The sequence below is a fragment of the Citrobacter sp. wls613 genome (assembly GCF_005281195.1).
Taxonomy (GTDB): Bacteria; Pseudomonadota; Gammaproteobacteria; order Enterobacterales; family Enterobacteriaceae; genus Citrobacter; species Citrobacter gillenii.
The window spans coordinates 56,404-167,655 of record NZ_SZXN01000090.1 but is presented as its reverse complement, the minus strand read 5'-3'; the positions used below and the strand labels follow the sequence as shown (position 1 = coordinate 167,655).

Here is a 111,252-nt window from a genome sequence, read left to right as displayed (position 1 = left end):
CAGGCATCAAACAAGTGAAGAAGCCCATCCTGACAGATGGGCTTTTTGCGTCTGTTGTATGTGAAAGCAGATGGATAGCCGCGTCAGCGCCTTATCTGCCCAGCAAAACCTCTCTTCTGTCCGCGTAAAATGTCCTTTATCCTGCCCGTAAACGACAAAGCATTCTTCTTTAATTATAAAATCTAACTGCCCATTAATTTATGGGGGGGTAGCAGCGACGGTTGCGGGTAATTGATAAGGAGATGGCTTGGGATTGGCTGAAAGGCCTTGGGAAATAAAATAGCAAAAAACCAGCCCGTAGGCTGCTTCTTCTAAAGAGTGGTGCTGGACTCGGAATCGAACCAAGGATTCGTTTCTGCAATAACGAAATCACCGAATAACAGTAAGTTACCTTTACGCTTCGATTCCGAATGTACCACTAGTTTGTACCATTAATCAATCGTTGTATCAGATACAATTATTGATAACGTGGTCCGCCAGTTTGTCATGTTCAGCATCCATTTTGTCCATCAAATCGACTTGGTTTGGCGCCCACTGCCCGCGGACCAAGACTTGTCTGGTAGGACGTACACTTTGGAGATACTTAAGCGGTACGCTTTGGATGATGCTGTCCGGTGCCATAACGTTCAGATCCTCTACTTTTGCTACAGGGTCTGGGGTTACAAAAGCTGGTACTGCATTGTAAGACTTTATAGTTCCTAAACTCGGGATTAGTGAGTTTTGGACTGCTGCACTAATTACGTTTCTGTGTGCAAGATCGGCCCCTACTTCTGTCGCGACCAATGCCCCTTGTTTTTTTCTCATATCAAATCCGTTGAAAACCCACCCGGCAAATTTTGGCTGGCCTTTTGTGGATAAAACGGCATCATGAGTATTACTTGCGAGGTATCGTGCCACCCCTTGTTGCCAGTCAGTAGCAAATTTTGGCAGCATTTCGCCAATCAAACCAATGCAGTAGGCTGAGAACATATCTGCTGTGCACGGAACAATGAAGTAATCGGAGCAGTACAAGGCAGAGCGAACTAACGTGTTGAATGAAGGTGGAAGGTCAATCAATACGTAATCGTAATCAATCCCGGTAGCTTGTGACGCAGCCTCAGAAATCAAATGAGGCATCAGGAAACGATAAATGCTTGTACCAGCGATTAAGTCTGTACCAACGTTGAGCGTATCTGAAAGGTTGTTAAGCCAGAAGTCACCCGCAACGATGTCTAGGTGACCGGCCTGCTGAGGCATTCGATGTTTCGGATGATTAATGATTACTTCTGGCGGCCTGTTTTGTTGAATATATGGTTGGCCAAAAGCCCTGATGGTTTGTCCAAAAGGCTTTTTGGCATTAGTTTGTAACAGTCTGGCAAAGTTTGTATCACCTAGCGTAGCAATTGAAAGGTTGCACTGAGGATCGAAATCGATCAGTAAAACGGATTTACCCTTGGCTGCTAAAGCAACGCTTAGGTTCCAAGTCAGAGTTGTTTTTCCTACTCCGCCTTTGTTATTAAAAAGAGATAAAGTAACCATAACTTACTGTTGCCCCTGATTTTATCGTTTAGCGGAGTACTTTAGCATAAGCATTTCTCGGAATGGGGGCATAAAAAGGAGATATCACATTTCTCATGCCTAGATCACGATAATTGATACTAGTCTCTTAGTATTTTGCTAGTTTGCTCTCTAGGCTGATTGAATGAAGTTAATTCTATGAAATTATTAATAATATTTCGCCTTCCTCTTTGACATTCTGTTGCAAACAAAGAGGAAGGGAATTTAGCTATTATTCAGTGAATTACATCACTTTGCAGGAATACTCACCGCTCCCGCCGCTTATCATTTTGAGCGTGAATTTTTTATCAGCTGTGTAGTCAACGTTAAATGCAATGCCCAGACTGGAGAATGTCAGGCTGTTCACGCCCTCATTATCCTCAGCCCCCATGAAGAACTTAGCCCTTCGCGTTCCGTTTGGGGTAGACAAGTCGGCCCAACCAACTTGTTCCTGTTGCTTGAGCGTGATGTCCACAGTGGTGTTGTTTTCGCATGAGAGCTTTACATATACGTTGTCGGCGGCTGTTGCTGTGGTGGAGATGCTTGCGAGCAGTATGGCGATTAAGCCGATTGTTTTTCTCATTAGATAAATCCTTTTGATTGCTGTTTAGTTGTCAGATTGATTACGCACAATCCGGTAAATGCTGGTGATGCCGATCCCTAACTGGCGGGATATTTCGGGTTTGCTCAATCCTTGGCCTAGCATCTCGATAACTTCCTGAGATTTGCTGCGAGCCGTAGCCTTTCTGCCTTTGTACTTTCCTTTGAGTTTCGCCAGTGCTATTCCCTCGGCCTGACGCTCCAGCATCATTTCACGTTCGAATGTAGCAATAGCCCCAATCATGGTCAGCATGAGCTTTCCGGTTGGTGTGGCCGTATTGATGCCAATGTTGAGAATATTCAACGCCACGCCTTTACCTTGAAGGTATTCCGATATCTCCAACAAATGGCGGGTGTTGCGTGCGAGACGGTCCAGTTTCGTTACCTGTACTGTGTCACCTTCACGAACAAATTCGAGCATTGCCTGTAGCTCTGGGCGGTCATCTTTCGCCCCACTGATTTTTTCCCTGAATATCTTCTCGCAACCGGCCAAGGCTTCGAGCTGTGTATCCAGACTTTGCCCGGTGGTGGACACGCGGGCGTAGCCGACTGTTGCCATGCGGACTCCTTACCCTGCCAATAGACCATGCTACGATGCAAAGACCTGCCAAAACGCCAAAACAACCCTGTGGCATGGCCTTAACGGGCATTCCATCGTTGTGTCAGCGGCAGATCTTTAGGGCATGGGCTATTGGTATGGGTCTAGCGGTAGTAGGGGATTAGAGGAAATCTTCTTCTGAGGCGTAGCCTGCTGCCATTCCCCGGAAGAAGACTGTTGCAAAGGTCGTCAGGGCCATTATCAGGGCTTCAACAAGCAAGGATTTCCAGTTCATAGCCAGCCTCTTTCTGCGAATGAAACTGTTTGACCACCGCCCACGACGATGTGATCTACCAGTCGGACTTCGATTAGCTCCATAACTTTCTGAATATTGAGCGTTATCGCTTTATCCTGAACGGATGGCTCGGCGTTGCCAGATGGGTGATTATGGGAACAGATAACAGCTGCGGCGTTGAGCTTAAGCGCCTGCCGGGCAATCTCGCGGGGATAGACTGGTGTTGTCGCTATGCTGCCGTGGAACATTTCCTGATAGTTCAGGACGTGATTCCGGTTGTCGAGGAATATCACGCTGAACACTTCCTGCTCCCGGTCGCCAAGCTGTAAAGCCAGATAGCTCGCGGTGTCCTGCGGTGATGCCAGTGTGTCGGTACGGTAGAGCCGTTGAGTGAGGATTTCGCGGGCCTGATTAATGATTTCATCATGCATGATTCAGCCTCCTGTGGTGATCTGCATATTTCTTGTACCTGTGGAGCGGGGAATCTTGGAAAGGCGGCTTGGACGAGCGGCTTTGGATGCCTGCCAGACGATCTATACGGGCCCGTGAGCTGCGTTTAGGAGTGATTCATGCCCTTAAGTGCAGAAAGGTCGGGAGAGGCCTACAGGGCGTCTGGTGGCTTCTGACGTGAAAAGAACTTTTGGGGGAGTGGAGGCAGCAAAATCATTAAGCTGTCGCTCAGTTCGATGTATGGATATGACGGAAACTTTGCACTTTTGGGAAATGCGAGTTTGTATTGATAGCTTAAGGATAATTATCTGTAGGATGCTATGAGTAAGATGAATTTGAGTAATAAAAAATGATAAAACCCTATAAACCTATATAAGTGTCTTGGGGTTAGGTTACAAAGGTTACAACGTTTGGGCAGGGGGAAAAGCCTAATCCCTTAGGCTTTTGATGTAACTTTTAAGCAACTTTTCTGTTTATATGCCGTATGACCTCAATTTTGCACGCTGGAAGCATCTGTCACGGCATATATCAAAGGGGATCTCCAGCCTGTCTAGCAGTTTACCCATTTCACTGAGGGGCTGCTTTGGACTTTTCAGCAGGAAACTGCATTCGTTATGGGCCGCGTCATAGGCCTTTTGGGCCGACTTGCTACTTATCTTTAACGTTGATTTAGAAAGGCTGATACAGGCCATTCGCAGGCAGTGAGCATAGCAATCCTCAATACTGACGAAGCGCTTTAGTTGGCGGACAGCCTCCAGCCATACTTCCATCTCTTCGTGTCTGACCCTGATTAGCTTTACGTCGGGTAGATTTTTCCGCAGCCACCGATCCCGCCGTTTATCATTGAGCTGATAACGCGTCGTCCGGTGGGCTTCCTCGTCAAATTCAATAATGAACTGGCGTTTAGCGGTTTTTCCTTTTGCCATATCGGTGTACCACTGCTCGGTGAGGAAGAAATCCACCCGATAACGGTCAATTTGCTTTTGCTGTATAAGCTCATAGTGGACGAAATGCGGCTGTTCCTTTAGTTCGACTATCAAATCGCGTAATTTGACAGCAAATTGCCCCTCAAGACGGCTTTCACCGGGCCTCACTGGCAGTGTCAGACCTGATTTTTGCTCAATCGCATCAATGAGAGGCACGTTCTGGCTGGGATGAACGCTGTAAGTCAGCATTGCAAGGGCATCTCCAGCGGAAAGCCAGCCGTTTTTGTCGGGAATTTCACCATCAATAAGGCCGGATGTGCAGCACGACAGGACATCCTCGGGAGCCTTGAGCAATCTGGCATGTGTCCGCTGTACCCATTGAGTAAATCTGGCTGCCTGAGGCGTCACTTTCCGCAAGAAAGCAACAGAAATTTGGGGGCCCCCGTCTACGGTCCGCCAGTCTGAGTCAGGAATTCTTAACATATTGATAATCTCCAGTTAGTTACTGTGCCTTATACCGCTGAAAGTCAGTTTTCCAGCCGCTTTAGCTCCAGTCTGGGGATCCTCTCAATGAGCACCCGGCTTGTTTCAATCAGATAGCTGCCATAACGCCGTGGAACGGAGCCGGGAACATGTCCGAGAATGTTGTTCTGCGTGTCTTCGCGGACGTCCAGAGCACGGCATTGCGTAATGAAATAGTGTCGGAAGCTGTGGGAGGGTTTAACTTCCTTACGGATGCCGTGCTTACGGATCAACCGGCCCCACCAGCGGCCATAGTTGTAGGCGTATTTATCGTTAACGACAGATTTCTCAGCAAAGAGCTGGCCTTCTCTGGTATTGACGAAATCCATAAAACCCAGCTCCATTATATGGCTGTGTATCGGGACGTAACGCACGGAGCCAGCCGTTTTGACTGATTGCTCTTTCCCCATCTGGATTTTGAAGCAGGGAACACCGAAAGCATCCACGATATCGGCCCTGCGTAGCTGTCCGATTTCCTCAACGCGAGCACCGGTATAGTAAAGGATTATCGGCATCCAGTAGGCCATTTCACCATAGAGAGATTGCTCCCCGTGGAACAGTGGTAGCCGGAACATCACCCTGATTTCGTCGTCGGTGAACGGGATATCCTCATTGATCGTCTGCACTTTTTTACGCATTTTGAAACTATCGAAGGGATGTTCATCCACGAGATCGTCTTGGAGTGCAACAGTGAACATGGCCGAGAGATGCATGAAGTTGTTTCGCACGGTGTTGGCGCTGAGTTTCTTGCCCTGAGCTTTGGCCTGATTCTCCAGCGACAGCAAGTTGACGGCCTTACTGCGGTTAGCCGGGGTCAGCTCCAGGAGCGTACGGAACGCCGCGAGGTCACTCTTCGAGATGTCCCGGATGGGTTTATCACCGATGAATTTGATGAATCGGTTAGCCGATGGTGTGTAATCCCGTATACGTGACTCAGCTCTGTCCTTGTCGGTTAGCCGGATATGTGCTTTGTAATGCTCGAAAAGACTGGCGAAAGTCATGCTTTTCTTTTGTTGCGTGGCGTTGATGGCGGTGTAGACAGGTAGTTCATCAATAATATACATTTCTGCCGTACTGAGCCTGTACTCCGCCAGACGCCATGCGAGCTTTTGTCTCCATGCGGGCGTCAGTACTGCTGGCGTCCACCGAAGAGCCTCTTCGAGTTCAGGCTGCATAAGTTGGGTGACAAGCTGCAAATCTGCCTCGTCTGCCTGCTCTCCCTTACGCAGACATTCGCTTAATTGCACGTTATCTGCGGTCAGGCCATAACCATAATCGTATTGCCGTACATAACGTGCTTTGATGGTTTCTGGCTGCTGGAGGATTCTGGTCATCCATACCGAAGCGATCACCTCTGTATCGTCCTGCGTTACGGAGCGCTCTGCTTTGGCGTTCTGGATGATAGAGTTGATTTCTGCCAGAGCGGCAGGGGCTTTGAGCTTGGCTTGTCCGAGGTCTTTCGTCTTAAGGGAAAGCTTTAGTTCACCTTTGCCAATAGTTGGACGTAGCTCCTGTGGAACCGCTTTACGGATGTAATAGGTGCCATTTCGGTCTTTGGTAGGCTTTATCATAATGCCCATTTTGTACCACCTTTCTGTACCACCGGGAAGCGGGGCCGGAGGAAATTAAAAAGAGGTAACTACCGATAAACCAACAAGTTGTTGACTCAGAAAGCAAAAACCCCCGCCGAAGCGAGGGTTATAAATGAGTGGTGCCCGGACTCGGAATCGAACCAAGGACACGGGGATTTTCAATCCCCTGCTCTACCGACTGAGCTATCCGGGCAACGGGGCGCATTAAACCGCATTCACGCCTGGCAGTCAATCAAATATCGTGAAAAGCTGTTCAACCGCTTAATATTACGGCAGTCTGTACGTTTATGCCTGACGTTTGCACAAATCTTCCAGACAGGTGTGATTTAACCAGGCAATGCTGGCAGCGAGAGGAGGGCAGTATGGCAAACGACTGGCTTGAACTACGACAGCATGCCGATACCGGTATTGAGACTATTAAGGCGCACTTTGAAGGCCATGCCTTTGACCCGCACTGGCATGACAGCTATCTGGTGGGGATCACCCTTTCCGGTACCCAGCAGTTTCACTGTCGCCGGGAGCGTCATCACAGCCAGCCGGGTGATGCGTTTCTGCTAGAACCGGGTGAAATCCATGATGGTGATGCCCCGGTTGCAGGCGGTTTTACCTATCTGACCTTTTACCTTGATGAACAGTGGCTGACCCACACGTTACATGGGTTGTACGAGGCTACTCCGGGTAGCTATTCACTGCACTTTAACCAAACGCTGACCCGTGAGCCGCATCTGGTTCGGGCGATTGGTGAGACATTTGGTTCACTGCATACCGATGAAATGCGTATCGTGCAGCAAAGCAATATGGATAATTTGTTGACTCAGCTCACGGCACATTGTCGGTGGCGTAAGCGTCTGCCATCACAAATACAGGGTTGTGCAATGGCGCATCGAGCGCGGGACTATATGCATGCGCATATGGGCGACAATATCGGCCTTTCCGATCTGGCACGGGAGACAGGGACAGACCGCTTTACCCTGACCCGCAGTTTCAAGCGAGAATTCCATATGGCACCGCATGCCTGGCTTATCCAGTTGCGGCTGGCAAAAGCACGTCAGCTCCTGGCGCGAGGGGAACAGCCCGTCGCTGTGGCGACAACGCTGGGCTTTGCCGATCAAAGTCATCTTGGGCGCTGGTTCCAGCGGGCGTACAGGATTACGCCTGCACATTACCGTAAGTTGTGCACAAACCTTCCAGACGTTTCCAATAAATAACGGCACAGTCAGGACTCCAATAATAAGGAGTCACCTGTGAATATTATGCCGTACTTGCTGTTTGCTTTTGTTGCTTCGATAACGCCAGGCCCCACCAATATTCTTGTGTTGACCAGCAGTCAGCATTATGGCGTGAGAGCCACACTGCCTGCGCTTGTCAGCGGCTGTGTGGCCGCCAGCGCCATTGTGCTGATATCTGGAGCCGGTGCAGGTGAACTGCTGCGCCAGTATCCGCTGGTACGCCAGGTGATGAGCTGGGCGGGTGTACTGTGGCTGACATGGATGAGCTGGCAGCTGTTTTGTGCTCCGGCAACGAATATTGCTGGGCAAACACGCCATCGCTTTACTGCCAAAGCAGCGGCACTGTTGCAGATTATCAATCCCAAAACGTGGATGATGGCGCTGGCGGTGGTGAGTCTGTTTGCCCCTACGGGTGAGCATATGCTGCGGGATGTCGCGCTAATGGCGCTGTGGTTCTTACTGATATCTGTGGCGTGCTTGTTGTGCTGGGCGTGGCTGGGTAAGGCGGTAAACAGGGTGTTTCGCACCACCACGGCGATGGTGCGTTTTCAACGGGTGATGGCGCTGTGTCTGCTTATCTCCGCATGGGCGGGGATGTTTGCTTAGGTCAGCGCACCGCCCATACGACATTGAGCGAAGCGCAGGATGTCTTCCGCCAGCCGGTGTGCCGTTTCCACGTCGGCCTGGCTACGATTGACCAGCATGCGGCTCAGGCAACCTTCAAGCACCAGTTCCATCTGTTTGGCGACCATCGCCGGGTCGTCAACTTCCAGCGTCGTCAGCAGTTCATGGGTAAAATCATGGGCCGCCTTTTTTTGTTGATCCGCAAGTTGATGGATAGGGTGGCCAGGGTCAGGGTAGAAGGTACAGGCGGCGATGAACAGGCAGCCGGGGTAACGATTGTTGCTCACGCATTCGGCCAGGGCGTTATAGCGAGCCAGTAACTTCTGCTCAGCGCTCAGGGTGTCATCAAGCATAAGCTGACGCCGCCAGATATCTACCCGCTGGCTAAGGTACCGCAGGGCATCGTACAAGATGGCCTCTTTATCGGGCCAGAAGCGCTGCAGCTCATCAAGCGGATAATCAATATGGTCGGCCACCATTTCCAGCGTGGTATTGGCTATCCCTTGCACCTCAAGTAATTTCAGGGCTTCTCCCAGGACATCTTCACGTTGCACGGTATTCTCCTCCGTTTTCCTTTTGCAAGTGTCGCTCACGGTTGGCGATCGTGCAAATGTGCGCTAAATGTTGCGGCATCCATAAAGCCTGTTACCCGCGCGTTTGGCTGCTCTTTACCCTGAGCATCAAAAAACAAAATGGTTGGCAGCCCTAAAACCTGCAGATGCTTCAGCAGTGCGACATCCTGGGCATTATTTGCCGTGACGTCCGCCTGCAGTAATACCGTGTTGCTTAATGCCTGTTGAACCAGCGGATCGCTGAAGGTGTATTTCTCAAATTCTTTGCAGGCTACGCACCAGTCGGCATACAGATCCAGCATCACCGGCTTACCTTTTGCCTCTGCCAGCGCCTGATTTAACGCATCGACCGTCGCGATGGGTTTGAAGTTCAGATGTGCCTGCGTTTGTGCATGCGGCGTACCGTATGCCCAGTCCTGCAAGGGACGTACGCTCACCAGAGCGGCGGCGAGCAGGGCTATTTGCACAAGGCGCATCCATGGGCGTTTGGCTTGCAGACTGGTAATGAAGGCCCAGCTAAAGAACGCGACGCCGAGTAACGACCACAAGCGGATCCCCCACTCGTCACCGATAATACGTTCCAGTAAAAATACGGGAAGCGCCAGGATGACAAAACCAAAGGCGGTTTTGACATGCTCCATCCACGGGCCGCTTTTCGGTAGCAGACGGTTACCAAAGACGGTAATGAGCATCAGGGGCAGTCCCATTCCCAGCGCGTACAGATACAGCGTGCCACCGCCTAGCCACATGTTTCCACTCTGAGCGATATACAGCAGAATTGCGCTCAGTGGAGCGGTGGTGCAAGGCGAACAGATCAGACCGGCAATCGCCCCCATTGTAAATACGCTGCCGGGAGAGCCACCTTGCTGACGGTTACTCATTAACGTGAGGCGTGTTTGCAGTGATGAAGGCAGCTGTAGCGTGAACAGGCCAAACATCGATAAAGCCAGCAGCGTAAAGGCGATAGCAAGGCCAACCAGGACATAAGGATGCTGTAGCGCCGCCTGGAATTGTAACCCCGCAGCGGCAACCACCAGACCCAGAGCGGTGTAGGTGAGCGCCATTCCCTGGACATAGATAAAGGTCAGCAGCAGTGCGCGTCCGGTTGATAAGCGCTGTTTTCCACCTAGAACGATACCGGAAATCAGCGGGTACATCGGCAGGACGCAAGGTGTAAAGGCAATGCCAATCCCGATCAGCAGTGCCCACAATGCGGAGAACGGCAGTTGGGTCGTGGGTTGTGGTTGTTCTTCTGGCGATACCGTTGCTGAAGAGGTCGTCGGTGGTGCTTCTGCACTGGCCGCCACTTCACGTAACGGCACGGTTTTTGTCTCAGGCGGATAACAGAACCCGGCGTCGGCACAGCCCTGGTAGGTAACCGTTAGCGTCGCACCCGCAGCAGCCTGCTTGACGGTGACAGGGATAGTCAACTGCTGACGATAAATTTCACTTTTGCCGTAAAACTCATCTTCATGCCAGACCCCGGGCGGCAATTTTACCTCGGCAGTCTCGGCCTGAGATGGGGTTATGCTTATCTGTTTACGATAAAGATAATAGCCGTCTTTGACCTGCCAGGAGAGGTTCAGATCGTGTTGGTTTTGCTGAAAATCGAACACAAATGCCTGGTCGGCCGGGACAAACTGCGAGCGACCTGGTGCGTCAAATAAGCCAGCAAAAGTTGATGTGCTGCAGAGCAGCAGGATCAGCGTAAGGATGCGTTGAGCCATGAGCGGTAATCAAAATCTCCGTGAGTGACGGGTAAAACCAGAAGTTCAGGTGTTTGGTACGGGTGATGTGACTTCAGGCAATCGAGAAGTGCTTGCTGGTGTGAAACTGCGGTTTTTAAGATCATCTGGACTTCATATTCCTGCTCCAGCTTGCCTTCCCAATAATAGAGGGAGGTAGCGCCGGGCAGCAGTGTGACGCAGGCGGCCAGTTTTTCCGCCAGCACTTTAGCGGCCAGATCCTGAGCGGTTGCTTCATCCGGGGCGGTACAGAGCACGACAACGGTATCGGGGATGGAGATATCCTGATTCTTTACATCAAGCATAAACACCTCGAAAGCACAGAGTAACCAGCAAGAGAGGAGTCACTATACAACGGACGGAAGAAGGATGTTAGTCAAAGCGAGACGGGAGAGAGGAACTGCAGGGCGCACAGGCGCCCTGCAGGTAAAACTTACAGCATGAAGCTGCCCAGCAGGAAGCCGAAGCAGACAGCCAGTACCACACCCAGCGTACCCGGGATGAAGAACGGATGGTTAAAGACGAATTTACCGATGCGGGTTGTCCCGGTGTCATCCATCTGAACCGCCGCAACCAGCGTTGGGTAAGTTGGCAGAATGAACAGGCCAGAAACAGCCGCGAAGGATGCGACAGCGGTCAACGGAGAAACGTTCAGTGCCAGAGCCATCGGCATCAGAGCTTTTGCCGTTGCTGCCTGAGAGTACAGCAGTGCAGAAGCAAAGAAGAAGATGACAGCCAGCAGCCACGGATGACCCTGAATGACGCTACCTGCAGTCTCTTTGATCCAGTCAATGTTATGAGAGACGAAAGTATCACCCAGCCATGCAACGCCCAGGATACAAATACAGGCGCTCATACCGGCTTTGAAGGTGCTGGAGTTCAGGATAGAGTCCGTTTCAACGCGGCAGATGATCGTGGTCAGCGTCGCGATGCTCAGCATGATGATCAAGATGGCGTTGGTGGTGTTCATCAGCGGTTTAGCGACCAGACCGAGGCTTGGGCTGTTGATAATGGCGTAAGCCACCACGCAAACTACGCCCAGCAGGAACAACCATACGGAGGTTTTTGCGCCCGCTTTGATTTCAACTTGTCTTTCACCGCGCAGTTCGACCAGGCCTTCTTCCAGACGTTTACGGTAAACCGGATCGTCAGACAGCTTGGAGTTGAACAGCATAGTGACCAGGAAGGACATCACCAGTACCGCCAGCAGCGTGGACGGAATGACCACGGACAGCAGGTGGATGTAGCTGATGCCATGACCTTCCATGACGGAAGACATGTACACCACAGCTGCGGAGATTGGCGACGCAGTAATCGCAATCTGTGCAGAAACCACTGCAGTAGACAGCGGACGGCAAGGTTTGATGCCTTGTTCCTTCGCTACTTCAGCGATAACCGGCAGCGTTGCCAGAGAGATGTTGCCTGTACCTGCAAAGATGGTCAGGAAATAGGTCACAATCGGTGCAAGGATCGTGATGTATTTTGGGTTCTTACGCAGCAGTTTTTCAGTTTGGTGAACCAAATAGTCCAGACCACCTGCAATCTGCATAGCAGAAATGGCAGCGATGACCGCCATGATAATGGAAATAACATCGAACGGAATGTTACCCGGTTTTACGCCAATAGCGGCGAGAACCAGAACACCCAGCCCACCTGCAAATCCAATACCGATACCCCCAAGTCTGGCACCTAAAAAGATTGCCAGCAAAACGATGATAAGTTCTAAAACTATCATATTAGCCTTCCTTGTTGTTTAACAAGTTGATATTAAATTGTTGTTTTTAAGTAACTTCGTGCAAGAAAAAAGGCACGTCATCTGACGTGCCTTCTCTGGTACTACCCTACACGATTACTGTTCGCTTTCATCAGTATAACGTTTTGCTTTATAAGCAGGGTGCATCAGGTTCTGAGCAGAGAAGATATCGTCCAGCTCAGCTTCGGTCAGCAGGCCACGTTCAAGGACAACTTCACGCACGCTCTTACCGGTTTCGGCACAGATTTTACCGACGATATCGCCGTTGTGGTGACCGATGAACGGGTTCAGATAGGTCACGATACCGATAGAGTTATACACGAATGCTTCACACACTTCTTTGTTAGCCGTAATGCCGCTAACGCATTTTTCCAGCAGGTTATAGCAAGCGTTGCTCAGGATGTGGATAGATTCAAACATCGCCTGGCCAATAACCGGTTCCATAACGTTCAACTGCAGCTGACCTGCTTCAGACGCCATGGTGACGGTGATGTCGTTACCGATGACTTTAAAGCACACCTGGTTGACGACTTCCGGGATAACCGGGTTTACTTTTGCTGGCATGATGGAAGAGCCCGCCTGCAGTTCCGGCAGGTTGATCTCGTTCAGGCCGGCACGTGGGCCAGAGGAGAGCAAACGCAGGTCGTTACAGATTTTGGACATCTTAACAGCCAGACGTTTCAGTGCGCTGTGCACCATAACGTATGCGCCACAGTCGGACGTTGCTTCAATCAGGTCTTCAGCTGGAACACAGGCAAAACCAGTCACTTCAGCCAGTTTCTGTACAGCCAGCGGAGAGTACTCTTTCGGGGTGTTCAGACCTGTACCGATTGCGGTTGCGCCGAGGTTAACTTCCAGCAGCAGCTCAGCAGTACGGCCAATGTTCTTCACTTCTTCTTTCAACAGAACGCTGAAAGCACGGAATTCCTGACCGAGAGTCATCGGTACAGCATCCTGCAGCTGGGTACGACCCATTTTCAGGATGTCCTGGAATTCAACAGCTTTTTGTTCGAAGCCTTCACGCAGTTGGTTAAGGGCATCAATCAGTTTGATGATGGATGCGTAAACAGCGATACGGAAGCCGGTCGGATAAGCGTCGTTGGTAGACTGACATTTGTTCACGTGGTCGTTCGGATTCAGGTACTGATATTCACCTTTCTGGTGACCCATCAGTTCCAGACCGATATTGGCCAGCACTTCGTTGGTGTTCATGTTGACGGAGGTACCCGCACCACCCTGGTAAACATCTACCGGGAACTGATCCATGCATTTTCCGTTATTCAGAACTTCATCACATGCTGCGATGATGGCATTTGCCACACTCTTAGGAATGGTTTGCAGCTCTTTGTTGGCCAGGGCCGCTGCCTTTTTCACCATTACCATACCGCGAACAAATTCAGGGATATCGCTGATTTTGTTGTTGCTAATGTAGAAGTTTTCAATCGCTCTCAGAGTATGAACACCGTAGTAGGCGTCCGCTGGAACTTCCCTGGTACCCAACAAGTCTTCTTCGATACGAATGTTGTTTAACATGTGAACCTTCTTTTTCAAGCTGCCAATGATTTTTTACTAAACACACAGGATATATGTGATTTCGATTGTTTCTCGACCGACGATTATCCCCTGCATCGGTCTGATACCCGAGATCATATGCTGGTTCAGGATTTCTACCGTAATCTGGATCACTTAAAACGCGGAAATTACCCCTTAATTATTATTCTGTGAAATGGATCACCCCTTTAGGATTAATACCAAAAATAAGTGTAGAACCCGCTTGAAATTTTGCTAATTCCCCCCACATCTTTCCGATGCGAGTCACATAACCATTCGGACAGACGTGGCGAAAACGGCTGTTATTTACAGGAGAGTCCTTTGCGCTGGATACCATTACTTGCCATTTTTCTCTATGTTTACATAGAGATATCTATTTTCATTCAGGTTGCCCATGTTATGGGTGTTCTGATGACGCTGATTTTGGTCATTTTTACCTCGGTTATCGGTATGTCTCTGGTTCGTAACCAAGGGTTTAAGAACTTTTTGTTGATGCAACAAAAAATGGCGGCGGGTGAAAGTCCTGCTGAAGAAATGATCAAGAGCGTGTCGCTGATTATTGCTGGTTTGCTGCTGGTGCTGCCGGGCTTCTTCACAGATTTCCTTGGTCTTCTTCTTTTATTACCTCCGGTGCAGAAGCATCTGACCATGAAGCTGCTGCCGCACCTGCGCTTTTCTCGTATGCCGGGGGGCGGCTTTAGTGCAGGAACTGGTGGGGGCGAGACCTTTGACGGCGAGTTCCAGCGTAAAGATGATGAGCGCAACCGCCTTGATCATAAAGACGACGACCGTCGGGATTGATGACGTTGTAGGCCGGATACGCCGTGTGAGCGGCATCATCCGGCAACGAGGCTTTACTTGCCGGATTGCGGTGTAACGGCCTTATCCGGCCTGCGGGGTAAAAACAACCACAGTCCTGCCAGCATAACCAGTGCATACAGACTCTTCCAGCCAACCATTGCCAGCAGCAACAGACACAACAGACAGCCAATCACCGCCAGCGCACGATAATGTCCTTTTAGCAGTCGGCACCCTGCCAGCATGCACAGCAGATAAATCATAATAAAGATGCCGTTGGCATAGATGATTAATGCATCAAGGTTGATTTGCAGTATATAGATGCACAATGTGCTGACCACGCAGCAAGCTAACACCGCGTTCAAAGCATTGCGCGGAAGATGGCGAGGGGACAAGCGAGCCAGGTAACTCTCCGGCTTATATTGCGCTTGCGACCACACCAGGCGGGAGAAACTCTGAATATAAATGTTCAGGCTGGCAAAGCAGGCCAGATAACCAATGATGCAGGCTACCCACAGAGCTTGTACGCCAAACAGTTGCACGACAATATTAGGTAGCGATGCTGCCGCAGCCATTTGCTCACCATAGGCGCCAAAATGTAGTACCACGACCGTACATGCCCAGTAGACTGAACCGGCCAGTAGCAGGCCGATCATCAGTGCACGGGGAAAGTCTCGCTCCGGTTTTTTGAACTCCGAGGCCAGGTGTGCGAATGCTTCAAGACCAACAAAACACCAGAACATCACCGACAGCGCCGCGAATAGCCCAGGCAGTTCAATATCGGTAATGGTAGGAAAGGGGATTTCGCCGGGTTTAAGTTCACCCGCCCACCAGATGCCAACGATCAGGGCAACAATCAGCCCGGCGATAACCGTTTGCAGGTTTGCACTGGAGCTGGCACCGCGGGAACCCACATACCAAACCAACGCCAGCGTACCGAGTTCTGCCAACAAAAGCTGCCAGCCATGCCAGCCAAACATGGCTTGACCGAATCCGGCGGCAATGTGCAATGCCGCTGGCAGCCCGACCGGAATCACCGATAAAAACAGCCAGCCGGTAACACGCTCCAGGTGAGAGCCAAAGGCCATGGCGACAAAATGTGCCACACCGCCGGCGCTGGGGTAATGGCGACCGAGCACGGCAAAGACAATCGCTACGGGGAAGACTAGAAGAATGAGGACCGGCCAGGCCCACAGGCTATTGTTACCCGCCACCAGGGCAGCCAATGCGGGAACAGCAAAAACGCCTGTCCCTAACAATGATGTCGACAACAGGCCAATGCCCTGAGCCAGCCCCAGCTCTTGCTTCAGTCCACTCATAAATTGTTATCCGATTATGCCCGTTAAATAGGCTACAGCGCAGATTTTCGATGGTATCACAATCGGATTTGCTTATGACGACGTGACTGAAATCGGTATTAAATGTGAGGTGTGTCGGTGTTTTGGCGGGATTTTCTCCTGATAAAAAAAATTTTTCGCTTGCCCCCTTGAAGGGAGAAAACCCCATCCCCATCTCTCTGGTCACTAGCCGGTAAACCGTTCACGGGCCGGCGCCACCCATAACTGATAAAGACTTTCTCAAAGGAGAGCTATCAATGAGTATTCGTCCGTTACATGATCGTGTGATCGTCAAACGTAAAGAAGTTGAATCCAAATCTGCTGGCGGCATCGTACTGACCGGTTCCGCAGCGGGTAAATCAACTCGTGGCGAAATCATCGCTGTCGGTAAGGGTCGCATCCTGGACAACGGTACCGTACAGCCGCTGGACGTGAAAGTTGGCGATATCGTCATTTTCAACGATGGCTACGGTGTTAAATCTGAGAAGATCGACAATGAAGAAGTGTTGATCATGTCTGAAAGTGACATCCTGGCGATTGTTGAAGCTTAATCCGCGAACGACACTGAACATACGAATTTAAGGGAAAGAGAAAATGGCAGCTAAAGACGTAAAATTCGGTAACGACGCTCGTGTGAAAATGCTGCGCGGCGTGAACGTACTGGCAGACGCAGTAAAAGTTACCCTCGGTCCGAAAGGCCGTAACGTGGTTCTGGATAAATCTTTCGGTGCCCCAGCTATCACTAAAGATGGTGTTTCCGTAGCACGTGAAATCGAGCTGGAAGACAAGTTCGAAAACATGGGCGCGCAGATGGTGAAAGAAGTTGCCTCTAAAGCGAACGACGCTGCAGGTGACGGTACGACTACTGCGACCGTACTGGCTCAGTCCATCATCACTGAAGGCCTGAAGGCTGTTGCTGCGGGTATGAACCCGATGGATCTGAAACGTGGTATCGACAAAGCTGTCGCTGCTGCGGTTGAAGAACTGAAAGCCCTGTCCGTACCGTGCTCCGACTCTAAAGCGATTGCTCAGGTTGGTACCATCTCCGCTAACTCCGACGAAACCGTAGGTAAACTGATCGCTGAAGCGATGGACAAAGTCGGTAAAGAAGGCGTGATCACCGTTGAAGACGGTACCGGTCTGCAGGACGAACTGGACGTAGTTGAAGGTATGCAGTTCGACCGTGGCTACCTGTCTCCTTACTTCATCAACAAGCCGGAAACGGGCGCAGTAGAACTGGAAACGCCGTTCATCCTGCTGGCTGATAAGAAAATCTCCAACATCCGCGAAATGCTGCCGGTTCTGGAAGCCGTTGCGAAAGCAGGCAAACCGCTGCTGATCATTGCTGAAGATGTTGAAGGCGAAGCGCTGGCTACCCTGGTCGTTAACACCATGCGTGGCATCGTGAAAGTGGCTGCGGTTAAAGCACCTGGCTTCGGCGACCGCCGTAAAGCTATGCTGCAGGATATCGCGACCCTGACCGGCGGTACCGTTATCTCTGAAGAGATCGGTATGGAGCTGGAAAAAGCGACCCTGGAAGATCTGGGCCAGGCAAAACGCGTTGTGATCAACAAAGACACCACCACCATCATCGATGGTGTGGGCGAAGAAGCGGCAATCCAGGGTCGTGTAACCCAGATTCGCCAGCAGATCGAAGAAGCAACTTCTGACTACGACCGTGAAAAACTGCAGGAGCGCGTAGCGAAACTGGCAGGCGGCGTTGCAGTCATCAAAGTGGGTGCTGCTACCGAAGTTGAAATGAAAGAGAAGAAAGCACGCGTTGAAGATGCCCTGCACGCGACCCGTGCTGCGGTAGAAGAAGGCGTGGTTGCTGGTGGTGGTGTTGCGCTGATCCGCGTAGCATCCAAACTGAGCGAACTGCGTGGTCAGAACGAAGACCAGAACGTGGGTATCAAAGTTGCGCTGCGCGCAATGGAATCCCCGCTGCGTCAGATCGTTCTGAACTGCGGCGAAGAACCGTCTGTTGTCGCTAACACCGTGAAAGCGGGTGACGGTAACTACGGTTACAACGCTGCAACTGAAGAATACGGCAACATGATCGACATGGGTATCCTGGATCCGACTAAAGTAACCCGTTCTGCTCTGCAGTACGCGGCTTCTGTTGCGGGTCTGATGATCACCACCGAGTGCATGGTAACCGACCTGCCGAAAGGCGATTCCGCTGACTTAGGTGCTGCTGGTGGTATGGGCGGCATGGGCGGAATGGGCGGCATGATGTAATTTAATCTTCATACTTCAAGCCGCAGGTTCGTTGGCTGCAACTTGAATTATTTGATTAAATACGCATCTCGCGAAAAATGAGAAACCCCCGGGCAGAAATGTCCGGGGGTTTTTCTTTTGGTCATCTTTTTAGTATATGATTCAGCTACGGACAAAACGTCCAGCGCATTGATTATGGGGAATAACATGCACGTGAAATATTTAGCAGGGATCGTTGGTGCCGCGCTACTGATGGCGGGTTGTAGCTCCAGCAACGAACTGAGTTCAGCCGGACAAAGCGTACGCTTCGTTGAAGAGAAGCCAGGTGCCGAGTGCCAGCTGATTGGTACCGCAACAGGTAAGCAGAGCAACTGGCTTTCTGGTCAGCACGGCGAAGAGGGCGGCTCTATGCGCGGCGCGGCGAACGATCTGCGTAACCAGGCTGCGGCAATGGGCGGTAATGTGATTTATGGTGTAAGCAGCCCATCACAAGGTATGTTGTCGAGTTTTGTCCCAACCGCCAGCGAGATGATTGGTCAGGTTTATAAGTGCCCTAATTGATAAACGCTGTTGATGCCGGATGGCGACGCTGAAGCGTCTTATCCGGCCTACGGTACACATAAGCGTAGGCCTGATAAGCGCAGCGCCATCAGGCATTCTGCGCTTTACTGGCAGACTGTAGGCGTAAATGATGCAGCGCGCGCAGGCACTGATCCTGTGTCAGCTTTTGTGTTTTATCCCCCGTGAGTGTTCTGACAAACACTTTGCACGGTACACCGGCCAGTTTTTTTAGCCGTGGGCTGAAGTCGATAAGCCGACGAGAGATCGCTTCTACGTCTTTATCATCCGAAGGGGCTCGAGTTTTCACCACTGAACCACAGAACCGAACTTTCCCTGCTTTGTCTTTATAGCGATAGATGACAGCCAGATAATGATTAAACAGATTATGTTTCCATTCTGATTGTGTATAGGCATCGTATTCAAGATTATCGTTATCCAGGCAATCAATGTCGTATAGAGGCAGGAAATCTAATAACGATGTGATACGCAGTGCTAATTCGCGCATCCCTGCATTATTTATTGCGTGAATAATTGCATGTGCCAGTACCGTAATTTGTAGTTCATTAATTAATAGCTCACAAACTCGACCATTATGCAGTGTAAGAGAGAGTGTTAAGTTTTCGCCTTCGTCGCTTACTAATGCCAGTGAATTTATCCGACGATTAATATCCGCATTTTTAAGTTCATCCTCCTGCATTAATGGCATGTTTTCATGCATTTTTTGACTGACTTTGTCACGTGCTTTTTCATACTGCAGACGCGCATCCTCGCCCAAAAGGTGCTTGGTATGCAATCTGCTCTCCAGCGCGATAAGCAGGTCTCGTAGCCCTAATGGTGACAGAAAAAACAGCGACTCTTTATTTCTGGGTTCCTTTATCTTTAATGCCAGCGCAATGAACTCATTTTTTTGACGAATAATGCCCGTATTAATACCTTTAATCGTTATAGCCACGGCGGTTCTCTCTCTCACCTAATATTCAACGGAAAACTAAATATTGATTTATTTATATGATTTATAAATACATTAAAAGATAGCTATCGCTAAAATAACATAAATTAAAAGCCAGAGAAGGACTGAATAAATTGAAAGTATATTATTCGGCAGTGAGTGTCCGAAAGCGGACACTCATTTGGATTATTGTTGACGTAATTGCAGATCCAGCGGCGTTTTACTGGGCTCTCCGCCAATTTCACGCGCCAGTTTGGGGACCATATAGCCTGATACCAGCGTCAACAGTTCTCGCATGATTTGACGCGCTTCATCGTCGCTGACCATAAAGTGCGCGGCCCCTTGCACCTTATCCAGCACGTGCAGGTAATAGGGCATCACGCCGGCATCAAATAGCGCGTTGCTAAGATTTGCCAGCGTCTGGGCGTTATCGTTCACGCCGCGCAATAACACGCTTTGGTTGAGCAGTGTGACGCCAATCCGACGCAATTTTGCCATCGCCTGACGAAATGTCTCATCAATTTCGTTGGTGTGGTTAATGTGATTCACCAGCAGAACTTGCAGAGAAGAGTGAGCAAAACGCTCGACCAATCCGTCGGTAATTCGCGTCGGGATGACAATCGGCAAACGGCTGTGAATACGCAGGCGCTTAATATGTGGGATGGCTTCCAGTTGCGTGAGCAACCAGTCCAGTTCGTGGTCTTTGGCCATTAACGGATCGCCGCCGGATAAGATAATCTCATCCAGCTCCGGGTGCGCCGCGATGTAATCTAACGCAATCTGCCAGTTACGCTTATTCCCCTGGTTATCGGCGTAAGGGAAATGGCGACGGAAGCAGTAGCGACAGTTGACCGCGCATCCGCCTTTTACCAGCAGCAACGCCCGATTGCGATACTTATGTAGTAATCCCGGCACGACGCTGTGCTGTTCTTCCAGCGGGTCGGTCGAGAATCCTGGCGCGGCGACAAATTCATCTTGGGAGGTGAGTACCTGGCGCAGCAGCGGATCGTTGGGGTTGCCTTTTTCCATCCGCGCGATAAACGATCGCGGGACGCGCAGGGCAAAAAGACGTTTTGCCTCACGACCTGCGAGCATATTTTCATCAGCGTCTATATTCAAAAGACGTAATAGTTCATCCGGATCGGTGAGAACATCGGCAAGTTGTACTAACCAATCTTCTCTGGATGGGGTGTTTAGGGTTACAATATGCGCCATTTTGTGGCTAAGCTACCAGTTAACAATTTCAGAGGGCCTTATGGCGACTTACTATAGCAACGATTTTCGTGCCGGTCTTAAAATCATGATGGACGGCGAACCTTATGCGGTTGAAGCCAGTGAATTCGTTAAACCGGGTAAAGGCCAGGCTTTCGCGCGCGTTAAGCTGCGCCGCCTGCTGACCGGTACTCGTGTAGAGAAAACCTTCAAATCCACCGACTCCGCTGAAGGCGCAGACGTTGTAGATATGAACCTGACTTACCTGTACAACGACGGTGAGTTCTATCATTTCATGAACAACTCCACTTTCGAACAGCTGGCTGCTGACGCGAAAGCGGTAGGCGATAGCGCTAAATGGCTGTTGGATCAGGCTGAGTGCATCGTGACCCTGTGGAATGGTCAGCCTATCTCCGTGACCCCACCGAACTTTGTTGAGCTGGAAATCGTTGAAACTGACCCGGGTCTGAAAGGTGACACCGCGGGTACGGGTGGCAAACCAGCGACGCTGTCTACCGGCGCAGTTGTTAAAGTTCCGCTGTTCGTACAGATCGGCGAAGTGATCAAAGTGGATACGCGTTCAGGCGAATACGTTTCCCGCGTTAAGTAATACATCCTATTTGATCGATGGCGCAGGCTGCTGCGCCATACTTTTCCAGGGCAGGAATGATGAAACGTCTTCTCGGTCTTGTAATGCTTATCCTGTTCACCAGCACACTCCTGACGGGCTGTAATACCGCACGTGGCTTCGGTGAAGACATCAAACATCTTGGTAATTCCATCTCTCACGCGGCCAGTTGAGCCTGTCATATTGTCTTAAAAATATGCGTTTTTCCGTCATCCTTCCGGATCTTGTCTATCATTAAGTAGCTATACACAAACAATATTGGCTAGAAAAGGAAGACGTTATGGTTAAAAAGACAATTGCAGCGCTCTTTTCTGTGTTGGTTCTTTCTTCAGTGTTGACTGCGTGTAATACAACAAAAGGTGTTGGGCAGGATATTTCTGAAGGCGGTAGCGCAATCTCTGGTGCAGCGACAAAAGCTCAGCAATAATCATGAACGGTACGACGCTCTGTCGTACCGTTAATTCATTTTCTCGGGTAGCGACAGAAACGGTGAAAAGCGGTTTCCTAAATGCAGCTTGATGCGAATGTTGCGTTTATAGGTGTAAACCGTCTTGCCATGAATGCCGAGTGCCGAGGCTATCGCAGTGTTACTCACGCCATCCATCCACATCGACAGTACTTTCTCTTCCTGCGGCGTAAGCAGCGGTGTCGCGTTTTTAGTGGTCTTTAGCGCAGGACGAACGCAGAGAGCATCCTGAATACTGTCTGACAACTCAGAGAGCGTAGTGCGTTTGGATAATACCGAATGGACGGCGTATTGCGGGTTGTGAGCGGGTACAGGCTTTCTGTCTCCTGATTGCAGTAAAATCAGGGGGATCAGACCACAGCTCATAAAAAAAGGCGCAATAGGCGGACTGGCATGTACATCGCTGAGAAAACCATATAAATCTGCGATCACCAGATGCGGTTTCCACTGCGAAATATGTTCTTTTGCCAGTAAGAGGTTATTGATTCCTGATACCAGAAACGACGAATTAAACCTACCAGAATGATTAAGCAAGGCCTCGACCCCTGTACGGGTAAAGTGGCACCGGTCAATCACTAAAATTTTATGCATAAACTTTTCGCATTCAGAAGTGGGAAAAACGGCTTCCTGACTTCAGAAAGCCATTTATCATAGATAAGACCAATGGCAGCCAAATGCGGGAACTACGCTGCTATTTGTGCTCAATTCTTGCTTTAAGCAGGCAATGGATAAAAATGTTGAAATTCATTTTCTTTCGGGCAAAAATGCTTTTTCATACTTCAGCGTTGTAGGACGACCTGCAAACGCTTCTCTCACCGGGGACGGCCCCATTGTTATTCTGGAGCCTGACATGTCCTGGATCGTTTTATTGATTGCTGGCCTGCTTGAAGTCGTATGGGCAATTGGCCTGAAATATACCCACGGTTTTACCCGTCTGACGCCGAGCATTATTACCATTGTGGCCATGATCGTCAGTATCGCCATGCTTTCCTGGGCGATGCGAACGTTGCCCGTTGGAACAGCTTATGCGGTCTGGACCGGTATTGGTGCGGTAGGGGCGGCCATTACCGGTATCCTGCTGCTGGGGGAATCCGCCAGTCCGGCACGTTTGCTGAGTCTGGGTCTGATTGTCGCCGGAATTATTGGTCTGAAGCTCAGTACCCACTAAGCGCCAGGCTGTTTTACCCAAATTAGCTTGTTCACTTCAAACCCTTCCCGGGCCGCGACTGCCAGCATTTGCTGTTTCATCTCGTCTGAAATAGTGGGGGTACGTGAGAGGATCCACAGGTAGTCGCGATCCGGGCCACAAACCAGCGCGTGGCGATACTCCCGATCGAGAGCAATCACGTTATACCCACCGTAGAATGGACCGAAGAACGACACCTTCAGCGCCGCTCGCGTAGGATCACCAGTGAAATAAGCCTTGCCTTCCGTTTTTTGCCACATGCTTCTGTCGGGGTTGTAGCCTTTGTTGATGACGTTGATACCCCCGTCATCGCGTAGGCTGTAGGTGGCCGTGACTTTATCCAGTCCTCGTTCGAAGCGATGATCGAAGCGCGCGATTTCGTACCAGGTTCCGAGATAGCGTTTAGCATCAAAGTTATTGACAACGGTCACGCCTGAAGGTGGCGTAGGGGTGCTGCAAGCGACAACCAGAAATGCAGCCGTAACGGCAGCAACTACAGGCAGCAAGCGCATAGGATTTTCCTTTTAAGGTTTTTCCTAAGTGTAGAACCTGGCGGGGAATTAAGGGAAGAGAGAGCGAAAAAACGCCCTCTTACCGGATGATAAGAGGGCGGAGCGATTAGATGGTCAGAATACCAATCGCCGTTACAACGGTCAGGATCGCAGCCAGACCGTAGAATACCCACTTGCCAGCTGGCACGTGGATTTTCAGGTCATGCATCGCGTGGTGCATACGGTGTAAACCACACCACAGCGGCAGAACGATCATCAGGAACAGGAACGCACGTCCGATGAAGCTCTGAGCAAATGCCAGTACGCGTTCATAGCTGAAAGCATCAGGAACAAAGCCCAGCGGCAGCATAATGCCTACCAACAGGATCATCACCGGCGCAATGATAGCGCTCCACATACCGCCTGCACCAAACAGGCCCCAGAATACGGGTTCGTCAGAGCGTTTTGGATTTGGATTAATCATTCCGGACTCCTTACCAGAACAGGGCAACAAACAGTATTACTACTGTCGCAACCACAGTAACTGCCCAGAGACCTTTGATGATCGGCTCTGGCCCCATTTTTTCGTCTTTTACGATGATGTTGGCAGCTTTTGGCGCCAGCTCAAACCAGGTTTTGGTATGCAGCAGCGCTGCAGCCAGGGCGATAATATTAAGAATTACCACCACCGGGTTTTGTAAAAAGGCGACAAAACCCATCCAGGACTCTGCACCATGCTTGAGTGCAAACAGGCCGATAATCAGTTCAATGCTGAACCAGACTGCCGGAACTGCCGTGCCTTCACGCAGCATGTAAAAACGATAAAATGGCAGTTTTTTCCACCAAGTGGACGTCATTGGCCGCACATAGGCTTTGCGTTTAGTCGTCATCGTGCACTCCTTAGCGTGGTTTCAGGGTAGCGATAAGAAAGTCTTTTGAACTTTCAACTTTACCCTGCTGAATGGCCGCAGCCGGATCGACGTGTTTCGGGCAGACTTCGGAGCAGTAGCCCACGAAAGTACAGGACCAGACGCCGTTCGGGCTGTTCAACTGAGCCATACGCTCCTTCTTACCGTGGTCGCGGCTATCTTCGTTATAACGATGCGCCAGGGTGATTGCAGCCGGTCCAATGAACTCTGGGTTCAGGCCGAACTGCGGGCACGCGGCATAGCACAGACCACAGTTGATGCAACCGGAGAACTGATGATACTTCGCCATCTGCGCCGGAGTCTGGGTGTTTGGACCCTGATCCGGAGTACGCGGGTTACCAATGATGTACGGCTTGATCGCTTCCAGGCTTTCGATAAAGTGCGTCATATCGACGACCAGATCGCGTTCGATCGGGAAGTTGCCCAGCGCTTCAACCTTCATACCGTTGGTGTATTCACGCAGGAAGGTTTTGCACGCCAGTTTAGGCACGTTGTTGACCATCATGCCGCAGGAGCCGCAGATTGCCATACGGCAGGACCAGCGGTAGCTCAGGTCCGGTGCCAGGTTATCTTTGATGTAACCCAACGCATCCAGTAGAGATGTGGTTTCATCATAAGGAACTTCATAGAAAGCACTGTGCGGCGCGGTATCGGTTTCCGGGTTATAGCGCACCACCTCAACTTTCAGGTTTTTCATCTCAGCCATTCGCCTTCTCCTTCTTATCGGCTGCTTCCGCTTCGCCACCGTACATACGTTTAGCTGGCGGCAGAGTGGTGATTTTCACGTCGCTGTATTCCAGGCGAGTTGTGCCGTCAGCATCACGGAAGGCGAGAGTGTGTTTGAGGAAGTTAACGTCATCACGCTCGGTGCAGCCTTCATCCAGACGCTGGTGCGCGCCGCGGGATTCTTTACGTGCCAGCGCAGAGTGCGCCATACATTCAGCAACGTTCAGACCATGACCCAGTTCGATGGTGTACAGCAAGTCGGTGTTGAAGACGCTGGAGGTATCGGTGATACGTACGCGCTTGAAACGTTCCTGCAGTTCGGCCAGTTTATCAACGGTTTTCTGCATGAGTTCCGGCGTACGGTAGATACCGCAACCTTCTTCCATGGACAGACCCATTTCGTCGCGGATTTTGGACCAGTTTTCGTTACCTTCCTGGTTCACCAGATCTTTCAGACGTTTTTCAACGCCAGCAACCTGTGCGTCGAGTGCGGCACCGTTTGCTGCGCCTACCGTTGCAGCGCGTTCTGCTGCACGTTCACCCGCCATGCGGCCAAAGACCACCAGTTCTGCCAGAGAGTTAGAACCCAGACGGTTAGCGCCATGCAGACCAACAGAGGAACATTCACCAACGGCGAACAGACCTTTAATGCGGGTTTCACAGTGCTGATCGGTTTCAATACCGCCCATGGTGTAGTGCGCGGTCGGACGTACCGGGATCGGTTCTTTAACCGGATCGACACCCACGTAGGCTTTCGCCAGTTCGCAGATGAACGGTAAGCGCTCGAGCAGTTTTTTCTCACCGAGGTGACGCAGGTCGAGGTAAACCACATCGCCACGTGGTGTGGAAATGGTGTTGCCTTTACGCCATTCGTGCCAGAAGGCCTGAGAAACTTTGTCGCGCGGACCCAGTTCCATGTATTTGTTCTTCGGCTCGCCCAGTGGGGTTTCCGGGCCCATGCCGTAGTCCTGCAGATAGCGATAGCCATCTTTGTTGACCAGAATACCGCCTTCACCGCGGCAGCCTTCGGTCATCAGGATACCGGAGCCTGGCAGACCAGTCGGGTGATACTGAACGAATTCCATATCACGCAGCGGAACGCCGTGGCTCAGTGCCATGCCCATACCGTCGCCGGTAACGATGCCGCCGTTGGTGTTGTAACGGTACACACGGCCAGCGCCGCCTGTTGCCATGACAACCGCATTAGCACGGATTTGCATCAGCGTGCCTTCCATCATGTTCATCGCAACCAGGCCGCGAGCCTGACCGTCATCAACCAGGATGTCCAGGACGAAGTGTTCGTCGAAGCGCTGAATTTGCGGGAACTGCAAAGACGTTTGGAACAGCGTATGCAGCATGTGGAAGCCGGTCTTATCCGCGGCAAACCAGGTGCGCTCAATTTTCATACCGCCGAAGCGACGTACGTTGACGCTACCGTCTTCACGACGGCTCCATGGGCAACCCCATTGTTCCAGTTGCGTCATTTCAGTTGGGCAGTGGTGGACAAAGTAATCCACGACATCCTGCTCACACAGCCAGTCTCCGCCAGCTACCGTATCGTGAAAATGGTAGTCAAAGCTGTCATGATCCTGCGCGACAGCAGCAGAGCCGCCTTCGGCAGCAACGGTATGGCTGCGCATTGGGTACACTTTTGAGATCAGTGCGATTTTAGCGTTGGGATTTGCTTGTGCGGCAGCAATTGCAGCACGTAATCCCGCGCCACCGGCGCCTATAATGGCAAGATCGGCTTGAAAGGTTTGCACGACATTCCTCCAGATTGTTGTTATTTCATCCCCGCCCGTAATCAGATGCTTCATCTGAGTCAAACGGGTTATGAACGCGTTTCCACTGCTCCTTTATAGGTACAATAGTATAGTCTCAGGGAGGAGCGGGAAATTTGACGTGTTCGATTTTTTTAGCGTATCACAGGGGGGAATTATCATTGATTTTGATTAATTTAATTACTAAACCACCCAATGTTGCTTTTTTTATCAACTTGTCCGTGTTTGTTATTCCCTCCCGAAATTTGTCTCGCTAACGCGTTACGAGTAGACTTCGTGCCCTTGTCTTAAATCGGAGAAACAACCATGAGCGAAACGGCAACCTGGCAGCCGAGCGCGTCCATCCCCAATCTGTTAAAACGTGCAGCAATTATAGCGGAAATCCGCCGCTTTTTTGCCGACCGTGGCGTGCTTGAGGTTGAGACACCTTGTATGAGTCAGGCGACGGTTACGGATATTCATCTGTTCCCGTTCGAAACGCGTTTCGTTGGCCCGGGTCATTCTCAGGGCATGAACCTCTATTTGATGACCAGCCCGGAATACCATATGAAGCGCCTGCTGGTTGCAGGGTGTGGTCCGGTCTACCAACTGTGTCGCAGTTTCCGTAACGAAGAGATGGGGCGTCACCATAACCCCGAGTTCACCATGCTCGAGTGGTACCGTCCTCATTACGACATGTACCGTCTGATGAATGAAGTGGATGATTTGCTCCAGCAAGTGCTGGACTGCTCTCCGGCGGAAAGCCTCTCTTATCAGCAAGCCTTCCAGCGTCATCTTGAAATCGACCCGCTGTCAGCGGATAAAACACAGTTGCGCGAAGCGGCGGCTAAGCTGGATCTCAGCAATATCGCGGACACCGAAGAAGACCGGGATACCTTGCTGCAACTGCTGTTTGCGATGGGCGTCGAACCGCACATTGGCAAAGATAAACCGACGTTTGTATATCATTTCCCGGCCAGCCAGGCGTCGTTGGCGCAAATCAGTACTGAAGACCACCGCGTGGCCGAACGTTTTGAGGTGTACTACAAAGGTATTGAGCTGGCGAATGGTTTCCATGAGTTGACCGATGCACGCGAGCAGCAGCAACGCTTCGAACAGGATAACCGCAAACGAGCCGCCCGTGGCTTACCGCAACAGCCTATCGATAACAATCTGCTTGAAGCGCTAAAAGTTGGGATGCCGGATTGCTCAGGCGTGGCGCTGGGCGTCGACCGTCTGGTTATGCTGGCACTGGGGGCCGATAGCCTCGCTGATGTTATCGCCTTTACCGTCGATCGTGCGTAATTTACGTCTCCGCATTGCAAAGTGGCGCATAATCGTCACTTTGTAGCATCTTTTTTCATTTCCCCTCTAATAGCCACAATTTAACTCTGGAATTTTGTTAGCATTCAGGTATCAATCCTGTGTTGATTTTCTTATTGCTGATCTCTGCAAGGGGGCAGTATTCACCGGTGAGTGGTGTTTGATAAACACTCTCCAGAGTAAGGGATAGTTTAATGACCCAAACAATAAAAAAGATGAGCCTGACTGGTCTCATCCTGATGATATTTACGTCTGTTTTTGGATTTGCTAATAGCCCCTCGGCTTTCTATTTAATGGGATACAGTGCCATTCCATGGTATGTATTTTCTGCATTATTATTCTTTATCCCATTTGCCTTAATGATGGCTGAAATGGGGTCTGCCTATCGGAAAGAAGAGGGTGGGATCTATTCGTGGATGAATAATAGCGTCGGACCTCGTTATGCGTTTATCGGCACCTTTATGTGGTTCTCTTCCTACGTTATCTGGATGGTGAGCACCGCGGCGAAAGTCTGGGTGCCTTTTTCCACCTTTATATTCGGCGCGGATATGACGCAGACCTGGCGTATCGCCGGGTTTGAGCCCACGCAGGTCGTCGGACTGCTTGCTGTTGGCTGGATGGTGTTGGTGACTGGCGTAGCGTCACGGGGTATTAATAAGATTGCTCGCATTACGGCGGTTGGCGGAATTGCCGTCATGTGTCTTAATTTAGTTCTGTTGTTAGTGAGTGTCGCTATTTTGTTATTAACCGGTGGCCACTTTGCACAGGATATTAATTTTGTCTCTTCACCGAATCCGGGATATCAGTCCGGTCTGGCCATGCTGTCATTTGTGGTGTTTGCTATTTTTGCCTATGGCGGAATAGAAGCCGTGGGTGGACTGGTTGATAAAACAGAGAAACCTGAAAAGAACTTCGCGAAAGGCATTGTCTTCGCGGCGATTGTCATTTCAGTGGGTTATTCGCTGGCCATCTTTTTATGGGGCGTGAGTACCAACTGGCAGGATGTATTAAGTAATAGTTCAGTGAACTTGGGTAATATTACTTATATCCTGATGAAAAGTTTGGGGATGACGCTGGGCCATGCGCTGCATCTTTCACCTGAGGCGGCAATCACTACAGGCGTCTGGTTTGCGCGTATTACCGGCCTGTCTATGTTCCTTGCTTATACCGGGGCATTCTTCACGCTCAGCTACTCGCCGCTGAAAGCGATTATTCAGGGGACGCCAAAAGCACTGTGGCCTGCACCGATGACCAGACTGAACGCTATGGGGATGCCGACGACGGCGATGTGGATGCAGTGTCTGCTGGTGAGCCTGTTTATTCTTCTGGTGTCGTTTGGCGGCGATACGGCCTCAGCGTTCTATAACAAGCTGACGCTGATGGCGAACGTCTCGATGACGCTGCCGTATCTGTTCCTCGCGCTGGCGTTCCCTTTCTTTAAATCTCGCGTCGGTCTGGAAAGACCGTTTGTGATATTTAAAACCCGAGCCGCAACGCTACTGGCCACGAGTGTCGTGGTGCTGGTGGTGACATTCGCCAACGTGTTCACCATTATCCAGCCGGTGATTGAAGCTGGCGACTGGAACAGTGCACTGTGGATGACCGGCGGGCCGATTTTCTTCTCGTTGTTAGCCATGGCGATTTACCAGAACTACAGCCGTCGTATGGCCAATGAGCCTGAATGGGCGGTTGAATAAACGACCTGCCTAATCCGGCCTACTAAAGAAGCATCTTCGTAGGCCGGATTAGGCGAAGCCGCCATCCGGCACCACTCACGTTTACAAGCTTCCCGCCGGGCGCTTACCTCTGCCCGCAGAACTTAACGTTCTCCCCGTTTGCTTTCCGCTGAGGCTCTCCAGACGCATCTGGAACGGTGGGAATGGCATATCAATACCGTGCTCACGGAAGCCCGCCAGAATCAGCTGGTGGATCTCGTGGCGCAATGGCATACGGTGTCCCATCTCTGCGGCATAGATACGCAGCTCAAAGATCTGAATCCCCTGCTGAAGGTCAACCAGGAAGACTTCCGGCGCCGGTGTGTCGATAACCAGTGAGCAGCGCTGGGCGGCAGTGAGCAGGATTTGCGTGACCTCCTCGCTGTTGGCTTCTGACGGTGCAGGAATGGTCAATACCACACGAGTCACTGAGTCGGATAACGACCAGTTGATAAACTGCTCGGTGATAAACGCCTTGTTGGGCACGATGATCTCTTTACGATCCCAGTCGCTGATGGTGGTCGCGCGGGTGTTAATCTTGGTCACGCTGCCGGTGAGGTCGCGAATGGTCACCGTGTCGCCAATACGAATTGGTTTTTCAAACAGGATGATCAGGCCGGATATAAAGTTGGCGAAGATCTCTTGCAAACCAAAGCCCAAACCAACACCGAGAGCAGCAACCAGCCACTGCAGTTTCGACCACTCAATACCAATCATTGAGAAGCCCACCAGGCCACCAATTAGCATCAGTAGATACTTGGTTATAGTGGTGATGGCGTAACCGGTACCTGGTGTTAAATCCAGGTGCTGCAACAGCGCCAGTTCCAGCAGTGCAGGCAGGTTACGCACCAGCTGGGTGGTGATGATAAACACCAGAATGGCAATAAGCACTGCGCCCAGCGTAATCGGCTCTAAGCTTTCTACGCCCTGCACCGTGGACGTCACATCCCATAGTGAGATATTTTCCAGGAAGCCGAACGCGGAATGAATTTCTGACCACAGCACGATGACTGAAAGCAGGGCGATGAGCATCAGGATAGACCGCACCAGGCGCAGCGACTGTGCGCTTATCGCGTCCAGATCGACTTCGCTTTCATCGATATCTATCGCTCCTTCCAGGCTGGTGGAGTGCGCGGGTTCTTCTTCACCACGTGCACGCTGCGCCAGCATTTCTGCGCGTCGGTGTTTGGCGCGGTCAAAAGCCAGACGACGGCGCTGGATAAGCATCCAGCGGCGGATGACGTGATAAACCACCAGCAACAAGAACCAGATAGCAACAGACGTCTCCAGGCGGGCCAGTAGCGCCTGTGCTGTGGCCAAGTAACCTACCGCGGCCGCAAGAATGGCAACTAACGGGGCACCCATTAGCATATTCCACAGCATGCTGTTGACCATGTTGTCGCCGTTGCCCTCTTTGTCGAGGTACAGCGGGATCCCGGCGCGTTTGAGGCTCAGAGTGACGATGGCCAGTGCGCCACAAATCAACATAAAGCACAGGCGTCCTAATGAAGCGGAGAATTCCCGGTCATTGAGATTATCAAACATGATCACCGCCATGATCAGCGGAACAATCAGTCCGATGCTCATCAGGTAATAGTGCATAGCTTTAGCGACGCGGTTGCGCGGCCAGCCAAAGTGCGCGATGAACAGACCATTCGGCCGCGCAAAGGTAGCGCAAATCATCACCGCCCACAGCATAGGCACCGTGGCGGTCACACCATCGCCGATGGCGACGGCCAGCGGATAGGGCCAGGCTTCCTGCAGGCCGTAACCCAGCGTCGCCCACAGCACCGGCAGCGGCGAGGCAACGAGAATTGACCAGAATACCGTTCGTATCGTCAGCCAGAAGTGATCCTGGGTGACTTTACCGACCCGCGCAGACGATCGCTCAAGAAAGCGGGTGAAGTGCTTACGCGAATAGAGGCTAAACCCCACCAGCACCAGCGCGGCGAACAACGGCAGCAGCGTGGCCTTACTGGTGAGCATCATGACGCTGGCTTTACCAAGCTGATTAAACGTATCTAATGAGATTAGACGACGCAGATCCTGAACCAAATCGACCGGCCAGGAGAGTGAAATCGGGCTGACGTCAGAGGTCCAGAACAGATAGCGGTGCGTGGCTTCGTTAACCTCTTTCAGCGCATCTTCCAACTGACTATTGGATACTTTCAGCTTGGTTAACTCGAGTATCAGCGTATCGCCGCCCTGTAGCAGGGAATTCAACAGCTCACGCTGGGTACGCAGTTGGGCATTGAGAATACGGGTCTGCTCTGCGGTAAGCGGCTGTCCATCCGCTTGATGGATCTGGCGTAGCTGCGGCTGTTTGTTGAGGAGGTCTTCATAGCGCATGCGATGTACGCGCAGCTGCGCCATTTCGGTATCGAGCTGTTGCGGCTTAGGCATTTCAGGTAGACGGGAAACCTGCGCGCGAAGAGCTTCGCCCAGCATATTCGACGCCCCCAGCCACTGTGACTGCTCGCGCAGCGTGTTCAATGCCTGACGTACCTGCAACGTTTGACCGGTGGCCTGACGCTGCTGAGACGCCACCAGGTCCATACGTTGTGCCTGTTGGTTTAACGCCTGTGACAGTTCGCGGTTGACCTTGAACTGATCGACAATGCCTTCCGGCAGTCCTGCACTGTTTTCTGCCAGCAGTTCGGTGCTTTCCAACGCCCGCTCCGCTTCACGCTGCCGCTGGCTATTGAGCTGATTTCGTAATGCCTGCAGGTAAGCGTCGAGCTGCTGGCTCTGTTTTTCGGCCAGTTCGGAGCGCATACGCGCCAGTTCCTGACGATTGTTGGCGGAAAGTTGTGCCAGCTCCAGCTCATCGACCAGCGCTTTGAGTCTGGCGGATTCAGCTTGCAACGACTGATTGAGCGGCGTATTGCCGCTGGCTGCGCCAAGGCGTCGTTCAATTTCATTTAATTGACGGCGAGCATCGGTTTGCTGTTGAGGGAGCTGGTTTAATGAATCGGCGATTTCGCGGGCGCGATCCTGCTCCTGCTGGGCCTGACGGCTTTTTTCCAGCAACTGGCTGCTGACCTGCAGGATCTCCTGGTTTAAGGCGTCAGCCGAGAGGTCCGTGGGGATGCTGCGAGGTTCATCGCGCAGGTTGCTAAGCTGCGCGCGTAGCGTCGCGGACAGCTTGGGGAAGTTATCAATAACCTGCTGATACTGTTCGGCGCGCTCGAGAGAGCCTTTACGCTCTTCAAGGGCATTCAGCGCGGACTGGAGCGCCTCGACGGCTTCTGGCTGAGCGGGTTTTGCCGCTTTGGCCTGCTCCAGTTCCTGGGTGATTTGTTTGGTATCGGGAGCCGTCGCAGCGTACGCCCCCTGGCTGAGGCACCAGGCCATCAGAAAAGTGATAATCAGGCGCACAGCAGCGATTCCTATGTTTAACTTTCGTCTTTTTTGTCGTCAACCAGCGGGCTGGCAGCGTGTTCTGCTTCGATCTCGTCTTGCGCAAGCGGGGCGGGTTCGGCCTCTGGCGTCACGAACGTTTCGGTAGAGATTGCCATCGGTTGACCGATTTTGGTGACCGAAAGATCCTGCAACTGCTCGACCAGATTAACTTTGCCTGGCGCAAACAGGTTGATGACGGTTGAACCAAGCTTAAAGCGGCCCATTTCCTGGCCTTTCAGCAGCGCCACTGAACCTTCACTTTCACCTTCAGGCCATGTCCAGCGCTTAATTACACCTTCACGCGGTGGCGTGATGGTGCCAGCCCAGACAGTTTCGATGCTACCGACGATGGTTGCACCGACCAGAATTTGCACCATCGGGCCAAATTCAGTGTCAAACAGGCAAATAACGCGTTCGTTACGGGCAAAAAGGTTGGGCACGTTTTGCGCGGTCAGAATGTTGACCGAGAAAAGATCGCCGGGCACGTACAGCATTTCCCGCAGGATACCGTTACACGGCATATGTACGCGGTGGTAATCACGCGGTGAGAGGTACGTCGTGACAAACGTTCCGTTACGGAACTTGTCCGCCATCTGGTAGTTACCTGCCAGCAGTGCTTCAAGGCTGTAGCTGTGCCCTTTGGCCTGCAACAGTTTGTCTTCTTCGATGTTCCCCAACTGGTTAATCACGCCGTCAGCTGGCATAACCAGAACATTCGGGTCGGTATTAATTGGGCGGGCATCGTCACGCAGTGGGCGCACGAAGAAGTCGTTAAAGGTGCGATAGCTGGCGGTATCCGGCTTCTGCGCCTCTGTCATATCGACCTTGTAATATTTCACGAACAGATCGATAACCAGTTTAGTTAGCCATCCTGCTCGTTTGCTTGCACCCCAACCCGCCAGGCGAGTGAGCCATAGTTTCGGCAGAATGTATTGTAGCGAAAGCTTAAATGAATTTAACAAGGTAGCCTCCAGGCCATAATTTGTTCCCGATCCGGCATGCGGGCCGGATCCTGAAAAAAGGGGGACGATTCTAGCGATGCTTAGCTTAGTTGTCAGTTGTCCGTATCAGAAAAGTTTTTACGCGTTTTTACCTGCGCCATGCTTTCAAGGATGCGGTGATAATTATCAAACCGAGTTTCGGCGATAGCCCCTTTCTCTACTGCTTCACGGATAGCGCAGCCTGGATCAGTATCATGTTTACAGTCGCGGTATTTGCAATGACCTAAGAAGTCATGGAATTCGACAAACCCGTGGGTGATTTGTTCCGGCTCAAGATGCCACAACCCAAACTCACGTACGCCGGGGGAGTCAATGACGTCACCGCCGTGCGGGAAGTGGTACAAGCGAGAGGCCGTGGTGGTGTGTTGCCCAAGACCGGAGTTATCGGAGACATCGTTGGTCAGGATCTCTTTCTGCAGGCCGAGCAGGTTATTGAGCAGGCTGGATTTGCCCACGCCTGATTGACCAGCAAAAATGCTGATGCGATCGGTCAGCGCTTCCTCAAGCGGCTGCAGGCCGTCTTTTTTATGGCTGGAGACCATCAACACGCGATAGCCAATATTGCGATAGATATCCATCTGCTCATTCACGAAGACCATGCCTTCATCGTCGAGCAGATCGATTTTGTTGAGTACGATAATGGGCTCAACCTGCAACGTTTCGCAGGCAACCAGATATCGGTCGATAATATTGAGTGACAGCTCGGGTAAGATGGCTGAGACAATGACGATTTGGTCGATGTTGGCCGCAATGGGTTTTACACCGTCATAAAAGTCCGGACGCGTTAGCACCGAGGTACGTTCATGTACCGCTTCAACGATCCCTTTAACGTTCACGCCTTCGGCTGCGGCCTTACCTGGACGCCAGACTACACGATCGCCGGTTACCAGCGAACGAATTGTGCGACGGATGTTGCAACGGTGGACATCGCCGTCGGCAGACTCCACGTCGGCATGCATGCCAAAGCGGCTGATAACAATACCTTCAGCGGTCTCGCCAAACAGGTTGTCGTCGTAGTCGGGCTTCTCCGTGGACGTTTTAAGACGACGCTGGTGATTGGCGTTCACGCGGCGCTGTTGGCCTTTGGAGAGTTTATTTTTACTCAATCGTACTGACTCCTGGTCGCCCATGATGGGCAAAACATTTATGATACACGCAATTTTAGATGAATATAGTCACACTGAATGTGACGTCTGAAGGGTGGAAAATAGCATGAGTGGCAATGAAAACAACCTGATTTGGATCGATCTGGAGATGACAGGTCTGGATCCCGAGCGCGATCGCATTATTGAGATCGCGACGCTGGTGACTGACGCCAATCTGAATATTCTGGCTGAAGGACCGACGATTGCCGTCCACCAGTCCGACGCGCAGCTGGCGCTAATGGATGACTGGAACGTGCGTACGCATACCGGAAGTGGTCTGGTGGAGCGCGTGAAGGCGAGCACCATGGGCGATCGTGAAGCGGAGCTGGCGACGCTGGCATTTTTAAAAGAGTGGGTTCCGGCAGGGAAATCCCCGATTTGTGGCAACAGCATCGGCCAGGATCGTCGTTTCCTGTTCAAATACATGCCGGAACTGGAAGCGTATTTCCATTATCGCTATCTGGACGTTAGCACGTTGAAAGAGCTGGCCCGTCGCTGGAAGCCGGAGATCCTCGATGGCTTCACGAAGCAGGGGACACACCAGGCGATGGACGACATTCGTGAGTCCGTCGCTGAGCTGGCTTACTACCGTGAGCATTTTATTAAGCTTTGATTTTGTTCTCCGGTGGCTTGCGTCACCGGCTTTTTGACGCTAAATTGTCCAGCTTGATTGTAAAGTAATCACTTGAACGAGTTTTCAAAAAAATCGTATTCAAGGGGGTTGCAGCTAAACGAATTTCTCGTATAATGCGCCTCCCGTAACGACAGAGATTTACGCGTTACGACAGCAACAAAAGCAGTACAGATTTGCGGGAATAGCTCAGTTGGTAGAGCACGACCTTGCCAAGGTCGGGGTCGCGAGTTCGAGTCTCGTTTCCCGCTCCAAAATTTGAAAAGTGCTTTCTAAGCACAGACCACCAATCGCAGGATTTCGAATTGCGACAAGGCGGCAACTGAATGAATCCTTGGGAACTTACTTGAGTAAGTGACTAAGGTGAATGAAGGCAGCCAACGCAGTAGCGTTTCGAAAGACGAAGATTAAGCGGGAATAGCTCAGTTGGTAGAGCACGACCTTGCCAAGGTCGGGGTCGCGAGTTCGAGTCTCGTTTCCCGCTCCAAAATTTGAAAAGTATCGCAAGATACGCACCACCCAAGCGGGAATAGCTCAGTTGGTAGAGCACGACCTTGCCAAGGTCGGGGTCGCGAGTTCGAGTCTCGTTTCCCGCTCCAAATTCTTATCTCAATAAACATATCCACAACGAATAATCGCGTTGGGGCTGTTTTCTTTTGTCTTTGACATACTCTTGTAAACAGACTTATCCACAGGTCAGAGTAATATTCCTGGAATGCAAAAAACTTCGCTTGGTGAATAGTATATTTATAACCATTTGAATTTAATGAATTAATTATCATTTCAAATTGTTAATGTGATCACTTGACGATTTTTTCCTTCTTGAATATCAATGTGTTTTTATTTTTATGCACAAGCTGTGGATGACTTAAGCATCACGCGGCAGACCTTTTTCAATCACCCTGACCAGCCGCTGTTTCTTCGGTAACTGCACTTCAACCACGCAGGCATTTCTTTTCTCAATCTGCTGCGCAATCGCCCATTCTATGTGCTCGTCGAGAAGTGGGTGCTCACCTCTGCGATTTTCCAGCGCATTTATTACGGTTTCATCCCACGGGGCATTTCCCAGCGCGACGGCGATATTTCGCAACCAACGCAAGTGTCCGATGCGACGAATAGCCGAACCTTCCGTCACTTTTAAAAACCACGCTTCGCTCCAGCCAAACAGCTCAATCAGTTCCGGGGCATGCAGTTGTTTACGTGGGCTAAAGTCATCTTCTACAGTGAGCTGCGAATAGCGATTCCAGGGGCAAATGAGCTGGCAGTCATCGCAGCCATAGATTCGGTTGCCCAACAGTGGGCGAAACTCTTCCGGGATAGCGCCTTCTAGTTCGATCGTGAGATAGGAAATACAGCGGCGGGCATCAACGGTGTAGGGTTCAACGATGGCGCCCGTGGGGCAAATGGTCATACAGGCCACGCATCTGCCGCAGGCTTCTTCTACAGGCTGATCCACCGGAAGCGGTAAATCGATCAGCAGTTCACCAAGGAAGAAAAATGACCCGGCTTCACGGCTAAGAATTAGTGAGTGCTTACCAACCCAGCCAAGTCCGGCTTTTTCCGCCAGCGGACGCTCCAGAATGGGCGCAGAATCGACAAAAGGTCTAAAATTCAGCGAAACGCAATGCTGCTGGATCAACTCTCCCAGCTTTTTTAAACGGTTACGCAGCAGCTTATGGTAGTCACGGCCCAGTGCATAACGGCTGATGTAGCCTAGCGACGGATTTTTTAGCGTGCTGGCAAACGCGGCGTTGGCGGGGAGATAATTCATCCGTACGCTGATGACGCGTAAAGTTCCGGGTAATAACTCGTGGGGGCGGGCGCGCATCATACCGTGACGGGCCATCCAGTCCATTTCGCCATGGTATTGTTTATCCAGCCAGGCCTGCAGTTTGGGTTCGGCTTCGCTAAGGTCTGTATCGGCAATACCGACCTGCTGAAAGCCAAGTTCCAGCCCCCACTGCTTAATTTTTTGTGCTAACTGATTGAGATCGAGGGGCTCTGACATGACGGACCATACAATGAAGAAAAACCCCGCAAGTATACCACACTCCATCTGGCACGCCGATGACATCAAACGGATGGAACATGAGGCGGCAGACAGCCTTGGGCTGACGCTGTATGAGCTGATGCAACGTGCGGGAGAGGCGGCGTTCCAGGTTGCTCGCAATGCATATCCCGCCGCTCGGCACTGGCTGGTGCTCTGTGGCCACGGTAATAACGGCGGCGACGGCTATGTCGTGGCGAGACTTGCCAAAGCCGCGGGGATTCACGTCACGCTATTAGCGCAAGAAAGCGACAAACCGCTCCCACAGGAGGCAGAACATGCTCGTCATGCCTGGCTGAACGCAGGTGGCGTTATCCACGCCCCGGATATTATCTGGCCGCAAGAGGTGGATGTGATTATCGATGCGTTGCTCGGCACCGGCTTAAAACATGCACCTCGCGACCCACTGGCGACATTAATCAAACAGGCGAATGTGCATTCTGCTCCCACAGTGGCTATTGATATTCCTTCCGGTCTGCTGGCGCAGACGGGGGGAACGCCCGGAGCGGTGATTCATGCTGCCCATACCGTTACCTTTATTGCATTGAAGCCCGGTCTGATCACGGGCAAAGCGCGTGATGTCACAGGGTGTATCCATTTTAACGCGCTCGGGCTGGATGCCTGGCTGGCGGGGCAGGACGCGCCCATTCAGCGCGTTGATGCCTCACAGCTTAGATGCTGGCTGACACCACGCCGCGCAACATCGCACAAAGGTGACCATGGTCGACTGGCGATCATCGGGGGTGACTATGGCACAGCAGGCGCCATACGCATGGCCGGTGAAGCGGCGCTTCGCGCTGGTGCCGGATTGGTTAAGGTGCTCACGCGCAGTGAAAATATTGCACCGATCCTGACCGCCCGTCCGGAACTGATGGTCGATGAGTTGACGCCTCGCGCGGTGGAGGAAAGTCTGGTGTGGGCGGATGTCGTGGTCATCGGTCCCGGACTTGGGCAGCAAGAGTGGGGAAAAAAAGCACTGCAAAAAGTTGAGAATTTTCGCAAACCGATGCTGTGGGATGCCGATGCGCTTAACCTGCTGGCAATCAATCCCGATAAACGTCACAATCGCGTGATCACGCCGCATCCGGGCGAGGCTGCGCGACTGTTGGGCTGCTCCATTACAGAAATTGAAGACGATCGCTTACTTTCTGCACAACGTCTGGTAAAACGGTACGGAGGTGTGGTGGTGCTGAAAGGCGCGGGTACGGTAGTGGCCTCGGAGCACAATGCATTAGCCATTATCGATGCCGGTAACGCAGGAATGGCCAGCGGCGGTATGGGTGATGTCCTTTCCGGAATCATTGGCGCATTGCTCGGACAGAAGCTTACCCCGTATGATGCTGCGTGTGCGGGATGTGTGGCGCACGGCGCGGCAGCGGATGTGCTGGCGGCGCGATTTGGTACGCGCGGCATGCTGGCGACAGATCTCTTTACCACGCTACAGCGTATTGTTAACCCTGATGTGATTGACGTTTATCATGATGAATAGAGTAATTCCGCTACCGGATGAACAGGCGACATTAGACCTGGGACTGCGGGTCGCGAAGGCCTGTGACGGCGCAACGGTTATTTATTTGTACGGCGATTTAGGCGCGGGTAAAACCACCTTCAGCCGGGGATTCCTGCAGGCGCTAGGTCATAAAGGCAATGTAAAAAGCCCCACCTATACGCTGGTCGAACCCTATTCGCTTGAAAATTTAATGGTATATCACTTCGATCTGTACCGACTTGCGGACCCCGAGGAGCTCGAATTTATGGGGATCCGTGATTATTTTGCCAATGATGCAATTTGCCTGGTGGAATGGCCACAACAAGGTAAAGGTGTGCTCCCGGACCCGGACGTCGAAATACACATCGAATACCAGGCGCAAGGTCGAGAGGCGCGCGTAAGTGCCGTCTCCTCATCGGGTAATTTATTGCTGGCGCGTTTAGCCGAATAACCTTAAAGGGTGGCGGGATGATTTATCGCATCAGAAATTGGCTGATGGCAACCCTGGTCCTGCTGTGCGCGCAGGCAGGGGCCGCCAGCCTTTCCGATCTTCAGGTTTCTAACGGCGAACAGCAGGCGCGGATTACGCTCAGTTTTATTGGCGAGCCTGAATATGCTGTTTCGCAGGACGGGAAGCGCACCGTTGCGCTGGATATTAAACAAACCGGCGTGATTCAGGGACTGCCGCTGCTGTTTAGCGGTAATAACCTGGTTAAGGCCATCCGTGCGGGTACACCGAACGATCCACAGTCTTTGCGACTGGTTGTCGATTTAACCGAGAACGGAAAAGCCGCCGCTGTAAAACGGCAAAACGGCGGTAACTATACCGTGGTGTTTACCATCAATGCTGATGCACCTCCGCCGCCACCGCCACCTCCTGTGGTGGTGAAGCGCGTTGAAGCACCCGTTGTCGCTCCGCGTCCGTCAGAACCTGCGCGTAACCCGTTTAAAACGGAAAATAATCGCACGACAGCCGTCATCAACAGTAATACGGCCACGCGGCCTGCCGCTCGGGCGGTGAGCAACAATAATGGCGATAAAGTGGTCATTGCGATTGATGCCGGGCACGGTGGACAAGATCCTGGCGCGATTGGTCCTGGCGGCACGCGTGAGAAAAACGTCACCATCGCCGTCGCGCGTAAGCTGCGCAGTCTGCTCAATGACGATCCGATGTTTAAGGGCGTACTCACTCGTGACGGCGATTACTTCATCTCGGTGATGGGCCGTTCTGACGTGGCGCGTAAACAAAATGCCAACTTCCTGGTCTCCATTCATGCGGATGCGGCACCCAACCGGGATGCCACGGGTGCTTCCGTTTGGGTGTTGTCAAACCGTCGAGCCAACACTGAAATGGCTGGCTGGCTGGAACAGCACGAGAAGCAATCGGAGCTGTTGGGTGGCGCGGGTGATGTGCTGGCCAACAGTCAGTCCGACCCGTATTTGAGTCAGGCGGTGCTGGACCTGCAGTTCGGTCATTCACAGCGTGTAGGGTATGATGTGGCAACCAGTATGATCGGCCAGCTGGAGCACATTGGTTCGATGCATAAGCGTCGTCCGGAGCACGCCAGTCTTGGCGTATTGCGTTCGCCGGATATCCCGTCTGTGCTGGTTGAAACCGGCTTTATCAGTAACAACAGCGAAGAACGATTGTTGGCGAGCGATGATTATCAGCAGCAGCTGGCCGAGGCGATTTACAAAGGATTGCGTAATTACTTCCAGTCGCATCCGATGCAAACCGGGCCACAGGGCGCACCGGCGCAAACTGCCAGTGCCATTTCGCCGGGCGACACGTTAACCAATTAAGGATTAGCCATGCCGATTCAGGTTCTACCGCCACAGTTGGCGAACCAAATTGCCGCAGGTGAAGTGGTAGAACGGCCTGCGTCAGTGGTTAAAGAACTGGTAGAAAACAGTATCGATGCGGGTGCAACGCGCATTGATATTGATATCGAACGTGGTGGCGCCAAGCTGATCCGTATTCGTGACAACGGCTGCGGCATTAAAAAAGACGAGCTGGCGCTCGCGCTGGCGCGTCATGCGACCAGTAAAATTGCCTCCCTTGACGATCTCGAAGCTATTGTTAGCCTCGGATTTCGCGGGGAAGCGCTGGCCAGCATCAGCTCGGTCTCTCGTTTAACCCTGACGTCACGTACGCAAGAACAATCCGAAGCCTGGCAGGCCTATGCCGAAGGGCGCGATATGGATGTGACGATTAAACCTGCCGCACATCCGGTGGGCACCACGCTGGAAGTGTTGGATCTGTTCTACAACACGCCAGCACGGCGTAAGTTCATGCGCACCGAGAAAACCGAATTTAACCATATCGACGAGATTATCCGCCGCATTGCGCTGGCGCGTTTTGATGTGACCATAAATTTGTCGCATAACGGTAAAATGGTGCGTCAGTACCGTGCAGTCGCCGCCGATGGGCAGAAAGAGCGTCGTCTGGGCGCGATTTGCGGCACGCCGTTTCTGGAGCATGCGCTGGCGATTGAGTGGCAGCATGGAGATTTAACGCTGCGTGGCTGGGTCGCTGACCCGAATCACACCACGACGGCGCTGGCCGAAATACAGTACTGCTATGTGAATGGCCGTATGATGCGCGATCGGCTGATCAACCATGCTATCCGTCAGGCCTGTGAAGACAAACTTGGGGCCGATCAACAGCCTGCGTTTGTCCTGTACCTGGAAATCGACCCGCATCAGGTGGACGTTAACGTGCATCCTGCCAAGCATGAAGTCCGTTTCCATCAGTCCCGGCTGGTGCATGACTTTATCTATCAGGGGGTGTTGAGCGTATTGCAACAGCAGCTTGAAACGTCGCTGCCGTTGGCCGATGACGACACGCCTGCGCCAAGGCATATCCCGGAGAACCGGGTTGCGGCTGGACGAAACCACTTTGCCGAATCTGCCCCCGCGCGTGAACCGGCTACGCCGCGTTATTCCGTATCGGCAGGCGGTGGTGGTGGCCGTCAGACGAGTGCCAGTTGGCCACATGATCAGCCTGGGTATCAAAAGCAGCAGGGGGAAGTTTATCAGCAACTGCTGCAGACACCTGCGCCAACGCATAAAACCACGATGCCTGAAACACCCGCGGCACCGCTTACCGGAAATAGCCAAAGTTTTGGTCGTGTATTGACGATCGTGGGGGCTGACTGTGCATTACTGGAATGTGACGGTCATATTCGCCTGCTGGCGTTGCCGGTGGCCGAGCGCTGGCTGCGTCAGGCGCAGTTAACGCCAGCGCAAGGACCCGTTTGCGCCCAGCCGTTACTGATCCCCTTGCGTTTGAAAGTGACCGATGATGAGAAGACGGCACTGGAAAAAGCACAGAGTCAGTTGGCTGAGTTGGGCATTGAATTTCAACTGGATGCGCAGCATGTGACCATCCGAGCGGTGCCTTTACCCTTACGCCAACAAAATTTACAAATCTTGATTCCTGAACTGATAGGCTACCTGGCGCTGCAGTCCGTATCCGAACCTGGCGATATTGCACAGTGGATTGCGCGAAACGTCATAAGTGAACATCCGCAGTGGAGCATGGCTCAGGCCATTACGCTGTTAACGGATGTTGAGCGGCTATGCCCACAGTTAGTGAAGGCGCCGCCGGGTGGTCTGTTACAACCTGTTGACTTACATTCGGTAATGAACGCCCTGAAACATGAGTGATATCAGTAAGGCGAGCCTGCCAAAGGCACTATTTTTGATGGGGCCGACGGCCTCCGGTAAAACGGCATTAGCAATTGAATTGCGTAAAGTTTTGCCAGTAGAGTTGATAAGCGTTGATTCCGCCCTTATCTACAAGGGGATGGATATCGGTACAGCTAAGCCGGATGCTGAAGAGTTAAAGGCTGCGCCGCATCGATTGCTGGATATTCGCGATCCAGCGCAGGCGTATTCTGCAGCGGATTTTCGTCGCGATGCGCTAGCGGAGATGGCCGATATCACCGCAGCGGGACGAATTCCGCTGTTAGTGGGTGGCACAATGTTATATTTCAAAGCCTTGCTGGAAGGGTTGTCGCCGTTACCGTCGGCGGACCCGGAGGTCAGAGCCAGCATTGAGCAGCAGGCGGCAGAGCGTGGATGGGATGCGTTACACCGACAGCTTCAGGAGATCGATCCGGTTGCTGCGGCGCGGATTCATCCAAATGATCCGCAAAGACTTTCCCGGGCACTGGAAGTTTTTTTCATTTCGGGTAAAACTTTAACGGAGCTGACGCAAACGTCAGGAGATGCTTTGCCGTATCAGGTGCATCAGTTTGCAATCGCCCCGGCGAGCCGTGAACTGCTCCATCAGCGAATTGAGCAGCGTTTTCATCAGATGTTAGCTTCAGGTTTTGAAGCAGAAGTCCGGGCGCTTTTTGCCCGAGGAGATTTGCATACGGATTTGCCTTCCATTCGTTGTGTTGGGTATCGCCAGATGTGGTCGTACATTGAAGGCGAAATTTCATACGATGAAATGGTTTATAGAGGTGTTTGCGCCACGAGGCAATTGGCGAAGCGGCAGGTAACCTGGTTACGTGGTTGGGAAGGGGTGCACTGGCTTGACAGTGAAAAGCCTGACCAGGCGCGAAACGAAGTATTACAGGTTGTTGGTGCTATCGCGAATTGAATGTGTACAATTGAAACGTATCGTGCGCAATTTTTCAGAATCGAAAGGTTCAAAGTACAAATAAGCATATAAGGAAAAGAGAGAATGGCTAAGGGGCAATCTTTACAAGATCCGTTCCTGAACGCATTGCGTCGGGAACGTGTTCCAGTTTCTATTTATTTGGTGAATGGTATTAAACTGCAAGGTCAAATCGAGTCTTTTGATCAGTTCGTGATCCTGTTGAAAAACACGGTCAGCCAGATGGTTTACAAGCACGCGATTTCTACTGTTGTCCCGTCTCGCCCGGTATCTCATCACAGCAATAATGCCACCGGCGGCACAGGTAGCAGTAACTACCATCATGGTAGCAGCGCGCAGGGTTCTTCTGCGCAACAGGACAGCGAAGAAACCGAATAAGGTTTTGGGCTGTTTTACACACGGGGAGCCAGAGATCCTGCGTTCCCCGTTGATATATATTAAGGGGTTGACGCTTGTTTGACCGTTATGATGCCGGTGAGCAGGCGGTACTGGTACACATCTATTTTTCGCAAGACAAAGATATGGAAGACCTCCAGGAGTTTGAATCTCTGGTTTCTTCCGCCGGTGTCGAAGCAATGCAGGTGATTACCGGGAGCCGTAAAGCACCGCACCCGAAGTTTTTTGTTGGTGAAGGTAAGGCAATCGAAATTGCGGAAGCCGTAAAAGCGACTGGCGCTGCGGTGGTGATTTTTGATCATGCTTTGAGCCCTGCCCAGGAACGTAACCTGGAACAGTTATGCCAGTGTCTTGTTATCGACAGGACCGGTCTCATTTTAGATATTTTTGCCCAGCGTGCGCGTACCCATGAAGGTAAGTTGCAGGTTGAGCTGGCGCAGTTGCGCCATATGGCTACGCGTCTGGTCCGTGGCTGGACCCACCTTGAAAGGCAAAAGGGCGGGATTGGTTTGCGCGGTCCGGGTGAAACCCAGCTCGAAACCGACCGTCGTTTGCTGCGTAATCGTATTTTGCAGATCCAGTCGCGCCTGCAAAAAGTTGAAAAGCAACGTGAGCAGGGGCGGCAGTCGCGCAAGAAAGCGGATGTCCCAACCGTATCACTGGTGGGATATACCAACGCCGGAAAATCCACCCTGTTCAACCAGATAACCGAAGCCCGGGTTTATGCAGCAGATCAACTGTTTGCGACCCTGGATCCGACGCTACGTCGTATCGATGTGGCGGACGTCGGCGAAACCGTGCTGGCGGATACCGTAGGGTTTATCCGTCATTTACCGCATGACCTGGTAGCGGCATTTAAAGCCACTTTACAGGAAACTCGTCAGGCGACATTGCTGCTGCACGTTATTGATGCGGCAGATTTTCGTGTGCAGGAAAACATTGAGGCCGTCGATACGGTACTCGAAGAGATCGATGCGCATGAGATCCCGACTCTGCTGGTAATGAATAAAATCGATATGCTGGACGATTTTGAACCGCGTATCGACAGAGATGAAGAAAATAAACCAATCCGCGTTTGGGTTTCAGCGCAAACCGGTATTGGCATACCACAGCTTTTTCAGGCTTTAACAGAGCGTCTTTCTGGCGAGGTTGCGCAGCATACGCTGCGTTTGCCGCCGCAGGAAGGGCGTCTGAGAAGCCGGTTTTACCAACTTCAGGCAATAGAAAGAGAGTGGATGGAGGAGGACGGCAGCGTAGGTCTGCAAGTACGTATGCCGATCGTTGACTGGCGTCGCCTCTGTAAACAAGAACCGGCACTGGAAGACTATGTTGTCTGACCTGTCGGATATGGCCTGAAGATTTTTTCGCCTCTATACCTCGTGGATTTTGTACGGTAGGAAGGCGGCAAGTCCCGGCATCCCCAAACGCATAGCCAACTATGTGACTGGGGGTGAAGGGCGTAGCCAACGCATCTGCAACGCAAAAGACGCAGGTATAGCATCGCATAACAAATATGGAGCACAAACATGGCGTGGAATCAGCCCGGTAATAACGGACAAGACCGCGACCCCTGGGGAAGCAGCAAACCTGGCGGCAACCCTGAGGGAAATGGAAACAAAGGTGGTCGCGAGCAGGGGCCTCCCGATCTTGATGATATCTTCCGCAAGCTGAGTAAAAAACTCGGTGGTCTGGGTGGCGGTAAAGGTACAGGCTCTGGTGGTGGCGGTAGTTCATCGCAAGGCCCGCGTCCGCAACTGGGCGGTCGAGTCTTTACTATTGCTGCTGCCGCTATTGTCATTATCTGGGCAGCCAGCGGTTTCTACACCATTAAAGAAGCGGAACGCGGCGTAGTGACACGCTTCGGTAAATTCAGCCATTTGGTTGAGCCGGGTCTGAACTGGAAACCGACATTTGTGGATACCGTTACGCCGGTAAACGTTGAAGCCGTGCGTGAACTGGCAGCCTCCGGTGTGATGCTGACTTCTGACGAAAACGTCGTGCGCGTTGAGATGAACGTGCAGTACCGCGTGACCGACCCGCAGAAATATCTGTTTAGCGTGACCAGTGCTGATGACAGTCTGCGTCAGGCAACCGACAGTGCACTGCGTGGGGTTATCGGTAAATACACCATGGACCGTATCCTGACCGAAGGGCGTACCGTTATTCGTAGCGATACCCAGCGTGAACTGGAAGAGACCATTCGTCCATACAACATGGGTATTACCCTGCTGGACGTCAACTTCCAGGCTGCTCGTCCGCCGGAAGAGGTGAAAGCGGCATTTGACGATGCCATTGCGGCGCGTGAAAACGAGCAGCAGTACATTCGTGAAGCAGAAGCGTACACCAACGAAGTACAGCCGCGTGCTAATGGTCAGGCGCAGCGTATTCTTGAAGAAGCGCGTGCATACAAAACACGAACCATCCTGGAAGCTCAGGGTGAAGTGGCGCGTTTTGCCAAAATCCTGCCGGAATATAAAGCCGCACCGCAAATTACTCGCGAGCGTCTGTATATCGAGACCATGGAAAAAGTGCTGAGCCATACCCGTAAGGTGTTGGTTAACGACAAGGGTGGCAATCTGATGGTTCTGCCGTTGGATCAAATGCTAAAAGGCGGCAGCGCTCCGGCAGCCAAGAGTCAGAGCAGCTCAAACCTGCTGACTCTGCCGCCAGCATCCTCTTCCAGCACGGGAGCAAGCAACACTTCGTCCACCAGTCAGGGCGATATTATGGACCAACGCCGCGTTAACGCGCAGCGTAACGACTACCAGCGTCAGGGGGAATAACGATGCGTAAGTCAGTTATTGCGATTATCATCATCGTTCTGGTAGTGCTGTTCATGTCTCTCTTTGTGGTCAAAGAAGGCGAGCGTGGTATTACTCTGCGCTTTGGCAAAGTTTTACGTGACGATGACAACAAACCATTGGTTGTTGCACCGGGTCTGCACTTCAAGATTCCATTTATTGAATCCGTGAAGATGCTTGATGCGCGTATTCAGACCATGGACAACCAGGCCGATCGCTTTGTCACCAAAGAGAAGAAAGACCTGATCGTTGATTCCTACATCAAGTGGCGTATCAGTGACTTCAGCCGTTACTACCTGGCAACGGGCGGTGGCGATGTTTCTCAGGCAGAAGTTCTGCTGAAACGTAAGTTCTCTGACCGTCTGCGTTCTGAAATTGGTCGTCTGGACGTAAAAGACATCGTTACCGACTCTCGTGGTCGCTTAACGCTGGAAGTCCGTGACGCGCTGAACTCGGGTTCTGCAGGTACGGAAGACGAAGTCGCAACGCCGGCAGCGGATAGCGCGATTGCCGAAGCGGCTGAGCGTGTTCAGGCTGAAACCAACGGTAAAGTACCGGTCATCAACCCGAACAGTATGGCGGCGTTGGGGATCGAAGTGGTTGACGTGCGTATTAAGCAAATCAACCTGCCTGCTGAAGTGTCTGAGGCGATCTACAACCGTATGCGTGCTGAGCGTGAAGCCGTAGCACGTCGCCATCGTTCACAGGGTCAGGAAGAAGCGGAAAAACTGCGTGCAACAGCGGACTATGAAGTCACCAAAACGTTGGCAGAATCTGAGCGTCAGGGCCGTATTATGCGCGGTGAAGGCGATGCAGAAGCCGCTAAACTGTTTGCTGATGCATTCAGTCAGGATCCTGACTTCTACGCCTTCATCCGTAGCCTGCGTGCTTATGAGAAGAGCTTCGAAGGCAATCAGGACGTGATGATCATGAGCCCGGACAGCGATTTCTTCCGCTACATGAAGACGCCGAGCAACGCAACACGCTAAACTCGCACCCGCGGTTTTAAACCAGCAAAACCACCAGCATCCCCAAGGATGCGGTGGTTTTCTTTTTAGATAAGGACAACGGATGAACTCAACAATTTTGTTGGCACTCGCGCTGGTTTTGGTGCTGGAAGGACTGGGTCCGATGCTTTATCCCAGTGCCTGGAAGAAAATGATCGGGGCAATGGCGCAACTTCCTGAAAATATTTTGCGGCGTTTTGGTGGAGGTCTTGTGGTTGCAGGCGTGGTGGTCTACTACATGTTGAAGAAAACGATTGGCTGACCAATAAGTAGACTAATTTACGGATTTCCGCATGCAAAAAGTGCTGTATATCTGAAAAAGCGGTGGTAGAATCCATTTTTAAGCAAACGGTGATTTTGAAAAATGGGTAACAACGTCGTCGTACTGGGCACCCAATGGGGTGACGAAGGTAAAGGGAAGATCGTCGATCTCCTGACTGAACGGGCTAAATATGTTGTGCGCTACCAGGGTGGTCACAACGCAGGCCATACTCTCGTAATCAACGGTGAAAAAACCGTCCTCCATCTTATTCCATCAGGTATTCTTCGCGAAAACGTCATCAGCATCATCGGTAACGGTGTTGTGCTGTCTCCGTCCGCGCTGATGAAAGAGATGAAAGGACTGGAAGACCGCGGGATTCCTGTCCGTGAGCGCCTGCTGCTGTCTGAAGCGTGTCCGCTGATCCTTGATTATCATGTTGCGTTAGATAATGCGCGTGAGAAAGCACGTGGCGCGAAAGCGATCGGCACCACCGGTCGTGGCATCGGGCCAGCTTATGAAGACAAGGTAGCACGTCGCGGTCTGCGCGTTGGCGATCTGTTTGATAAAGCAACCTTCGCTGAAAAACTGAAAGAAGTGATGGAATATCACAACTTCCAGCTGGTGAATTTCTATAAAGTTGAAGCCGTTGACTACCAGAAAGTGCTGGATGATGTGATGGCGATTGCCGACATCCTGACCTCTATGGTTGTTGATGTCTCCGATCTGCTGGACCAGGCGCGTAAGCGTGGCGATTTCGTCATGTTTGAAGGTGCGCAAGGTACGCTGCTGGATATCGACCACGGTACCTATCCGTACGTAACATCCTCCAACACCACCGCAGGTGGCGTGGCGACCGGCTCCGGCCTGGGGCCGCGTTATGTGGACTACGTTCTGGGTATCATCAAAGCCTACTCTACTCGTGTAGGTGCGGGTCCGTTCCCGACCGAACTGTTTGATGATGTCGGCGAGTTCCTGTGCAAGCAGGGTAACGAATATGGCGCAACCACTGGTCGTCGTCGTCGTACCGGCTGGCTGGACTCCGTTGCTGTGCGTCGTGCAGTACAGATTAACTCCCTGTCTGGCTTCTGCCTGACCAAACTGGACGTCCTGGACGGTTTGAAAGAAGTGAAAATCTGTGTCGCTTACCGTATGCCGGATGGCCGTGAAGTCACGACTACCCCGCTGGCAGCTGACGACTGGAAAGGCATCGAGCCGATCTACGAAACCATGCCTGGCTGGTCTGAGTCCACCTTCGGTGTGAAAGAGCGTAGCGGTCTGCCGCAGGCAGCGCTGAACTACGTCAAGCGTATTGAAGAGCTGACCGGTGTGCCGATTGATATCATTTCAACTGGCCCAGACCGTACTGAAACCATGATTCTGCGCGACCCGTTCGACGCATAATGTAGGTTGTAGCGTAGCGTCAGATGGCGCTGCGCTTGCTTTAAAGCAAGCCGGATGCAAGGCTTTGTATCAGTATCTGGCTTAAAATCATGTAGGTTCCTCGCTTTTTTCCTTCCCGAATTGAAATAAATTAGCGACCTGGCTGGTGGCTGGTTTATCATCAATATAATTAATACTACCAGGCTTATCCGTTTTATCCTTTTTCCAGAGGTTGATGTGCAGTTAACGAGTTTCACCGATTACGGATTACGTGCGCTAATCTACATGGCGTCGCTACCCGAAGGACGTATGACCAGTATTTCTGAGGTGACAGAAGTCTACGGCGTGTCCCGTAATCATATGGTCAAAATAATTAATCAACTTAGCCGGGCTGGCTTCGTTACTGCTATCCGTGGAAAAAATGGCGGTATCCGCTTGGGCAAAGCGGCAAAGGATATTGGTATTGGTGATGTGGTCCGCGAGTTGGAGCCGTTGACGTTGGTCAACTGCAGCAGCGAGTTTTGCCACATTACCCCTGCCTGTCGACTCAAACAGGCGCTTTCTAAGGCAGTGCAAAGTTTTCTCACGGAACTGGACAACTACACACTTGCTGATTTGGTTGAAAAGAATCAACCGCTATATAAATTATTGCTGGTGGAGTGACGAAAATCTTCATCAGAGCTGACAATGGAGGAACCTCGATGTCACATGATCCTTTCCAGGAACGCGAAGCAGAAAAATACGCGAATCCCATCCCGAGCCGGGAATTTATCCTCGAACATTTAACTAAACGTGAAAAACCGGCCAACCGCGATGAGCTGGCCGTTGAACTCAACATTGAAGGCGAAGAGCAGCTCGAAGCGCTTCGTCGCCGCCTGCGCGCGATGGAGCGTGATGGGCAACTGGTCTTCACCCGCCGGCAGTGTTACGCACTGCCGGAGCGTCTTGACCTGCTGAAAGGTACCGTTATTGGCCACCGTGATGGCTACGGCTTTCTGCGCGTCGAAGGACGTAAAGACGATCTGTATCTCTCCAGTGAGCAGATGAAAACCTGCATCCATGGCGATCAAGTACTGGCGCAACCGCTGGGCGCGGATCGTAAAGGCCGCCGCGAAGCGCGTATTGTGCGTGTACTGGTGCCGAAAACCAGTCAGATTGTCGGTCGTTACTTTACCGATGCGGGCGTAGGTTTTGTCGTCCCGGACGACAGCCGTCTCAGCTTTGATATCCTGATCCCACCAGAAGAGGTGATGGGCGCCCGCATGGGCTTCGTGGTGGTGGTTGAACTGACCCAGCGCCCGACTCGTCGCACTAAAGCGGTGGGTAAAATTGTTGAAGTGCTGGGTGACAACATGGGTACCAGCATGGCCGTTGATATGGCCCTGCGTACGCACGAAATCCCTTATATCTGGCCTGATGCAGTCGTTAAACAGGTCGCCGGGCTGAAAGAAGAAGTACCGGAAGAGGCCAAAATCGGTCGTGTTGACCTGCGTGATTTGCCGTTGGTGACAATTGATGGTGAGGATGCGCGTGACTTTGATGACGCAGTCTACTGTGAGAAGAAACGCGGCGGTGGCTGGCGTTTGTGGGTTGCTATCGCTGACGTCAGTTATTACGTGCGTCCGCCTACCCCGCTGGACCAGGAAGCGCGCAGCCGCGGGACTTCCGTCTACTTCCCGTCGCAGGTTGTACCGATGCTACCGGAAGTCCTTTCCAACGGGTTATGCTCGCTGAACCCGCAGGTAGACAGGCTGTGCATGGTTTGTGAGATGACCATCTCCACGAAAGGGCGTCTGACGGGCTACAAATTCTATGAAGCGGTGATGAGCTCCCATGCGCGTTTGACCTACACCAAGGTCTGGCACATGCTGCAGGGTGATGAGGAACTGCGTGAGCAATACGCACCGTTGGTGAAACACATTGAAGAGCTGCACAATCTCTACAAAGTGTTGGATAAAGCCCGTGAAGAGCGCGGCGGCATCTCGTTTGAGAGCGAAGAAGCGAAGTTTATCTTCAATGCCGAACGCCGTATTGAACGCATTGAGCAGACTCAGCGTAACGACGCACACAAGCTGATCGAAGAGTGCATGATCCTGGCGAACATCTCAGCGGCACGTTTTGTTGAGAAAGCCAAAGAGCCGGCATTGTTCCGTATCCACGACAAGCCGACGACTGAAGCGATTACCTCCTTCCGTTCCGTGCTGGCGGAGTTGGGACTGGAGCTGCCGGGCGGCAACAAACCCGAGCCGCGCGATTACGCCGAGTTGTTGGAGTCGATTGCCGATCGACCTGACGCAGAAATGCTGCAAACTATGCTGCTGCGCTCGATGAAGCAGGCGATTTACGATCCCGAAAACCGCGGTCACTTTGGTCTGGCGCTGCAGTCTTATGCCCACTTTACCTCGCCGATCCGTCGTTACCCGGACCTCTCTTTGCACCGTGCGATCAAGTATCTGCTGGCGCAGGAGCAGGGCCACAAAGGCAATACCACGGAAACCGGTGGCTACCACTATTCGATGGAAGAGATGCTGCAACTGGGTCAGCACTGTTCTATGGCAGAACGTCGTGCTGATGAAGCTACGCGCGATGTATCTGACTGGCTGAAGTGTGACTTCATGCTGGATCAGGTCGGTAATGTCTTTAAAGGCGTCATTGCCAGTGTGACCGGTTTTGGCTTCTTTGTTCGCCTAGATGAACTGTTTATTGACGGCCTGGTGCATGTCTCCTCGCTGGATAACGACTACTATCGCTTCGATCAGGTTGGGCAACGCCTGACCGGTGAATCAAGCGGTCAGATGTATCGCCTGGGCGATCGCGTCGAAGTGCGTGTGGAAGCCGTCAACATGGACGAGCGTAAAATCGACTTTAGCCTGATCTCCAGCGAACGTGCCCCGCGCAACGAGGGTAAAACTGCGCGTGAAAAAGCGAAGAAAGGCGATACGGGTAAAAGCACCGGCCGACGTCGTCAGGCGGGAAAAAAGGTGAATTTCGAACCGGATAGCGCATTCCGCGGCGAGAAAAAAGGCAAAGCCAAACCTCAGGCGGATAAAAAAACGGCTGAGAAAAAAGGCGATAAAAAAGCGAAAAAGCCCTCGACAAAAACGCTTAAAATCGCGGCCGCCACCAAAGCCAAACGCGCGGCGAAAAAGAACGTCGCGCAATAACAGCCATAAACCGTAAGCCGGGCGGCCACGCGTTGCCCGGCGTTACACTTAAACTATCTTAACGAGTATATTCATGAGTGAAATGATTTACGGCATCCATGCGGTGCAGGCCCTGCTTGAGCGTGCGCCTGAGCGCTTTCAGGAGGTCTTTATTCTCAAAGGGCGTGAAGACAAACGCCTGCTGCCGCTGATCCATGCCCTGGAAGCCCAGGGTGTTGTCATCCAGTTGGCGAATCGCCAGTTCCTGGATGAGAAAAGTGAGGGTGCAGTTCATCAGGGAATCATTGCCCGCGTGAAACCGGGTCGTCAGTATCAGGAGAACGATCTGCCGGATCTGATTGCCTCACTTGATCAACCGTTCTTTTTGATCCTCGATGGTGTCACCGATCCGCACAACCTTGGTGCTTGCTTGCGTAGCGCAGACGCTGCCGGTGTGCACGCGGTTATCGTACCGAAAGATCGTTCTGCGTTGCTGAATGCCACGGCGAAAAAAGTAGCCTGCGGTGCTGCTGAAAACGTACCGCTGATCCGCGTGACCAATCTGGCACGTACCATGCGTATGCTGCAGGAAGAGAATATCTGGATCGTCGGAACCGCCGGTGAAGCGGACCATACTCTGTTCCAGAGTAAAATGACCGGTCGTCTGGCATTGGTGATGGGCGCAGAAGGCGAAGGCATGCGTCGTCTGACCCGCGAACATTGTGATGAGCTGATCAGTATTCCGATGGCGGGGAGCGTTTCATCGCTTAACGTTTCTGTTGCGACGGGGATTTGCCTGTTTGAGGCCGTCCGCCAGCGTGGATAAACGTTAGTTTTCAGAAAAAGCCATCCAATTTCGGATGGCTTTTTTTTATCTAAAACTGATATTCTAATAAGAGAAGGAAAATATTTTTATATTTATTTAAGTATAACATACAGGATTTATATATGGCATGGACCCCGCAGGTGCTGACTAAAGCGCTCACTAATTTTCATGGTTTAAATATAGATATTATAAGTAATGAGCAGTCATTGATTATTAAAATGAATGATTATGGAGGCTTACTTCTCAGTATTCTATTTACCTCCCGCCAGATGATTATCGAAACTGTTATTTGCCCAGTGAATAATATTCAGCATCAGGACGCATTTAATCTTTTCTTATTACGCAATCAAAAGCTGCTTCCACTGTCGTCTGTAGGCATTTCTCGTGTGCGGCAGGATGAATACTACGTCGCATTTGGTGCGCTGTCGCTGAACTCCACATTAGAGGACGTGGTGCTTGAAATGACAACGCTCGTGGATAACGCGCTAGATCTGGCGGAAATCACTGAAGAATATACTCACGAATAACAAGGAACGCTGTTGATGGGAATCTTGAAAAGCCTGTTTACCCTCGGCAAATCTGTGCTTTCTCAGGCAGAAGAGTCAATCGAAGAAGCACAGGGCGTCAGAATGCTGGAGCAACACATTCGTGACGCAAGAAATGAACTGGAAAAAGCCGGGAAATCGCGAGTTGACCTGTTGGCACGCGTGAAACTGAGCAATGACAAACTGAAAGATCTGCGCGAACGTCAGTCCACTCTTGAAGCGCGGGCGCTGGAAGCGCTAAGTAAAAACGTCAATCCGTCGTTAATTAACGAAGTCGCTGAAGAGATCGCGCGTCTGGAGAACGTGATTGCGGCTGAACAGCAAGTGCTTACTAACTTAGAAATCTCACGTGATGGCGTTGAAAAGGCCGTTACCGCAACGGGCCAGCGGATTGCTCAGTTTGAACAGCAGCTTGAGGTGGTTAAGGCAACGGAAGCGATGCAGCGCGCTCAACAGGCCGTGACAACATCTACAGTCGGGGCTTCCTCCAGCGTATCGACGGCAGCAGAGGCACTTAAACGTCTGCAAACACGTCAGGCAGAGCGACAGGCCCGGCTGGATGCGGCAACACAGCTGGAGAAAGTGGCTGACGGACGTGATCTGGACGAGAAACTGGCTGAAGTCGGCATTGGCGCTGCCAACAAAAGTTCTGCCCAGGATGTGCTGGCGCGACTACAACGCCAGCAAGGCGAGTAATTATACGGCAAAGCCTGCCCGCAAAGATTGCTAGCTGGCAGGTTAGTAAGGGATAACGATGTCGACTTTTTTACAGCGTATATTTGGCACAGCAGAGGCCGCTACGCCCGTTCGTGGCCCATTGGGCCTACATTTGAGCGCAGGGTTTACGCTCGACACACTGGCGTTTCGCCTGTTAGAAGAGGATTTGTTGGTGGTGTTGCCCGGCGAGGAGTATACCGTTGCGGCAATCAGCCATATTAATTTGGGCGGTGGAAGCCAGATTTTCCGCTACTACACCTCGGGCGAGGAATTTCTGCAAATCAATACTACCGGCGGGTCAGATATGGATGATATCGACGATATCAAACTGTTTGTGTATGAAGAAAGCTATGGCTTAACTCAGAAAAAACACTGGCAGTCCGCCATTAGCCCGGCAGAGATCGGCATGCCAGCGCTTTTCTGGCAGGGTCAGCACTGGCAGCGTTTTTTTAATGACGAAGAACCGGGGAATATTGAGCCAGTCTACATGCTGGAAAAGGTCGAGAATCAGCAGCATGCAAAGTGGGAAGTGCATAACTTTACCATGGGCTACCAACGACAGGTAACAGCAGATACCTGGGAATATCTGCTGTTGAACGGCGAAGAGTCGTTCAATGAACAAGGCGAGCCAGAGTGGATATTCTCACGGGCGCTGGGTGTCGATATCCCATTAACATCTCTTAATATTATTGGTTAACGTCAGGGACGAAAACAATGCATATCCTGGAATCATTACTGGCCTTTTGTGCCTATTTTTTTATTGGTGCGGCCATGGTGATAATTTTTCTTATTATCTATTCAAAGATAACACCGCACAATGAATGGCAGTTGATTAAAAATAACAATACGGCAGCCTCTCTGGCATTTAGCGGCACGCTGCTGGGCTATGTTATTCCTTTATCCAGCGCAGCAATCAACGTGGTCAGTATTCCTGATTATTTTGCCTGGGGCGGTATTGCGTTGGTGATACAGCTTATTATCTACGGTGGTGTACGCTTATATATGCCAGCATTGAGTGAAAAAATTATTAACCACAACACCGCTGCGGGACTGTTTATGGGAACCGCTGCGCTGGCTGGCGGGATTTTTAATGCCGCCTGTATGACATGGTAATGGACGATCATGGCTAGAAAACGTAAATCCGGACAAAAGAAATTGGGAACAGGTCATTCGGCGATCGCCCGAATGAATCGCCCGGTGAATCCCTTTGAGAAAAAACGCAGTCGCTACAGTGGAAAGTATCTGACGCTGGCGATTATGGGCGGCGCAGCATTTTTTATCCTCAAGGGATGCGGGGATGATACAGGCTCGGACAACGACGGAGACGGCCGGTTTTACTCCACGGTGAGCGAATGTATTGATGACGGTAATACCGCTACCGTGTGTGCGGACGGCTGGAACAATGCCAAGACAGAGTTCTATGGCAAAGTGCCAACGCAATTAAGTAAGGCGAGTTGTCAGACCCAGTTTGGCGATTGCTACCTTGATAGCACCGATCAGAGCTGGGTGCCGGTGTTTACCGGTTTTTTGCTCAGTCGGGTGATTCGCAAAGATCGTGACGAGCAGTATGTTTACAGCAGTGGCGGCTCATCATACGTTTCCCGCCCCGTCTGGCGTACGACCTCAGGCGACTATGCCTGGCGTTCCGGTAGCGGAAAAAACGATACCGCCACGACGCATGCCTACACGACGAAGAAAGTCTCGACGGTTTCTCGCGGGGGTTACGGGCGTTCGTCCAGCGCGCGCGGGCACTGGGGAGGCTAACGATGTTACGACATGATATTCCTGTTCGCCAGGATCTGGACCAGATCGCCTACGATCATGGTTTTGATTTTCACATTATCGACAACGAAATCTACTGGGATGAAAGCCGGGCTTATCGCTTTACGCTACGGCAAATTGAAGAGCAGATCGAAAAGCCTACTGCTGAGTTGCATCAAATGTGTCTGGACGTCGTTGAGCGAGCAGTTAAGGACGAGCAGATTCTTCAGCAATTGGCCATTCCCCCACTGTACTGGGATGTTATTGCTGAGAGCTGGCGCAATCGCGATCCTTCGCTGTATGGGCGAATGGATTTTGTCTGGTGTGGCAACAATTCGCCGGTCAAGCTGCTGGAATACAACGCTGATACACCAACGTCGTTGTACGAGTCGGCGTATTTCCAGTGGCTATGGCTGGAAGATGCTCGCCACAGTGGGGCGATCCCGCGGGACACTGACCAGTACAACGCTATCCAGGAACGTCTGATCGCCCGTTTTAGTGAGCTTTACAGTCCGGAGCCGTTTTACTTCTGCTGCTGCGAAGATTCCGACGAAGATCGCACCACCGTGCTGTATTTGCAGGATTGTGCGCAGCAGGCAGGTCAAGCGTCGCGGTTTATTTATGTTGAGGATCTGGGGCTTGGCATCGGCGGTGTGCTGACGGATCTTGATGACAACGTCATTCGTCGCGCCTTTAAGCTCTATCCTCTGGAGTGGATGATGCGTGACGATAACGGTCCGCTGCTACGTCATCGCCGGGAACAGTGGGTCGAACCACTGTGGAAGAGCGTGCTCAGTAACAAAGGGTTGATGCCTCTGCTGTGGCGATACTTCCCCAACCATCCAAACCTCCTGCCAGCCTGGTTCGAAGGTGAAACGTCAAAAATTGCACCCGGCGAAAGCTATGTACGCAAACCGATATTTTCCCGTGAGGGGGGCAACGTCACCATTTTTAATGGTCAGCAGCAGATTGTTGAACATGCTGATGGCGACTACGCAGAAGAACCGATGATCTATCAGGCGTTTCAGCCGCTGCCGCGTTTTGGCGATAGCTACACGCTGATTGGTAGTTGGATCGTCGACGATGAAGCCTGCGGCATGGGGATCCGTGAAGACAATACGTTGATTACGAAAGATACTTCTCGGTTTATTCCTCATTACATTGCTGGCTAAACGTACTTTTGTGATCTCCCTCCTTCGCAGAGAGTGTGGTTCTGACCATACTTAAGGCGATGGCCATTGATGGAGGGAGACACAATGCACTGGCAAACGCATACCGTTTTTAACCAACCTGTACCACTCAATAACAGCAACTTATACCTATCGGATGGAGCACTGTGTGAAGCAGTCAACCGCGAAGGCGCTGCCTGGGATAGCGATCTCCTCGCCAGTATTGGTCAGCAATTAGGCACTGCAGAATCGCTTGAACTGGGTAGGTTGGCTAACGCGTATCCGCCTGAACTGCTGCGATACGATCCGCAGGGGCAGCGGTTGGATGATGTGCGCTTTCATCCCGCCTGGCATTTACTGATGCAGGGATTGTGCGCCAACCGCGTGCATAATCTTGCCTGGGAAGAGGATGCGCGGCAGGGAACGTTTGTTGCCCGAGCTGCACGTTTTATGCTGCATGCACAGGTGGAAGCGGGAACCTTATGCCCGGTGACCATGACCTTTGCCGCTACGCCGTTGTTACTCCAGATGTTACCTTCGCAATTTCATGACTGGCTGACGCCGCTGCGTAGCGATCGCTACGATTCTCATCTTCTGCCCGGCGGGCAAAAACGCGGCCTGCTGATTGGTATGGGGATGACGGAAAAGCAGGGTGGCTCGGATGTGCTGAGCAATACCACTCAGGCAGAACGGCTGGCGGATGGCGCGTATCGGCTGGTGGGGCATAAATGGTTCTTCTCGGTACCGCAAAGTGACGCCCATCTGGTGCTGGCGCAGGCCGGGGGCGGCTTATCCTGCTTTTTTGTGCCGCGATTTTTACCTGATGGCCAGCGTAACTCCATCCGTCTTGAGCGCCTGAAAGATAAGCTAGGCAATCGCTCTAATGCCAGCTGTGAGGTTGAGTTTCAGGACGCGATGGGCTGGCTGCTGGGAGAAGAAGGTGAAGGTATTCGCCATATTCTGAAAATGGGCGGCATGACGCGTTTTGACTGTGCGCTGGGGAGCCACAGTATGATGCGACGCGCTTTTTCTGTCGCCATTTATCATGCGCATCAACGCCAGGTATTTAGCAAGCCGTTGATTGAGCAACCGATGATGCGACAGGTATTAAGCCGCATGGCGCTTCAACTGGAAGGTCAAACCGCGCTACTGTTTCGCCTGGCGCGGGCCTGGGATCGTCGAACGGATGCGAAAGAAGCGTTGTGGGCCCGGTTGTTCACCCCGGCAGCCAAGTTTTCCATCTGCAAAGTCGGTATGCCATTTGTTGCAGAGGCCATGGAGGTGCTCGGCGGTGCAGGCTATTGCGAAGAGAGTGAGCTGCCGCGTTTATACCGTGAAATGCCGGTCAACAGCATCTGGGAAGGGTCTGGCAACATCATGTGCCTTGATGTGCTGCGGGTGTTGGCGAAACAACCTGGTATGGTCGACATGCTCAGCGAGGCCTTTGCCGAGGTCAAAGGGCAAGACAGGCATTACGATCGAATGGTGCGTAAGCTACAGCCGCATTTACACAAACCCAGTGAAGCGCTGGGACGGGAAATTACCCAGCAGCTGTTCCTGCTCGGCTGCGGGACGCAGATGTTGCGTTATGCGTCTCCGCCCGTGGCGCAGGCCTGGTGTCAGATGATGCTGGATACGCGCGGCGGGATGAAGTTGTCTGAACAGGTACAGAATGATTTGCTACTGCGGGCAACGGGGGGATTACGGTAATAATATGCCTGATGGCGACGCTGGCGCGTCTTATCCTGCCTACGTTCGTTGTAGGTAGGATAAGTTTACGCCATCCGGCAATCTGTTATGCATAAAGTATGGCCTGTACGCGCCAGTTATCGGGCTGCTGTTCTTCGTACATCTGAATAATCCGGTACCATGAGGCACCTTGCTCATCCGCTTTTAACGCCACAACACGCTCCACATCCTGCGGATTTCCCGCAATGTTACTGACAGATATCTGGCCAATTTCGTTGAGACCCGTTACGCAGTCAGCGCTGGCGAACTCGGCAGACTGTGCCGTGGTATCCACCATTCCAGCAGAAAGCAGCAGTGAGGATAAGGCTAGTGATTGTTTCATCGTCAGCTCCATTATTCGTACCCCTACACGTGGCAGGGCATTCCATCGCGAGAATAAACCTCCAGCTCCCTGCTGTTGGTTTATTGTGCACAGGAAAACGCATAGGGGCGCAAAGCAATGTAAAACTGACTAAATTTCAACCCAATGTTATTTACGATACAAAATGGCTTGTGAATACCATTGGCCTGTTACGATGGTCTCATCGACTAATAAGACAACGTAATAATCAGCTTTAGCCGCAGCGGCTTTGGCGCGGATCTCTGCCAGCGCATCATCTGGAGAACCTCTTACCAACGCGCTCACAACCCCCAATCGCTGTAACCCATTACTCTGGTCACGGCGGATTTCTTGTGGGTGATCGGCGACGGGCGGTGCCGGTTGTGGCGTGCCCTGCAGCACGCTACAGGCGCTTAACAACATCACCAGCGTCAAAGAGGCAAACCGACGCATAACTCTATCTCGTTTCCTGATAGCCATAGTGTAGTGCCTTATTAATTTCCCTTTAGGGGGAATGTTCCCGAATTGTTATCTCTCACGCGATTTTCGAATGAAAATGTTGCGAAAGCGTAACCCAGTTCTCAACATTATGAATCATTGCCGCACACATTCACTTGCGTTAAGTATTTCGCCATGGCATACCAGAAAAAAAGAGGCGACATATGATAGAAATTGAAACACGACAGTTGGCGGGGATCCCTGTCCTGCACGCATTTCCCACGAATAAACACGACCTTTCACTCCCCTGCGTTATCGTCTATCACGGGTTTACCTCTTCCAGTCTGGTCTACAGCTATTTTGCCGTTGCACTGGCACAGGCCGGGTTTCGGGTCATCATGCCCGATGCGCCCGATCATGGCACGCGCTTCCACGGTAATGCGCAGGAAAGAATGCACCGCTTCTGGCAGATATTGCAGCAAAACATGCAGGAATTTACGGCGTTACGTGCGGCGCTGGTGGCTGAAAATTGGCTGTTGGATGAACGTCTTGCCGTGGCAGGGGCATCTATGGGGGGCATGACAACGCTGGGCATTATGGCGCGCCATCCCGAGGTGAAATGTGCAGCCTGCCTGATGGGATCGGGCTATTTTACCCGACTTGCCCATACGCTTTTTCCGCCAGTATTGGTACAGACGACGGAGCAGCAGGCGGAATTTGATGCGATTGTCGCGCCACTGGCTGACTGGGAGGTAACGCATCAACTAGAGCGCCTTGCCGACAGACCGCTGCTGTTGTGGCATGGCCAGGATGATGACGTGGTGCCGGCAGTGGAAACCTTCCGCTTACAACAGGCGCTAATCCAGGCAGGTCTGGACAACTCGCTGACCTGCCTGTGGGAAGCAGGCGTACGGCATCGCATCACGCCAGAAGCGCTGGCGGCGACAGTCGCGTTTTTCCGCCAACACCTCTAAACGCGCAGAATAGTCACGCCCTGTGCTTCCAGCTGTTGCAGGATCTCAGGGTTCGCATTTTTGCCGGTAATCAGCATGTCGATTTGATCGGCGCGGCTGAACAGCATGCCCGCGCGCTCACCGACCTTGCTGCTATCAACCAGCACCACCAGTTTGCCGACCACGTTAAGCATCTTTTGTTCAGCCATCGCGGTGAGCATATCGGTTTTATACAGTCCGTCAGCGGTCAGTCCTTTACCGCTGGTAAACATCCAGTGTCCGGCATACAGGCTATTCTCGCTGCCTTGTGGGCTCAGCGTGATGGACTGACTTTTGTTGTACTGTCCCCCCATGATGATGACGCTTTCATGCTCCTGGTCGATCAGAAAATTCGCCAGCGGCAGGTAGTTGGTGATGATTTGCACCGGTTTGCCACACATTTCGCGGCCAAGCAGGAACGCCGTTGATCCACAGTTGATCACGACACTTTCACCTGCGTTCACTAACTGGGAAGCGGCTTTGGCAATCCGCACTTTTTCGTCGTGGTTTTGCGCCTGATGCAGATTCATTGGGGTCCAGCGCGGGCGCTGCTGGGTAATGGCTTCTGCACCGTTACGGACTTTCTTGAGCTTGCCGCTTTCGTCGAGTTTATTGATATCCCGGCGCGCTGTGGCGGGTGAGATTCCCAAACGTTCAATCACGTTCTCAACGGTAACAAAGCCCAATTGCGCCAGCATATCCAGCAATATTTGATGTCTTTGTGCTTCAGTCATGAGCTATTCCGATACAAATTGATTTGAAAAGATGATATTTGAAATAGCCTGAAAATACTAAGATAAATGGGTAAAAATGCCGGGAAGACCCGGCATTTTAACTGCAATCACAGGAAGGATTTAAACGGTAAATCCGGTTCAATGGTAAAGCAGTCTTCAAAGCCGCGCGGGTAGTGATACTCAAAATTATCTTTGTCCAGCGGCCAGGTGAACTTGCCGCCAACCTGCCAGATAAACGGTTTGAAGCCATACTTCAGCCGGTCTTTTTTCATCTCCCAAAGAACACGGATCTCCTGTGGATCGGCCTGGAAGTTTGACCAGATATCATGGTGGAAGGGGATAACCACCTGGGTGTTCAGCGCTTCTGCCATACGCAGCATATCGGAACTGGTCATTTTGTCGGTGATACCGCGCGGGTTCTCACCGTAGGAGCCAAGTGCGACGTCGATGTGATGCTCGTTGCCGTGCTTTGCATAATAGTTGGAGTAGTGAGAATCACCGCTGTGATATAGCGTACCGCCCGGCGTTTTGAACAGGTAGTTAACCGCACGTGCATCCATGCCGTCAGGCAGGATACCTGCCGCTTTTTGATCCGCAGGCAAGGTGATCAATGCCGTACGATCAAACGCGTCGAGCGCATGAATTTCAATATCTTTTACTTTAACGACGTCGCCTGGCTTCACCACGATGCAGCGTTCTTTTGGCACGCCCCAACCCACCCACAGATCCACACAGGTTTGTGGTCCGATAAACGGCACATCGTCGGCACAGTTCTGCATGACGGCGGCAGCAACGTTCACGTCGATATGATCGTTATGATCGTGTGTGGCGAGAACGGCATCGATCTGGCGAATAGCGAAAGGATCGAGAACAAACGGCGTGGTGCGCAGGTTTGGCTGGAGTTTCTTCACGCCTGCCATACGCTGCATCTGATGGCCTGTTTTCATCAGTGGATTACCGTGGCTCTGCTTGCCTGTTCCGCACCAAAAATCAACGCAGACGTTAGTCCCGCCTTCCGATTTCAGCCAAATTCCGGTACAGCCCAGCCACCACATCGCAAAGGTGCCTGGTGCAACCTGTTCTTGTTCGATCTCTTCGTTTAGCCAGCTGCCCCACTCCGGGAATGTGCTCAGGATCCATGATTCACGCGTGATACTTTTTACTTTACTCATCGCATTTACCTTCAGGTTTGTTCAAGTTGAATCAAATTGTGACTTATTTTGATTAATCCTGACACCATTTTATCAAAATGGCAATGCGTGTTTTTTCAACAAAAAGAGACGCTCTCGATAAATATTGCAATAAGATAAAGTGCCCTCTCATTAATTAATAATCATATTTAATTGTTTTTATTGATTTTATTTTCGTTTGATTGAATGTGGGAAAAACCATTTCATTCGTAAGTGAATAATTTGCGTACTGCATCACATTTAATCAAATTCAATCTTGATGTGATTACTTTTGAAAACTAAAGTGAGGGCACAATATCCTGGGCATCTGTAATGAATGTTCAGCAACTTCGTCTACTGGAGATCGTTATGGAGATCCTCTACAACATCTTTACCGTGTTCTTTAATCAGGTCATGACCAACGCCCCGCTGCTGTTGGGTATTGTGACCTGCCTCGGTTACATCCTGCTGCGTAAAAGTGTCAGCGTTATCATCAAGGGCACTATCAAAACGATCATCGGCTTTATGCTGCTGCAGGCCGGGTCCGGCATTCTCACCAGCACGTTCAAACCGGTAGTGGCGAAGATGTCTGAGGTTTATGGCATCAACGGGGCGATTTCCGATACCTACGCCTCAATGATGGCAACCATCGAACGCATGGGCGACGCTTATAGCTGGGTGGGCTATGCGGTGCTGTTAGCGCTGGCGCTGAATATCTGTTACGTGTTGCTACGACGGGTTACCGGGATTCGCACCATCATGCTGACCGGGCACATCATGTTCCAGCAGGCGGGATTGATTGCGGTCTCGTTTTATATCTTCGGCTATTCCATGTGGACCACCATTATCTGCACTGCGGTGCTGGTGTCGCTTTACTGGGGCATCACTTCAAACATGATGTACAAGCCGACGCAGGAAGTGACTGATGGCTGCGGCTTCTCTATCGGGCACCAGCAGCAGTTTGCGTCGTGGATTGCTTATAAAATCGCACCGTATCTGGGCAAAAAGGAGGAAAGCGTTGAAGACCTCAAGCTGCCAGGCTGGCTGAATATCTTCCACGACAACATCGTCTCGACAGCGATTGTGATGACCATTTTCTTCGGTGCGATCCTGCTCTCTTTCGGTATCGATGTGGTGCAGGCGATGGCGGGGAAAACCCACTGGACGGTCTATATCCTGCAAACCGGCTTCTCGTTTGCGGTGGCCATTTTCATTATTACTCAGGGCGTGCGCATGTTTGTCGCCGAACTCTCTGAAGCCTTTAACGGTATCTCCCAGCGTCTAATCCCAGGGGCGGTACTGGCCATCGACTGTGCGGCTATTTATAGCTTCGCGCCGAATGCCGTGGTCTGGGGCTTTATGTGGGGCACTATCGGTCAGCTGATCGCCGTCGGCATCCTTGTCGGCGTAGGTTCCTCCATTCTGATCATTCCGGGCTTTATCCCGATGTTCTTCTCTAACGCCACTATCGGCGTGTTTGCTAATCACTTTGGCGGCTGGCGTGCTGCGCTCAAGATTTGCTTGGTGATGGGAATGATTGAAATCTTCGGCTGCGTTTGGGCGGTGAAACTCACCGGTATGAGCGCCTGGATGGGCATGGCGGACTGGTCAATTCTGGCACCGCCGATGATGCAGGGCTTCGCCTCCATAGGGCTGATTTTTATGGCCGTCATTATTGTGATTGCACTGGCTTATATGTTTTTCGCAGGACGCTCATTGCGCGCTGAGGAAGACGCAGAAAAACAACTGGCAGAACAGTCTGCTTAATAAGGAGTTCCGATTATGACCGTACGTATTCTGGCTGTATGTGGTAATGGGCAAGGTAGCTCCATGATTATGAAAATGAAAGTGGACCAGTTTTTAACCCAGTCAAATATCGACCACACGGTGAACAGCTGCGCGGTGGGTGAATACAAAAGTGAACTGAGCGGCGCGGATATCATCATCGCCTCCACCCACATCGCCGGTGAGATTACCGTTACCGGCAATAAATACGTGGTGGGTGTACGTAACATGCTGTCGCCCGCTGACTTTGGTCCAAAGCTGCTGGAAGTGATCAACGCGCATTTCCCACAAGATGTGAAGTAAGGACGCCATATGAAATTACGAGATTCATTGGCGGACAATAACGCGATCCTATTACAGGCCGAGGCCAGCACCTGGCAGGAGGCGGTCAAGCTGGGCGTTGATCTGCTGGTTAAGGCTGATGTGGTTGAGCCGCGCTACTACCAGGCCATTCTGGATGGCGTTGCCCAACATGGTCCCTATTTTGTGATAGCGCCGGGTCTGGCGATGCCGCACGGGCGCCCAGAAGAAGGTGTGAAGAAAACCGGTTTTGCGCTGGTGACCCTGAAAACGCCGCTGGTCTTCAACCATGAAGATAACGACCCTGTCGATATCCTGATAACGATGGCGGCGGTTGACGCCAATACCCATCAAGAAGTGGGCATCATGCAGATCGTTAACCTGTTTGACGATGAAGCTAACTTCGACCGTTTACGTGCCTGCCGCACCGCGCAGGAAGTGCTGGATTTAATTGATAACGCCACCGCGGCGGCTGTTTAAAAGGAACACCAAAATGTCATTACCTATGTTGCAGGTTGCGCTGGATAACCAATCCATGTCTTCCGCGTATGAAACGACACGCCTGATTGCCGATGAAGTAGACATTATTGAAGTGGGTACCATTCTTTGCGTTGCCGAAGGCGTGCGTGCGGTTCGCGACCTGAAAGCGCTGTATCCGCATAAAATCGTGCTGGCAGACGCCAAAATCGCCGACGCGGGAAAAATTCTCTCCCGCATGTGTTTTGAAGCCAACGCGGATTGGGTGACAGTTATCTGCTGTGCAGATATCAATACCACCAAAGGTGCGCTGGACGTGGCGAAAGAGTTCAATGGCGACGTGCAGATTGAACTGACCGGCTACTGGACCTGGGAGCAAGCGCAGGAGTGGCGTGAAGCGGGCATTCAACAGGTGGTGTATCACCGCAGTCGCGATGCACAGGCAGCAGGTGTGGCGTGGGGGGACGCGGATATCAGCGCGATCAAACGTCTGTCTGATATGGGCTTTAAGGTCACGGTGACCGGTGGCCTGGCGCTGGAAGATCTGCCGCTGTTCAAAGGCATTCCGATTCACGTCTTTATCGCGGGTCGCAGCATTCGCGATGCCGCTTCCCCGGTTGAAGCCGCGCGTCAGTTTAAACGCTCTATTGCCCAGCTGTGGGGCTAAGGAGCAATTATGCTGTCGAAACAAATTCCGCTCGGCATCTACGAGAAAGCACTCCCCGCCGGAGAGTGCTGGATGGAGCGGCTACAGCTTGCGAAAACGCTGGGTTTTGACTTCGTTGAGATGTCAGTAGATGAAACCGACGCTCGCCTGGCGCGTCTCGACTGGAGCCGTGAGCAGCGTCTGACGTTGGTTAACGCCGTTGCCGAAACCGGCGTGCGGGTACCGTCGATGTGCCTGAGCGCCCATCGTCGCTTCCCGCTCGGCAGTGAAGATGACGTGGTACGTGCGCAGGGGCTGGAGATCATGCGTAAAGCGATCCAGTTCGCCCAGGACGTCGGCATTCGAGTCATCCAACTGGCGGGCTATGACGTTTACTATCAAGAAGCCAACAACGAGACGCGTCGGCGTTTTCGCGACGGGCTGAAAGAGAGCGTCGAGATGGCGAGCCGCGCACAGGTGACGCTGGCGATGGAGATCATGGATTACCCGCTGATGAACTCGATCAGCAAGGCGCTAGGCTACGCGCACTACCTGAATAACCCGTGGTTCCAGCTCTACCCAGACATCGGCAACCTGTCGGCGTGGGATAACGACGTACAGATGGAGCTACAGGCCGGAATCGGACACATCGTCGCCGTACACGTGAAAGACACTAAACCCGGCGTATTCAAGAACGTACCGTTTGGCGAGGGCGTTGTCGATTTCGAGCGTTGTTTTGAGACGCTCAAGCAGAGTGGCTATTGCGGACCCTATCTGATTGAGATGTGGAGTGAAACCACTGACGACCCGGCGGCGGAAGTGGCGAAAGCGCGTGACTGGGTGAAGGCCCGAATGGCAAGCGCAGGTCTGGTGGAGGCGGCGTAATGCAAAAACTCAAACAGCAGGTGTTCGAAGCCAATATGGATCTACCGCGCTATGGCCTCGTGACCTTTACCTGGGGCAACGTCAGCGCTATCGACCGTGAACGCGGGCAGGTGGTAATCAAGCCCAGCGGTGTCGCCTATACGCATATGACAGTAGACGATATGGTGGTGGTGGATATGTCAGGGAACGTGGTGGAGGGTGGCTATCGCCCTTCCTCTGATACCGCGACTCATCTGGCGCTGTATCAGCGTTATCCATCGCTTGGCGGCGTAGTGCATACCCACTCTACCCACGCCACAGCATGGGCGCAGGCGGGGCAGGCGATCCCGGCGCTGGGAACCACCCATGCGGATTACTTTTTTGGCGATATTCCCTGCACCAGGGCATTAACGGAAGAAGAAGTGCAGGGCGAATATGAGCTGAACACAGGAAAGGTGATCATAGAAACGCTAGCCGACGTTGAGCCGTTACATACGCCGGGCATTGTGGTCTATCAGCACGGCCCGTTTGCCTGGGGTAAAGATGCCGAGGATGCGGTGCATAATGCGGTGGTGATGGAGGAGGTGGCAAAGATGGCGTGGATTGCGCGCGGCATTAACCCCGGGCTTAACCCCATCGACGATTACCTGATGAATAAACACTTCATGCGTAAGCACGGTCCGAACGCCTATTACGGGCAGAAGTAAGAAAAATGCCCCGGAGCTAAATCTTTAAGGGGATGTTATCGGTCTGGCTTCGGCGGCGTTTTACTGCAAAAAAAAGCCCCCAATCAAGGGGGCAAGTCAAACTGTGGCAATGTTCTCGTTGGTTATTTCTGGGTAGCTAGCGATAAATATCCGCGCTGGCGTGCATATTTCCGTTACTTCCGGGTTCCCTGGTGAGGATCACGTGGTAGTAGGTGGCGCCTTGCGCATCTGTTTCTTCATTCAGGGCCTGATTTGCTTCACTTTCAGTGGCGAAGTTATGGTTTATGTAAATCACGCCTAAGCTCTGCACATCATCCATATTCCTGGCCTGACGGTGGGTAATTTCAATGGCTGCCATTGCATTTGCACTGAGCAATAGCACGGCCAAAAGGGTCAACACACGGGTTCGCATAGGTACCTCCTCGACCGCGGTCTCTGGTTAGCGCTCTCCTGTGAGTGGATAACTTCTGATTTAATTTTAACCACAACCGACAGAGTCGATAGCGACCATTTCTGATGCAGTTGTTCAAAAAATTACCGCATAGCCGTCTTTTCTTTAATTAACAATCAACTGATACCTTCCGCTACGGTTAAAAAATTCCTGTTTCCCCGGCATAAGCTCTTACCAAATGGTCAATTTAACCGGAAGGGTACGCCGTTTATAGTGAGCTGAAAAAGAATATAACTTCATGATTATAAGGCAAAAGCTTATGGATACTTCATTCATGGATTTCAGCTACTTCGTGATTATGTTTATGGTTGCGCTGGTGGCGGGTTTTATTAATGTGGTTTCAGGGGGCGGTGGGTTTCTTTCAATTGGCGCATTGTTGATCTCCGGTTTACCGCCGGCCAATGCGCTGGCGACCAATAAAATTCAGGCTCTGGGTAGTTCACTCACCTCTGGGATTTACTTTTTTCGCCGGGGGCATATCAACGTGCAGGAACACAAGTATGTGTTCTTATCTGCCTTTATCGGTTCCGCGCTGGGTACCACACTGATTCAGTTCATTGAGCCGGACCTGCTAAAAAAGCTGCTGCCGGTGCTGATAATTACCGTCGCCATCTACTTTATTTTTGCCCCTAACCTGAGCGAACCAAAAAGAAAGCAGCAGGTATCGCTGTTTCTCTTTTCACTTATCGGCGGTGGGTGCGTAGGTTTTTATGACGGTTTTCTCGGCGCAGGGGCCGGTTCCTTGTATACGCTCTGCTATATCACGTTATGGGGATACAGCATCGATAAGGCGCAAATTCACTCCAACTTTATTAACCTGGCGTCGAACATCGCCTCGATTCTGTTCTTCATTTTCGGCGGTAAAATGATCTGGTCGCTGGGACTGGTGATGTTCGTTGGGCAATCTCTCGGTGCGCGTCTTGGAGCCTCGGTGGTACTGACGCGTGGGAAGAAAGTCATCCGACCGATGATTGTGATTGTCTCGATTTGCATCAGTGTCAAAATGCTGGTGGATATGTATTAATGACGGTTTGATAAATATTCATACAATCACCTTGAGTTTACCTGCTACCGCCAGTATTATGACGCGTCATTTTTCAGCCGACCTTTAACACGTTCCTTGCCTCCATGGGCCTCGGCTGACCCAGACAGGAGGCTGAATAATCCGTAAGGAGCAATTCGATGCGTCATTACGAAATCGTTTTTATGGTCCATCCTGACCAGAGCGAACAGGTTCCGGGTATGATCGAACGCTACACTGGTGCAATCACTGCAGCAGAAGGCACGATCCACCGTCTGGAAGACTGGGGCCGCCGTCAGCTGGCTTACCCGATCAACAAACTGCACAAAGCTCACTACGTTCTGCTGAACGTTGAAGCGCCGCAGGAAGTTATCGATGAGCTGGAAACAAACTTCCGCTTCAACGATGCCGTTATCCGTAGCATGGTAATGCGTACTAAGCACGCTGTTACCGAAGCATCTCCGATGGTTAAAGCGAAAGACGAGCGTCGTGAACGTCGCGATGATTTCGCTAACGAAACCGCAGATGATGCTGAAGCTGGGGATTCTGAAGAGTAATTTCTGATGACCAACCGTTTGGTGTTATCTGGCACAGTGTGCAGGACGCCGCTTCGCAAGGTCAGCCCATCAGGAATTCCTCATTGCCAGTTCGTGCTTGAGCATCGTTCTGTGCAGGAGGAAGCCGGTTTCCACCGGCAGGCGTGGTGCCAAATGCCCGTTATTATTAGCGGACACGAAAACCAGGCCATTACTCACAGTATAACGGTCGGTAGCGCAGTAACTGTTCAGGGGTTCATTTCTTGCCACAAGGCAAAGAACGGCCTGAGCAAAATGGTTCTGCATGCCGAGCAGATTGAATTGATAGATTCTGGAGACTAGCCATATGGCACGTTATTTCCGTCGTCGCAAGTTCTGCCGTTTCACCGCGGAAGGCGTTGTTGAGATTGATTACAAAGACATCGCAACGTTGAAAAACTACATTACCGAAAGCGGTAAAATTGTCCCGAGCCGTATCACCGGTACTCGTGCAAAATACCAGCGTCAGCTGGCTCGCTGCATCAAGCGCGCTCGCTACCTGTCCCTGCTGCCGTATACCGATCGTCATCAGTAATCGGCCGCTGTCTATTAACGACTTTAAGAGGATAAGGTAATGCAAGTTATTCTGCTTGATAAAGTAGCAAACCTGGGTAGCCTGGGTGATCAGGTTAACGTTAAAGCGGGCTACGCTCGTAACTTCCTGGTACCACAGGGTAAAGCTGTTCCTGCTACCAAGAAAAACGTTGAATTCTTCGAAGCACGTCGCGCTGAACTGGAAGCCAAACTGGCTGACGTTCTGTCTGCTGCTGAAGCTCGCGCTGAGAAAATCAATGCACTGGAAACCGTAACCATCGCGTCTAAAGCAGGCGACGAAGGTAAACTGTTCGGTTCCATCGGTACTCGCGACATCGCTGACGCTGTAACTGCAGCTGGCGTTGAAGTAGCTAAGAGCGAAGTTCGTCTGCCGAACGGCGTTCTGCGTACCACTGGCGAGCACGAAGTGAGCTTCCAGGTTCACAGCGAAGTGTTTGCTAAGCTGACTGTAAACGTAGTTGCAGAATAAGTTTTTATTCTAAAAACCGCGTAAAAGCGCCGGCCTTGTGCCGGCGTTTTGCTTTTCTGCCCTCCTGTTTTTCGCTCTGGCTATTCTTTATCCTTTTCGCGATAATCATAAAAATAAAACACAATTTCAAAGTGGTGATGGCATGGACACAACGCACCAACCTCTGTTCGCGCGTAAAAACGTGGTCTACCTGAGCGCGGCATTTTGCTGCCTGCTGTGGGGGAGCGCCTATCCGGCGATTAAAAGCGGATATGAGATTTTCCAGATTGCCACCGATGATATTCCGTCAAAGATTGTTTTTGCCGGATACCGATTTTTGTTTGCGGGGTTATTGCTGCTACTGCTGGCGATGGCGCAGCGCAAACCCATTGGCAGGTTAAGTCCGCGTCAATTTGGTCAGCTTACGCTGCTGGGGCTGACGCAAACCTCGCTGCAATACATCTTCTTCTATATTGGTCTGGCCTTCACCACGGGTGTGAAAGGCTCAATCATGAACGCCACCGGAACGTTCTTTAGTGTGCTGCTGGCCCACTTTATCTATCAGAACGACAAGCTGAGCTACAACAAAGCGTTGGGCTGCATTCTGGGCTTTGCTGGCGTGATGGTGGTGAATTTTAACAGTGGGCTGATGGATTTTAGCTTTACCCTGTTAGGAGACGGTTCAGTGGTATTGGCGGCCTTTATTCTCTCTGCCGCTACGCTGTACGGAAAACGTATTTCGCAGACGGTTGACCCGACGGTAATGACGGGGTATCAGCTGGGGATGGGCGGTCTGGCTCTGGTTATCGGTGGCTACGCTTTTGGCGGAACACTTACCGTCCACGGCTCTGCATCGGTGGCGATTCTGGGCTACCTGACGCTGCTCTCCTCAGTGGCGTTCGCACTGTGGAGTATTCTGCTCAAATACAACCGCGTGGGAATGATCGCGCCGTTTAACTTCCTGATCCCGGTCTCTGGTGCGGTGCTGTCGTCGATTTTTCTTGGTGAGAACATTCTCGAATGGAAATACGCAGTGGCGCTGGTGCTGGTCTGTTCGGGGATTTGGTGGGTGAATAAGGTGAAGCGGTAACGCCTGATGGCACTACCGCTTATCAGGCCTACAATCGCGGGAGCCGTAGGCCGGGTAAGGCGAAGTCGCCACCCGGCAATCAGTACATTTAACGTGCGCGAATAAAGCTGCCGTTAGGCTGGCGGGTAAACAGCACCTGCTGGCCGTTGCCGGTATCGATGGTTAACCCCGTGACCACGCCATTGGCATTCTGCCTGATTTGTATCATCTGACCGTCTTTCAGGTTGCTCAGCGGTTTTCCGGTACCTTCAACCTGCGCCATGGCATACACATCGGTCGGTGGAAGATTATGGTCACGGAACACCTGGGCGAGCGTTTTTCCGGAGTCTACACGGTAGGTACGCCATTGTTGGTCAATCCCGCTATCGGGCTGAAAAGGCTGCGTCTGAGGCTGGGACTGCTGGGCTTGCGGCTGCGCATCGGGATCGCCTTCCTGGATGGGTTCCGGTGCGACCGGTGCCATCTGACCCGGATCGTTTTGCGGGGCGACCAGCTGCGCCTGCAGCTGAGCTTCAGTGGGTGGCTGCGATTGCGACTGGAGATCCAACTGGGCATCACGTGTGACCGCAGGAGTATCGCTGGTATCGTTGGAAGGGAGCAGGAAACCTATCACCAGCACGATAGCGGCAGCAATAATGCCGCGGCGATGCATAGGCGGTAGCGGGTCCATAATGCGAAAATTGTCCGGTGCATGCCAGATTTTCGCCAGGGTTGGTTTTAATTCAAAGCGCCCGGGCATGGCTTTCCTCCTGCTCCGCGTCTCGTTCCTGAATCATAGAGTATAGATGCCTGATTCTATGATATTTGCCTTCATGCCCGCTTTCGTGACGTCAACGCGGGATATTCCTATTGTTTATGTTTCCTCGCGATTTGTCATCTGTTCCCGAGACAAAGTTTTACCGGATGCGGCATGGCTGCTATGCTGCCCGCTACTTTACCTCCGATGAAAGGAAATATGATGGCCACCCCGACTTTTGACACTATCGAAGCGCAAGCAAGCTACGGCATTGGTTTGCAGGTAGGACAGCAGCTGAGCGAATCCGGTCTGGAAGGGCTGTTGCCTGAAGCGCTGGTTGCGGGTATTGCTGACGCGCTGGAAGGCAAACATCCAGCTGTGCCGGTTGACGTTGTGCACCGTGCGCTGCGTGAAATCCACGAACGTGCTGATGCGGTCCGTCGTGAGCGTTTCCAGTCTATGGCTGCTGATGGCGTCAAATATCTGGAAGAAAACCGTGAGAAAGACGGTGTAAACAGCACTGAATCCGGTCTGCAGTTCCGCGTTCTGACGCAGGGCGAAGGGGCTATTCCGGCACGTACCGACCGTGTACGCGTGCACTACACCGGTAAGCTGATCGACGGTACCGTGTTCGACAGCTCCGTTGCCCGTGGTGAACCGGCTGAATTCCCGGTTAACGGCGTTATCCCTGGCTGGATTGAAGCGCTGACCCTGATGCCGGTGGGTTCCAAATGGGAGCTGACTATCCCTCAGGAACTGGCCTACGGTGAGCGTGGCGCGGGTGCGTCCATTCCTCCGTTCAGCACGCTGGTATTCGACGTTGAGCTGCTTGAAATCCTGTAAGCAGTGACTTCTGTTCCCCTCAGCCTTGGGGGGAGCAGAAAAATAGCGTGAAAAGCTATAGTTATACCGATGTCGATATTTTATCTTGCAAATAGCGCGCTTGCGCGTATTTTTGTGAGCTGATTCGCGCTATCAGAGTGATATGACACTCACTTTAAACATAAAATTAACATTATATCTAAATCTTAGTATTCATCCCGCCAATTCTTACCTAATATCGATGAGTCCTGATAACGGGATCGTCGTATCATAGACACACCAAAGGCCGTAGAGCCTGAACAACACAGACAGGTACAGGAAGAAAAAAACATGGTAGATCAGGTAAAAGTCGTTGCCGACGAAGAGGCTTCGTCTGAACAGTCGCTGCGGCGCAATCTCACAAACCGTCATATTCAACTTATTGCCATTGGTGGCGCTATCGGTACCGGCCTGTTTATGGGCTCCGGGAAAACCATCAGCCTCGCCGGGCCGTCGATCATCTTTGTTTATATGATCATCGGTTTTATGCTGTTTTTCGTGATGCGCGCAATGGGAGAATTGCTGCTCTCGAATCTCGAATACAAATCTTTTAGTGATTTCGCCTCTGACCTGCTCGGGCCGTGGGCTGGGTATTTTACCGGCTGGACCTACTGGTTTTGCTGGGTCGTGACCGGGATGGCGGACGTCGTTGCCATTACCGCGTATGCGCAATTCTGGTTCCCTGGGCTATCCGACTGGGTGGCATCGCTGGCGGTAATCATTCTGCTGCTGGTCCTCAACCTCGCCACGGTGAAAATGTTTGGTGAGATGGAATTCTGGTTTGCGATGATCAAAATTGTCGCCATCGTCGGCCTGATCGTGGTTGGTCTGGTGATGGTACTGACGCACTTCCAGTCACCTACTGGTGTTCAGGCATCGTTCACCCACCTGTGGAATGACGGTGGCTGGTTCCCGAAAGGTCTGAGCGGCTTCTTTGCGGGCTTCCAGATTGCGGTGTTTGCGTTCGTGGGTATTGAATTGGTCGGGACGACAGCGGCGGAAACCAAAGATCCGGAGAAATCCCTGCCGCGTGCGATTAACTCGATTCCAATCCGTATCATCATGTTCTACGTGTTCGCGCTGATTGTGATTATGTCTGTCACCCCGTGGGGCTCGGTGGTTCCAACCAAGAGCCCGTTTGTCGAACTGTTCGTGCTGGTCGGCTTGCCGGCGGCGGCGAGCCTGATTAACTTTGTGGTTCTGACGTCTGCGGCGTCTTCTGCGAACAGCGGTGTGTTCTCGACTAGCCGTATGTTGTTCGGTCTGGCGCAGGAAGGCGTGGCACCGAAAGCGTTCGCCAAGCTGTCCAAACGTGCTGTTCCGGCGAAAGGCTTAACCTTCTCCTGTATCTGCCTGCTGGGCGGTGTGGTGATGCTGTACGTTAATCCGAGCGTGATCGGTGCGTTCACCATGATCACCACCGTATCGGCGATTCTGTTCATGTTTGTCTGGACCATCATTCTTTGCTCGTACCTGGTGTACCGCAAACAGCGTCCGCAGCTGCATGAGAAGTCGATTTACAAAATGCCGTGGGGCAAGGTGATGTGCTGGGTGTGCATGGCGTTCTTCGTGTTCGTGCTGGTACTGCTGACGCTGGAAGAAGATACCCGTCAGGCGCTGATCGTCACGCCGCTGTGGTTCATTGCGCTGGGGCTGGGCTGGTTGTTTATCGGTAAGAAACGTATGGCAGGTGTACGTTAATAAAAAAAGAGCCGCGACGCGGCTCTAATGCTTCATCAATCAGGGCGCTCTCAGGCGCCCTTTTTATTCACCAGCGAGGGCACGCGGGAACAACACATTGTTTTCCAGACTGATGTGTTCCATCAGGTCGTCGATCAGTTCGTTAATGCCGTTATACATGGCTTTCCAGGTGGTGCAGGCTTCCGGCGGCGGCGTCACGTTTTGGGTGATGTGCTTGATCACTTCGACCAGCTCACCGGCGTCGTCATGCTCGCTTTCCATTACGCTGATTGGCCCCATTGCCTGGCTACCCATTCCCTGTTTGATCATCGGGAACAGGATCTGCTCTTCTTTCATCATGTGGCTGGACAGCTCGTCATGCAGCATGGTCAGGTTTTTCGCCAGACCGCGTGGTACGTTTGGCTTGTCTGCGTGCACGCGTTCAACTTTGGTGGCCTGCAGGATCAGTTCCGGCAGCTGTTCGCGGTGGCGGTCATGATAACGAACGACGATATGGTCGATAATTTCTGCCAGTGCCACGCTGCGCCAGTCTTTTTCCAACGGTTGCTCAGCCAGTTTTGCCAGTTCGGCTTCGATAGCCTCGACATCCAGCTCTTTACGTGCGGCAGCGCGTGCCAGCGTTTGCTTACCGCCGCAGCAGTAATCCATATCGTACTTACGAAACAGTGCCGAAGCGCGAGGAATAGAGAGCGCCAGTTCACCTAAAGGTTGATCGCGATAAGACATAGCCGTTACCTCATTCTCAATAATATAAGATGTATTTTAAATGCAACTTATAGCGAAGGATATACCCCTTTCGGGGTGGTGGGATTTGTGATGGCTGTCACGAAAATTTCTTATACCGTTAACCTGCTGAATCTTATTGAAAAGGCGCAAAACGGCGAAAAAAGCCGCGTCAGAAGATTAAATAAGCGGGCGCGGCTGCCGATAGTTAGACCTCAGACAATACCTGCATAATAAAAAGGCAACAGATGTTCAAACGAATCAAAGTGATAACCTTACTTATCACCGTGTTACTTTCCCTGGGCGCGATGCAGCTCATCTCCGCAGGCGTTTTTATTGGCGCACTCAACAACGATAAGCAAAATTTTAACGTGTCTCAGCTTTCCAGCCAGAATGTGGCCGAGTTTACCGATGCGTGGATTAGCCTGAACCAGGCGCGCGTCACGCTCAACCGGGGCATGCTGCGTCTGCAGGGCACGATGGCCAGCGAGGTGAACGGCGGGCAGCTAACAGAGCTGGTAAGCACGGCAAATCGCCTGCTGGCAGAAGCGAAAGAGCATTACGATAAATACTATGCGTTGCCGGAAACGCCGGGTTTGGATGAACATCTGGCTGATCGACTGGAAGAGCAGTACGGCATTTATTCGACCACGCTTGCCAAAATGAACGCGCTGCTGGCGGAAGGCAAACTGGAAGAGATGTTCAAACAGAATGCTGAACAAAAGCAGACGGCAATGCAGGGTGTGTATCAGGAATGGCGTGCGGCACAATCCGCGCTGGCCAATGCGGGCGTGCAGGATAACGAGAATGACTACCAGAAAATTATCTGGTTGCTGTCTGCCGTCATGCTGATTGTGGTCACGGTGATTGTCGTTAGCTGGATAGCCATGCAGCGCGTACTGTTGAAGCCACTGCGCGAGGTGATGGAACATATTCGCCATATTGCCGCAGGTGACCTGACCCACAGCATCAGTGCTGACGGCAGCAATGAAATGGCGCTGCTGGCACGTAACGTCCGCGATATGCAGCAGTCGCTGGCGAACACGGTTAGCGTGGTGCGTGACGGGGCCGATACCATTTACACCGGGGCGGGTGAAATCGCCGCGGGCAGTAACGATCTCTCCTCGCGTACCGAACAGCAGGCCGCATCGCTGGAGGAAACGGCAGCCAGCATGGAACAGCTCACCGCTACCGTGAGACAGAATGCGGATAATGCACGACAGGCGACTAGCCTTGCAAAAAATGCCTCGCAGACGGCGCAAAAAGGCGGCACGGTGGTTGATGGCGTGGTGCGTACCATGGATGAAATTGCCACCAGTTCCAGCAAAATCGCGCAAATTACCACTGTTATTGACGGTATTGCCTTCCAGACCAATATTCTGGCGCTGAACGCGGCGGTAGAAGCCGCACGGGCCGGTGAACAGGGGCGTGGTTTTGCGGTAGTAGCAGGAGAAGTGCGCACTCTGGCGCAGCGCAGCGCGCAGGCGGCGAAAGAGATTAAGGCCCTGATTGATGATTCTGGTCATCGGGTCAACGCCGGTACCGCACTGGTGCATGAGGCGGGTGAAACAATGGCGGAGATCGTCAGCGCCGTCACCCGCGTGACCGATATCATGGGTGAGATTGCTTCGGCCTCTGATGAGCAGAGTCGGGGAATCGATCAGGTTGGTCAGGCCGTTGCCGAGATGGATCGCGTGACGCAGCAAAACGCCTCGCTGGTGGAAGAATCCGCGTCAGCGGCGGCGGCGCTCGAAGAACAGGCGGCACGCCTGAATCAGACCGTTGCGGTGTTTAAAGTGTCGCGCCGGATGGCGGCGTAAACGCCTTATCCGGCCTACAAGGAATTATCGCGTAGGCCGGATAAGCGCAGCGCCATTCGGCACATTATGATTGTGGAACCACGACGACGCTCGGTTTCTCCGGCTTGGCTCTGACGGCCACCACCACACCGATAACCAATAACGCGATGCCGCTAATCGTCAGCGCCGACGGCATTTCATGGCGCAAGATAAAGGTATACAGCAGTCCCGCCAGCGTCTCGAATACAATCAACGGCCCGAGGATCACCGTTGGCAGCTTTTGGCTGGCGATGTTCCAGCACAATGCCCCCACCCACGAACACAGCACCGCAATGGCGACCATCAGGCTGATAAATACGCCTGGACGCGGGCCGAAGGGCAGGGAGAAGTCCGGCGTTTGCCCGTTCAGCCACAGGCAGGCCGCAATGTAACCGAGCAGAGAAACGGGCAGCGTCACCAGTGCCTGGGCGGTGGCCCACATCATCGGATGCTTATCGGGGTTTTCACGCAGCCAGCGGGCATTACGCAGCGCATACCATGCCCAGCACACCACGGAAATCAGTGCCAGGGCGATACCCGACCCGTAGCGCCAGCCGCTAAAATCAGGTAACCCCTGATTCAACTCAGAAATATTCACGCACAGCAGGCCAATGCCGATCAGCACCAGCGCTGGGGCCAAGCGCCACCAGGATAATTTACCGTCACGCTGGCTATAGAGCAGATTGGCGAAGACCGGGATCACTACCGGTAGCGTGCCGATGATCATCGTCGAGACCGGCGCACCGGTGCGCTGAATGGCGCTGGCCAGACAAACATAATAAATCAGGTTGCCCATCATCGTCAGAGCCAGCGCGGTTCTCCAGTCATTGCGCGATAGCTGACGCAGACGTCCGCGACCCAGCCAGGCCAGCGGCAGGGCAATCAGCCCCAGCGCCAGGTAGCGTCCCATCGACTGTAATACCGCCGGGTATTCCGGCACGATCAACGGCCCGACAAAAATCAGCCCCCACATCAACCCCGCCAGCAGGGCGTACAACACACCGCTAATCATTTTGACATCCACATCATTGAACATTGCGCCGAGTGTAGGCAGGGAAAACACCGCTGTATTGTATGAGATTGCGCATTAGCGCGAATAAACCTGCTTCTGATAACGCACAGGCGTAATACCGTAGCGATGGGTAAACGCGCGGGTGAGGTGCGACTGGTCGGTCAGGCCGGTTGCCGCAGCAACGTCGGCGGCGGGCATACCGCGCGTGAGAAAATCTTTGGCGCGCCACAGGCGAACAGCCATGAGCATCTGATGCGGGGTGACGTGAAAGTGCAGTTTGAACTGGCGCTGAAAATGCCAGGGGCTGAGCGCAGCCACGCGAGCCAGTTCGTCGAGCGTAACCGGGTGCATGTAGTTATCATGCAGATATTCGCGCACGCGATCAAAGCGATGCGCGCCTTCCCGCGGCACCGGCGCATGACGAGCCAGTGGCTGGAAGGTGTCGATCAGATCGAGCAGCAATCCTTTTTGTGCCAGCGGATCCTCGGTGTTCCACATCCCGTGGATCAGCGAACAGATCTGGCGTGAACGGTGGGGATCGTGGCGCGTCACATCATGGAACCACCAGTGGCGGATCCCGGTGACCTCTTGCAGAAGAGAGGGCTCGAGATAAATCATCCGGTAGCGCCAGCCGTCGGCGGTTTCAGCCTCGCCGGTGTGCAGCTCATCGGGATTCATGGTCACGACGGAATGGGCCGGTGCCACGTACTGGGTGCCACGATAGCGAAAACGCTCGGCGCCGGCTTCGATCGCGCCAATGCCAAACGCTTCGTGGGTATGAGGCTCAAACGCATAACGCGAGATATGCGCATGATATAGCTCAACGCCCGGTATCTGCGCCAGATGGCGAAAACGGGCGCTGTCTTTCTCATCAATAAACTGCTCAGGTACACCCTGCACGTTATCTCTCCCCACACATCGTCTTATCATTATCAGAGAGGATGCGCGGGGATGCCACCGTAATTAACCAAATTTTAACAGTTATACGATGCCGCTGACGCTCTCCGCCAGCGATGTGGTCGGGCGTTTAATCAGTGTGCTCAGCGTATGGCTGTCGTCAAACAGTCCACCTTTTGAGGCACCGATATCAGAGTCGGCCAACATTTCTGCCAGTCCGGCAGGCAGGCCAAACCCTTTCAGCGCGGCGGCAAAATCGGCCTCGCTAAGGTTCTGATACACCACTTTTTTGCCGCTCTGTTGAGCCAGTTCGGCGGCCAACTGGCTCAGCGTCCAGCCTTCATCTCCCGCCAGCTCGTAGATTTTCCCGGCATGGCCTTCTTCACTGATGACGCGCGCGGCGGCAGCAGCGTAGTCCGCGCGGGTGGCGGCGGCGATTTTGCCGTCTCCGGCGGCACCAATAAACACGCCGTGCTCGAGGGCGGCGGGGGCGCTGGCGAGATAGTTTTCGCTGTACCAGCCGTTACGCAGCAGCGCGTAATCGAGGCCGGATTCTGCCAGCATCTTCTCGGTTGCCAGGTGTTCATCTGCCAGCCCCAGCGGGGAGGTGTCGGCATGCAGCAGGCTGGTGTAGGCGATGAATTTCACTCGTGCAGATTTCGCCGCATTGATCACGTTGCGGTGCTGTGGGGTACGCTGTCCGACTTCGCTTGAGGAGATCAGCAGCAGTTTGTCGATGCCTTGCAACGCGGTGGTAAAGGCGGCTTCGTCGGTGTAATCCGCCTGGCGGACGGTAATACCCTGCAGGCTGAGGGTAGCGGCTTTCGCTGGGTTACGCACAATCGCCACAATCTGGCTGGCGGGAACGGTTTTCAGCAGGTTTTCAATAACGTGTTGGCCCAGTTGGCCAGTGGCGCCGGTAATCGCAATCATGAGGAACTCCAGGTTTTTGTCTTGTGTTGACTCACGCTAACACCTAAACTTACTTTTAGTAAGTACGCACAAAAAGGTAAGTATGAAAATGACAGATTCGACGCTTTCTCAGCAACTGCGCGACGGCAACTTATTTGCTGAACAGTGTCCTTCCCGCGAGGTGTTAAAACACGTTACCAGCCGTTGGGGAGTATTGATTCTGGTGGCGCTGCGCGACGGCACGCACCGTTTTAGCGATCTGCGCCGTAAGATGGGCGGTGTCAGTGAAAAGATGCTGGCGCAATCCTTACAGGCGCTGGAGCAGGACGGGTTTATCAACCGGGTATCGTATCCGGTGGTACCGCCGCACGTGGAATACAGTCTGACGCCGTTGGGTGAGCAGGTGAGTGATAAAGTTGCCGCACTGGCGGACTGGATAGAAATGAATTTACCGCAGGTTTTGGCGCAGCGGATCACGGGGTGAACGATGTGCCGGATGGCGCTGCGCTTATCCGGCCTACAAGTCGGCTTCATGCGTAGGCCGGATAAGACGCTATTGTGTCGCATCCGGCACTAAAATTACTTACTCAAATCCAGCTGATAAATCGCAAAACCGATATCGTCGGTGGCGACTTTTTGCAGCGGATACTGTCCTTTTTCTTTGATAAACGTGGCGGCTTTATCGGACGGCGAGGTTTCAAAACGAATATCCAGCTTCGTCTCACTGTGGATCGGCGCCAGACGCCAGTTATTATCCGCCGCCGGGTGAATTTCACCGGCACGCTTCGTCTCGGCCCCTATCCACGCGGCCAGCACCGAGCGGTTTTCATCCGGTGAGGCAAAGGCGATATGGCTGTCGCCGGTACCGGCAAACTTACCGCCGTAGGCGCGATAGTTATTGGTTGCTACCAGGAAGGTAGCGTCCGGGTCGATAGGTTTACCGTTAAAGGTCAGATGCTTAATACGCTCTGCCTGCGGGTTGACCGTCTGGCATTCGCCGTCGTAGCGGGCGGGTTGTGACACATCAATCTGATAGTCTACGCCGTCGATCACGTCGAAGTTATAGGTACGAAAGCCATCCCAGTTGATCAGCGACTGCGGTTTGCTGCTGTGAATATCAATCTGATTAAACTGTCCTGCGGAACATTCCAGCCACTCTTTCACCTCTTTACCTCTGGCTTTTACCACTACCAGCGTGTTGGGATAGAGGTACAGATCGGCGGCGTTGCGGAAGGTGAGCTGGCCTTTTTCCACCTCAACAAAGCTGGCCGGATCGTTCTTACGGCCGCCCACTTTAAACGGTGCGGCGGCGGAAAGTACCGGCAGTTTCGCCAGATCCGGATCGCCCTGAATAAAGCGTTCAACGTAAGCTTTTTGCGCGTTGTTCACCACCTGCACGGTTGGATCGTCCTGCACCAGTGCCAGATAGCTGTACATGTTATCGGCCGATTTACCGATTGGTTTGCTGACGAATTCGCGCGTGGCGTCATGGTCGGCTTTCAGGATCTCAACGATTTTCGTGTCTTCAGCGGCCAGGGATTTTTTTGCCGCCGCATCATAAATCGGGCGGGCTTCAGCTTTCGCCTGGGTGACCTGCCATTTCCCGCTGTCGTTATTCAGCACCAAATCCACCACGCCCAGATGATCGCCCCACATGCCTGGCATTACTGCCGGAACGCCGTTCAGGGTACCTTTAGCGATATCTGCGCCTTTGATGTTGGCAAAGTCTTTCCCCGGGAACACGGCGTGAGCATGACCAAACATGATGGCATCAACACCCGGTACTTCGCTGAGGTAATAAACCGAGTTCTCCGCCATAGCCTGATACGGGTCGGCAGAAAGGCCCGAGTGAGCCACCACGACGACCACATCCGCGCCCTTGGCCCGCATTTCCGGTACGTATTGACGTGCGGTTTCGGTGATGTCATTCACTGTCACTTTGCCGCTGAGATTGGCTTTATCCCAGGTCATGATTTGCGGTGGCACAAAACCGATGTAGCCAATTTTCAGCGTCTGCTTGTGACCCTCTTTGTCGACCACCTCGGTGTCTTTAATCAAATAAGGGGTAAAAAGCGGTTTTTTGGTTTTAACGTCGATGATATTGGCGTTAACGTAAGGGAACTTCGCGCCTGCGAGCGCCTTATGCAGATACTCCAGACCGTAGTTAAATTCATGGTTGCCGAGGTTGCCGACCGCGTAATCCAGCGTATTCAGCGCTTTATAAACCGGGTGCGTTTCGCCGGCTTTCAGCCCTTTCGCCGCCATGTAATCTCCTAGCGGGCTGCCCTGAATCAGATCGCCGTTATCGACCAGTACGCTGTTTTTGACTTCATTTCTGGCGGCATTGATCAGACTTGCCGTACGTACCAGACCGAATTTTTCCGTTGGCGTATCTTTGTAATAATCGAAATCCATCATATTGCTATGCAAATCAGTGGTTTCCATTATGCGCAGATCGACGGTTGAGGCATTCACGCTGGCCGCTATCAGCGTGGCCAGAAGCGTTGCACTAAACTTAATCATCAGGGGGCATCCTTTTTAGAACCAGGCCACAAAAGAAAATGTATATACAGCTTATTGCTTACAGAAGTGTGAATCATGCCATGAATAGAGCGTTTAAAACCGCAGGCGCTATCACAGTTGGCGGATCCTCTGACGATCGGGTATAAGTAAAACAACGAGTTAACACCGCTGCTATAAATGAGGTGGAGAATGCTAGAACATGTATGCCAGCTTGCACGGAACGCGGGCGATGCCATTATGCAGGTCTACGATGGAATCAAACCGATAGAAATCACCAGCAAGCAGGATGATTCTCCGGTCACGGCGGCGGATATTGCCGCGCACACGGTGATCCTTGCAGGATTACAGGCGCTGACGCCAGATATTCCGGTGTTGTCAGAAGAGGACCCGCCGGGCTGGGATATCCGCCAGCACTGGCAGCGTTACTGGCTGGTTGATCCGTTGGATGGTACCAAGGAGTTCATCAAACGTAACGGTGAGTTCACCGTTAATATCGCGCTGATCGAGAAAGGAAAACCGGTACTGGGCGTGGTATATGCCCCGGTAATGAAGGTGATGTACAGCGCGGCCGAAGGTAAAGCCTGGAAAGAAGAGTGCGGCGTGCATAAACAAATCCAGGTGCGCGACGCGCGTCCACCGCTGGTGGTGATAAGCCGTTCGCATGCCGACAACGAGCTAAAAGAGTATCTGCAACAGCTCGGTGAGCACCAGACCACGTCGATTGGCTCATCGCTGAAGTTCTGCCTGGTGGCAGAAGGGCAGGCACAGCTGTACCCGCGTTTTGGGCCGACCAACGTCTGGGACACCGCAGCAGGCCACGCCGTTGCCGCGGCAGCCGGAGCGCACGTTCACGACTGGCAGGGTAAACCGTTGGATTACACCCCGCGTGAATCGTTCCTTAACCCCGGCTTCCGGGTCTCTATTTACTGAGCAATTTGTGCAGCAGGGCGATAACCTGCTGCACCTCTTCTTGCGTTAACGCCCCGTCTTTCGCCCACTGAACGCGACCGTCTTTGTCGAGGACCGCGATGGCTGAGCTCTCTTCGTCCAGTTGCCAGGTTTTACGCGCGATGCCGTTGCTGTCGACAATAAACTGTGACCACGGGTAAAGCTTCTTGTTGCTCTCAAGGCTGCTGCGTACAAACATGCCGGAGCCGGGAATGGCATCATCCGTGTTAACGATGGTGGTGGTCTGATACTTATCGTGTGGCAGATTCGCCGCTTTGATGGCCTCAATCAATGTGGCGTTTTTCTCTTTTGCCGAGGTGCGTCCGGCGATGTGTTGCACAATGCGAACTTTCCCCGGCAACTGCGCGCTATTCCAGCTTTTGTAGCTAAACTTATCGTTATCAAGAATCAGTTCGCCGCGATCGGCGATCCCGACCGGCGGCACGCGCTGGTTGGTTTCAAATTTATGGGCAGAGGCCATCATCGGCAGCAACAGGCACGACAGTGCCAGCAGTTTTTGTAAGGTCATGGTGTTTCCTTCTTTCTTATTTTGCAGGTGATCCGACCACTTGGGTGTGGAGTTTAAGCATATGTGCGATTGATGCTTTTTCCCGCAAGCGCAATGCCAGTTTGCGGACGAGCGCACAAATCCTGTGAAAAATGAAGGCTTATACTGAGGACAGCGAAACGTTGAAAAGATAATTCTGAATAATTGTAACCTGAAGGTAAATAAACTTATACACGCTGGAAACAACGTAGAGATAGTCTATAGTCATATGGCATTAAAATTTGCGCCTGAGGATTGTCGGACCGATTGTGGTACCGCAAAGGCGTAATGCTCAGCAGGAGACAACAATGAAAATTTTCCAACGGTACAACCCGCTGCAGGTGGCGAAGTACGTGAAGATCCTGTTTCGTGGACGGTTATATATCAAGGACGTAGGCGCTTTTGAATTTGATAAGGGTAAGATTCTTATCCCAAAAGTGAAGGACAAACTGCATTTTTCTGTTATGTCCGAAGTTAACCGTCAGGTCTTGCGTCTGCAAACTGAGATGGCTTGATCAAAGTGCTATGCGGTAGTTTAAGTAGTCTATAAAAAACGGCTCCTGTAACAGGAGCCGTTGATGTTTTCAGGTCGGCAAACTTATGCCGCGCCGTCTTCTTTCGCATCCGGCAGCTTTGGCACCAGAACGGTGGGTTTGCTGTCCAGACGCGTCACCAGCAGCTGATCGATCTTGTAGTTATCGATGTCCACCACTTCGAATTTATAGCCTGAGTACTTCACTGAGTCGGTACGTTTCGGGATTTTACGCAGCATAAACATCATAAAACCACCGATGGTTTCATAGTTGCCGGACTGCGGAAACTCGTCGATATCCAGTACGCGCATCACGTCATCAATGGGCGTACCGCCGTCGATAAGCCAGGAGTTCTCGTCACGCGCCACAATCTGTTCTTCCAGACCCTGACCGACTAAGTCACCCATCAGCGTGGTCATCACGTCGTTCAGTGTGATAATGCCCACCACCAGCGCGTACTCGTTCATGATAACGGCAAAGTCTTCGCCTGCGGCTTTAAAGCTTTCCAGCGCCTCAGACAGCGTCAGGGTATCCGGGACGATCAGCGTATTGCGGATCTGTACGCCGCTGTTCAGCGCCATGCTTTGGTTGGCCAGCACACGGTTCAGCAGATCTTTGGAGTCCACGTAGCCGATGATGTGATCGATATCTTCGTTACACACCAGAAACTTGGAATGTGGATGTTCCGCCACTTTGTTCTTCAGGCTCTGCTCATCTTCGTGCAGATCGAACCAGATGACGTTCTCACGTGAGGTCATGGATGACGGTACGGTACGGGATTCCAGTTCGAACACGTTTTCGATCAGCTCATGCTCCTGCTTACGCAAGACACCCGCCAGCGCACCGGCTTCAAATACGGCATAGATATCATCGGAGGTGATGTCATCTTTACGCACCATTGGGATCTTGAACAGCCGGAAAATACTGTTTGCCAGCCCATTGAAGAACCACACCAGCGGACGGAACACCATTAAACAGAAGCGCATCGGGTTGATGATGCGCAAAGCCACAGTTTCTGGCGCAATCATACCGATGCGTTTCGGGGTTAAATCCGCGAACAGGATGAACAGACCCGTTACTAGCGAGAACGACAAAATAAAGCTCAGTTGTTCGGACAGTTCTGGAGCAAAGTACTTTGAGAAAAGGCCGTAAAAGACCGGGGAAAATGCTGCATCACCCACGATACCGCCAAGAATGGCGACGGCGTTAAGGCCAATTTGCACCACCGTGAAGAACATGCCGGGGTTTTCCTGCATCTTCATTACGCGTTGCGCATTAATGTTGCCTTCATCGGCAAGCAGCTTAAGTTTAATTTTGCGTGATGCGGCAAGCGAGATCTCGGATATCGAGAAAAACGCACTCACGGCGATCAGGCAGAGAATGACTAAAATACTGTTTAACATATCTTATCCAGCCGTTAAGGCCAGATCCTCGGAAGGGAAATGGATAAATCCGTATGAATCTATATTGAATTCAAACTAAAGACCGGCTCGTGGAAGTGAGCCGGTAAATTCAGAAGCTAGTATAGCGTAAGGTACTGTAAAGTCGCCAGAGGGGGATTATTGCGGCTTATCCAACGGCGTTAATCCGGCGTACGGTCTGCATCTCTTGTTCGCAATAGGGTGAACCGTCTGGCTTCAGGACATCATGAAACCATAGCTGTGCGGTCTTGTCGTTGAGCTCGATATCCGGCCACGGTAGCCAGGTTTGCGTTTTGCCCTGTACCAGCCCCCAGTGATAGCTGGAAACGCGCTGCGCGTTAAACAGCGGCAGCTGTTCTTCTATTCGGCTACCAACGTGGCGGGCCAGCCATTCGGTACAGAAAACCGGTCTGCCAAACTCAGCAAGCTGTGACAAAAGAGACAGTTGGCCTGGGGTATCAACATACGCATGGTAGCTAATGACATCTGAAAGTCGCAGTGCGGCAACATCTATCGGATGGGTAAAGGCGTTCCCGCATGCTGCGCGATCGTCAATATGCCAGGCGGCGACGGTTAGGGGCTGAGACGGCGACTCCTGTCGCGCCCAGCTAAACAGGTGGGTTAGCAGGGTCAAGGCGTAAATTTCCAGCCGGTCGTCGTAACGGGCAAATTCACCTGTGCTACAGAAAATCCCGCCATTGCCGGGCTCATTGTAGAGATCCCAGACGCAGATGCGCGAGTCATGACGATAGTATCGAATGATATCGCGAACGTAGGCTTCAATGTGCGGCCAGCAGGTTCTGTCCATTACGCAGGCCCGTCCCGGACTGCCCGCCGCCTGGCTATTATGCACGCCGGGAACCGGGGCTTTTTGCAGGCCGATAAACGGTTCATCGCCGGAAAAGGCGCAGTCGTCGAGCAGCGTCAACATCACCTTGATACCGTGGGCGTGTGCAATGCTTAGAAAGGTGTCGATACGGCCAATCAGGCCATCGCGGTCATGCTGCCAGACGGTAAACGGTAAGTTCGTTCGCAGCTGGTTATAGCCGTACTGGCTGGCCCAGCGAAGTTCCTGTTCGATGGTGTGGATATCGAAACTCTCGGCTTGCCACATGTCGAGCCAGTTGACCGCTGTACGTGGTAAATAGTTAAAACCACAGCCCCAGGGTTGCTGCTGATGCCAGCGCTGTGCCTGCGTTTTGCTCCAGGGTTTATACATGATGCGCTCCTTATTCTGCTTCTGAAAGACTGACGCGTCCCGTGGCCCGCTGTGTTGCAGTGCCACCCCAGACTTCATCGTACTCGTAGCCGGTGAGCTGCTTTATCACCACCCGAGTTTCCTCATCGCAGTCGCGATAGTTGCCTCCCAGCTTGCGGCGGGCTATCTCTTTGAGCAGCAATTTATGCGTCTCACGCGTGAGCTTGAATTTGTAGGTGGTGTAGAAACTGACGGCCAGCAGCGCGGTGGTAGCAAAGATCATCAAGCCGATAATGGCGTGCAGCGCCATTGCAGGCTGGGCGCCGCTGCCTTTCACAAAACCCGACTCCTCCAGCACCATGCCGATCAGCAGGATAGCGATAGCCACGGTACTTTTGCGGGTGAGTACCATTACGCCCGCAAAAATGCCTTCGCGCCGCTGTTGGGTCACCATCTCGTCGATATCGGGGATAAAACTGTAAATATTCCACGGAATATAATAGAGACCCGAGCGCGCTATGCCGAGCAGAATAAAGACGGCGGAGAACAACACGTTGGAGACCTGAGTTTGGGTGTAATAGATAATAAATAAAAATGCCAGCACCGCAAATATACAGCTATAAGAGAGTCGCAGCGCCGCGGACGGCGTAATATTGAGTTTATTCAGTAATAGCATAAAACCATAGGTGCCAAACACCGACGCAAACGCGGCAATGCTTAACCAGCCGGAAACCGATGCAGCATCCTGATTCAAACAATAGATAACGTAAAAGGTAAATACTGAACCGAATACATCCATCGCGGTGAAAGAGAAAATATAAATAATAATATGCAAACGAAAGGCGCGAATTTTGAACGAGGAGAAGAGATCGAGTACCAGGTACTTCAGATGATTGAACAATCCGCTACTGCGCTGAAGGTCCGTTTTAAATGTCTCCTCTTGCACATCTTTGGCCTCCCATGTGCAGCGCCAGGTAATAAACACGGCGATACAGAAAACGACGGAAAAGATAATCCCGGTCAGGGTGTAGGTAAACGGATTATCTTTGCCCGTAAACTGCATCAGAATGCCGGGAACCGAGACGGCCAGAAAGCCGCCGAGCTGCGAGCAGATCATGCGCACGCCGGAAAGGCGGCTACGCTCTTCGTAACGGTTAGTCATCTCTGCTGCCAGGGTTTCCCACGGTACCAGTACCATGGCCGACAGCAATTCAATCGACAAATAGGTTCCCAGGTAATACCAGTAACCCATATCGGTCAGCCACAGCAGGGCATAGAGAAACATGAGCGGCGAACTGAGTAATAAAAAGAAGCGGCGACGGCCAAATTTCCGCCCAAGCCAGGTATTGCCAAAATTATCGGTGACGTAGCCCATAATCGGGCTGAGTAAAGCATCAATCACGCGGGCAATAGCAAATATGGAACCTGCCTCCAGGACGCTTAAACCGCAATAGGTAGTGTAAAAAAATAACAGCCAGGTGCCGATAATAGCGAAAGCCCCGCCGCCAAATAAATCAGTGATGCCGTAGCCAATTGCCACGCCATAACCGACTCTGCGTTCAGTTGGTTTAACCATAATTATTTTTCCAGTGTATATATACGTCATCCTTCAAGCAGCCTCTTTGTTGGCTACGCCTGCTCACCCCAGTCACTTACTTATGTAAGCGCCTGGGCGTTACCAGACTTGCCGCCTTAAAGCATCTTGAATGATTTTGTGTATAGGGTATCTGTATGCCGGTATTACCCGGCTTATTTATTTACTTATGGAATGCTTAATGAATTTTAATTATTAATATTTATCCATTGTCGCGTCAGAGATGAACGATAAATAGCGTCCACCATCAACAGCGATTTTTGGGCTTGATGGATATCGATATATTCTGTCTGACCGCGATGGGTAATAGCATGATAGAACTGGCGAATGGCCAGTTGGTGACCAAGACCCCAGTAGCTTTTGGCGCTGCCGTCTGGTGAACCATCGCTTTCCAGCTTCAGGCGCTGGTCCTTTGTGACGCGCCATAGCGCGTTGTCAGTTAGCTGAAGCATGCCGTTTTCACAGTGGATCTCCAGCAGCAGCGGCGAATCGAGCGTATTGCAGTTGCTGGCGTAAAACAGGCCACGTGCACCGTTGGCAAAATGCAGCGTTGCCATCGCGCTGTCTTCTGCTTCCGTCACCGCTGCCAGTTCGCTGCTATCCACCACGCCTTTTAAGCGTGTGACGCCCCCGGCGAACCACTGCATCAGATCGAGAGTATGAATGGCCTGATTAATCAGCAAACTGCCGCCTTCGCGGGCAAAACGCCCGCGCCACGGACTGTCGCTGTAGTACGTCCCGGAGCGTGACCAGGTCAGCACGGCTTTCATGCTGAGCATTTTACCAAGTGTATTTTTCGCCAGTTCATCGCGTATGCGTAGGCTGGTGGGATTCAGCCGGTTTTGGTAACACACGCCCAGCAGTCCCGGCGCCGAGGCTGCGGCGTCAGCGATGTCGGCAACTTCCCCTCCATTCATGCCTACCGGTTTTTCGCAAAACACATGCTTCCCGGCAGCAAGGGCGGCGAGAATCATATTTTTATGCTCAAAATGCGGCGTACAGATATGCACGACGTCAATGTCGTTATCCAGCAGCATTTCCCGGTAATTGGGATAAAAGCGGCAGTTATAGGTCATCGCCTGCTGTAGCCCGTTGACGCTGTCGGTGTCGACCAGCGCGCGTAGCGTCACCCCCGGCAAGAGCCGTAGGGCGTTGACGTGACTACGGTGGATGGTACCGGCACCAATAATGGCGGCATTTAACGTTTTCATGCTGCCCCCATTATGCATGCGCATTGGCGAGCATTTGCGCCTTCACGCACAGCTCGGCGGCTTTAAACGCATGGGCCTGGGTCATGGCGTTTTCGGTACGGTTCAGGCAGTCGAGAATAAACTCGCCGAAGAACGGGAACCCTACCTTACCGGCGACCGGATAGCGGAATTCCCCCTCTTTATTAACCAGATACACCACATCCTGTTCACCTTGGGTAATATCGACATACTTGCGGATCTCGATATAGCCCTCAGTGCCCAGCAGCGTCAGGCGTCCGTCCCCCCAGGTGCTGAGGCCGTCCGGCGTGAACCAGTCGCAGCGGAAATAGCCCGTTGCGCCGTTCTCGCCCGCCAGCATCGCATCGCCAAAGTCTTCAAACTGTGGATACTGCGGATGATTAACGTTGCGCACCTGGCTTGCGACCACACGCGCCTCGAGGTTGTCGGTGTAAAACAGGAACTGCTCAATCTGATGGCTGCCGATATCACACAGAATGCCGCCGAAATAGCGTCGATCGTAGAACCAGTCCGGACGTCCGCTGCCTTCACGATGCGGGCCGGTGCCCAGGGTCTGGATCACCCGGCCTATTGCCCCCCGCTTGACCAGATCGCCCGCAAAAACTGCGCTTTCAACGTGCAGGCGCTCGCTGTAGTAAACCGCGTACTTGCGCCCGGTCCTGGCCACCATAGCTTTGGCGTCTTCCAGCTGTTCGAGAGTAGTCAGCGGTGCTTTGTCGGTGAAATAATCTTTACCCGCCGCCATCACCTTTAGTCCCAGCGGGCAGCGTTCAGAGGGGATTGCCGCCCCGGCGACCAGTCTGACATCGCGGTCGTTGAGAATGGTCTCCAGTGAGTCAGCCACCTGCGCCTGCGGGTACTGTTGCAGGAATTTCTCCACTTTCGCCGGGTCCGGGTCGTACACCCACTTCAGGGTGGCTCCGGCTTCGATCAGCCCGTTGCACATCCCGTAGATATGACCGTGGTCGAGCGTGGCAGCGGCAATCACAAACTCACCAGGTTTTACCACCGGCTGCGGTTTGCCGGTCGGGGCGTAGTTCATTCCATCTGTCTTGTTCATTACTCTGCTCCTGAATCTAAGTCTTTACCCAGAGGGATAGCACCGACTTCCGTGAAATTGCTCACGGAGGCGGATTTCTCATAAAAATGCGGGGCTTTTGCCATCAGGCCGCCGGTACGATAAAAATCGTCGTGGCTGGGGATGGGCAGCGTTACCACCGTGCGGGTAATGGCGGATTTGTAGATAGCGGTAATCAGCTCCAGCGAACGTTTACCCTGTTCCCCGTCGACCAGTGGGGGCGTCTGTTGTTCGATAGCGCTGAGCAGGTTGTCGATTTGTCCGCTATGCAGCGTCCATTGAAGCGCAGGCATGGCATGAAACAGCGCGTCCAGTTGCTCTTCCAGTTCGCGATTATTGTCCGCTTGTGGAAAGCCGTTATCCGCCGACTGGCTGGCATACACCTTCCACGGGGCGGAGATCCGCGCCTTTTCGCCCTGAATAACGATTTTCTGATCTTCACCATGATGCACAACGGATGCGGTGAGCTGAGCCAGCGCCCCGTCTGAATATTTGAAAATGGCCGCACTGAGATCTTCCACTTCCGCGTTGTCATGGGCGACATTGCTCATCATCGCTACCACTTCGCTCGGGAAGCCGAGCATCCACTGAATTGCATCGATGTGGTGTACCGCATGATTCAGCGTGCAGCCGCCGCCTTCTTTCTGCCAGGTGCCGCGCCACCACAGATCGTAATAGCAATGCCCGCGCCACCAGAACGAGTCCACCTGTGCGTGGCAAATTTTGCCCGCAAGGCCGGAATCAACGGCGGCTTTTAAGCGCCAGAAGGCATCGGTAAAGCGGTTTTGTGCGATGACCGATAACATTTTTCCGCTGGCTTTCTGCGCGGCAATCATCGCATCACACTCTGCGAGCGAGGCGGCCATCGGTTTTTCGCACAGCACGTGTTTGCCCGCGTGCAGAGCATCAATGCTGATGTCGGCGTGGACGTACGGCGGAGTACAGACGTCGACAACGTCCACATTAATACCCGCGTCCAGCATGGCCTGATGGCTGCTGTAGACCCGTGCTTCGCTTAGGCCGTAGCGCGTTTTCTTCTCTTCGGCTTTTTCCGGCCAGATGTCGACCAGCGCGACGATCCGGCAGCGATCCGCAAACTGTAAATAGCTTTGAATGTGGTTATGGGAGATGTTTCCGGTGCCGACAATGGCAATATTCAGCATGGTCATCCCCTTAACGCTGCCAGCTTGCGGAGGCGTCCAGCGTGCGGCTGGCGGTGGTTTTCTCGACCGATGAGTCGATACGCGCCTGCAACAACCGGGCATAGCGCTGCTCGTCAATAGGTAACTCAACCCAGTCATCGGTCCAGGTAGAGAGATGCATGGCGTTGGACAGCGTCAGGCCGCGAATGCCTTCCAGACCAGGGGCGATGAGCGGTTCGCCGTGCAGGACCGCGGCGGTGAAATTGGCGGTGATGACATGATGCTCACTGCATTCTGGTGCGGTAGGGATAGTCACTTCCCAGCACTCCGGCTCGCCAAAGCCGTTTTGCCAGCGGGCGTTGAAGTCGGTTTCGGATTCACGCAGTCGCCAGAAGCGCAGGCGGCCTTCTTCCACCACCACTTTTCCGCGATCGCCGACGATCTCGAGGCGGTTGGTGCCGGGGGTTTCGGCGACGGTGGTGATGAACACGCCGGTTGCACCGTTGGCGTATTCCGCGTAGGCGGTGACCTCATCTTCTACTTCAATCTGGCGGTGTTTGCCAAACTGGCAAAACGCGCGCAAGCGTATGGGCATACCGACCAGCCATTGCCACAAATCAAGCTGGTGCGGGTCCTGATTGAGCAGCACGCCGCCGCCTTCGCCTTTCCATGTCGCGCGCCAGCCGCCGGAGTTGTAGTAACTCTGTGAGCGATACCAGTTGGTGATTATCCAGTTGGAGCGGCGCAATTCGCCCAGCTCGCCGCTGTCGATCAGATCTTTCACCTTCTGATACAGCGGGTTCGGGCGCTGGTTGTACATCATGCCGAACACCACATCGCATTCTCGGGCGCAGGTGTTCATCTCGTGGACCTGCGCGGTACAGACCCCGGCCGGTTTTTCGCACAACGTATGAATGCCAAGACGCATCGCCATCATCGATAAACCCGGATGCGCATAGTGCGGCGTAGCGACGATAACCGCGTCGACAAGCCCACTGTTCAGCATCTCCTCAGCACTGATAAACAGTGCAACCGCATCGCCTACCAACTGGCGAATAGCGGCATGCTTGTCGGTGTTATTATCGCAGACCGCCGTCAGGCAGGCGTCCTTTACGGTCCCAGCCAGCAGATAGCGGGCGTGGACGGTGCCAATATTTCCCACGCCAATAATGCCAAAGCGTAATTTTTTCATATCAGGCCTTTTCATCAGAAATAAGGGATAAGCGGACCATAAGAAACGCCTGGAATATCGACAATGTGATTTTGTGAGAGCGGTTGCAGGATGAGGAAGAAGTTCGCACAGATATTAAAAAAGTGTTTTAGAGTCAATGAACTAGGTTTGCAAAAACTTGCAAAGATAGATTGCGAGCGAGGTCACAGAATGTCAGGCAAGCTAAAAATGGATGAAATCGCTGCCTTAACCGGGTTCTCCGTGAGTACCGTGTCGAGGGTATTGAGCGGGAAGTCTTGTACCAGCGATAAAGCTCGGGAAGCCATCGTGAAATGTGCGCGCCAGCTAGGGGTGCTTGATACGCTGGCCTGCGGGCGGCTGCTGATCAACGGGATTGCGGTCTTCGCTCCACAGCGCACATTCATTGCGCAGGGCGATGTGTTTTACCTCGAAGTGACGCGCGGTATTGCTGAAGCTATTGCGCCGCATGATGTCTATCTGAGCTACTGCGGGTTAGATGAGCAGCGAGCCGACATCAAGCTCTTTCTGCAAAAGGCCAACAGCAAGAATATCAACGCCATTATTCTCATCGGCATTGATGACCCCACCGTGCATAAGCTGGCGCAGTCGCTGGGAAAACCCTGCGTGCTGATCAACTCACAGGATAAAGAAGGGGTATTGGACGCGGTCTCGCCCGATCACCGATCGATTGGCAACCAGGCGGTGCAGTATCTTTTTGAGCAGGGGCATCGGCGCATTCTCCACGTCACCAGCCTACGACGTGAAACCCTGTACTGGCGTCTGGAAGGCATAAAGGAGATCTATCGGCAGTATCAGGTGCCGTTTGATGCCCGGCGCGATCTGTTGGTGACGGAAGGATTTTCTGAACCAGAGGCGATACAGGCGATTAGCGACCGGCTACGTGAACTGCCGCAGAGCGAATGGCCGGAAGTGATTTTCTGTGCCGGGGCGTCAATGTCCAGCGGCGTTCGTCGCGTGCTGGAAGCGTTGGGGGTACGCATTCCCGATGATATCTCGCTGATGACCACGGACGTCAAAGAACTGGATGGCCATGTGGTTTCTGCGGTCACCAGCATTACCATTCCCTGTCGGGCATTAGGCGTAGAAGCGGTGCATTTGCTGCAAAACCGCCTCAATCGCCCGGCTGCGCCGGTGTTTAATCTGCTGCTCAAGGGCAAAGTGACGGAAAGGGGAACCGTCGCCAATGCCACGCGCCATGCCGCGCTGGCTCGGGAGCAATAGTTGACCCGACAGGCCCGATAAGCGTAGCGCCATCGGGCAGCAGCAGATTAGTTCTGCGGCGGCAGGCACACGCCAATGCCGCCAATGCCACAATATCCATAAGGGTTTTTATGCAGATATTGTTGGTGATCGTCCTCGGCATAATAGAACGGCGTGGCGGTATTAATCTCTGTCGTGATGTGGCGGTCATCGCCCGCAGCGGTCATCGCCGCCTGAAAACGCGCGAGGCTGGCATCTGCTGCACTCTTTTGCTCCGGCGTGAGCGGATAAATGGCCGAACGATACTGCGTGCCCTGGTCATTGCCCTGACGCATGCCCTGCGCCGGGTCGTGATTCTCCCAGAACACCTGCAGCAGTTGCTCGTAGCTGATAACATGCGGGTCATAAACGATACGCACCGCTTCGGCATGGCCCGTTTCGCCAGAACAGACTTCCCGATAGGTTGGGTTAGGCGTGTAGCCGCCGGTATACCCGGCAGCCGTGCTGTAAACGCCGGGTAAAGACCAGAACAAACGCTCCACACCCCAGAAACAGCCCATCGCGAACAGGGCGATTTCCATCCCTTCGGGTACGTGGGTCATCGAATGTTGGTTCACCGCATGCAGCGTTGCCACGGGCATCGGGGTGTTGCGTCCAGGTAGAGCATCTGCTTGAGAAACAAGATGCTTTTTATCAAATAAACTCATGGCCGTTCTCCCGAAATCAGTCATTTGGGTTAAGGTTGTAACAAGACGCGTCTTTGCCCACAATAACTGGCGTGAATACGTCTAGAGTTAAACATAAGAAATATTTGGGTTGCCGTCTGTTTTTCAACTCTTATTGTTGATTTTTTGTTAAGCCGAGGAACGGCAGAGTATTTTTTTCCAGGGGTGGGAAAAAAGGATATTCAGGAGAAAATGTGCCACATATCCGTCAGTTGTGTTGGGTGGGGTTGCTGTGCTTAAGCGGCCCGGCCGTCGCCGCAAATGTTCGCTTACAGGTCGAAGGATTATCGGGACCGCTGGAGAAAAACGTCCGTGCGCAGTTGTCCACGATTCAAAGTGATGAAGTCACACCGGACCGACGTTTTCGTGCGCGCGTTGATGACGCTATTCGCGAAGGGTTAAAAGCGCTGGGCTATTTTGAGCCGACCATTGATTTTGAACTGCGTCCGCCGCCGGCGAAGGGACGTCAGGTATTAATCGCTAAAGTGACGCCCGGAGAGCCGGTACTTATTGGTGGAACCGACGTTGTTTTACGCGGCGGGGCGCGCACCGATAGCGATTACCTGGATCTGCTGAAAACGCGTCCGGCAATCGGCACGGTGCTCAATCAAGGAGACTATGACAGCTTCAAAAAGTCATTAACCAGCGTGGCGCTGCGCAAAGGCTACTTTGACAGTGAATTTAATAAAAGCCAGCTGGGGATTGCGCTCGATCGTCGCCAGGCGTTCTGGGATATCGATTACAACAGCGGTGAGCGCTATCGCTTTGGTCATGTCACCTTTGAAGGTTCGCAAATTCGCGATGAGTACCTGCAAAACCTGGTGCCGTTCAAAGAGGGCAAAGAGTACGAATCCAAAGACCTGGCGGAGCTGAACCGCCGTCTCTCAGCAACCGGCTGGTTTAATTCTGTCGTTGTGGCACCAGAGTTCGACAAAGCCCGCGAAACCAAAGTGTTACCGCTGAAAGGTGTGGTCTCACCACGCACGGAAAACACCATTGAAACCGGGGTGGGCTATTCAACTGACGTCGGGCCACGGTTAAAAACCACGTGGAAAAAGCCGTGGATGAACTCCTACGGCCATAGCCTGACCACCAGTGCCAGTATCTCTGCGCCGGAGCAGGTCCTGGATTTCAGCTATAAAATGCCGCTGTTAAAGAACCCGCTGGAGCAGTATTACCTGGTGCAGGGGGGCTTTAAACGTACCGATTTGAACGACACCGAGCAGGACTCAACCACGCTTGCCGTCTCCCGCTACTGGGACCTTTCCAGCGGCTGGCAGCGTGCGATCAACCTGCGCTGGAGCCTCGACCACTTTACACAGGGTAACGTTACCAACACCACGATGCTGCTGTATCCGGGCGTGATGATCAGCCGGACGCGCTCGCGCGGCGGCCTGATGCCCGTCTGGGGTGATTCCCAGCGCTATTCCATTGATTACTCCAATACCGCCTGGGGCTCTGACGTCGACTTCTCCGTCTTTCAGGCGCAAAACGTCTGGATCCGTACGCTGTACGACAGCCATCGCTTTGTGATGCGTGGCAACCTCGGCTGGATTGAAACCGGCGATTTCGACAAAGTCCCGCCGGACCTGCGTTTCTTCGCCGGGGGCGATCGCAGTATTCGCGGCTATAAATACAAATCTATTTCGCCTGAAGGGAGTGACGGGAAGCTGAAAGGGGCCTCCAAGCTGGCGACCGGATCGCTGGAATACCAGTACAACGTAACCGGTAAATGGTGGGGGGCGATGTTTGTGGATAGCGGTGAAGCGGTGAGCGATATCCGCCGCAGCGATTTCAAAACCGGTGCCGGGGTTGGCGTTCGTTGGCAGTCACCGGTTGGGCCGATCAAGCTCGATTTAGCTGCGCCGATCGGCGACAAAGATGAACATGGTTTACAGTTTTACATCGGTCTGGGGCCTGAATTATGAGTTTATGGAAGAAGATAAGCCTCGGCGTATTGATTGTTATCCTGCTGTTGTTGGGCTCCGTGGCGTTCCTCGTCGGCACGACCTCGGGCCTGCATTTGGTCTTCAAGGCCGCTAATCGTTGGGTTCCAGGGCTGGAGATTGGCCAGGTCACCGGCGGCTGGCGGGATCTGTCGCTTAAAAATATTCGCTACGACCAACCTGGTGTGGCGGTGAATGCCGGTGAAGTGCATCTGGCCGTTGGTCTTAACTGCCTGTGGGACAGCAGCCTGTGCGTCAACGATCTGTCGCTGAAAGACATCAACGTGGCGATCGACAGCAAAAAGATGCCGCCTTCTGCGCCGGTTGAGGAAGAAGACAGCGGCCCGCTAAACCTCTCCACGCCTTACCCGATCACGCTTTCCCGCGTGGCGCTTAACAACATCAATATCAAAATCGATGACACCACGGTGTCGGTGCTGGATTTTACCTCCGGACTGAACTGGCAGGAAAAAACGCTGACCCTGAAACCTACGTCATTGCAGGGGCTGTTAATCGCCCTGCCAAAAGTGGCGGACGTGGCGCAGGAAGAGGTGGTGGAACCGAAGATCCAAAACCCGCAGCCGGATGAAAAACCGCTGGGCGAAACGTTGAAAGATCTGTTCTCAAAACCTGTTTTGCCGGAAATGACCGACGTTCATCTGCCGCTGAATCTTAATATCGAAGAATTTCGCGGTGAGCAGTTGCGCGTCACCGGTGATACGGATTTAACGGTGCACAGCATGCTGCTGAAGGTGAGCAGCATTGACGGCAACATGAAGCTCGACGCGCTGGATATCGACTCCAGCCAGGGGGCAGTGAAGGCCAGCGGTACGGCGCAACTGACCGACAAATGGCCGGTTGATATTACCCTCAACAGCACGCTGAACATCGAACCGTTAAAAGGCGAGAAGGTGAAGCTGAAGGTTGGCGGCGCGCTGCGTGACCAGCTGGAAGTGGGTGTCAATCTGTCTGGTCCGGTGGACATGGATCTGCGTGCACAGACACGTCTGGCGGAAGCGGGATTACCGCTCAATCTGGAGGTGGTGAGTAAGCAGGTTTACTGGCCATTTACCGGCGACAAGCAGTTCCAGGCCGATGACATCAAGCTCAAACTGACCGGCAAGATGACCGACTATACGCTCTCGATGCATGCCGCCGTGAAAGGCCAGGATATTCCTCCGGCGACCATCACGCTGGATGCCAAAGGCAATGAGCAGCAGATCAATCTCGACAAACTTAGCGTTGCCGCGCTGGAAGGTAAAACCGAGCTGAAAGCGCTGGTGGACTGGCAGCAAGCCATTAGCTGGCGCGGGGAGCTGACGCTGGACGGCATCAATACGGCGAAAGAGGTGCCGGACTGGCCCTCGAAACTGAATGGTGTGATCAAAACCCGCGGTAGCCTGTACGGCGGAAGCTGGCAGATGGAGGTGCCAGAACTGAAGCTGAGCGGAAACGTGAAGCAGAACAAGGTCAATGTGAACGGCTCGCTGAAGGGTAACAGCTACCTGCAGTGGACCATCCCCGGCCTGCATCTGGAACTGGGGCGCAACAGCGCTGAGGTGAAAGGTGAACTGGGCGTCAAAGATCTCAATCTCGACGCGACAATTGATGCCCCAAGTCTGGATAACGCGCTGCCGGGGCTGGGCGGCACGGCGAAGGGGCAGGTCAAGGTGCGTGGTACGGTAGAGGCGCCGGAACTGCTGGCGGATATCACCGCCCGTGGCCTGCGCTGGCAGGAACTGTCCGTGGCTCAGGTGCGTGTTGAAGGCGATGTGAAATCAGCGGAGCAGATTGCCGGTAACCTCAACGTGCGCGTTGAGCGGATTGTGCAACCTGATGTGAACATCAATCTGGTTACGCTGAACGCCAAAGGAAGCGAAAAGCAGCATGAGCTGCAGCTACGTATTCAGGGCGAGCCGGTTTCGGGACAGCTTGATCTGGCCGGGAGTTTTGATCGCAAAGAGCAGCGCTGGAAAGGGGAATTAAGCAATACCCGCTTCCAGACCCCGGTTGGTCCGTGGTCACTGAACCGCGCCATTGCGCTGGATTACCGCAATCAGGAACAGAAAATCAGCATCGGGCCGCACTGCTGGAACAACCCGAATGCGGAACTGTGCGTACCGCAGACGATAGATGCCGGAGCGGAAGGTCGCGCAGTGGTGAACCTTAACCGTTTCGATCTGGCGATGCTGAAACCGTTTATGCCGGATGCCACCCAGGCCAGCGGCGTGTTCACAGGCAAGGCCGATGTGAGCTGGGACACCACCAAAGAAGGACTGCCGCAGGGGCAGGTGACGCTGAATGGACGTAATGTGAAGGTGACACAAAGCGTCAACGATGCCCCGCTGCCGGTGGCGTTTGACACGCTGAATCTCACCGCCGACCTGCACAACAACCGTGCCGAACTGGGCTGGCTTATCCGCCTGACCAATAACGGCCAGTTTGACGGTCAGGTGCAGATAAGTGACCCGCAAGGACGACGCAATCTGGGCGGGAACGTCAATATCCGCAATTTCAATCTGGCGATGGTGAACCCTATCTTCTCGCGCGGCGAAAAAGCCGCCGGGATGCTAAACGCCAACCTGCGCCTCGGAGGTGACCTGCAAAGTCCACAATTGCTCGGCCAGTTGCAGCTGAGCGGCCTGGACGTTGACGGCAACTTTATGCCGTTTGACATGCAACCCAGCCAGTTGGCCGTTAACTTCACCGGGACCCGTTCGACAATTGCGGGCGTGGTGCGCACGCAGCAGGGAGAGATAAACCTGAGCGGTGACGCCGACTGGAGTCAACTAGACAACTGGCGAGCGCGCATTGCGGCCAAAGGCAGCCGGGTGCGTATCACCGTGCCGCCAATGGTGCGCCTGGATGTCTCGCCGGATGTGGAATTTGAAGCCACGCCGAACCTGTTTACTCTGAACGGCAATGTTGATGTGCCGTGGGCGCGTATTGTGGTGCACGACCTGCCGGAAAGCGCAGTCGGTGTTTCCAGTGATATGGTGATGCTCAATGACAATCTACAGCCGGAGAAACCGCAGAGCGCCGGGATCCCGATCAACAGCAACCTGAACATCCACGTCGGCAACAACGTGCGTATCGATGCCTTTGGTCTGAAAGCACGTTTGACGGGCGATCTCAAAGTGGCACAGGATAAGCAGGGGCTGGGCCTCAATGGGCAGATTAATATCCCAAGCGGCCGCTTCCATGCGTATGGTCAGGATTTGATTGTACGTAAAGGTGAGCTGTTGTTCTCCGGTCCACCGGATCAGCCGTTGCTCAATATCGAGGCTATTCGTAACCCGGATGCCACCGAAGACGACGTGATCGCCGGTGTTCGCGTAACGGGTACGGCAGATGAACCGAAAGCGGAAATCTTCTCCGACCCGGCGATGTCGCAGCAAATGGCGCTCTCTTACCTGCTGCGCGGGCAAGGATTGGACAGCGAACAGAGCGATAGTGCGGCAATGACGTCTATGCTTATTGGCTTAGGGGTTGCACAAAGTGGTCAGATTGTGGGTAAAATCGGGGAGACGTTTGGCGTAAGCAATCTGGCGCTGGACACGCAAGGGGTGGGCGATTCATCTCAGGTGGTTGTCAGCGGATATGTACTGCCAGGTCTGCAGGTGAAATATGGTGTGGGTATATTTGACTCTTTAGCGACACTCACGCTACGTTATCGTCTGATGCCTAAGCTATATCTGGAAGCTGTGTCTGGCGTTGATCAGGCACTTGATTTGCTCTATCAGTTCGAGTTTTAGCAATGCGAATATTTGTTTATGGTAGTTTACGTACCAAGCAAGGTAACAGCCACTGGATGACCAACGCCCAGTTGCTGGGTAATTTCAGCATCGATAACTACCAGTTGTACAGTCTGGGCCACTATCCAGGCGCGGTTCCGGGAAACGGAACGGTACACGGGGAAGTTTATCGTATTGATAACGCCACGCTGGCAGAGCTTGATGCGCTGCGCTCGCGCGGCGGAGAGTACGCACGCCAGTTAATTCAGACGCCTTACGGAAGTGCATGGATGTATGTATATCAACGTCCGGTAGATGGGTTAACGCTGATAGAAAGCGGTAACTGGTTAGACCGCGACAAGTACTAACATATACCTGATGGATTTCGAGTTGCATCAAGGCGGCGACGCAGGAATCCCCAGTCACGTACATCAGTACGTGACTGGGGTAAGCGAGGAAAGCCAACGCAGAGGCAGTTTGAAAGACGACAGGTATAACACGCCACCCTCGGGTGGCGTTGTTTTTTAGGATTTAGAACTCCACGCGCGCGCCAAGGTTATAGCGGCGTCCTTCCACCTGAGCGGACTCACTCCATGCGGTCGTGAGTTTCGGATCCTCATCCAGCACGTTGTAGACCCCCGCCATCAGCTGTGTGTGCTTATTCAACTGGTAGCGTACGCCCACATCCACCATCGTGTAATCATCGTACTTGTTGTTATTACCGCTGTTGCGGTTGCTGCTGCGGTAGTTCACCGTACTCCACACGTCGAGGCTTTGCGTCGCCGTCCAGTTCAGCGACAAGTTCGCCATATGGCGTGGGTAGTCGTTCAGCGCGTAGCCTTTGTTGACGCCACTTTTCTGCTCGCTGTGGTTGTAGGTGTAGTTGGCATTGGCTTTGACGTCGGTGCTAATTTGCCAGTCGGCGTTGAGCTCGACGCCGTACACATCGGCTTCGCTGACGTTAAAGTATTTACTCACCGAGTCGGCGTTGTAGCCATTGACTGAGCACTGGTTGGTCGCCGTGGTTTCACAAATGGTTTGTTCCGCAATCTTGTCTTTGAATTGCGTATAGAACACGGTGCCATCGAGCGACAGCACATCGCCCGTCCAGTACAGACCCAGCTCAGAGTTAACGCTTTTCTCCGGTTTTAAGTCGTCATTGCCGACCGTCAGGAAGGGATAGGGCACGGTTGAACCGTAAGGGGTGACGAAGTTACTGGAGGTGGCTCGCAGTTCCGGCTTTTTATATCCGGCGGAGACGCCGCCTTTCAGCGCCCAGGCATCGTTGAATGCCCAGTTGCCGTACATTTTCGGCGTAATGTGCGTACCAAAGTTATCGTCCTGATCCATACGTGCGGAGGTCGTCAGGATGAAATCGTTGATGCTCCAGCCGTCTTCCACGAACAACGCCCAACCGTTGCGGCTGATTTTGGTAACAGGCTCCGAGCCTGGCAGCGTTTTGTTGGCGACATCAAACCGGTCGTTTAACTCTTCGCGGGTGAAGTTCGCCCCGACGGTCAGCTTATGGGTGTCGAGCGTGAAGGTGGTTTGTGAATTGGCGACGTAGTTTTCCATCTGCACATACTGCGGTGACTGCCCGTCATAAACGTATTTTGAGCGGCCTTTTTCGTAGTTAATGTAGTTAGTTGTCGCGATAGTATCGTCGGCATACCAGCCGGTATGGGTCAGGGTGGCGGCGTTACGATCATATAACCATGACCACGGCGCACCACGTTTCTGGGTGCGGTTTTTTTCCTGCTCGCCGGTGACAACGTTGAGATCGAAGAGGTTATTTTCGCTGGCGGCCAGACCCAGCGTCATATCCACGGATTTGCGGTTATGTTTGCCGAAGTAATTATTCCGATCGTCGTCGCGACGGTCGAGCCAGTCGGCAGCCACGCTTAAGCCGAGAACATCGGGAATAATTGGCCCCATGGTGAAAAGATTCATCTGACTGGTATTGCCGAGATACTGGTGTTCCTGAAGCCAGGTATTCGCGGCAATTGCCGTCGTCCAGTCTTTCGCCCCATACGGTTTTTTGGTGATGACGTTAACCACGCCGCCGATGGCATCGGAACCGTACAATGATGACATCGGCCCACGAATAACCTCGATGCGCTCAATGGCTTCCATTGGCGGTAAGAAGTTGGCTTCGGTGCCTATGTCGTGCCCATAGGGGCGTGACTGGCCGGTATTTTGTTTGACGCTGTTCACCATGAAGGCGGTATAGGACGGGTCCATGCCGCGGATCATAATGCTGCCAGCATTCATGCCGCTGCTGTTCGACACCGAGACGCCGGGAATATTTTTAATGGCTTCCCCCACGTTGCGGTCCGGCTGAATATCCAGCGTTTTACGGTCGATAACTGAAATAGTCGCCGGGGCTTCACGCTTTTGCTGCGAGAAACCGGACGCCGTAATCACCATTTCATCTTCGCTATTGCGTGAGGTTTCCGTTAATTCTTCGGCCTGCGCGGGAAAAATAACCCCGCCTGAGAATGCAACGATCCCTGTCAGCGTAATAAGTTGACGCGTTTTCATAATATAAGACACCTGAAAAGTAAAAAAATAAAAGCGCCACCTTGCCGCGCAACATGGCGACAAGGTGCAAAATAGTTTTTGATTATTAGTATTGAGATAAATCGATTTTCAGCACGTAGTCGGGCTTGACGCCAATCATTTTTTCCGGCTGTTTTACGCTGACATACAAGGTGTTAGCGTCCGGTGAAAGCGCCAGGCTGTTAGGTAACGCATTGGTTTCAATGCTGTGTTTTACCTGATAGGTGTTGCTATCGACAATGCTGACCTGCTTGGCATTGCGGTGTGTAATATAAACTTCCTGACGCGTCTCGTTATAGAGAACAGCCAGTGAATTAATGACTTTGATTGGGGTAATGACTTTTCCGGTATGAATATCGACAACCAGAACATCGGCTAAATCAGGATCGGTCAGGAACGCGCGATTATTTTTGCTATCAAGGGCGATATTCAGGAAGAAATGCTTTTTAGCGGGTTCAACGGAAAAACGGTTAATTATTTTGTGGCGGGTGGTATCCAGCGTAATCAGCTCGTTTCTGCCGTTCACCACGTACAGACGATCGTTTGTAGCATCAATCGCCATGCCGGTCGGGTATTCGCCCATATTTTCAAGGGTGGCTATTTTTTCACGCTTTTGCGTATCCACCACCCAGATAACGCCTTTTTCAGCCACGCCGGAAACGTACAGGCGGTGATGTTGCTTATCCAGCACCATTTCACGCGTATGGATGATTTCCTTCGGGTTGCTGGTATCGCTCAGTTGCAGTATCGCCCGTTCTTTACCGCTGCGGGTATCGATAATCGTCACCGAACCTTCCAGCGTATTACCGACATACAGCACCTGATTTTCTTCATCCAGCGCGGTAGCAAACGCCCGGCGGCTGGTTTCGATGACTTCGGTGGTGGTGAGTTTCTCCAGATCGAGTTTGTAGATAACCCCGCGGGTTTTGTCTTTATCAAACGACGGTGAAGAGGCGGCAAAAAGCGCCTTCTGCTGGCCATCAACCGCCAACTCATACACCCCGTTACCGACGTCGCGGGTCAGGAAATCTTTCTCAGACAGCGTCTCTGCCACGCTGGGCAGGCTGGTAAATAACAATGTTGTGGCGAGGGCCACGGCGGAATAGTGTTTCAGGGACTTCACAGTGTGGAGGTTCATTGACGTTTATTCACATTTATTTACGTGTTGCGAATGATAATGAGATCTAGTCTCATTCGCAAATAAGATGAGCAAAATGTGACTACCCAATCTGGTAGGTCAAAAAGAAAACAGCGGAGAAAGGAAAAACGAAGAGAGGGAAAATGAGAAGTAAAAAACCCTTACTAACCAGACGCTGGCGTTCAGGGTTTTGAGCTCAGGCGAACTTATTTCTTCGCACGCTCGAAGGATGCAACGATTTCAGCTTTAGCGGCTTCAGCGTTGTCCCAACCGTCAACTTTCACCCATTTGCCTGCTTCGAGATCTTTGTAATGCTCGAAGAAGTGAGTGATCTGCGCTTTCAGCAGGTCCGGCAGGTCGTTCACATCTTTGATGTGATCGTATTCTTTGCTCAGCTTGGTGTGCGGTACCGCAACCAGTTTCGCATCTTCACCGGATTCGTCGGTCATTTTCAGTACGCCAACCGGACGGCAGCGGATCACTGAACCTGGCTCCAGCGGGTACGGTGTCGGGACCAGAACGTCGACCGGGTCGCCATCCAGAGACAGGGTGTGGTTGATGTAACCGTAGTTGCACGGATAGAACATCGCAGTGGACATGAAGCGGTCAACGAACAGGGCGCCGCTCTCTTTGTCAACTTCGTATTTGATCGGATCTGCGTTCGCAGGGATCTCGATAACAACGTAGATATCTTCCGGCAGATCTTTACCGGCAGGGACGTTGAGTAAGCTCATGTCTGTTTCCTTTAAATATGCTATGGCAAACAAGTGGCGGGTATTATAGCCAACTCGCGCTGAATGTCTCCGCTTGTTTTCGATTTGCCACCTCGGATTTTCGCTTTTTCTCCCTGTCTTGATGACAGAAAAATCCATAACTTCAGCTGCATTTTTCATAGGGTAATGAAAGCGATTACAAACTTGTGATTAACGTTTTATTTACTTTTTTGAAGTGTGATGTAACGCAATCCGTTACATGCTCGATTGTCTATAGTTTTTTCGCGACAGTTTATTAATCAACAATAATCACCCTACGAGGACGCACTTATGTGGAAGCGCTTACTTTTAGTCACAGCAGTTTCGGCAGCCATGTCATCTATGGCGATGGCCGCCCCTTTAACCGTAGGATTTTCGCAGGTCGGGTCTGAATCCGGCTGGCGTGCAGCAGAAACCAACGTAGCGAAAAGCGAGGCCGAGAAGCGCGGCATTACGCTGAAAATTGCCGACGGCCAGCAAAAACAGGAAAACCAGATTAAAGCGGTACGTTCATTCGTGGCGCAGGGCGTGGATGCTATTTTCATTGCGCCAGTGGTAGCAACAGGCTGGGAGCCGGTATTAAAAGAAGCGAAAGATGCGGAGATCCCGGTCTTTTTGCTCGATCGTTCCATCGATGTCAAAGACAAATCTCTCTATATGACCACCGTGACGGCCGACAACGTGCTGGAAGGCAAATTGATTGGCGACTGGCTGATTAAAGAAGTGAACGGCAAGCCGTGTAACGTTGTGGAGCTACAAGGAACCGTCGGTGCCAGCGTGGCGATTGACCGTAAAAAAGGCTTTGCTGAAGCCATTGCCAAGGCACCAAACATCAAAATTATCCGCTCTCAGTCCGGCGACTTTACCCGCAGTAAAGGAAAAGAAGTCATGGAGAGCTTTATCAAAGCGGAAAACAACGGCAAGAACATCTGTATGGTTTACGCCCACAACGATGACATGGTGATCGGGGCGATTCAGGCAATCAAAGAAGCGGGTCTGAAACCGGGCAAAGACATTCTGACCGGCTCTATCGACGGCGTGCCGGATATCTATAAAGCGATGATTGACGGGGAAGCCAACGCCAGCGTCGAGTTGACGCCGAACATGGCCGGTCCAGCCTTTGACGCGCTGGAGAAATTCAAAAAAGACGGCACCATGCCTGAGAAGCTGACCATTACCAAATCTATCCTCTATCTGCCGGATACCGCGAAAGAAGAGCTAGAGAAGAAGAAAAACATGGGCTACTAAGCCTTCATGAAAATGCCGGGGGCGCTGCGCTTGCCCGGCCTACATTAAGCGCTTTTGTAGGCCGGATAAGCGTAGCGCCATCCGGCGTAATGCAGGGGGAGCCATGACCACCGACCAACATCAGGAAATCCTTCGCACCGAAGGGTTAAGTAAATTTTTTCCTGGCGTCAAAGCGCTGGATAACGTGGATTTCAGCCTGCGGCGTGGCGAGATTATGGCGTTGCTCGGTGAAAACGGAGCCGGTAAATCGACGCTGATCAAAGCGCTGACCGGCGTTTACCACGCCGATCGCGGCACCATCTGGCTTGAAGGCCAGGCTATCTCACCCAAGAATACCGCCCATGCCCAGCAACTGGGGATAGGCACCGTGTATCAGGAAGTGAACCTGCTGCCCAATATGTCGGTGGCAGATAACCTGTTTATTGGCCGCGAGCCGCGACGCTTTGGCCTGCTGCAGCGCAAGCAAATGGAAAAGCGTGCTACGGAGCTGATGGCGTCCTACGGTTTTTCCCTTGATGTGCGCGAGCCGTTAAACCGTTTTTCGGTGGCGATGCAGCAAATTGTCGCCATTTGCCGGGCTATCGATCTGTCGGCGAAAGTATTGATCCTCGACGAACCCACCGCCAGCCTGGATACCCAGGAAGTCGACATGCTATTCGGTCTGATGCGGCATCTGCGCGATCGCGGCGTCAGCCTGATCTTCGTTACCCATTTTCTCGATCAGGTCTATCAAGTCAGCGATCGGATCACCGTTCTGCGTAACGGCGGCTTTGTCGGCTGTCGCGAAACCCGCGAACTGCCGCAGATCGAACTGGTGAAGATGATGCTCGGTCGGGAACTGGATACCCACGCGTTGCAGCGTGCGGGCCGCACGTTGCTGAGTGACAAACCGGTGGCGGCCTTCAGTGGTTTTGGCAAAAAAGGCACGATCGCACCATTCGATCTGCAGGTCCGTCCCGGCGAGATCGTCGGCCTGGCGGGGTTGCTGGGATCGGGACGTACAGAAACCGCAGAAGTAATCTTTGGCATTAAACCTGCCGACAGCGGCAGTGCGCTGATCAAAGGCAAACCGCAGACCCTGCGATCGCCGCATCAGGCCTCGTGTCTGGGGATCGGCTTCTGCCCGGAAGACAGGAAAACGGACGGCATTATTGCTGCCGCCTCGGTGCGGGAAAATATCATCCTGGCCCTGCAGGCACAGCGCGGCTGGCTGCGGCCGATTCCGCGCAAAGAGCAAAATGACATTGCCGAGCGTTTTATCCGCCAGTTGGGTATCCGCACCCCCAACGCCGAACAGCCGATCGAGTTTCTCTCCGGCGGTAATCAGCAAAAAGTTCTGCTGTCGCGCTGGCTGCTGACTAAACCGCAGTTTTTGATCCTTGATGAACCCACGCGTGGGATCGACGTTGGGGCACACGCCGAGATCATTCGCCTGATCGAGACACTCTGCGCCGACGGTCTGGCGCTGCTGGTGATCTCTTCTGAACTGGAAGAACTGGTGGGTTACGCCGATCGGGTCATTATCATGCGCGATCGCAAACAGGTGGCCGAGATCCCGCTGGCTGAACTGTCCGTACCGGCAATCATGAACGCCATTGCGGCCTAAGGAGACTGTTGTGATGCCTCAATCTCTCCCTCAATCCAACACCGCGAAACGACGATTTCGCTGGCCGAAGGGCATGCCGCAACTGGTGGCGCTGCTGCTGGTGCTGCTGGTTGACAGCCTGGTCGCCCCGCACTTTTATCAGGTGATTTTGCAGGATGGCCGTCTGTTCGGCAGCCCGATTGATATTCTCAACCGCGCCGCGCCCGTGGCGCTGCTGGCGATTGGCATGACGCTGGTGATTGCCACCGGCGGTATCGATCTTTCCGTTGGCGCGGTGATGGCCATTGCGGGGGCTACCACCGCCGCGATGACGGTTGCCGGGCACAGCCTCCCGGTGGTCCTGCTTGCGGCGTTAGGCTCCGGTATCCTGGCGGGATTGTGGAACGGGATTCTGGTGGCCATCCTTAAGATCCAACCGTTTGTTGCCACGCTGATTCTGATGGTGGCCGGACGCGGGGTAGCGCAGTTGATCACCTCCGGGCAGATCGTCACGTTTAACTCGCCCGATCTGTCATGGTTCGGTAGCGGATCGCTGTTGCTGTTCCCGACTCCGGTGATCATCGCGCTGCTAACGCTGGTCGCTTTTTGGCTGCTGACGCGTAAAACGGCGCTGGGTATGTTTATTGAGGCGGTCGGCATCAACATTCGGGCGGCGAAAAATGCCGGGGTGAATACCCGCGTTATTGTGATGCTCACCTATGTGCTGAGCGGTCTGTGCGCGGCCATTGCCGGGATTATCGTCACGGCGGATATTCGCGGAGCCGATGCCAACAACGCCGGGTTATGGCTGGAATTAGATGCCATTCTGGCGGTAGTGATCGGCGGCGGTTCGCTGATGGGCGGGCGATTTAACCTGCTGCTGTCGGTGGTGGGGGCGTTGATTATTCAGGGCATGAACACCGGGATTTTACTGTCCGGCTTCCAGCCGGAGCTCAACCAGGTGGTTAAAGCCATCGTGGTGCTGTGCGTGCTGGTCGTCCAGTCGCAACGCTTTATCAGCCTGATAAAAGGAGTGCGTGGTCATGATAAAACGTAACTTACCGCTGATGATCACCCTTGGCGTCTTTGTGCTGGGCTACCTCTACTGCCTGACGCAGTTCCCGGCCTTTGCCTCGACGCGCGTGATCTGCAATATCCTGACCGACAACGCCTTTTTAGGCATTATCGCCGTGGGTATGACCTTCGTGATCCTCTCCGGCGGCATCGATCTTTCCGTCGGTTCGGTGATTGCCTTTACCGGCGTATTTCTGGCAAAAGCCATTGGTTACTGGGGGATTTCCCCGCTGCTGGCGTTCCCGTTGGTTCTGGCGATGGGCTGCGCGTTTGGCGCCT

Annotated in this window: 108 protein-coding genes, 4 tRNA genes and 1 pseudogene (1 of these 113 only partly in view); 65 read left to right on the top strand and 48 right to left on the bottom strand. The window is 52.7% G+C overall.

From position 1 onward, the window contains the following. Positions 1-447 precede the first annotated feature (447 nt). The 7 genes from FDX01_RS22945 to FDX01_RS22915 form a co-directional block, all read right to left on the bottom strand. The gene (locus FDX01_RS22945) at positions 448-1,518 is read right to left on the bottom strand and encodes a ParA family protein (RefSeq protein WP_137400515.1); all 1,071 of its coding nucleotides are present in this window, start codon (positions 1,516-1,518) and stop codon (positions 448-450) included. Between the two features lie 262 nt (positions 1,519-1,780). After that, positions 1,781-2,119 (bottom strand): hypothetical protein, encoded by a 339-nt coding sequence (locus FDX01_RS22940; RefSeq protein ID WP_137400514.1) that lies wholly within the window; start codon positions 2,117-2,119, stop codon positions 1,781-1,783. Positions 2,120-2,143: 24 nt separating this feature from the next. After that, positions 2,144-2,695, bottom strand: a complete 552-nt coding sequence (locus FDX01_RS22935) for a recombinase family protein (RefSeq protein WP_137400513.1) — start codon at positions 2,693-2,695, stop codon at positions 2,144-2,146. A 270-nt stretch (positions 2,696-2,965) separates the two neighbouring features. Beyond that, the gene (gene radC, locus FDX01_RS22930) at positions 2,966-3,400 is read right to left on the bottom strand and encodes a DNA repair protein RadC (protein ID WP_023326532.1); all 435 of its coding nucleotides are present in this window, start codon (positions 3,398-3,400) and stop codon (positions 2,966-2,968) included. A 492-nt stretch (positions 3,401-3,892) separates the two neighbouring features. Further along, the gene (locus FDX01_RS22925) at positions 3,893-4,828 is read right to left on the bottom strand and encodes a hypothetical protein (RefSeq protein WP_137400512.1); all 936 of its coding nucleotides are present in this window, start codon (positions 4,826-4,828) and stop codon (positions 3,893-3,895) included. A 44-nt stretch (positions 4,829-4,872) separates the two neighbouring features. Next, complete coding sequence (locus FDX01_RS22920) at positions 4,873-6,447, bottom strand: site-specific integrase (RefSeq protein WP_137400511.1); 1,575 nt, start codon at positions 6,445-6,447, stop codon at positions 4,873-4,875. Positions 6,448-6,576: 129 nt separating this feature from the next. After that, positions 6,577-6,652, bottom strand: a tRNA-Phe gene (locus tag FDX01_RS22915). 169 nt (positions 6,653-6,821) lie between these two features. On the opposite strand from FDX01_RS22915, the gene FDX01_RS22910 reads away from it, so the two are divergent. Next, entirely contained in the window at positions 6,822-7,667 is an 846-nt protein-coding gene (locus tag FDX01_RS22910; RefSeq protein ID WP_137400510.1) for an AraC family transcriptional regulator, read from the top strand. Positions 7,668-7,703: 36 nt separating this feature from the next. Next, a complete protein-coding gene (locus FDX01_RS22905; RefSeq protein WP_115259639.1) occupies positions 7,704-8,294 on the top strand; it encodes a LysE family translocator in 591 nt (196 codons plus the stop codon). On the opposite strand, the gene FDX01_RS22900 is transcribed toward FDX01_RS22905, so the two are convergent. From FDX01_RS22900 to aspA, 5 genes are all read right to left on the bottom strand, one after another. Then, complete coding sequence (locus FDX01_RS22900) at positions 8,291-8,866, bottom strand: transcriptional regulator (RefSeq protein WP_137400509.1); 576 nt, start codon at positions 8,864-8,866, stop codon at positions 8,291-8,293. The genes FDX01_RS22905 and FDX01_RS22900 overlap by 4 nt on opposite strands. Before the next feature lie 35 nt (positions 8,867-8,901). After that, positions 8,902-10,611: a protein-disulfide reductase DsbD gene (locus tag FDX01_RS22895; protein ID WP_115259637.1), complete on the bottom strand. Its 1,710-nt coding sequence runs from the start codon at positions 10,609-10,611 to the stop codon at positions 8,902-8,904. After that, entirely contained in the window at positions 10,587-10,934 is a 348-nt protein-coding gene (cutA, locus tag FDX01_RS22890; RefSeq protein ID WP_096758613.1) for a divalent cation tolerance protein CutA, read from the bottom strand. The genes FDX01_RS22895 and cutA overlap by 25 nt, the downstream gene beginning before the upstream one ends. A gap of 128 nt (positions 10,935-11,062) precedes the next feature. Continuing rightward, positions 11,063-12,364 (bottom strand): anaerobic C4-dicarboxylate transporter DcuA, encoded by a 1,302-nt coding sequence (dcuA, locus tag FDX01_RS22885; RefSeq protein WP_096758612.1) that lies wholly within the window; start codon positions 12,362-12,364, stop codon positions 11,063-11,065. 114 nt (positions 12,365-12,478) lie between these two features. Then, on the bottom strand, positions 12,479-13,915 hold the full coding sequence (gene aspA, locus FDX01_RS22880) for an aspartate ammonia-lyase (RefSeq protein WP_096758611.1): 1,437 nt from the start codon (positions 13,913-13,915) through the stop codon (positions 12,479-12,481). Positions 13,916-14,254: 339 nt separating this feature from the next. On the opposite strand from aspA, the gene FDX01_RS22875 reads away from it, so the two are divergent. Continuing rightward, complete coding sequence (locus tag FDX01_RS22875) at positions 14,255-14,734, top strand: FxsA family protein (protein ID WP_115259635.1); 480 nt, start codon at positions 14,255-14,257, stop codon at positions 14,732-14,734. Between the two features lie 53 nt (positions 14,735-14,787). Here FDX01_RS22875 and yjeH read toward each other — a convergent pair whose 3' ends face one another. After that, positions 14,788-16,050: an L-methionine/branched-chain amino acid transporter gene (gene yjeH, locus FDX01_RS22870; protein WP_137400508.1), complete on the bottom strand. Its 1,263-nt coding sequence runs from the start codon at positions 16,048-16,050 to the stop codon at positions 14,788-14,790. A gap of 275 nt (positions 16,051-16,325) precedes the next feature. On the opposite strand from yjeH, the gene FDX01_RS22865 reads away from it, so the two are divergent. The 3 genes from FDX01_RS22865 to FDX01_RS22855 all read left to right on the top strand — a co-directional run bounded on the left by FDX01_RS22865 (position 16,326) and on the right by FDX01_RS22855 (position 18,849). Then, positions 16,326-16,619 (top strand): co-chaperone GroES, encoded by a 294-nt coding sequence (locus tag FDX01_RS22865; protein ID WP_000027827.1) that lies wholly within the window; start codon positions 16,326-16,328, stop codon positions 16,617-16,619. 43 nt (positions 16,620-16,662) lie between these two features. Further along, positions 16,663-18,309, top strand: a complete 1,647-nt coding sequence (gene groL / locus FDX01_RS22860) for a chaperonin GroEL (protein WP_096758608.1) — start codon at positions 16,663-16,665, stop codon at positions 18,307-18,309. 186 nt (positions 18,310-18,495) lie between these two features. After that, entirely contained in the window at positions 18,496-18,849 is a 354-nt protein-coding gene (locus FDX01_RS22855; RefSeq protein WP_042999161.1) for a DUF4156 domain-containing protein, read from the top strand. Positions 18,850-18,937: 88 nt separating this feature from the next. Here FDX01_RS22855 and yjeJ read toward each other — a convergent pair whose 3' ends face one another. Both yjeJ and epmB read right to left on the bottom strand, forming a co-directional pair. Further along, positions 18,938-19,801: a YjeJ family protein gene (gene yjeJ, locus FDX01_RS22850; protein ID WP_137400507.1), complete on the bottom strand. Its 864-nt coding sequence runs from the start codon at positions 19,799-19,801 to the stop codon at positions 18,938-18,940. A 183-nt stretch (positions 19,802-19,984) separates the two neighbouring features. Next, positions 19,985-21,013, bottom strand: coding sequence for an EF-P beta-lysylation protein EpmB (gene epmB / locus FDX01_RS22845; RefSeq protein ID WP_137400506.1), 1,029 nt, complete (start codon positions 21,011-21,013; stop codon positions 19,985-19,987). A gap of 40 nt (positions 21,014-21,053) precedes the next feature. On the opposite strand from epmB, the gene efp reads away from it, so the two are divergent. The 3 genes from efp (at position 21,054) to ecnB (ending at position 22,065) form a co-directional block, all read left to right on the top strand. Next, positions 21,054-21,620 (top strand): elongation factor P, encoded by a 567-nt coding sequence (gene efp, locus FDX01_RS22840; RefSeq protein ID WP_096758605.1) that lies wholly within the window; start codon positions 21,054-21,056, stop codon positions 21,618-21,620. A gap of 56 nt (positions 21,621-21,676) precedes the next feature. Further along, the gene (gene ecnA, locus FDX01_RS22835; protein ID WP_043018154.1) at positions 21,677-21,811 is read left to right on the top strand and encodes a lipoprotein antitoxin entericidin A; all 135 of its coding nucleotides are present in this window, start codon (positions 21,677-21,679) and stop codon (positions 21,809-21,811) included. Between the two features lie 107 nt (positions 21,812-21,918). Then, positions 21,919-22,065, top strand: a complete 147-nt coding sequence (gene ecnB, locus FDX01_RS22830) for a lipoprotein toxin entericidin B (RefSeq protein ID WP_096758604.1) — start codon at positions 21,919-21,921, stop codon at positions 22,063-22,065. Positions 22,066-22,095: 30 nt separating this feature from the next. On the opposite strand, the gene FDX01_RS22825 is transcribed toward ecnB, so the two are convergent. Next, the gene (locus FDX01_RS22825) at positions 22,096-22,695 is read right to left on the bottom strand and encodes a LuxR C-terminal-related transcriptional regulator (RefSeq protein WP_096758603.1); all 600 of its coding nucleotides are present in this window, start codon (positions 22,693-22,695) and stop codon (positions 22,096-22,098) included. Positions 22,696-22,954: 259 nt separating this feature from the next. On the opposite strand from FDX01_RS22825, the gene sugE reads away from it, so the two are divergent. Then, complete coding sequence (gene sugE, locus FDX01_RS22820) at positions 22,955-23,272, top strand: quaternary ammonium compound efflux SMR transporter SugE (protein ID WP_016151397.1); 318 nt, start codon at positions 22,955-22,957, stop codon at positions 23,270-23,272. Here the strand turns inward: sugE and FDX01_RS22815 are convergent. The 5 genes from FDX01_RS22815 to frdA all read right to left on the bottom strand — a co-directional run bounded on the left by FDX01_RS22815 (position 23,269) and on the right by frdA (position 27,199). Continuing rightward, positions 23,269-23,802, bottom strand: a complete 534-nt coding sequence (locus FDX01_RS22815) for a lipocalin family protein (RefSeq protein WP_137363235.1) — start codon at positions 23,800-23,802, stop codon at positions 23,269-23,271. The two genes, sugE and FDX01_RS22815, sit on opposite strands and share 4 nt — an antisense overlap. Before the next feature lie 106 nt (positions 23,803-23,908). Beyond that, positions 23,909-24,265, bottom strand: coding sequence for a fumarate reductase subunit FrdD (frdD, locus tag FDX01_RS22810; protein ID WP_003025535.1), 357 nt, complete (start codon positions 24,263-24,265; stop codon positions 23,909-23,911). 10 nt (positions 24,266-24,275) lie between these two features. Continuing rightward, a complete protein-coding gene (gene frdC / locus FDX01_RS22805) occupies positions 24,276-24,671 on the bottom strand; it encodes a fumarate reductase subunit FrdC (protein WP_003025537.1) in 396 nt (131 codons plus the stop codon). Positions 24,672-24,681: 10 nt separating this feature from the next. Next, positions 24,682-25,416, bottom strand: a complete 735-nt coding sequence (frdB, locus tag FDX01_RS22800; protein WP_096758601.1) for a fumarate reductase iron-sulfur protein — start codon at positions 25,414-25,416, stop codon at positions 24,682-24,684. Next, entirely contained in the window at positions 25,409-27,199 is a 1,791-nt protein-coding gene (gene frdA / locus FDX01_RS22795) for a fumarate reductase (quinol) flavoprotein subunit (RefSeq protein ID WP_117342443.1), read from the bottom strand. The genes frdB and frdA overlap by 8 nt, the downstream gene beginning before the upstream one ends. 324 nt (positions 27,200-27,523) lie before the next feature. Here frdA and epmA point away from each other — a divergent pair, with 324 nt between their 5' ends. Next, positions 27,524-28,501 carry an elongation factor P--(R)-beta-lysine ligase gene (gene epmA, locus FDX01_RS22790; protein WP_096758600.1) on the top strand — a complete coding sequence of 326 codons (978 nt, stop codon included), beginning with the start codon at positions 27,524-27,526 and terminating at the stop codon, positions 28,499-28,501. A 212-nt stretch (positions 28,502-28,713) separates the two neighbouring features. Next, a complete protein-coding gene (gene yjeM, locus FDX01_RS22785; RefSeq protein ID WP_137400505.1) occupies positions 28,714-30,216 on the top strand; it encodes a glutamate/gamma-aminobutyrate family transporter YjeM in 1,503 nt (500 codons plus the stop codon). A gap of 81 nt (positions 30,217-30,297) precedes the next feature. On the opposite strand, the gene mscM is transcribed toward yjeM, so the two are convergent. The 3 genes from mscM to rsgA all read right to left on the bottom strand — a co-directional run bounded on the left by mscM (position 30,298) and on the right by rsgA (position 35,743). Further along, positions 30,298-33,612, bottom strand: coding sequence for a miniconductance mechanosensitive channel MscM (gene mscM / locus FDX01_RS22780; protein ID WP_096758598.1), 3,315 nt, complete (start codon positions 33,610-33,612; stop codon positions 30,298-30,300). Positions 33,613-33,629: 17 nt separating this feature from the next. Beyond that, entirely contained in the window at positions 33,630-34,598 is a 969-nt protein-coding gene (asd, locus tag FDX01_RS22775; protein WP_096758597.1) for an archaetidylserine decarboxylase, read from the bottom strand. Positions 34,599-34,690: 92 nt separating this feature from the next. Beyond that, positions 34,691-35,743, bottom strand: a complete 1,053-nt coding sequence (gene rsgA, locus FDX01_RS22770) for a small ribosomal subunit biogenesis GTPase RsgA (protein WP_170974794.1) — start codon at positions 35,741-35,743, stop codon at positions 34,691-34,693. A 106-nt stretch (positions 35,744-35,849) separates the two neighbouring features. Between rsgA and orn the strand changes: the two genes are divergently transcribed. The 4 genes from orn to FDX01_RS22750 all read left to right on the top strand — a co-directional run bounded on the left by orn (position 35,850) and on the right by FDX01_RS22750 (position 37,012). Then, positions 35,850-36,395, top strand: coding sequence for an oligoribonuclease (gene orn / locus FDX01_RS22765; protein ID WP_096758595.1), 546 nt, complete (start codon positions 35,850-35,852; stop codon positions 36,393-36,395). Positions 36,396-36,591: 196 nt separating this feature from the next. After that, positions 36,592-36,667, top strand: a tRNA-Gly gene (locus FDX01_RS22760). A 157-nt stretch (positions 36,668-36,824) separates the two neighbouring features. After that, positions 36,825-36,900 (top strand) — tRNA-Gly (locus tag FDX01_RS22755). Between the two features lie 36 nt (positions 36,901-36,936). Next, positions 36,937-37,012 (top strand) — tRNA-Gly (locus tag FDX01_RS22750). Positions 37,013-37,281: 269 nt separating this feature from the next. Here the strand turns inward: FDX01_RS22750 and queG are convergent. Next, positions 37,282-38,421 carry a tRNA epoxyqueuosine(34) reductase QueG gene (gene queG, locus FDX01_RS22745; protein WP_137400503.1) on the bottom strand — a complete coding sequence of 380 codons (1,140 nt, stop codon included), beginning with the start codon at positions 38,419-38,421 and terminating at the stop codon, positions 37,282-37,284. Between queG and nnr the strand changes: the two genes are divergently transcribed. The 21 genes from nnr (at position 38,420) to FDX01_RS22640 (ending at position 60,296) form a co-directional block, all read left to right on the top strand. Next, a complete protein-coding gene (gene nnr, locus FDX01_RS22740; RefSeq protein WP_137400502.1) occupies positions 38,420-39,949 on the top strand; it encodes a bifunctional ADP-dependent NAD(P)H-hydrate dehydratase/NAD(P)H-hydrate epimerase in 1,530 nt (509 codons plus the stop codon). The two genes, queG and nnr, sit on opposite strands and share 2 nt — an antisense overlap. Then, positions 39,939-40,400 carry a tRNA (adenosine(37)-N6)-threonylcarbamoyltransferase complex ATPase subunit type 1 TsaE gene (gene tsaE, locus FDX01_RS22735; RefSeq protein ID WP_096758592.1) on the top strand — a complete coding sequence of 154 codons (462 nt, stop codon included), beginning with the start codon at positions 39,939-39,941 and terminating at the stop codon, positions 40,398-40,400. Before nnr ends, tsaE begins: the two co-directional genes overlap by 11 nt. A 17-nt stretch (positions 40,401-40,417) precedes the next feature. After that, the gene (amiB, locus tag FDX01_RS22730) at positions 40,418-41,752 is read left to right on the top strand and encodes an N-acetylmuramoyl-L-alanine amidase AmiB (protein WP_137400501.1); all 1,335 of its coding nucleotides are present in this window, start codon (positions 40,418-40,420) and stop codon (positions 41,750-41,752) included. Between the two features lie 9 nt (positions 41,753-41,761). Beyond that, on the top strand, positions 41,762-43,618 hold the full coding sequence (mutL, locus tag FDX01_RS22725; protein WP_137400500.1) for a DNA mismatch repair endonuclease MutL: 1,857 nt from the start codon (positions 41,762-41,764) through the stop codon (positions 43,616-43,618). After that, positions 43,611-44,561 (top strand): tRNA (adenosine(37)-N6)-dimethylallyltransferase MiaA, encoded by a 951-nt coding sequence (gene miaA / locus FDX01_RS22720; protein ID WP_096758589.1) that lies wholly within the window; start codon positions 43,611-43,613, stop codon positions 44,559-44,561. The genes mutL and miaA overlap by 8 nt, the downstream gene beginning before the upstream one ends. 84 nt (positions 44,562-44,645) lie before the next feature. Next, positions 44,646-44,957 (top strand): RNA chaperone Hfq, encoded by a 312-nt coding sequence (hfq, locus tag FDX01_RS22715; protein ID WP_096758588.1) that lies wholly within the window; start codon positions 44,646-44,648, stop codon positions 44,955-44,957. Between the two features lie 74 nt (positions 44,958-45,031). After that, positions 45,032-46,312, top strand: coding sequence for a ribosome rescue GTPase HflX (gene hflX, locus FDX01_RS22710; protein ID WP_096758587.1), 1,281 nt, complete (start codon positions 45,032-45,034; stop codon positions 46,310-46,312). A 189-nt stretch (positions 46,313-46,501) separates the two neighbouring features. Continuing rightward, positions 46,502-47,758, top strand: a complete 1,257-nt coding sequence (gene hflK, locus FDX01_RS22705) for an FtsH protease activity modulator HflK (protein ID WP_137400499.1) — start codon at positions 46,502-46,504, stop codon at positions 47,756-47,758. 2 nt (positions 47,759-47,760) lie between these two features. Then, positions 47,761-48,765 (top strand): protease modulator HflC, encoded by a 1,005-nt coding sequence (gene hflC, locus FDX01_RS22700; protein ID WP_115259618.1) that lies wholly within the window; start codon positions 47,761-47,763, stop codon positions 48,763-48,765. Between the two features lie 82 nt (positions 48,766-48,847). Next, the gene (locus FDX01_RS22695) at positions 48,848-49,045 is read left to right on the top strand and encodes a DUF2065 family protein (RefSeq protein WP_096758584.1); all 198 of its coding nucleotides are present in this window, start codon (positions 48,848-48,850) and stop codon (positions 49,043-49,045) included. A gap of 102 nt (positions 49,046-49,147) precedes the next feature. Continuing rightward, positions 49,148-50,446 carry an adenylosuccinate synthase gene (purA, locus tag FDX01_RS22690; RefSeq protein WP_096758583.1) on the top strand — a complete coding sequence of 433 codons (1,299 nt, stop codon included), beginning with the start codon at positions 49,148-49,150 and terminating at the stop codon, positions 50,444-50,446. Positions 50,447-50,662: 216 nt separating this feature from the next. Next, positions 50,663-51,088 carry a nitric oxide-sensing transcriptional repressor NsrR gene (gene nsrR / locus FDX01_RS22685; RefSeq protein WP_096758582.1) on the top strand — a complete coding sequence of 142 codons (426 nt, stop codon included), beginning with the start codon at positions 50,663-50,665 and terminating at the stop codon, positions 51,086-51,088. Between the two features lie 38 nt (positions 51,089-51,126). After that, positions 51,127-53,589, top strand: a complete 2,463-nt coding sequence (gene rnr / locus FDX01_RS22680; protein WP_096758581.1) for a ribonuclease R — start codon at positions 51,127-51,129, stop codon at positions 53,587-53,589. 73 nt (positions 53,590-53,662) lie between these two features. Beyond that, positions 53,663-54,394 (top strand): 23S rRNA (guanosine(2251)-2'-O)-methyltransferase RlmB, encoded by a 732-nt coding sequence (gene rlmB, locus FDX01_RS22675; protein ID WP_096758580.1) that lies wholly within the window; start codon positions 53,663-53,665, stop codon positions 54,392-54,394. 122 nt (positions 54,395-54,516) lie between these two features. Beyond that, positions 54,517-54,921, top strand: coding sequence for a DUF2170 family protein (locus tag FDX01_RS22670; protein ID WP_137400498.1), 405 nt, complete (start codon positions 54,517-54,519; stop codon positions 54,919-54,921). A 15-nt stretch (positions 54,922-54,936) separates the two neighbouring features. After that, the gene (locus FDX01_RS22665; protein ID WP_137400497.1) at positions 54,937-55,635 is read left to right on the top strand and encodes a PspA/IM30 family protein; all 699 of its coding nucleotides are present in this window, start codon (positions 54,937-54,939) and stop codon (positions 55,633-55,635) included. A gap of 58 nt (positions 55,636-55,693) precedes the next feature. Then, positions 55,694-56,353, top strand: a complete 660-nt coding sequence (locus FDX01_RS22660) for a YjfK family protein (protein WP_096758577.1) — start codon at positions 55,694-55,696, stop codon at positions 56,351-56,353. Between the two features lie 17 nt (positions 56,354-56,370). Beyond that, positions 56,371-56,769: a DUF350 domain-containing protein gene (locus FDX01_RS22655; RefSeq protein ID WP_137400496.1), complete on the top strand. Its 399-nt coding sequence runs from the start codon at positions 56,371-56,373 to the stop codon at positions 56,767-56,769. Between the two features lie 9 nt (positions 56,770-56,778). Then, positions 56,779-57,420: a DUF1190 domain-containing protein gene (locus tag FDX01_RS22650; RefSeq protein ID WP_117342427.1), complete on the top strand. Its 642-nt coding sequence runs from the start codon at positions 56,779-56,781 to the stop codon at positions 57,418-57,420. A 2-nt stretch (positions 57,421-57,422) separates the two neighbouring features. Continuing rightward, positions 57,423-58,589 (top strand): glutathionylspermidine synthase family protein, encoded by a 1,167-nt coding sequence (locus tag FDX01_RS22645; RefSeq protein WP_137400495.1) that lies wholly within the window; start codon positions 57,423-57,425, stop codon positions 58,587-58,589. Between the two features lie 84 nt (positions 58,590-58,673). Further along, on the top strand, positions 58,674-60,296 hold the full coding sequence (locus FDX01_RS22640; RefSeq protein WP_137400494.1) for an isovaleryl-CoA dehydrogenase: 1,623 nt from the start codon (positions 58,674-58,676) through the stop codon (positions 60,294-60,296). Between the two features lie 85 nt (positions 60,297-60,381). Here FDX01_RS22640 and yjfN read toward each other — a convergent pair whose 3' ends face one another. Both yjfN and bsmA read right to left on the bottom strand, forming a co-directional pair. Next, the gene (gene yjfN / locus FDX01_RS22635; protein ID WP_135912687.1) at positions 60,382-60,657 is read right to left on the bottom strand and encodes a DUF1471 family protease activator YjfN; all 276 of its coding nucleotides are present in this window, start codon (positions 60,655-60,657) and stop codon (positions 60,382-60,384) included. A 147-nt stretch (positions 60,658-60,804) separates the two neighbouring features. Further along, entirely contained in the window at positions 60,805-61,134 is a 330-nt protein-coding gene (bsmA, locus tag FDX01_RS22630; RefSeq protein ID WP_137400493.1) for a biofilm peroxide resistance protein BsmA, read from the bottom strand. Between the two features lie 182 nt (positions 61,135-61,316). Between bsmA and yjfP the strand changes: the two genes are divergently transcribed. Then, a complete protein-coding gene (yjfP, locus tag FDX01_RS22625; protein ID WP_115259609.1) occupies positions 61,317-62,066 on the top strand; it encodes an esterase in 750 nt (249 codons plus the stop codon). Here the strand turns inward: yjfP and ulaR are convergent. Continuing rightward, entirely contained in the window at positions 62,063-62,818 is a 756-nt protein-coding gene (gene ulaR / locus FDX01_RS22620) for an HTH-type transcriptional regulator UlaR (RefSeq protein WP_096758569.1), read from the bottom strand. The genes yjfP and ulaR overlap by 4 nt on opposite strands. Positions 62,819-62,925: 107 nt before the next feature. Beyond that, the gene (gene ulaG / locus FDX01_RS22615; protein WP_096758568.1) at positions 62,926-63,990 is read right to left on the bottom strand and encodes an L-ascorbate 6-phosphate lactonase; all 1,065 of its coding nucleotides are present in this window, start codon (positions 63,988-63,990) and stop codon (positions 62,926-62,928) included. Between the two features lie 366 nt (positions 63,991-64,356). Between ulaG and ulaA the strand changes: the two genes are divergently transcribed. Genes ulaA through FDX01_RS22585 form a run of 6 tightly spaced genes read left to right on the top strand, consistent with a single transcriptional unit; the run spans position 64,357 to position 68,766 of the window. Continuing rightward, the gene (ulaA, locus tag FDX01_RS22610; protein WP_137400517.1) at positions 64,357-65,754 is read left to right on the top strand and encodes a PTS ascorbate transporter subunit IIC; all 1,398 of its coding nucleotides are present in this window, start codon (positions 64,357-64,359) and stop codon (positions 65,752-65,754) included. Between the two features lie 15 nt (positions 65,755-65,769). Continuing rightward, positions 65,770-66,075: a PTS ascorbate transporter subunit IIB gene (gene ulaB / locus FDX01_RS22605; RefSeq protein WP_096758566.1), complete on the top strand. Its 306-nt coding sequence runs from the start codon at positions 65,770-65,772 to the stop codon at positions 66,073-66,075. A 9-nt stretch (positions 66,076-66,084) separates the two neighbouring features. Beyond that, positions 66,085-66,552 carry a PTS ascorbate transporter subunit IIA gene (gene ulaC / locus FDX01_RS22600; RefSeq protein ID WP_096758565.1) on the top strand — a complete coding sequence of 156 codons (468 nt, stop codon included), beginning with the start codon at positions 66,085-66,087 and terminating at the stop codon, positions 66,550-66,552. A 13-nt stretch (positions 66,553-66,565) separates the two neighbouring features. Continuing rightward, the gene (gene ulaD, locus FDX01_RS22595; protein WP_096758564.1) at positions 66,566-67,216 is read left to right on the top strand and encodes a 3-keto-L-gulonate-6-phosphate decarboxylase UlaD; all 651 of its coding nucleotides are present in this window, start codon (positions 66,566-66,568) and stop codon (positions 67,214-67,216) included. A 9-nt stretch (positions 67,217-67,225) separates the two neighbouring features. Next, positions 67,226-68,080 carry an L-ribulose-5-phosphate 3-epimerase UlaE gene (ulaE, locus tag FDX01_RS22590; RefSeq protein ID WP_117342423.1) on the top strand — a complete coding sequence of 285 codons (855 nt, stop codon included), beginning with the start codon at positions 67,226-67,228 and terminating at the stop codon, positions 68,078-68,080. Next, on the top strand, positions 68,080-68,766 hold the full coding sequence (locus FDX01_RS22585) for an L-ribulose-5-phosphate 4-epimerase (RefSeq protein WP_135912685.1): 687 nt from the start codon (positions 68,080-68,082) through the stop codon (positions 68,764-68,766). The genes ulaE and FDX01_RS22585 overlap by 1 nt, the downstream gene beginning before the upstream one ends. 136 nt (positions 68,767-68,902) lie before the next feature. Here the strand turns inward: FDX01_RS22585 and yjfY are convergent, their stop codons facing one another. Next, entirely contained in the window at positions 68,903-69,178 is a 276-nt protein-coding gene (gene yjfY, locus FDX01_RS22580) for a DUF1471 family protein YjfY (protein WP_096758561.1), read from the bottom strand. Positions 69,179-69,476: 298 nt separating this feature from the next. Here yjfY and FDX01_RS22575 point away from each other — a divergent pair, with 298 nt between their 5' ends. The 7 genes and pseudogenes from FDX01_RS22575 to FDX01_RS22550 all read left to right on the top strand — a co-directional run bounded on the left by FDX01_RS22575 (position 69,477) and on the right by FDX01_RS22550 (position 72,906). Then, positions 69,477-70,241, top strand: a complete 765-nt coding sequence (locus FDX01_RS22575; RefSeq protein WP_137400492.1) for a TSUP family transporter — start codon at positions 69,477-69,479, stop codon at positions 70,239-70,241. 4 nt (positions 70,242-70,245) lie between these two features. Further along, positions 70,246-70,329 (top strand): annotated as a pseudogene (locus FDX01_RS24075) (hypothetical protein); the annotation flags it as partial. A 70-nt stretch (positions 70,330-70,399) separates the two neighbouring features. Next, the gene (gene rpsF, locus FDX01_RS22570; RefSeq protein ID WP_096758559.1) at positions 70,400-70,795 is read left to right on the top strand and encodes a 30S ribosomal protein S6; all 396 of its coding nucleotides are present in this window, start codon (positions 70,400-70,402) and stop codon (positions 70,793-70,795) included. 6 nt (positions 70,796-70,801) lie between these two features. Beyond that, on the top strand, positions 70,802-71,116 hold the full coding sequence (gene priB / locus FDX01_RS22565) for a primosomal replication protein N (protein WP_096758558.1): 315 nt from the start codon (positions 70,802-70,804) through the stop codon (positions 71,114-71,116). A gap of 4 nt (positions 71,117-71,120) precedes the next feature. Continuing rightward, positions 71,121-71,348 carry a 30S ribosomal protein S18 gene (rpsR, locus tag FDX01_RS22560; RefSeq protein WP_002210155.1) on the top strand — a complete coding sequence of 76 codons (228 nt, stop codon included), beginning with the start codon at positions 71,121-71,123 and terminating at the stop codon, positions 71,346-71,348. Between the two features lie 39 nt (positions 71,349-71,387). Beyond that, positions 71,388-71,837 (top strand): 50S ribosomal protein L9, encoded by a 450-nt coding sequence (rplI, locus tag FDX01_RS22555; RefSeq protein ID WP_003025676.1) that lies wholly within the window; start codon positions 71,388-71,390, stop codon positions 71,835-71,837. A 142-nt stretch (positions 71,838-71,979) separates the two neighbouring features. Beyond that, entirely contained in the window at positions 71,980-72,906 is a 927-nt protein-coding gene (locus FDX01_RS22550; RefSeq protein ID WP_096759481.1) for a DMT family transporter, read from the top strand. Positions 72,907-72,994: 88 nt separating this feature from the next. On the opposite strand, the gene FDX01_RS22545 is transcribed toward FDX01_RS22550, so the two are convergent. Then, positions 72,995-73,645, bottom strand: coding sequence for an OapA family protein (locus FDX01_RS22545; protein ID WP_096758557.1), 651 nt, complete (start codon positions 73,643-73,645; stop codon positions 72,995-72,997). A 219-nt stretch (positions 73,646-73,864) separates the two neighbouring features. Between FDX01_RS22545 and fklB the strand changes: the two genes are divergently transcribed. Continuing rightward, entirely contained in the window at positions 73,865-74,485 is a 621-nt protein-coding gene (gene fklB, locus FDX01_RS22540; protein ID WP_168246986.1) for an FKBP-type peptidyl-prolyl cis-trans isomerase, read from the top strand. A gap of 309 nt (positions 74,486-74,794) precedes the next feature. Beyond that, complete coding sequence (gene cycA / locus FDX01_RS22535) at positions 74,795-76,204, top strand: D-serine/D-alanine/glycine transporter (protein ID WP_096758556.1); 1,410 nt, start codon at positions 74,795-74,797, stop codon at positions 76,202-76,204. A gap of 63 nt (positions 76,205-76,267) precedes the next feature. On the opposite strand, the gene ytfE is transcribed toward cycA, so the two are convergent. After that, complete coding sequence (gene ytfE, locus FDX01_RS22530) at positions 76,268-76,930, bottom strand: iron-sulfur cluster repair protein YtfE (protein ID WP_115259604.1); 663 nt, start codon at positions 76,928-76,930, stop codon at positions 76,268-76,270. A gap of 245 nt (positions 76,931-77,175) precedes the next feature. On the opposite strand from ytfE, the gene FDX01_RS22525 reads away from it, so the two are divergent. Further along, on the top strand, positions 77,176-78,747 hold the full coding sequence (locus FDX01_RS22525) for a methyl-accepting chemotaxis protein (RefSeq protein ID WP_137363247.1): 1,572 nt from the start codon (positions 77,176-77,178) through the stop codon (positions 78,745-78,747). A gap of 64 nt (positions 78,748-78,811) precedes the next feature. Here the strand turns inward: FDX01_RS22525 and FDX01_RS22520 are convergent, their stop codons facing one another. The 3 genes from FDX01_RS22520 to FDX01_RS22510 form a co-directional block, all read right to left on the bottom strand. Continuing rightward, positions 78,812-79,777, bottom strand: a complete 966-nt coding sequence (locus tag FDX01_RS22520) for a DMT family transporter (RefSeq protein ID WP_137400491.1) — start codon at positions 79,775-79,777, stop codon at positions 78,812-78,814. A gap of 75 nt (positions 79,778-79,852) precedes the next feature. Beyond that, positions 79,853-80,677 (bottom strand): AraC family transcriptional regulator, encoded by an 825-nt coding sequence (locus FDX01_RS22515; protein ID WP_137400490.1) that lies wholly within the window; start codon positions 80,675-80,677, stop codon positions 79,853-79,855. Positions 80,678-80,758: 81 nt separating this feature from the next. After that, positions 80,759-81,607, bottom strand: a complete 849-nt coding sequence (locus FDX01_RS22510) for an SDR family oxidoreductase (RefSeq protein ID WP_137400489.1) — start codon at positions 81,605-81,607, stop codon at positions 80,759-80,761. Positions 81,608-81,695: 88 nt separating this feature from the next. On the opposite strand from FDX01_RS22510, the gene FDX01_RS22505 reads away from it, so the two are divergent. Next, the gene (locus FDX01_RS22505) at positions 81,696-82,070 is read left to right on the top strand and encodes a helix-turn-helix domain-containing protein (protein WP_137400516.1); all 375 of its coding nucleotides are present in this window, start codon (positions 81,696-81,698) and stop codon (positions 82,068-82,070) included. Between the two features lie 95 nt (positions 82,071-82,165). Here FDX01_RS22505 and FDX01_RS22500 read toward each other — a convergent pair whose 3' ends face one another. Next, a complete protein-coding gene (locus FDX01_RS22500) occupies positions 82,166-84,109 on the bottom strand; it encodes a 2',3'-cyclic-nucleotide 2'-phosphodiesterase (protein ID WP_137400488.1) in 1,944 nt (647 codons plus the stop codon). Positions 84,110-84,298: 189 nt separating this feature from the next. Here FDX01_RS22500 and cysQ point away from each other — a divergent pair, with 189 nt between their 5' ends. Further along, the gene (gene cysQ / locus FDX01_RS22495) at positions 84,299-85,039 is read left to right on the top strand and encodes a 3'(2'),5'-bisphosphate nucleotidase CysQ (protein WP_115259599.1); all 741 of its coding nucleotides are present in this window, start codon (positions 84,299-84,301) and stop codon (positions 85,037-85,039) included. On the opposite strand, the gene FDX01_RS22490 is transcribed toward cysQ, so the two are convergent. After that, complete coding sequence (locus tag FDX01_RS22490) at positions 85,029-85,586, bottom strand: YtfJ family protein (RefSeq protein ID WP_096758549.1); 558 nt, start codon at positions 85,584-85,586, stop codon at positions 85,029-85,031. The two genes, cysQ and FDX01_RS22490, sit on opposite strands and share 11 nt — an antisense overlap. A 326-nt stretch (positions 85,587-85,912) precedes the next feature. Here FDX01_RS22490 and FDX01_RS22485 point away from each other — a divergent pair, with 326 nt between their 5' ends. Continuing rightward, positions 85,913-86,119: a DUF1107 domain-containing protein gene (locus FDX01_RS22485; RefSeq protein WP_003025710.1), complete on the top strand. Its 207-nt coding sequence runs from the start codon at positions 85,913-85,915 to the stop codon at positions 86,117-86,119. An 83-nt stretch (positions 86,120-86,202) separates the two neighbouring features. Here the strand turns inward: FDX01_RS22485 and FDX01_RS22480 are convergent, their stop codons facing one another. The 7 genes from FDX01_RS22480 to FDX01_RS22450 all read right to left on the bottom strand — a co-directional run bounded on the left by FDX01_RS22480 (position 86,203) and on the right by FDX01_RS22450 (position 94,991). Continuing rightward, a complete protein-coding gene (locus FDX01_RS22480) occupies positions 86,203-87,540 on the bottom strand; it encodes a hemolysin family protein (protein ID WP_096758548.1) in 1,338 nt (445 codons plus the stop codon). A gap of 166 nt (positions 87,541-87,706) precedes the next feature. Then, positions 87,707-88,777 carry a 1,4-beta-xylanase gene (locus FDX01_RS22475; protein WP_137363251.1) on the bottom strand — a complete coding sequence of 357 codons (1,071 nt, stop codon included), beginning with the start codon at positions 88,775-88,777 and terminating at the stop codon, positions 87,707-87,709. Between the two features lie 10 nt (positions 88,778-88,787). After that, on the bottom strand, positions 88,788-90,332 hold the full coding sequence (locus FDX01_RS22470; protein WP_096758546.1) for an MFS transporter: 1,545 nt from the start codon (positions 90,330-90,332) through the stop codon (positions 88,788-88,790). 206 nt (positions 90,333-90,538) lie between these two features. Next, the gene (locus FDX01_RS22465; RefSeq protein ID WP_137400487.1) at positions 90,539-91,561 is read right to left on the bottom strand and encodes a Gfo/Idh/MocA family oxidoreductase; all 1,023 of its coding nucleotides are present in this window, start codon (positions 91,559-91,561) and stop codon (positions 90,539-90,541) included. A gap of 10 nt (positions 91,562-91,571) precedes the next feature. Beyond that, positions 91,572-92,639: a Gfo/Idh/MocA family oxidoreductase gene (locus FDX01_RS22460; RefSeq protein ID WP_115259595.1), complete on the bottom strand. Its 1,068-nt coding sequence runs from the start codon at positions 92,637-92,639 to the stop codon at positions 91,572-91,574. Next, the gene (locus tag FDX01_RS22455; protein ID WP_137400486.1) at positions 92,639-93,820 is read right to left on the bottom strand and encodes a Gfo/Idh/MocA family oxidoreductase; all 1,182 of its coding nucleotides are present in this window, start codon (positions 93,818-93,820) and stop codon (positions 92,639-92,641) included. Before FDX01_RS22455 ends, FDX01_RS22460 begins: the two co-directional genes overlap by 1 nt. A 10-nt stretch (positions 93,821-93,830) precedes the next feature. Further along, complete coding sequence (locus tag FDX01_RS22450; protein ID WP_137400485.1) at positions 93,831-94,991, bottom strand: Gfo/Idh/MocA family oxidoreductase; 1,161 nt, start codon at positions 94,989-94,991, stop codon at positions 93,831-93,833. Positions 94,992-95,180: 189 nt separating this feature from the next. Here FDX01_RS22450 and FDX01_RS22445 point away from each other — a divergent pair, with 189 nt between their 5' ends. Then, positions 95,181-96,233 (top strand): LacI family DNA-binding transcriptional regulator, encoded by a 1,053-nt coding sequence (locus FDX01_RS22445; RefSeq protein WP_117342413.1) that lies wholly within the window; start codon positions 95,181-95,183, stop codon positions 96,231-96,233. A gap of 47 nt (positions 96,234-96,280) precedes the next feature. On the opposite strand, the gene msrA is transcribed toward FDX01_RS22445, so the two are convergent. After that, positions 96,281-96,919, bottom strand: a complete 639-nt coding sequence (msrA, locus tag FDX01_RS22440) for a peptide-methionine (S)-S-oxide reductase MsrA (RefSeq protein WP_115259592.1) — start codon at positions 96,917-96,919, stop codon at positions 96,281-96,283. A 212-nt stretch (positions 96,920-97,131) separates the two neighbouring features. Here msrA and tamA point away from each other — a divergent pair, with 212 nt between their 5' ends. Genes tamA through FDX01_RS22425 form a run of 3 tightly spaced genes read left to right on the top strand, consistent with a single transcriptional unit; the run spans position 97,132 to position 102,985 of the window. Further along, positions 97,132-98,865 carry an autotransporter assembly complex protein TamA gene (tamA, locus tag FDX01_RS22435; protein WP_115259591.1) on the top strand — a complete coding sequence of 578 codons (1,734 nt, stop codon included), beginning with the start codon at positions 97,132-97,134 and terminating at the stop codon, positions 98,863-98,865. Beyond that, entirely contained in the window at positions 98,862-102,638 is a 3,777-nt protein-coding gene (gene tamB, locus FDX01_RS22430; RefSeq protein WP_137400484.1) for an autotransporter assembly complex protein TamB, read from the top strand. The genes tamA and tamB overlap by 4 nt, the downstream gene beginning before the upstream one ends. Positions 102,639-102,640: 2 nt before the next feature. Further along, positions 102,641-102,985, top strand: coding sequence for a gamma-glutamylcyclotransferase (locus FDX01_RS22425; RefSeq protein ID WP_096758538.1), 345 nt, complete (start codon positions 102,641-102,643; stop codon positions 102,983-102,985). A gap of 163 nt (positions 102,986-103,148) precedes the next feature. Here the strand turns inward: FDX01_RS22425 and FDX01_RS22420 are convergent, their stop codons facing one another. The 3 genes from FDX01_RS22420 to ppa form a co-directional block, all read right to left on the bottom strand. Continuing rightward, positions 103,149-105,158 carry a TonB-dependent receptor gene (locus tag FDX01_RS22420; RefSeq protein ID WP_135912674.1) on the bottom strand — a complete coding sequence of 670 codons (2,010 nt, stop codon included), beginning with the start codon at positions 105,156-105,158 and terminating at the stop codon, positions 103,149-103,151. 85 nt (positions 105,159-105,243) lie between these two features. Further along, positions 105,244-106,314, bottom strand: coding sequence for a YncE family protein (locus FDX01_RS22415; RefSeq protein ID WP_135912673.1), 1,071 nt, complete (start codon positions 106,312-106,314; stop codon positions 105,244-105,246). A gap of 206 nt (positions 106,315-106,520) precedes the next feature. Then, entirely contained in the window at positions 106,521-107,048 is a 528-nt protein-coding gene (gene ppa, locus FDX01_RS22410; RefSeq protein ID WP_005134479.1) for an inorganic diphosphatase, read from the bottom strand. A 309-nt stretch (positions 107,049-107,357) separates the two neighbouring features. Between ppa and ytfQ the strand changes: the two genes are divergently transcribed. The 4 genes from ytfQ to yjfF all read left to right on the top strand — a co-directional run. Continuing rightward, positions 107,358-108,314 carry a galactofuranose ABC transporter substrate-binding protein YtfQ gene (ytfQ, locus tag FDX01_RS22405; protein WP_096758535.1) on the top strand — a complete coding sequence of 319 codons (957 nt, stop codon included), beginning with the start codon at positions 107,358-107,360 and terminating at the stop codon, positions 108,312-108,314. A gap of 103 nt (positions 108,315-108,417) precedes the next feature. Beyond that, positions 108,418-109,920 (top strand): galactofuranose ABC transporter, ATP-binding protein YtfR, encoded by a 1,503-nt coding sequence (gene ytfR / locus FDX01_RS22400; protein ID WP_137363259.1) that lies wholly within the window; start codon positions 108,418-108,420, stop codon positions 109,918-109,920. A gap of 13 nt (positions 109,921-109,933) precedes the next feature. Then, positions 109,934-110,956, top strand: coding sequence for a galactofuranose ABC transporter, ATP-binding protein YtfT (gene ytfT / locus FDX01_RS22395; protein WP_135953042.1), 1,023 nt, complete (start codon positions 109,934-109,936; stop codon positions 110,954-110,956). Continuing rightward, positions 110,943-111,252, top strand: partial view of a galactofuranose ABC transporter, permease protein YjfF gene (gene yjfF, locus FDX01_RS22390; RefSeq protein WP_096758532.1) — the start only. It continues 692 nt past the right edge of the window; the window shows 310 of its 1,002 coding nt (coding positions 1-310); its start codon is at positions 110,943-110,945; its stop codon lies beyond the right edge, outside the window. The genes ytfT and yjfF overlap by 14 nt, the downstream gene beginning before the upstream one ends.

Bases quoted from the DNA above. Each gene is read 5' to 3' on its own strand.
- FDX01_RS22945 (WP_137400515.1), bottom strand. From the start codon at position 1,518: ATGGTTACTTTATCTCTTTTTAATAACAAAGGCGGAGTAGGAAAAACA.
- FDX01_RS22940 (WP_137400514.1), bottom strand. From the start codon at position 2,119: ATGAGAAAAACAATCGGCTTAATCGCCATACTGCTCGCAAGCATCTCC.
- FDX01_RS22935 (WP_137400513.1), bottom strand. From the start codon at position 2,695: ATGGCAACAGTCGGCTACGCCCGCGTGTCCACCACCGGGCAAAGTCTG.
- radC (WP_023326532.1), bottom strand. From the start codon at position 3,400: ATGCATGATGAAATCATTAATCAGGCCCGCGAAATCCTCACTCAACGG.
- FDX01_RS22925 (WP_137400512.1), bottom strand. From the start codon at position 4,828: ATGTTAAGAATTCCTGACTCAGACTGGCGGACCGTAGACGGGGGCCCC.
- FDX01_RS22920 (WP_137400511.1), bottom strand. From the start codon at position 6,447: ATGGGCATTATGATAAAGCCTACCAAAGACCGAAATGGCACCTATTAC.
- FDX01_RS22910 (WP_137400510.1), top strand. From the start codon at position 6,822: ATGGCAAACGACTGGCTTGAACTACGACAGCATGCCGATACCGGTATT.
- FDX01_RS22895 (WP_115259637.1), bottom strand. From the start codon at position 10,611: ATGGCTCAACGCATCCTTACGCTGATCCTGCTGCTCTGCAGCACATCA.
- cutA (WP_096758613.1), bottom strand. From the start codon at position 10,934: ATGCTTGATGTAAAGAATCAGGATATCTCCATCCCCGATACCGTTGTC.
- dcuA (WP_096758612.1), bottom strand. From the start codon at position 12,364: ATGATAGTTTTAGAACTTATCATCGTTTTGCTGGCAATCTTTTTAGGT.
- aspA (WP_096758611.1), bottom strand. From the start codon at position 13,915: ATGTTAAACAACATTCGTATCGAAGAAGACTTGTTGGGTACCAGGGAA.
- yjeH (WP_137400508.1), bottom strand. From the start codon at position 16,050: ATGAGTGGACTGAAGCAAGAGCTGGGGCTGGCTCAGGGCATTGGCCTG.
- FDX01_RS22865 (WP_000027827.1), top strand. From the start codon at position 16,326: ATGAGTATTCGTCCGTTACATGATCGTGTGATCGTCAAACGTAAAGAA.
- groL (WP_096758608.1), top strand. From the start codon at position 16,663: ATGGCAGCTAAAGACGTAAAATTCGGTAACGACGCTCGTGTGAAAATG.
- FDX01_RS22855 (WP_042999161.1), top strand. From the start codon at position 18,496: ATGCACGTGAAATATTTAGCAGGGATCGTTGGTGCCGCGCTACTGATG.
- epmB (WP_137400506.1), bottom strand. From the start codon at position 21,013: ATGGCGCATATTGTAACCCTAAACACCCCATCCAGAGAAGATTGGTTA.
- efp (WP_096758605.1), top strand. From the start codon at position 21,054: ATGGCGACTTACTATAGCAACGATTTTCGTGCCGGTCTTAAAATCATG.
- ecnA (WP_043018154.1), top strand. From the start codon at position 21,677: ATGATGAAACGTCTTCTCGGTCTTGTAATGCTTATCCTGTTCACCAGC.
- ecnB (WP_096758604.1), top strand. From the start codon at position 21,919: ATGGTTAAAAAGACAATTGCAGCGCTCTTTTCTGTGTTGGTTCTTTCT.
- FDX01_RS22825 (WP_096758603.1), bottom strand. From the start codon at position 22,695: ATGCATAAAATTTTAGTGATTGACCGGTGCCACTTTACCCGTACAGGG.
- sugE (WP_016151397.1), top strand. From the start codon at position 22,955: ATGTCCTGGATCGTTTTATTGATTGCTGGCCTGCTTGAAGTCGTATGG.
- FDX01_RS22815 (WP_137363235.1), bottom strand. From the start codon at position 23,802: ATGCGCTTGCTGCCTGTAGTTGCTGCCGTTACGGCTGCATTTCTGGTT.
- frdD (WP_003025535.1), bottom strand. From the start codon at position 24,265: ATGATTAATCCAAATCCAAAACGCTCTGACGAACCCGTATTCTGGGGC.
- frdC (WP_003025537.1), bottom strand. From the start codon at position 24,671: ATGACGACTAAACGCAAAGCCTATGTGCGGCCAATGACGTCCACTTGG.
- frdB (WP_096758601.1), bottom strand. From the start codon at position 25,416: ATGGCTGAGATGAAAAACCTGAAAGTTGAGGTGGTGCGCTATAACCCG.
- epmA (WP_096758600.1), top strand. From the start codon at position 27,524: ATGAGCGAAACGGCAACCTGGCAGCCGAGCGCGTCCATCCCCAATCTG.
- yjeM (WP_137400505.1), top strand. From the start codon at position 28,714: ATGACCCAAACAATAAAAAAGATGAGCCTGACTGGTCTCATCCTGATG.
- orn (WP_096758595.1), top strand. From the start codon at position 35,850: ATGAGTGGCAATGAAAACAACCTGATTTGGATCGATCTGGAGATGACA.
- nnr (WP_137400502.1), top strand. From the start codon at position 38,420: ATGACGGACCATACAATGAAGAAAAACCCCGCAAGTATACCACACTCC.
- queG (WP_137400503.1), bottom strand. From the start codon at position 38,421: ATGTCAGAGCCCCTCGATCTCAATCAGTTAGCACAAAAAATTAAGCAG.
- tsaE (WP_096758592.1), top strand. From the start codon at position 39,939: ATGATGAATAGAGTAATTCCGCTACCGGATGAACAGGCGACATTAGAC.
- amiB (WP_137400501.1), top strand. From the start codon at position 40,418: ATGATTTATCGCATCAGAAATTGGCTGATGGCAACCCTGGTCCTGCTG.
- mutL (WP_137400500.1), top strand. From the start codon at position 41,762: ATGCCGATTCAGGTTCTACCGCCACAGTTGGCGAACCAAATTGCCGCA.
- miaA (WP_096758589.1), top strand. From the start codon at position 43,611: ATGAGTGATATCAGTAAGGCGAGCCTGCCAAAGGCACTATTTTTGATG.
- hfq (WP_096758588.1), top strand. From the start codon at position 44,646: ATGGCTAAGGGGCAATCTTTACAAGATCCGTTCCTGAACGCATTGCGT.
- hflK (WP_137400499.1), top strand. From the start codon at position 46,502: ATGGCGTGGAATCAGCCCGGTAATAACGGACAAGACCGCGACCCCTGG.
- hflC (WP_115259618.1), top strand. From the start codon at position 47,761: ATGCGTAAGTCAGTTATTGCGATTATCATCATCGTTCTGGTAGTGCTG.
- FDX01_RS22695 (WP_096758584.1), top strand. From the start codon at position 48,848: ATGAACTCAACAATTTTGTTGGCACTCGCGCTGGTTTTGGTGCTGGAA.
- purA (WP_096758583.1), top strand. From the start codon at position 49,148: ATGGGTAACAACGTCGTCGTACTGGGCACCCAATGGGGTGACGAAGGT.
- rnr (WP_096758581.1), top strand. From the start codon at position 51,127: ATGTCACATGATCCTTTCCAGGAACGCGAAGCAGAAAAATACGCGAAT.
- rlmB (WP_096758580.1), top strand. From the start codon at position 53,663: ATGAGTGAAATGATTTACGGCATCCATGCGGTGCAGGCCCTGCTTGAG.
- FDX01_RS22670 (WP_137400498.1), top strand. From the start codon at position 54,517: ATGGCATGGACCCCGCAGGTGCTGACTAAAGCGCTCACTAATTTTCAT.
- FDX01_RS22665 (WP_137400497.1), top strand. From the start codon at position 54,937: ATGGGAATCTTGAAAAGCCTGTTTACCCTCGGCAAATCTGTGCTTTCT.
- FDX01_RS22660 (WP_096758577.1), top strand. From the start codon at position 55,694: ATGTCGACTTTTTTACAGCGTATATTTGGCACAGCAGAGGCCGCTACG.
- FDX01_RS22655 (WP_137400496.1), top strand. From the start codon at position 56,371: ATGCATATCCTGGAATCATTACTGGCCTTTTGTGCCTATTTTTTTATT.
- FDX01_RS22650 (WP_117342427.1), top strand. From the start codon at position 56,779: ATGGCTAGAAAACGTAAATCCGGACAAAAGAAATTGGGAACAGGTCAT.
- FDX01_RS22645 (WP_137400495.1), top strand. From the start codon at position 57,423: ATGTTACGACATGATATTCCTGTTCGCCAGGATCTGGACCAGATCGCC.
- FDX01_RS22640 (WP_137400494.1), top strand. From the start codon at position 58,674: ATGCACTGGCAAACGCATACCGTTTTTAACCAACCTGTACCACTCAAT.
- yjfN (WP_135912687.1), bottom strand. From the start codon at position 60,657: ATGAAACAATCACTAGCCTTATCCTCACTGCTGCTTTCTGCTGGAATG.
- bsmA (WP_137400493.1), bottom strand. From the start codon at position 61,134: ATGGCTATCAGGAAACGAGATAGAGTTATGCGTCGGTTTGCCTCTTTG.
- yjfP (WP_115259609.1), top strand. From the start codon at position 61,317: ATGATAGAAATTGAAACACGACAGTTGGCGGGGATCCCTGTCCTGCAC.
- ulaR (WP_096758569.1), bottom strand. From the start codon at position 62,818: ATGACTGAAGCACAAAGACATCAAATATTGCTGGATATGCTGGCGCAA.
- ulaG (WP_096758568.1), bottom strand. From the start codon at position 63,990: ATGAGTAAAGTAAAAAGTATCACGCGTGAATCATGGATCCTGAGCACA.
- ulaA (WP_137400517.1), top strand. From the start codon at position 64,357: ATGGAGATCCTCTACAACATCTTTACCGTGTTCTTTAATCAGGTCATG.
- ulaB (WP_096758566.1), top strand. From the start codon at position 65,770: ATGACCGTACGTATTCTGGCTGTATGTGGTAATGGGCAAGGTAGCTCC.
- ulaC (WP_096758565.1), top strand. From the start codon at position 66,085: ATGAAATTACGAGATTCATTGGCGGACAATAACGCGATCCTATTACAG.
- ulaD (WP_096758564.1), top strand. From the start codon at position 66,566: ATGTCATTACCTATGTTGCAGGTTGCGCTGGATAACCAATCCATGTCT.
- ulaE (WP_117342423.1), top strand. From the start codon at position 67,226: ATGCTGTCGAAACAAATTCCGCTCGGCATCTACGAGAAAGCACTCCCC.
- FDX01_RS22585 (WP_135912685.1), top strand. From the start codon at position 68,080: ATGCAAAAACTCAAACAGCAGGTGTTCGAAGCCAATATGGATCTACCG.
- yjfY (WP_096758561.1), bottom strand. From the start codon at position 69,178: ATGCGAACCCGTGTGTTGACCCTTTTGGCCGTGCTATTGCTCAGTGCA.
- FDX01_RS22575 (WP_137400492.1), top strand. From the start codon at position 69,477: ATGGATACTTCATTCATGGATTTCAGCTACTTCGTGATTATGTTTATG.
- rpsF (WP_096758559.1), top strand. From the start codon at position 70,400: ATGCGTCATTACGAAATCGTTTTTATGGTCCATCCTGACCAGAGCGAA.
- priB (WP_096758558.1), top strand. From the start codon at position 70,802: ATGACCAACCGTTTGGTGTTATCTGGCACAGTGTGCAGGACGCCGCTT.
- rpsR (WP_002210155.1), top strand. From the start codon at position 71,121: ATGGCACGTTATTTCCGTCGTCGCAAGTTCTGCCGTTTCACCGCGGAA.
- rplI (WP_003025676.1), top strand. From the start codon at position 71,388: ATGCAAGTTATTCTGCTTGATAAAGTAGCAAACCTGGGTAGCCTGGGT.
- FDX01_RS22550 (WP_096759481.1), top strand. From the start codon at position 71,980: ATGGACACAACGCACCAACCTCTGTTCGCGCGTAAAAACGTGGTCTAC.
- FDX01_RS22545 (WP_096758557.1), bottom strand. From the start codon at position 73,645: ATGCCCGGGCGCTTTGAATTAAAACCAACCCTGGCGAAAATCTGGCAT.
- fklB (WP_168246986.1), top strand. From the start codon at position 73,865: ATGGCCACCCCGACTTTTGACACTATCGAAGCGCAAGCAAGCTACGGC.
- cycA (WP_096758556.1), top strand. From the start codon at position 74,795: ATGGTAGATCAGGTAAAAGTCGTTGCCGACGAAGAGGCTTCGTCTGAA.
- ytfE (WP_115259604.1), bottom strand. From the start codon at position 76,930: ATGTCTTATCGCGATCAACCTTTAGGTGAACTGGCGCTCTCTATTCCT.
- FDX01_RS22525 (WP_137363247.1), top strand. From the start codon at position 77,176: ATGTTCAAACGAATCAAAGTGATAACCTTACTTATCACCGTGTTACTT.
- FDX01_RS22520 (WP_137400491.1), bottom strand. From the start codon at position 79,777: ATGATTAGCGGTGTGTTGTACGCCCTGCTGGCGGGGTTGATGTGGGGG.
- FDX01_RS22510 (WP_137400489.1), bottom strand. From the start codon at position 81,607: ATGATTGCGATTACCGGCGCCACTGGCCAACTGGGCCAACACGTTATT.
- FDX01_RS22505 (WP_137400516.1), top strand. From the start codon at position 81,696: ATGACAGATTCGACGCTTTCTCAGCAACTGCGCGACGGCAACTTATTT.
- FDX01_RS22500 (WP_137400488.1), bottom strand. From the start codon at position 84,109: ATGATTAAGTTTAGTGCAACGCTTCTGGCCACGCTGATAGCGGCCAGC.
- cysQ (WP_115259599.1), top strand. From the start codon at position 84,299: ATGCTAGAACATGTATGCCAGCTTGCACGGAACGCGGGCGATGCCATT.
- FDX01_RS22490 (WP_096758549.1), bottom strand. From the start codon at position 85,586: ATGACCTTACAAAAACTGCTGGCACTGTCGTGCCTGTTGCTGCCGATG.
- FDX01_RS22485 (WP_003025710.1), top strand. From the start codon at position 85,913: ATGAAAATTTTCCAACGGTACAACCCGCTGCAGGTGGCGAAGTACGTG.
- FDX01_RS22480 (WP_096758548.1), bottom strand. From the start codon at position 87,540: ATGTTAAACAGTATTTTAGTCATTCTCTGCCTGATCGCCGTGAGTGCG.
- FDX01_RS22475 (WP_137363251.1), bottom strand. From the start codon at position 88,777: ATGTATAAACCCTGGAGCAAAACGCAGGCACAGCGCTGGCATCAGCAG.
- FDX01_RS22470 (WP_096758546.1), bottom strand. From the start codon at position 90,332: ATGGTTAAACCAACTGAACGCAGAGTCGGTTATGGCGTGGCAATTGGC.
- FDX01_RS22465 (WP_137400487.1), bottom strand. From the start codon at position 91,561: ATGAAAACGTTAAATGCCGCCATTATTGGTGCCGGTACCATCCACCGT.
- FDX01_RS22460 (WP_115259595.1), bottom strand. From the start codon at position 92,639: ATGAACAAGACAGATGGAATGAACTACGCCCCGACCGGCAAACCGCAG.
- FDX01_RS22455 (WP_137400486.1), bottom strand. From the start codon at position 93,820: ATGCTGAATATTGCCATTGTCGGCACCGGAAACATCTCCCATAACCAC.
- FDX01_RS22450 (WP_137400485.1), bottom strand. From the start codon at position 94,991: ATGAAAAAATTACGCTTTGGCATTATTGGCGTGGGAAATATTGGCACC.
- FDX01_RS22445 (WP_117342413.1), top strand. From the start codon at position 95,181: ATGTCAGGCAAGCTAAAAATGGATGAAATCGCTGCCTTAACCGGGTTC.
- msrA (WP_115259592.1), bottom strand. From the start codon at position 96,919: ATGAGTTTATTTGATAAAAAGCATCTTGTTTCTCAAGCAGATGCTCTA.
- tamB (WP_137400484.1), top strand. From the start codon at position 98,862: ATGAGTTTATGGAAGAAGATAAGCCTCGGCGTATTGATTGTTATCCTG.
- FDX01_RS22425 (WP_096758538.1), top strand. From the start codon at position 102,641: ATGCGAATATTTGTTTATGGTAGTTTACGTACCAAGCAAGGTAACAGC.
- FDX01_RS22420 (WP_135912674.1), bottom strand. From the start codon at position 105,158: ATGAAAACGCGTCAACTTATTACGCTGACAGGGATCGTTGCATTCTCA.
- FDX01_RS22415 (WP_135912673.1), bottom strand. From the start codon at position 106,314: ATGAACCTCCACACTGTGAAGTCCCTGAAACACTATTCCGCCGTGGCC.
- ppa (WP_005134479.1), bottom strand. From the start codon at position 107,048: ATGAGCTTACTCAACGTCCCTGCCGGTAAAGATCTGCCGGAAGATATC.
- ytfQ (WP_096758535.1), top strand. From the start codon at position 107,358: ATGTGGAAGCGCTTACTTTTAGTCACAGCAGTTTCGGCAGCCATGTCA.
- ytfR (WP_137363259.1), top strand. From the start codon at position 108,418: ATGACCACCGACCAACATCAGGAAATCCTTCGCACCGAAGGGTTAAGT.
- ytfT (WP_135953042.1), top strand. From the start codon at position 109,934: ATGCCTCAATCTCTCCCTCAATCCAACACCGCGAAACGACGATTTCGC.